This window comes from Enterobacter sp. Y17 (genome assembly GCF_019730495.1).
In the GTDB taxonomy this organism is placed as follows: domain Bacteria; phylum Pseudomonadota; class Gammaproteobacteria; order Enterobacterales; family Enterobacteriaceae; genus Enterobacter; species Enterobacter asburiae_B.
The window spans coordinates 517,563-631,419 of sequence record NZ_JAASKP010000001.1 but is presented as its reverse complement, the minus strand read 5'-3'; the positions used below and the strand labels follow the sequence as shown (position 1 = coordinate 631,419).

Genomic DNA, 113,857 nt, shown 5'->3' with positions numbered 1-113,857 from the left:
CGTCATCTGCTCGACATTGTGGCGGTCCAGCACCACTGAGTTTTGGCCTGCTTCCGTCCCGGGGAGCAGGCCCCCCTCCCATCTCCAACCTTCTGCTTTTGCTGAAATTTAACAAATCAGATCTGGCTCCCAATGATTAACCACACAACGTGTGATGATTTATTTAGTTACATAATCATTGACGAGGGAGCATCATGATCACCATTGAGTTTGTTGTCATTCTCCTCTGCCTGCTGACGGGTACGCGTTTCGGCGGTATGGGGCTTGGGTTAATCAGCGGTATTGGTCTTTTTATTTTATGTTTTGTCTTTGGTCTGCAACCGGGTAAACCGCCGGTTGACGTTATGCTGACCATCCTTGCGGTGATTGGCTGTGCGGCTACGCTGCAGACTGCGGGCGGCCTCAACGTCATGATGCAGTTTGCCGAACGTCTGCTGCGCAAACACCCGCAGCACATCACCCTGCTCGCCCCTTTCACCACCTGGATGCTGACCTTTCTGTGCGGCACCGGGCATGTGGTCTACACCATGTTCCCCATCATCGCGGATATCGCCCTGAAAAAAGGGATCCGCCCCGAGCGCCCCATGGCCGTGGCGTCGGTGGCATCACAGATGGCGATTACGGCTTCCCCCGTTTCCGTTGCCGTTGTGTCGCTGGTGTCTATCCTGGCAGCCCAGCATGGGATCGGCCACGCGTGGGGGATCCTGGAAATTCTCGCCGTGTCGGTTCCCGCTTCGCTCTTCGGCGTAGCCATTGCGGCCCTGTGGAGTTTACGCCGTGGGAAAGATTTGGCTGACGACATAGAGTTTCAGGAAAAGCTAAAAGATCCTAAGCAGCGCGAGTTTATCTACGGCGGTACGGAGACGTTAATGAATCAGCGTTTCCCTAAACAGGCCTACTGGTCCACGTGGATTTTCTTTGCCGGTATTGCCGTGGTCGTTTTGCTGGGGGCATTTCCGGAACTGCGCCCCGCCTTTGAAGTGAAAGGCAAAATGACGGCGCTGTCGATGAACCTTGTCATTCAGATGATGATGTTAATTGCGGGCGCCGTGATGCTGATGGCCTGTAAGGTTAATGCGTCGGCCATTTCCAACGGCGCGGTGTTTAAGGCCGGTATGGTCGCGATCTTCTCGGTGTTCGGCGTGGCGTGGATGAGCGATACCTTTTTCCAGGCGCATCTCGACGAGTTAAAGCTGGCGCTGGAAGGCGTGGTGAAGAGCCACCCGTGGACGTATGCCATTGTGCTGTTTCTGGTGTCAAAACTGGTGAACAGCCAGGCGGCTGCGCTGACGGCCGTTGCGCCAATGGGTCTCATGCTCGGCATCGACCCGAAAATGCTGATCGCCTTTTTCCCGGCGTCCTACGGCTATTTTGTCCTGCCGACCTATCCAAGTGATTTGGCCTGCATCGGCTTTGACCGCTCAGGCACCACCCGCATCGGCAAATTTATCATCAACCACAGCTTTATTCTGCCAGGGCTGATTGGGGTAAGCTGCGCGTGCGCGGCGAGCTACCTGCTGGTCCAGACGTTCTTTTAACCGCTTCAAAGGGCGACACGTGCCGTCGCCCCTACCCCTGTTTTAGTGGGATTCACCCTGCGGCGTGAATCGCAGCTCAATCAGCGCGATAGCTTTCTGGATCGCACGAAGCGTAACCGGGTCAGCGGCAGCAGGATGGCTGGCGAAATCGATGTTTTTCAGCTGCGTAGACATCTTCTCGCGCACTTCAATCGGCGCAATCACGTCCAGAACATCAAGGATTTGTTTGATAACCAGCTGACAGGCGACAACGTCAGAGACCAGTTCCTGATCGGCGCTCAGGTTTTGTGACATGGGCTTTCTCCTTATTTAAAGGCCGCCATAGTAGCAAAACACGCCCCCTGACATCTTCCCTTCATCACCTGCAGGTACAAAAAAACCCGCCGAAGCAGGTTTTTTTAATCAGAACATGGCGCCTGGCGGCACGTCTTTGAACGTGCGGCAGTAATTGGCCCACATGCTTTTCAGGATTTTGCGCAGTTTCACGATGATGCTCCATTAACTTGTTATACAACTTTATTGTCAACGTGCTTATAATATGACCATTATCACAAAAATCAATCATTTTGTGATCCTCATCACATTTTTATAAGGGATTGGCCTGATAGCACTCCCCTCTGACCCGTTGCGAAGAGTGAGGGCAGATTGTCCGGCTATTCCAGGCATTGCAGCGGGCATCTGCGGGTACGATAAGGTATTTCCATCCACTCAGAGCGAACCATGAAAAGAGTCATTGTAGCCGGCACAATCCTGCTGCTCGCGGGGTGTAGTATCAACCGCCAGGCTGAAGTCAGCAGCCTCGACGCGCCGAACGGCATCGTCCGCCTCGATTACGGCCAGGCAGCGCTGCAAAATGCGTATTCCGATGAGTATGTGAATAACGGCACGGCGGCAAAAGCGTGTCAGAGCATGGGGTATGCCACCGCTTCAGCCTATGGTCAGCCCATCAAAACCTGTACCCTGACGAGCGGCTCTTTGTGCCTGAACGAGAGCGTGACTATCCAGTATAAATGTATGGGTTACGCCGTTAACCCTAAGTCAAATAATCCCTGGTATTAATCAACGCTGCCAGCGCTTGCTGGCAGTATATTTCATTACGAACAAAAACAATTCTCATTAATAAATTATAAAAATCGCCAATGCGTTTTATTCCCATTCGTATTTTAAATAAATAAAATAAAAATTTTACGTTTTGCAAATAATTAAATAACAAATTATAGTGTCGCTCATTGTGAACCAGAAATAATAATCCGGAGCGTCACCATGCTGAAAACTGAAATGATCGACAAGCTCAACGCACAAATGAACCTTGAGCTTTTTTCATCCCTGCTCTACCAGCAGATGAGCGCCTGGTGCAGCTACCACAGCTTCGAAGGTGCGGCCGCGTTTCTGCGTCGTCACGCTCAGGAAGAGATGACCCACATGCAGCGTCTGTTTGATTATCTTACGGATACGGGCAGCCTGCCGCGCATTGAAACCGTGACGTCCCCCTTTGCCGAGTATAATTCTCTCGATGAACTGTTCCGCGCCACCTACGAGCACGAGCAGCTGATCACGCAGAAAATTAACGAACTGGTTCATGCCGCAATGACCAGCCAGGATTACCCAACCTTTAATTTCCTGCAGTGGTACGTCGCTGAGCAACACGAAGAAGAGAAGCTGTTTAAATCCGTACTGGATAAATTATCTCTGGTGGGGAAATCCGGCGAAGGTCTTTACTTTATTGATAAAGAACTTTCCACTCTCGATACGCAGAATTAATTTCAGCGCGGTGCCGGTTTCCGGCACCGCGTTAATTTACATACATCCCGCACAGCTGGTGCAGCGCCAGTCATGGGGATTCACCGCCTGGTAAAAATAGCGGTAGCTGGACGTCTCCAGCGGAATCCCCACCTCGAAGAACATATCCGTTAACCAGTCGACATTCTCAACGATCCACTCATCTTCCTGTAAGCCTTGCGCAAAGGTTTCATCTTCAGGATCGATAATCGAATAGATTGCCCAGGTGCCCATATCCTTTTCGCGGCGGGACTCGGGAAGTATCAGGGGCTGGTTCTGCCAGCTGATTATCCAGTGGCCATGGCACAACAGGTTGCCTCCCCGGCTCCATGCCGCGGTGAAGGGATTCTCCTCAGCCATAAAACCCTCACTTAATTTGATAATTTATATTTATTGTTTACGTTACGCCGGAATGTCGCTTGGCAACATTGCCCTTATGAAGTAGGCCTGCGCCTAAAAAGGGTCAGAGCTCCAGTACTTCGTAAATAATTCATTACACTACTTGTAACGGTGATTTGACGAATTACGGCTTTTCCCTTACTCTGCGCCGCAGATTTTGTCGCGGTTAAGCATCGTTGTAGAGGAAAGCGTGAGAAAAAGAACCCTGGGAAGTATTTTTATCGTCGCCGGAACGACGATTGGCGCAGGAATGCTGGCAATGCCCCTGGCAGCCGCGGGCGTAGGATTTGGCATGACCCTGCTGCTGCTGGGTACGCTCTGGGCGCTGATGTGCTACACCGCCCTGCTGCTGCTTGAGGTTTACCAGCACGTGCCCGCCGACACCGGTCTGGGTTCGCTTGCGGCGCGCTATCTGGGACGCTACGGCCAGTGGATAACCGGCTTTAGCATGATGTTCCTGATGTACGCCCTGACCGCCGCCTATATCAGCGGCGCCGGGGAACTCATCGCCTCCAGCGTCAACGACTGGTTTGGCTCTGACATTACTCCGGCGACGGGGGCTATCTTCTTTGCGCTCATCGGCGGCGGCGTGGTCTGCGTGGGGACATCGCTGGTCGATCTGTTTAACCGCTTTCTGTTCAGCGCCAAAATTCTCTTCCTGATCGTCATGCTGGTGCTGCTGGCGCCGCACGTGCACAAGGTCAACCTGCTGACGCTGCCGCTGGAAAAAGGGCTGGCGCTCTCCGCGATCCCGGTCATTTTCACCTCGTTTGGCTTCCACGGCAGCGTGCCGAGCATCGTCAGCTATATGAACGGCGATATCCGCAAGCTGCGCCGCGTCTTTGTAATCGGCAGCGCGATCCCGCTGATCGCCTATATTTTCTGGCAGCTGGTGACGCTGGGCAGCATTGACTCTTCGACCTTTATTGGGCTGATGGCGCAACACGCTGGCCTGAACGGTTTTCTGCTGGCACTGCGCGAGGTTGTTACCTCCCCGCACGTGGAGCTGGCGGTACACCTGTTTGCCGACCTGGCGCTGGCAACCTCGTTCCTGGGCGTGGCGCTCGGCCTGTTTGATTATCTGGCCGACCTGTTCCAGCGTCGCAATACCGCGGCTGGACGGTTGCAGACGGGGGCCATCACCTTCCTGCCGCCGCTCGCTTTTGCGCTGTTTTACCCACGCGGGTTTGTGATGGCGCTGGGCTACGCAGGGGTGGCGCTCTCTATCCTGGCCCTGCTGCTCCCTTCCCTGCTGGCGTGGAAGAGCCGCCAGCAGCATCCTCAGCAGGGATATCGCGTGGCGGGAGGAAAACCGCTGCTGAGCGTTGTGTTTGGCTGTGGGGTGGTGATTATTCTGGTGCAGGCGTTGATTGCAGCCGGGATGTTGCCGGAAGTGGGTTAAATAAAAAAGGGGCTATCATCAGCCCCTTTTTTTATCAGTGCAAACAGCAGCTCTTAAACTTCTTCCCGCTGCCGCAAGGACACGGATCGTTACGCCCGACCTTCGTGCCGTTCACCGTCGGCTTCTTCACTTCCGGCTGCTGCGGGTTGTTAACCCAGTATTGATATAAACGCAGTGCCGCAGGCTGGATGCTTTCGATGCTGGCGATATACTCCTCTTCGGACAGTTCATCCAGCTTTTCGCTGTTCTCTTCCGTCCCGTGCAGCGCAATCACGTCAAGATCGGCCTTCAGGGCTTCCGGCAAGGTTGACCAGTCCGTCAGCGCCACGCCGCGCATATAGCCATAGCACCACTCTTCCACCACGGTATAGCTCTCACCATCCACGTCGTTATAACCAAACATCGGTTCAAACTGATCCGGGTACTCGCTCAGGCGCTCGGCAATATCGTTCATATGCTTAAAGCAGAGATCGATAAAACGGTTCATCTCACGATCGTTTTTCCAGCGCGGAATGTACTTCTCGCCACCCCACACCGCCACCAGCCAGGCATCTGGCTCAACGACAACAGGACCGGAAAGCACTGCGGTAAGCATGCCGTCCAGTTCGGATACGTCAATCACGGACGCGTCATCATGACCGTAAGACATTAACGTCTCTTCAAGCCACGCCATTTCGCTTTCATTCAATGGGCCTTCAGTCATCGCTGACACTCCTGCAAAAGGAAACGATCCTAACACATATCTCACGCCTCTCCGGGCTGAAGTTTAGGTCTTTATTGCTGCAAAAACGTGCAAACCGTGACCTTTGCACAACTTATGGGCTTTATTGTTAACGATATGTGATCTCCGCTGTAATTTCTTCTCCTCCCGCAAGGCGGCATAACGCGGCGCTCTATACTCAAACATGTCGCATGCCCGTCAATGGGTTAACCATTCTGGCAACGTTTTTGCTTAACGTTCTTCGCGCGCCTCTGCGCAGGGAAATCTCGCCGTAATATGCAGGATGCCGTCTGTATCTTGTTCGTTTAGTGCATTTTGTTCTTGCTCGTGTTTCGGATTGGCTGCGCCGTCGGGCGTTCGGGTTTACGCCGTGGTGCAAAAACCTCTTTGCTAAGGAACATAATAATGTCGCTGAAATTAATCAGAACTCCTCTTTCTCTTGTGTTGGCCGGTTGCCTGGTGACGGCGTTTTCCGCCCGGGCAGATATTGCGATTGGCGTGGCCGGGCCGTTCACGGGTCCGAATGCCACCTATGGCGATCAGTACTGGCACGGCGCAACGCAGGCCGCTGAAGACATTAATGCCGCAGGCGGCATTAACGGCGAGAAGATCAAACTGGTTCAGGGGGATGATGCCTGCGAGCCTAAGCAGGCCGTGGCCGTCGCCAACCGTTTAGTTGACCAGGATAAAGTCAACGCCGTGGTCGGCCATTTCTGCTCCTCTTCCACAATGCCCGCCTCCGAGGTGTATAGCGACGCGGGCATTATTGCGATTACCCCCGGCTCAACTAACCCGCTGATCACCGAACGCGGCATGAGCGACATGTTCCGCATGTGCGGACGCGATGACCAGCAGGGTCAGGTTGCCAGCGACTTCATCATCGACAAGCTGAAAGCCAAGCGCGTGGTAATTATTCACGATAAAGACACCTATGGTCAGGGTCTGGCTGACGCCACCAAAGCGGCGCTGGCGAAACGCGGGGTTCAGGATGTGATGTATGAGGGGTTATCTCGCGGTGAGAAAGACTTTAACGCGCTGGTGACCAAGATCGGCGCGCAAAAACCGGACGTCGTGTTCTTCGGTGGCTGTCACCCGGAAGCCGGTCCGCTGGTTCGCCAGATGCGTGAACAGGGCGTGCAGGCGAAATTCTTCTCCGGCGACTGTATTGTCAACGAAGAGATGGTGACCGCCGCGGGGGGCCCGCAATACACCAACGGCATTTACATGACCTTCGGTAAAGATCCGCGCCTTATCCCGGACGGTAAAGCGGTTATCGAGAAATTCCGCGCCGGTAAATTCGAGCCGGAAGGTTACACCCTTTACTCCTATGCCTCCGTACAGGCCATTGCCGCAGCCTTCAAGGCCACCGGCGGCAAGGACTCCGCCAAAGCCAGCGAGTGGCTGAAAGCCAATTCCGTCGACACGGTGATGGGCAAAAAAGCGTGGGACAGCAAGGGCGATCTGAAAGTGTCTGACTACGTGGTTTACCAGTGGGACGACAAAGGCAAATATAAGGAAGTGCAGTAACGGGACGGAGTCACGCTCAACGTCGGCGGGCCTGCCCGTCGGCGCGTAATAAACATCAGGCTGCGCGCATCGCGCAGCCTATAAAACGAGCGCGCTAAGATGAGTACATTCTTCCTGCAACAGTTAATCAATGGCTTAACGCTGGGCTCCGTCTACGGTTTAATCGCCATCGGCTACACCATGGTGTACGGCATTATCGGGATGATCAATTTCGCCCACGGCGAAGTGTATATGATTTCCGCCTATCTCTGCGCCATCGGCCTGGCGCTGCTCTCGTTCTTCGGTCTGCAGTCGTTCCCGCTGCTGATCCTCGGGACGCTGGTGTTCACCATCGTGGTAACCGGGGTGTACGGCTGGACCATCGAGCGTATCGCCTACAAGCCGCTGCGCAACTCCACGCGCCTGGCGCCGCTGATCTCCGCCATCGGGATGTCGCTTATCCTGCAAAACTACGCGCAGCTGAGCCAGGGTCCGCGCCAGCAAGGGGTGCCGACCATGCTGGACGGCGTGATTCGCCTGCATCTGGGCGACGGCTTCGTGCAGATAACCTACACCAAAGTGTTTATTCTGATTGCTTCGTTTGCCGGCATGCTGGTGCTCACCTGGATTATCAACCATACCCGGCTGGGCCGGATGTGCCGCGCGGTACAGCAGGATCGTAAGATGGCCTCCATTCTGGGCATTAACACCGACCGGATTATTTCGCTGGTCTTTGTGATCGGCGCGGCGATGGCCGGTCTGGCAGGCGTGCTGATCACCATGAATTACGGCACCTTTGATTTCTACGTCGGGTTCGTGATCGGCATTAAAGCCTTTACCGCGGCGGTACTCGGCGGCATCGGCTCCCTCCCTGGCGCGATGCTCGGTGGCCTTATCCTGGGCGTGGCGGAAGCCCAGTTCTCGGGCATGGTGAACTCGGACTATAAAGATGTCTTTTCGTTCGGCCTGCTGGTCATGATCCTGATTTTCCGTCCCCAGGGGCTGCTTGGGCGCCCGATTGTGGCCAAAGTGTGAGGGAGAGAATGATGACATCACACGGTTTTTCACTTAAACGCTGCATTCTGGACGCGATTTTTTCCGGACTGATTGCGCTGGTTATTTTCGGCCCCATTGCGGGCGTGGTGCTGGACGGTTACAGCTTTAACTTCGCCGGGCAGCGGCTGGCCTGGATGGTCGGCATCGTCATGCTCGGGCGTTTTCTGCTGAGCGCCTTTTTAGGTACCGCCGCGGGCGCCCGTTTCCAGGCACGCTTCGAAGCCGATAGCGCGGGCGTATATGTCCGGCCACCGGAATACAAAAGCCGCATGCGCTGGATTATTCCTCTGGTAATTGCTCTTGCGATTTGCTTTCCGTTTGTCGCCACGAAATATGTGCTGACCGTCGCCATTCTCGGGCTGATCTACGTGCTTCTCGGTCTGGGGCTGAACATCGTCGTGGGTCTGGCCGGCCTGCTGGATCTGGGATATGTCGCGTTCTACGCAATTGGGGCGTACGGTCTGGCGCTGGGATACCAGTATCTCGGCTTAGGTTTCTGGAGCATGCTGCCGCTGGCGGCAATCATGGCCGCCGCCGCAGGCGCCCTGCTCGGTTTCCCGGTACTGCGCATGCACGGTGACTATCTGGCCATCGTCACACTCGGGTTCGGGGAGATCATTCGCCTGATACTGAACAACTGGCTGACCTTCACCGGCGGACCAAACGGCGTGTCGGCCCCTCCCCCCACCTTTTTCGGTCTGGAATTTGGGCGACGCGCGAAAGAAGGCGGCGTGCCCTTCCACGAGTTTTTCCACCTGACCTATAACCCGAACATGAAGTTTATTTTTATCTACGCGGTGCTGTTCCTGGTGGTGATGCTGGTGCTCTACATCAAGCACCGCCTGACGCGGATGCCGATTGGTCGGGCGTGGGAAGCACTGCGTGAAGACGAAATTGCCTGCCGCTCGATGGGGTTAAATCATGTTCTGGTTAAGCTGTCGGCCTTTACGCTGGGCGCATCGACCGCAGGGATTGCCGGGGTGTTCTTCGCCACCTATCAGGGGTTCGTGAACCCGACCTCCTTCACGTTCTTTGAATCTGCACTGATCCTCGCCATCGTGGTGCTGGGCGGTATGGGCTCGACGCTTGGCGTAGTGCTGGCCGCTTTTGTGCTCACCGTAACACCGGAACTGCTGCGCAGTTTTGCCGAGTACCGCGTCCTGCTGTTTGGCATGCTCATGGTGGTGATGATGATCTGGCGTCCGCGCGGTTTGATCCGCATTAACCGCAGCGGGTTCGCCGTGCGTAAGGGTGTCGCACCATGAACGGAACGATATTACGCGTTGAACATCTGATGATGCACTTCGGCGGAATTAAGGCGCTAAACGACGTCAACCTGGACGTACAGCGTGGCTCAATTACCGCCCTTATTGGGCCAAACGGGGCGGGGAAAACAACCGTGTTTAACTGTCTGACGGGCTTCTACAGGGCCTCCGGCGGCAACATTTTATTTAATACCCGCCATAAAACAACCAACGTTATTCAGGTGCTCGGACAAAAATTCCAGCCGGGTGACTGGATTAACCCCGCGCAGTTCGGGCAGCGTCTGTTCTACAAAATGTTTGGCGGAACGCATCTGGTCAACCGCGCAGGGTTGGCCCGCACGTTTCAAAATATCCGTCTTTTTCGCGAGATGTCTGTCGTGGAAAACCTGCTGGTTGCGCAGCATATGCGCGTTAACCGCAATCTGCTCGCCGGGATCTTAAATACGCCGGCATACCGGCGGGCGGAAAGCGACGCCCTGGACAGGGCCTTCTACTGGCTGGAAGTGGTGGATCTGGTGGAGTGCGCCAATCGTCTGGCGGGAGAGATGTCGTACGGCCAGCAGCGGCGTCTGGAAATTGCGCGAGCAATGTGCACCGGCCCGGAAATGATCTGTCTGGATGAACCCGCCGCCGGGCTTAACCCGGTTGAAACGCATAAGCTCAGCAGCATTATTCGTTTTCTGCGGGATCATCATGACATCACGGTATTACTGATTGAGCATGATATGGGGATGGTGATGGAGATTTCGGACGACATTATCGTGCTCGACCACGGGGATGTTATTGCCAGGGGAAAACCCGAGCAGATCCAGCATGATGAAAAGGTCATTGCCGCCTACCTGGGTACGGATGAAAGCGAGGTCAACCTATGAGCGAACCGCTGCTGGCATTTCGCGAGGTGGATGTGTTTTATGGCGCCATTCAGGCGCTTAAACAGGTTTCCCTCGAAGTCAATAAAGGTGAAACCGTGGCGCTGATTGGCGCAAACGGCGCGGGTAAATCGACATTGCTGATGTCCATCTTTGGCCAGCCCCGCATTCGCAGCGGACAGATCCTTTTCGGCGGTGAAGATATCAGCCATAAATCCACCCACTACGTCGCGTCCGGCGGCATCGCGCAGGCGCCGGAAGGCAGACGAATTTTCCCGGATATGACCGTTGAAGAGAACCTGCTGATGGGGACCATCCCCATCGGCAGCCAGTTTGCCGCTGAGGATATGCAAACCATGTTCGACCTCTTCCCTCGCCTCAAGGAGCGACGCAAGCAGCGCGCGATGACCATGTCCGGCGGAGAGCAGCAGATGCTGGCGATCGCCCGGGCGCTGATGAGCCGTCCGAAGCTGCTGCTGCTGGATGAACCGAGCCTCGGGCTGGCGCCGATTGTGGTGAAACAGATTTTCCAGACGCTGCGCGAGCTGGCCCGCAACGGCATGACTATCTTTCTGGTGGAACAGAATGCGCATCACGCGCTGAAGCTTTCCGACCGCGGATATGTGATGGTTAACGGGCAGATCCGGTTGAGCGGCAGCGGCGAAGAGCTGCTGGGGAATCAGGAGGTGAGGAAGGCGTATTTGGGTGGGGTGTGACTACACGATGTTCATGCGCCATCGAATCACCTTTATACTGTTTAACATCGGCGATTCAGCTGCCTTTCATGACGTGTGTCGCTGCGCTTCTTCTCCTCTAAGCCAAAACTATATCAATAAATCGCACTATTTATTGTAGGCCCGAGCAAGCGTAGCTCCAGCGGGAGGAACGCAAAAAGATACTTTGTCAGCAGTCTTAAGCTCCCCTTTTTGGGATATCACAACAATGCTTTCCTTGAAAAAGGATAAAATAATTTACTCGCGTAAATCCTTTTTATAGGCAATAAGCATCCTTATGCGATAAAGTAATAAGGTGAAAACCTCACATTACTTACACAGCAAAACTATTAGCTAACAGGTGATTACATGAAGAAATTTATTAAATGGATTTTCTATATCTTTATTGCTTTGATGGTTCTGGGATATATCGTCGGTAAAAACGACAAATCTGAAGCAGGCGCGACTTCGTCTTCTGCATCAGTTGCGGATACGCAAGAGTCAGTACCGCAAAAAGAAGTGTTTACAACCTCCGCAAGGCAGCTTTTTAAAGCTTATGAAGAAAATGAAGTTGCAACCGATGAAAACATGAAAGGTAAGCTCATCGCAGTCAAGGGAGTTGTTCAGTCGATTGATAAAGATTTTACAGACTCAATTATCATCGGCTTACAAACAGACAACCAGTTCATGCCTGCACGAATGGAGATGGAAAACTCAGAAAAGGCTACTGCTGCAGCAATGAAAAAAGGACAGCAGGTCACTGTTATTTGTAAAAAAATGATCCGAGTAATGGGTGCTCCTTCTGGACGAGATTGTTTATTCGCAAAATAACGAATCGGGAGGGTTGCCCTCCCATTCCATTCTCCCGATCCATCCTGTCGCCAACATAATGCCACTTATCCATACCTGATATGCTTATATAATACCCTTATTCCACACGCCAATCGCGTTGCAGTATCGGGGTAACATAAAGATATGTAGACGCGATGATGTAATCGCCTGGCTGTACTTGCGAAAAGCTGGAATAATAATCGGAGAGCGAAATCAGAAAATAAAAAAACCACCTTTCGGTGGTTTATACGACACTGCTTATTGCTTTGATTATTCTTTGTTTCCCATGGTAGCCGGAGTGGGACTTGAACCCACACAGCGCGAACGCCGAGGGATTTTAAATCCCTTGTGTCTACCGATTCCACCATCCGGCCAGGGAAGAAAGTGGAGGCGCGTTCCGGAGTCGAACCGGACTAGACGGATTTGCAATCCGCTACATAACCGCTTTGCTAACGCGCCGTAAAACTTTTCAAACTGACACCCGCTACTGCGCATGTCTTTAATCTGGAGCGGGAAACGAGACTCGAACTCGCGACCCCGACCTTGGCAAGGTCGTGCTCTACCAACTGAGCTATTCCCGCATGTCATCAAGTAAACTTCTAACCACTTGATTTCATTATCGTCCGGCTTGCTGTGCCGCCGTTCGATGCGTTGCATTCTACTGATATGACGTTATGAGTCAACGTTATTTTTTGCATCCCTGGATCGTTTGCTGAAAATTACGGCGAAACGATCACTGATCAAGCAAATCCCCGCGCGCAGCGTTCAAATATTGCAGCATGGACCACAGCGTCAGCACTGCCGCCACCCACAGCAGACCAATTCCCGCCCATTCAACCCAGGCGTTCGGACGCCAGAGCATCCAGACCAGCGCCGCCATCTGCGCCGTCGTTTTGACTTTACCAATCCACGAGACCGCCACGCTGCTGCGTTTGCCCAGTTCCGCCATCCATTCGCGCAGCGCAGAGATAATGATCTCGCGGCCGATCATGGTTGCCGCGGGCAGCGTCACCCACCAGGTATGATAGTGCTCGGCTACCAGCACCATGGCGATAGCGACCATCACTTTATCTGCCACCGGATCGAGGAAGGCACCGAAACGGGTGCTTTGATTCCAGCGGCGCGCCAGATAGCCATCAAACCAGTCGGTGACCGCTGCGATCAGGAAGATCAATGCGCAGGCGAAAGGTGCCCAGACGACCGGCAGGTAAAACGCCAGTACAAAGAAAGGGATGAGTACAACACGAAAGAGAGTAAGCAACGTAGGGATATTAAATTGCATAATGACGGTAACTGTTTGTTGTCAGTAAAATTTAGCTCTATGTTGCTACAGAGCCCTCAATGTTTCAACGAGTAGTAGATCTTTTCTGCCAGCCCTTGCGAAATACCCGGCACTTTTGCAATTTCCTCCATGCTGGCGTTGAGTAATCCTTGCAATCCGCCCATATATTTCAGCAGCATCTGGCGGCGTTTTGGCCCCACGCCTTCGATCGTTTCCAGGCTACTGGTATTTTTCACCTTCGCCCGTTTTTTGCGGTGACCGCTGATAGCATGATCGTGTGATTCATCGCGAATATGCTGGATGACGTGCAGCGCCGGGGAGTCCGGCGGCAGGCTGAAGCCCTCGCCTTCCGGCTCGAAGAACAATGTCTCCAGACCGGCCTTACGATCGGCCCCTTTTGCGACCCCCAGCAGCAGCGGATGGTTTTTATCCCAGCTGACATCAAGCGATTCAAATACCGCTTTCGCCTGGCCGAGCTGCCCTTTCCCGCCGTCAATCAGGATCACATCCGGAATTTTGCTCTCTTCTATGGCTTTACCATAGCGACGACGCAGCACCTGATTCATGGCCGCATAGTCATCGCCCGGCGTGATCCCGGTGATGTTGTAGCGGCGATACTCGGCGCGCAGTGGGCCATTCGCATCAAACACCACGCAGGAGGCCACCGTCTGTTCTCCCATCGTGTGACTGATGTCGAAACACTCCATCCGTTTCACTTCCGGAAGCTTCAGCAGCGTCGCCAGGGCCGTTAAACGCTGGTTGACCGTCGACTGCTGCGACAGCTTAGTGGTGAGTGCCGTCGCCGCGTTGGTTCGCGCCAGCTTAAGATAACGTGCACGATCGCCGCGCGGTTTGGTTTGTACATTCACCCGGCGGCCCGCCAGTTCAGAGAGCGAATCGGCCAGCAGGGTTTTATCGTCAAGATTAAAATCGAGGAGGATCTCAGAAGGCAGCGTGCGCATCTGGCTCCCCTGCAGGTAGAACTGGCCTACAAAGGTTTCCACCACTTCACCCAGTTCAGTACCGCCGGGCACTTTCGGGAAATAGCTGCGGCTGCCGAGCACTTTGCCCTGGCGAATAAACAGCACGTGCACGCAGGCCATCCCGGCGTCAAAGGCTACGCCGATGACGTCGAGATCGTCACCGGTATTCGAGACAAACTGTTTCTCAGTGACTCTGCGCACCGCCTGGATTTGGTCGCGGATACGCGCGGCCTCTTCGAACTCGAGTGCGGCGCTGGCTTTTTCCATCCGCGCGATCAGCTGCGTTAAGACCTGATCGTCTTTTCCGGCTAAGAACAGGCGCACATAATCCACCTGCTGGGCATACTCTTCTTCACTTACCAGCCCTTCCACGCAAGGCCCCAGGCAGCGTCCAATCTGGTACTGCAGGCACGGGCGCGAGCGGTTACGGTAAACGCTGTTTTCACACTGGCGGATAGGGAAGATTTTTTGCAGCAGCGCCAGCGTTTCACGCACGGCATAGCCGTTAGGGAACGGCCCGAAGTATTCTCCCTTAGCATGTTTTGCACCGCGGTGCATCGCGAGGCGCGGATGGGTGTCGCCGCTCAGAAAAATAAACGGGTAGGATTTATCATCACGCAACAGGACGTTATAGCGCGGCTGGTAGAGCTTAATATAGTTGTGCTCAAGCAGCAGCGCTTCTGTCTCGGTGTGCGTGACGGTGACATCAATATTCTGAATGAGTGAGACCAGCGCTTCGGTCTTTCGGGAGGCCAGGTTACTGCGAAAATAGCTGGAGAGGCGTTTTTTAAGATCTTTTGCCTTCCCCACGTAGATAACCGTACCGCCAGCGTCATACATGCGATAGACGCCAGGCTGGCTGGTTACGGTTTTCAGAAATGCTTTTGAATCGAACACATCACTCACTGACTTAACAACGTCTCCGCATTACACAAACCGTGCCGGATGGCCAGGTGCGTCAGTTCGACGTCACCATGAATGTTCAGTTTACTGAACATCCGGTAACGATAGCTGTTCACCGTTTTCGGGCTGAGATTCAGCTGCTCCGAGATCTCATTCACCTTCTGACCTTTGGTGATCATCAGCATAATCTGCAATTCACGCTCGGACAAACTGGCAAACGGTGATTCGGTTTTTTCGGGCTCAATCTGACTCAGCGCCATCTGCTGGGCAATGTCGGACGCTATGTAGCGCTGTCCGGCAAACACGGAACGGATTGCATTGACGACATCCTGCGGCGCAGCACCTTTACTCAGGTAGCCCGCTGCGCCCGCCTGCATCACTTTCGCGGGCAGTGGGTTTTCGGTATGCACGGTCAGCATGATGACTTTGGTATCAACAAAGGTACGCGCGATTTTGCGTGTTGCTTCAAGGCCACCGATACCGGGCATGTTCATATCCATCAGTACCACATCGGCCGAGTTTGTGCGGCACCATTTTACCGCATCTTCGCCGCAGCACGCCTCACCGGCAACTTTAATACCTTTAATATCTTCAAGAATGCGTCGTATCCCTGCGCGCACCAGTTCGTGGTCATCAACAAGAAGGACGTTGATCAAAGGAAATGTCTCCAGAATAGGGATAACGCTACTGAGTGATAATTTGGTTTATATTAACGGTTTTCCTCGCAAGATTAAAACGTTAAAAAACCGGCTATTCGATTTTGCTCTCGTTTTTGGAAATTAGGCTGTACAGTCCGTGGAAAGAGAGACCATGCATTCAGCGCTTTTGCAGCTTTTTTTAAGCATCTGTATTCAAAAAGTTACAAAAAACTTGCAGGCTTTTCCTGCAAAAAAACAGATCTCAAATTTTTGTAACAATAATTAACGGCAAGCGAACCGGGCATAAACAATTAATAGCCTTTCACGACGGTTTAGTTTACCGGTACGTTCTGTTTACGCAATTAAACATCAACGTAAAAGTACGAAAAACAACCGCTGCATTTTTTGCTTCAGCTTGTGGTATACTCCGCCGCCTTGACTTTCGTCGTCGCGCTTTAGCGCCGTTAAATAATGAGGAAAATAAATGAGCACACCTGAATTTGCCACTGCGGAGAATAACCAGGAACTGGCACAGGAAGTAAACTGCCTGAAAGCACTGCTGACGCTGATGCTGCAGGCGATGGGCCAGGCGGATGCCGGTCGTGTGATCATTAAAATGGAAAAACAAATCGCGGAGATGGAAGACCAGGCTGAATCTGCGGTATTTGCTAACACCGTTAAGCAAATCAAACAAGCCTACCGCCAGTAACAAAAAACGGCTGGATGCATTGCATTCAGCCGTTTGCTCGTCTGTCACGCAGAACGTATTATCCCGTCAGATCAGTCCCGTTGCCGCCGCGTAGCACGCAATCTGGGTTTTGTTAGGCGCGTTGAATTTCTTCTGCATATTTTTCTGATGGAAGTTAACGGTATTCTCTGAGATAGAGAGAATGATCGCTATTTCCGCTGACGTCTTCCCTTCCGCAGTCCATTTCAGAATTTCGCGCTCGCGTTTGCTGAATTTCATTTCAGGTGGCATGACCATCTCATCTTCAAAACGCACCAGAGATGTTAAGGCCATTTGCACCAGCATTTGCAGCCGCAGTTCTATTTCCTCACGGGCAAAAGGCCCTGCCAGTACACTAGTACGGGAAACAGACAGGAAGCCGAGCGCATGATTAGGCAACATCAGACACTGCGTTATTCCCTCGCGTAAACCGTGGTCCTGCGCGCTGTGCCATAATTCCTGCGCGTCAGCGAATAATGCGTCTGTCCAGGGTAAATGACCCTGAATGAAATTCTCCGGTTTTAAGACGGGATCAATAGCGAAATAGTTCGCGGATTGATATTGCGCCATCCACTGCTTTGGGTAAGTGGTATGCACAGAGATCTTAGGCCGGGTAAACGGCACGGGATGGCGCACGCAGAGCGAGTAACAATCGAATTCAAGCGTCTGAGTTTGTCGCTGTAATTCCTGATATACCTCGTCGACACAGGTCAATTCCTGAAACCGGAGGGAGCAATCCCGTCGCCAGGTGAAAAAGTCTGAATCCTTCATACTTACTAAATGAAGCCTCTGAAAAGATAATCATTATTATGGTGAATATAACCTAACACATAAAACTTTTTTCTAACTACAAAATATCGGCATTAGCACAATTAACTTTACTATTGATAAGGTTTATCAGGGCCGGATGGAATAAAAAAACAAACGACTGCCCCCGAAGGGAGAATAATTTGCTCCAGCCTAAATTTCTGGAGCAAATTAGTGCAAAAATGCTACTGCATCAGGAATTTTTCAAGGAACTGACGGGTTCGCGGCTGCTGAGGGTTGGCGAACAGGCTTTTCGCCGGCCCCTGCTCCACAATCCGCCCCTGATCCATGAAGATGGCTCTGTCAGCCACATCGCGTGCAAAGCTCATTTCATGCGTCACGATCACCATCGTCCGTTTTTCCTGCGCCAGCTGGCGAATGGTGTTCAGCACCTCACCCACCAGTTCCGGATCGAGCGCAGAGGTCGGTTCATCAAAAAGGATCACGTCAGGGCGCATAGCCAGCGCGCGCGCTATCGCCACGCGCTGCTGTTGCCCGCCCGACAGACGGCGCGGATAGCTGGTCTCTTTCCCCGCCAGCCCGACTTTAGCGAGCAGTTCGCGCGCGCGCGCCGTCGCGTCCTCTTTCGATTCACCTTTTACAATGACCGGTCCTTCAATAATGTTCTCCAGCACCGTACGGTGCGGGAAGAGATTAAAGCTCTGGAAAACGAAGCCGACATGCTGGCGCAGGCGGCGAATTAACCCTTTCTGTTGGCTAATGGATTTCCCGGTATCAATCGTTATCTCCCCTACCCGAATAGTGCCGCCTTCCGGCTGTTCAAGCAGGTTAATACTGCGCAGGAGCGTCGTTTTTCCCGAACCGCTTGGTCCGATAATCGCCACCACTTCACCCTGCTCGACTTCAAGATTGATCCCGTGGAGCACCGTTTGACCGTGGAATTTTTTCACCAGGTTTTTGACGTCGATAGCACTCATTTTGGATCACGCTCCTGGCGGTTAAGCTGGTTTTCGAAGTAGTTTTGCAGAGCAGACAGCACCGTCGCCATCACCCAGTAAATCAGCGAGGCGGCCAGATACATGGTAAAGACTTCAAGCGTGCGCGAAGTAATGAGCTGCGCCTGACGGAACAGCTCCGGTACCTGAATCGTTGCCGCCAGGGACGTATCTTTCACCAGGCTAATGAAGCTGTTGCTCAGCGGTGGAAGCGCCACGCGCGCCGCCTGCGGCAGAATGGCCCGACGCAGCGTCTGCCATGGAGTCATCCCGATACTGGCCGCCGCCTCCCACTGCCCTTTGTCAATGGAGGAGATCGCCGCTCGCAGGGTTTCAGAGGTGTACGCCGCGGTATTGAGCGACAGACCAATCATCGCTGCGGGGATCGGATCCAGCTCGATACCAAACTGCGGCAAGCCGTAGTAGATCATAAAGAGCTGGGCGATAAGCGGCGTGCCGCGAAATACGGAGATATAAAAGCGCGCCAGCCAGCGTACCGGCAGGATGGGTGACATGCGCATTAATGCCAGCACAAATCCCAGCACCAGCCCGAAGAACATCCCGCCGATACTGAGCTGTAACGTAAATACCGCACCTTTCAGCAGATACGGCAGAGAATCAATAACCAGTTGAATACTTTCTTGCATTATTATTTTTCGACCTGATTTTTAGACGTGAGGATGGTAGGCAAACAGCGCAGGCGCCCCGCCGGTATGGACAAATAAAATCGGCCCTTCATCCTTAAAGCGTTTCTGCGCAATGCCGTCAATCAGTCCGGCCATCGCTTTGCCGGTATAGACCGGATCGAGCAGTATCCCCTCGAGGCGCGCCAGCAGCTTCACCGCCTCCATGCCCTCTTCGTTAGGCGTGCCGTAACCCGGCGCAAAATAGTCGTCCCAGAGCAGAATATCGGCCCTGGCCTTCAGCTCCAGCTGCGCGGCTACCGCCTGCTGTAAAGTGACCACTTTCGGCTTCTGCTCCGCGACGCTGCGGGATACCGTCACGCCAATCAGCTCGACGTCCGGCAGCAGTTGTTCGAGCCCCACCGCCAGCCCGGCGTGCGTGCCCGCGCTGCCGGACGCGACAACCACGGAGGAAAGGCTCACCGCGCCCTCGCACTGCTGCGCGATTTCCAGCGCACTCTCCACATACCCCAGCGCGCCCAGCGCGTTCGAACCGCCGACGGGGACAACGTAGGGGCGGAACCCCTGCGCTTCCAGACGCGTCGCCAGCTCGTCGAGCTGGGCGGTCGGGTCGGTCAACGCCTCCACCATTTCGACCTGCACGTTAAACAGGTCCAGCAGCAGGCGGTTGCCGTTGGTCAGATAGTTTTCTGCCCGCGTGCCAATCGGGTTTTCCAGCAATGCCACGCAGTGGAGCCCGAGCTTTGCCGCCACTGCCGCCGTCTGACGAACGTGGTTGGACTGGATAGCCCCGGCGGTAATGAGCGTATCCGCGCCTTCGCGCAGTGCGTCAGCCGCCAGAAACTCCAGCTTGCGCAGCTTATTGCCCCCCATCGCCATCGGCGTCACGTCGTCACGCTTGATAAAAATATCGCGCCCTAAATAATCAGAAAATCGCGGCAGGTACTCCAGCGGCGTCGGCGCGCCGATGAACTCCAGGCGGGGAAAGCGCGTTAAATTCTGTAGTGACATGGGTTCTCCGGTAACTCTGACAAAATGTGATATTTTTCATTATGCACGCAGACGCGAAAGAAATAAAAAAGGCGCTTTTAAAAGCGCCTTTTTTTACGGCAGAAGCTTATTTCGTGACGTCTGCACCGAACCACTTCTCGGAGAGCGCCTTCAGGCTGCCGTCTTTTTGCATGTCAGCAATCGCGGAATCAATCGCTTTGACCAGGTCTTCGTTACCTTTACGAACGGCAACGCCTGATTCCTGACGAGAGAACGCATCACCCGCTACCGCCAGGGTATTGTTGGTTTTCTTCACCAGATCCAGCGCGGCCAGGCGGTCAACCAGAATGACGTCGGTACGACCTACGCGCAAATCCTGGTATTTCGTTGGGTCATCATCATAGGTGCGGATATCCACGCCCTGCACGTTCTGGCGCAGCCACTCTTCGTAGTTGGTACCCAGACCGACACCGACTTTCTTCCCTTTCAGGTCCGCGGCAGTTTTAATTCCACCTTCGTTGCCTTTCTTCACCAGCGCCTGAATACCGGACACGGTGTACGGCGTAGAGAAGTCATATTTCTTCTTACGCTCGTCAGAAATGGTCACCTGATTAATCACCACATCAATACGTTTGGAATCCAGCGACGCCAGCATACCGTCCCATTTGGTCGGTTTCAGTGACGCTTTAACGCCGAGGTGCTTCGCCAGCTCTTCAGCAAACTCCACTTCAAAACCGGTCAGCTTACCGTCATCGCCCTGGAAGCTGAACGGAGGATAGGTTCCTTCCAGCCCGACCAGCAGCGTACCGCGCTCTTTTACTTTATTCAGCAGGTTTTCTGCGGCGAACGTTTTCACGCTCATACCCGCAACCAGCGCAACGGCCATAACACCCATCAGCGCCTGACGACCCAGAAGTGCAAATTTCATAAATACCCCGATATAGTGGAATTTTTACGTAGTGTAGAGAAATCGCCTGCAACGTCAAAGGCGACTGCGCTACATCTTATTCTTTTTTAATATATATCAGAAGTTGTTCCGGCGTGGGCTTTCTGCTTTATGGCACCCGGCATTTGTACCTTGTATTGCGCATACTTGCGCAGCGCAATTCGGTAGTTGTTGGTGCTGGTCGCAGGCAGCCACGGCTCCAGATTTTCATCCAGATAACCGGTTTTCAGCAGATCGCGAGAAATGTTGTTTACGGTCAGATGTTGCCCAAGGCGGCGCAGGCGAACGACATATTCGCGAACGGTGCCGTGGCTCATCTCCGTTTGTTCAAACAGGAACTGCTTGAAGCCGATAATATCGAAGAAGTCGCTTTGCTCTTTGCAGTGGAGATCCCCACAGAAACGGCAAAGCGCCACCCACTCTTTTTGCTCTTCGAGCCATGCTGCTTCGTCCATCAACGTGTCGAGACGCGAAATCGCAATCTTATTGACGATTTCGCCCCGGCGAACCAGCGTGATACGATCGAGTAACTTGTTACAGTGGGCGCAATGCGTCTGGCTGTGTTTAAAGTCTTTCAGGTAGCGGCTTAAAGGCCGTCTTTTAGATTGCTGCACCGTCATGATAACTCCTGGTTGTCAATACGTTGTGCGGCATTTTTAAGGTGAATCAATCACCTATAACTTACCCAGCTTGGTTCGTAAGCGTTTAATGGCCTGGCTGTGCAGCTGGCTCACCCGCGACTCTCCCACCTCCAGAACAGCGCCAATCTCTTTGAGGTTAAGCTCTTCCTGGTAATAAAGGGTCAATACCAGCTGTTCGCGTTCAGGCAGAGCTTCAATAGCCTCCATGACGCGCTGGCGTAAATTCCCTTCCATTAAATGGTGTAACGGGTTTTCCTGCTGGTGCTCGTCCGTCACCAGCTCGATGCTATCGCCATGCTCTTCGCGCCACTCGTCATAAGAGAAGAGTTGGCTATTATTGGTATCGAGCAACATCTGACGATACTCTTCAACAGCAATGCCAAGACGTTCCGCCACTTCGGTTTCCGTTGCGTTACGTCCCAGTTCCTGTTCCAGCTGCCCCATCGCATGCGCCACTTCGCGCGCGTTGCGGCGAACACTGCGCGGCACCCAGTCGCGGCTGCGCAGCTCGTCCAGCATCGCACCACGAATACGCTGAACTGCGTAAGTCGTAAATGCCGTTCCTTGCAGAGCGTCGTATCGGTCAACTGCATTCAATAACCCGATACCGCCCGCCTGTAGCAGATCGTCGAGTTCCACGCTCGCCGGCAAGCGCACCTGGAGGCGCAATGCTTCGTGACGCACCAGCGGGACATAACGCTGCCACAGCGAGTGTTTATCCATTACACCTTCAGCGGTATAGAGTGAATTCACGATAAACAGCCCTGCGTTAGTTGAGTTATCGGCATGATTATCCGATTCTGCAGGGCGTTCAATTGGATGAAAAAGGGGGATAAAGTGAGGTTATTCTGAGGTTGCCCACAACAGGGGCAACTTTTCTGCCTAAATTAACAGTTGTAACAATGAAAGATCGTCGCCCAGTTTGACGCTATCTATATGTTGATGAAAGAGCTTTCCCGCTTCCTGATTATGCTGGCTAAGGGAGTGGAAGCTGTAAATAACATCAATAATATTATCTTGTTCAATTTTCCCCGCCACGATCGCCTGACCGGCAAGTAACGTTTTAAGGAAATAGAACTCCGCGACGATTAAATAAAGGTTATTCAACATGCTGCGGCCATTGTTCTGCGGGAAGCCCTGCTCCCAGAGTTTGTATTTAAAAAAGTTCTTGAATAAATGGTCATGGGTCGCCAGGTAACTGCCCGCCACATCGCGCCAGACGGACTCGATGTTCTCCATGACCTTCTCTGCCGGCACGGTGTCACCCGCAGTCTCAAATTGTTGATAAAGCTGAGTAAAATAACGGTTTAATACCGCACCACCGCGGGCTGTCACTTTCTTCGTGAAGTAGCTCTGGATGAGCGAAATTAACGCGAATTTCAGGCTGTAGTTCTGATTAAATCCGCCTAATTCCGTTTTGATTTTACCACTCACCAGTTCGTTAACCAGCGAGAAATAGACCGTTTCGAGCGTGCCAATATTCTCTTCGAGATTATCGAGCTTTTCCGCCACCATGAGGAATTTCACCACGGCGTAAACCTGTTCTTCAACGCTGACGCCCTCAACGCTGAAAATATTCTGGCAGAAGAGATTGATGACCTTTGCCTTCAAATCAATCATCGGCGCATTATTGACGTCCTGCTGAACAATGACAGATTCCATCAACGACATAGACTCCCGATCGTTCAACAGAAGTCGGGTCACTTCCGGACACGAGAGGTTCAGCGATTTTTCGATTTCATTTTTATAGACCCGGTTTGTCCGCGGAAACGACGTACAGGTTGGGCTTAAGGCCTGGATGCCCATGGCGCTATGAACAGAACAGAGTTTTTCCGTATCCATAAACGGGCAGTTTTTACTTTCCGTATGGAAAATCACTTCACCCCAGTGGTCATAGTTTTTTTTGGTGACTTTTATCGCCGTTTTCGCCGTCTGACGAATAGCGGCATTTTTACTGTTCAGATAGCGATTAACGGAGGATTTATCAAACGCGATGGTCCAGCCCTGACAACAATGTTCACGGCATTCCCCACCGACACATGAAAAATCTGCGACCAGCTTTGGTTGAGTGACACTGATTTGTTTCACAGGCGGATTCTCAAATAGCAGAGATAAAAAAACCCCGCCGAAGCGGGGTTTCACGCGTAAAATTAACGCAGCAGAGACAGAACGGTCTGTGGAACCTGGTTTGCCTGAGACAGAACAGAAGTACCAGCCTGCTGCAGGATCTGCGCGCGGGACATGTTGGAAACTTCAGTTGCGTAGTCAGCGTCCTGGATACGGGACTGAGCAGCAGACAGGTTAGTTGAGGTGTTGTTCAGGTTGTTGATTGCAGAAGTGAAACGGTTCTGCACAGCACCCAGACCAGAACGTGCTTTATCAACTTTAGCGATAGCTGCGTCGATGGTGCCCAGGTCGGTAGCGGTCATAGTTTTCAGGTCGATAGCAGCAACACCCAGAGTCGTAGTGTCAGCTTTTGCACCGCTCAGGTCCAGATCGATGGTGTCGCCGTCGTTCACGCCAACCTGAATTTTAACCACACCAGCAGTACCTGCAGTGCCGTCCAGCAGTTTGATGCCGTTGAAATCAGTTTTGCCTGCAACACGGTTGATTTCATTCAGACGCGCGGTAACTTCATCCTGCAGAGAGGCCAGGTCAGAGGTGCTGTTGGTGCCGTTGCTTGCCTGAACAGCCAGTTCACGAACGCGCTGCAAGTTGTTGTTGATTTCGTTCAGAGAACCTTCAGCAGTCTGCGCCATGGAGATACCGTCGTTGGCGTTACGCGCAGCCTGGTTCATGCCTTTAATCTGAGCGGTCATGCGGTTTGCAATCGCCTGGCCAGCAGCATCGTCTTTCGCGCTGTTAATACGCAGACCGGAGGACAGACGCTCGATAGCAGTGCCCAGAGAAGACTGAGATTTGTTCAGGTTGTTCTGAGTGGTCAGGGACAACAGGTTAGTATTGATAACTGCCATAATTTTGTTTCCTTCAAAAATTGGGTTTTAGGTCCGGTGCCTAACACTCACAGCGTCTCTCACCGTCAACAAGGTTATCGACGGGTCCCCAAAAGACTTTAGAATCAATTTTGAAAAAATTGCAAAACATTGATTTTTAATAATTTTATTTTTAAAAAATCAATTAAGGTCCATCAGAGCGTTATTATTTATGCTTTTTTAACGCGCAAAGAGATGACAAAAAAGGCACACACTTATTCGTGTTTTCAATGCACGGATAATGACCCTAAAGTGCAATCCTTTCATTTACCCCGCCAGGACGTGCCTATTCTTTGGATTATTTTTTTCTCACCATCGTAAACTTTTACGTTGAGAGGCCGATAAGAGTCCTGAACTACTTTCGTATTTTAAGGAAAATATGCATGGCTACTATCAGTAACCTCGGGATAGGTTCTGCAGGACTCGGGGATTTATATAATCAGTTGGATGCAGCAGAAAGAACCAAGCTGACGACGATTACTTCCCAGCAATCAACGTATAACGCACAGTTAAGCGCTTACGGCAAACTGCAGAGCGCCATGACATCGCTGCAGACTGCGACCGCTGCGCTGGGTAAAGCAACCACCTGGAACTCAACGTCCGTTAGCAGCACCAACACGGCCTTTACCGCCACGACAACGGCTGACGCGTCCGTGGGTTCCTTTGTTGTCAACGTCAACCAGGTTGCAAAGGCGCAGGCACTGACTACCGGCTCCTATGCAAACAACACGGATCTGCTGGGCGATACGACAGGTACGACGCGTAAAATCACCATCACCCAGCCGGGCACGAAAACGCCTTTAGAGGTCACCCTGGCGGATGGCGATACGTCTCTGGCCGGGATCGCGAGCGCCATTAATAAAGCGAACGGCAACGTCACCGCCAGCGTCATTAAAGCGAAAGACGGTGATTACCGCCTGATGCTGTCATCTAAAACCACCGGTACGGATGGTGAAATGACGATCAGCGTCACTGGCGACGATAAGCTGCAAAACGCAATTGGTTACAACTCCACCACAAAAACGGGCGCACTGACGGTTAACACCGGAGCTCAAAACGCAATTGTGGTAGTGAACAGCATTTCGATTGAGCGCCAGACGAATACCATTACCGATGCCCTTCCTGGCGTGACTTTCTCGCTGAAAGCAGAAAGCAAGGCAGATGAAACATTAGAGGTGACTCGCGCAACGGATGCTAACCAGAAGGCGATCACCGACTGGGTCACGGCGTATAACTCGCTGCAGTCCACCATTAACAGCCTGACGAAGTATGTTCCGGTTGATGCAGGCGCCGGCAGCCAGTCAGCCAGCAACGGGGCACTTGTTGGTGATGCAAACGTGCGCGGGATCCAGTCTCAGCTGCGCGGCCTGCTGACCGAAGTGCAGAGCGGCTCGGTACAGATCATGGCCCAGCTGGGAATTACCCAGGACCCGGTAAAAGGTTCTGACGGTACCGTCGGTAACCTGAAAGTCGATACCGATAAGCTGAAAAAAGCGCTGACCGAGAACCCGAACGCCGTACAGCAGTATTTTGTCGGTGACGGCAAGAAAACCGGTATGGCCACTCAGATGAACAACACGCTGACCACCATGCTCAGCACCAGTACCGGCAGCGCCGGGGTGATCCAGAACGCGAAAGACGGGATCAACAAAACGCTAAAAACTCTGGGTGAGCGTTACGATGCTATGGAAGCCACTATTGATGCCACCATGGCGCGTTACAAAACCCAGTTCACCAGTCTGGACGTATTAGTCACCAAAATGACCAATACAGCCAACTACCTGACCCAACAGTTCTCACAAAAATAGTCGTAGCCTTCAGGAGTGGATATGTATAAGACCTCTGGTGTTCAATCCTATCAGCAGATAGGAGTCGAAAGCGCAGTCATGAATGCCAGTCCACACCAGCTGATTGTCATGTTGTTCGACGGGGCGCATAGCGCCCTTGTTCGCGCGCGTTTGTTCATGGAAGCCGGACAAATTCGTGAGAAAGGCGAAGCGTTAACGAAAGCCATCAATATCATCGACAACGGTTTAAAAGCAGGACTGAACATGGAGGTTGAGAGCGAGTTGTCCGGTAATCTTGCCTCCTTGTACGAATATATGGTTCGACGTTTGTTGCTGGCGAATGTCAGTAACGACGTAGACGCAATTGTTGAAGTCGAGGGTTTATTAAACAACATTGCGGATGCGTGGAAGCAAATCGGCCCCAATGCGTCCTCTATTTCAGGATAATTTTGATGAATAATCCCAGCGCAGCGCTTAGCCATTGGCAGGCGTTACATGCTCAGAGCATTGCTATGCTAAATCTCGCACATTCTGGTCAATGGGATGCGCTTATCGAGCAGGAAATGCATTATGTTCAACTGGTGGAAAAGATATCTCAAACGCCCATCATGTCATGCCCTCCGGCTCAGGTTGAGCAAGCGCGTGCGCTGCTGGAAATGATCCTTGAAAACGAGAATGCGCTAAAGGCACTGCTGAAGGTCCGCATGGACGAACTGCGTAATCTGATTGATCAAACCGGCAAACAGCAATCCATCACGTCTACCTATGGAAAGCTGTCAGGGAATATTCTTTATCCAGAAAGTTTGACCCGCGACACACAACTATGATTTCTTCATCCATACTCCAGAAGTCTGCCAATGGCTTCTGGAGCAAGGATGATGAAAAACCCCACCCTGTTACAATGTTTTCACTGGTACTACCCTGCTGGCGGTGAATTGTGGCGAGAGGTCACGGCGTTAGCTCCCAATCTTAACGAAATCGGCATCAACATGATCTGGCTGCCGCCCGCCTGTAAAGGGGCATCCGGCGGGTATTCTGTCGGCTATGACACCTATGACCTGTTCGATCTTGGCGAGTTTGACCAGAAAGGCAGTATCGCCACGAAATACGGCGACAAGGCGCAGCTGCTGGAGGCCATTGATGCCCTCAAAAGCAACGACATTGCCGTTCTGCTGGACGTGGTGGTCAACCACAAAATGGGCGCCGATGAAAAAGAGCCCGTGCGCGTTCAGCGCGTGAACGAACAGGACCGCACGCAAATCGATGACGAGGTCATTGAATGCGAAGCCTGGACTCGCTACACCTTCCCAGCCCGGGCCGGGCAGTACTCACAGTTTATCTGGGACTACAAATGCTTCAGCGGCGTCGACCATATTGAAAACCCCGATGAAGATGGCATCTTTAAAATCGTCAACGACTACACCGGCGAAGGCTGGAACGATCAGGTTGATGATGAGATGGGCAACTTCGATTACCTGATGGGCGAAAATATCGACTTTCGCAATCACGCCGTGACCGAGGAGATCAAATACTGGGCCCGCTGGGTCATGGAACAGACGCGCTGCGACGGTTTTCGTCTGGACGCCGTCAAGCATATTCCCGCCTGGTTTTACAAAGAGTGGATTGAGCACGTCCAGGAAGTCGCCGACCAGCCGCTGTTTATCGTGGCGGAATACTGGTCCCATGAGGTGGATAAACTTCAGGCCTATATCGACCAAGTCGAAGGCAAAACCATGCTGTTTGATGCCCCTCTGCAGATGAAATTCCACGAGGCGTCACGTCAGGGCCGGGATTACGACATGAGCCAAATCTTCACCGGTACCCTGGTGGAAGCCGATCCGTTTCATGCGGTCACCCTCGTCGCGAACCACGACACCCAGCCTTTGCAGGCGCTGGAAGCACCGGTCGAAGCCTGGTTTAAACCGCTGGCGTACGCGCTGATCCTGCTGCGGGAAAATGGCGTGCCGAGCGTCTTTTATCCGGATCTCTTTGGCGCCAGCTATGACGACGCGGGAGGAGACGGTGAAACGTACCATATTGATATGCCGGTCATTGAGCAGCTTCACGAGCTGATCCTCGCGCGCCAGCGTTTTGCCCACGGCGTGCAAACGCTGTTTTTCGACCATCCTAACTGCATCGCTTTCAGCCGCAGCGGCACCGATGACGATCCCGGCTGCGTAGTGGTGATGTCGAACGGGGACGACGGCGAGAAGGTGATTTGTCTTGGGGAAAACTACGGCAACAAAACGTGGCGGGATTTTCTCGGCAATCGCGAAGAAACCATCACCACGGCGGCGGATGGCGAAGGGACGTTTACCTGTAATGGGGGAAGCGTCAGCGTTTGGGTGATAGAGGATGCGCTGTAGAACGGGAAACGTGCGGCCTGATGCCCTCACCCCGTCCCTCTCCCACAGGGAGAGGGCGCAAACACCAAAAACGGCAACGAGGTTGCCGTTTTGCGTTTACCCTTAGGGTAGTTTACTCTCGAGCGGATTCTTGCTCAGGTAATCAGCACACTCAGCCGTTGGACGGTCGACTTTCTGCAGCTCCAGCCCGTCATACTCCAGCGTCGAGCCATCGCGCTCCAGCGGATAGATATCCAGCTTACGCGTCACGTTGTAATAACTGTCTGAACGCAGCATGATTTTACCCGGCACGGCAATCACGCGCTGCCACTGACGGCAGTCCAGCGTATCGCCCTCTTCCGTCACCACCAGCGTGGCAATCGCCTTCGGGCTGACCATGTTGCTCTGCGGCCCTTTCGACTGCCAGTATCCCGCCAGATGCGCCGGGACAGGATGCTTGATCACGTCGTTATAGTTATCGACCTGAACGCACCCGGTCAGTGCCAGCAGCGCGCCAGCAATTGCTATTTTTTTCATCATCTTTCCTGCATTCGAAGAAAAAAATATTGTGGCATTAAAGCGCTGCGGCTGCCAGCGAAGATCGAGAGGTCTTAAACCTGCATCCCCATCACTTCCTGATACGCAGACACCAGTTTGTTACGCACCTGGATCCCCATCTGCAGGGAAACCGAGGCTTTTTGCAAATCGGTCATCACATCATTCAGCGCCACGCCCGGCTCACCGAGGGTGAACTTTTCTGCCTGAGTGCGTGCTGCGGTCTGGGTATCACTGATACGGTCAAGAGCGGCATGCAGTTGCCCCGCGAAGCTGATGCTCGGCTGCTGATCTGCCACATTCTGATTACGGGCCGTCATCGCCGTTGCCTGCAACTGACTGATTACCCCTTCAATGCCCTGTATAGCCATGACTCTCCCCTGGATGGTTTTTTACGCGGTCAAGACTAACAGCTTGTCAATAAGATAATGGCGGTAAATAGCATGAAAAAACCAGGTTATTTGACGCATAGAAAATCACGAATCATCAAATAATGGCAGGGCCATCAATATGGAACTTTTGTCGTGTTTGCCGACCCGGGAGTCAGTTTTGTTTCTCTACACGAATAACGTAAACCACCAGGATTTAAGAGGTGCGCAATGAGTGCAACAGCATCGACAGCGCCGCAGAATAAATCACTCGAGTGGATGAACCGCCTTCGCGCGAATCCTAAAATCCCGTTGATCGTGGCAGGCGCTGCCGCAATTGCGATCCTTGTAGCGATGGTCCTGTGGGCGAAAAGCCCTGATTACCGGACGCTCTACAGCAACCTTTCCGATCAGGATGGCGGCGCCATCGTCACCCAGCTTACCCAGATGAACATCCCTTATCGCTTTGCCGATAATGGCGGTGCGCTGGAGGTCCCGGCTGATAAGGTGCACGAGCTGCGTCTGCGTCTGGCTCAGCAGGGGCTGCCGAAAGGCGGTGCCGTTGGCTTTGAGCTGCTGGATCAGGAAAAATTCGGTATCAGCCAGTTCAGCGAGCAGGTGAACTACCAGCGTGCGCTGGAAGGTGAACTGGCCCGCACCATTGAAACATTAGGCCCGGTGAAGAGTGCCCGCGTGCACCTGGCGATGCCTAAACCTTCTTTATTTGTCCGCGAACAGAAATCACCTTCAGCTTCCGTTACCGTGAACCTTGAACCCGGCCGCGCGCTGGACGAAGGGCAAATCAGCGCGGTGACGCACCTCGTTTCCAGCGCCGTTGCCGGTCTGCCGCCGGGTAACGTGACGCTGGTTGACCAAAGCGGTCACCTGCTGACGCAGTCCAATACCGCCGGTCGCGATCTGAATGATGCGCAGCTGAAGTATGCCGCCGATGTCGAAAGCCGACTCCAGCGCCGTATTGAAGCCATCCTCGGCCCGGTGGTGGGTAACAGCAACGTGCACGCGCAGGTAACTGCACAGATCGACTTCGCGAACAAAGAACAAACTGAAGAGCAGTACAGCCCGAACGGCGATGCGGCTCAGGCGGTGATGCGTTCACGCCAGATCAATTCGAACGAGCAGGTCGGCGGTGCCTACCCGGGCGGCGTGCCGGGCGCGCTGTCTAACCAGCCTGCCCCGGCTAACGCGGCACCGATTTCTACGCCGCCGGCCAATCAGCAGAACGGTCAGCAAAATAATCAGCAGACCACCTCAACGACCAATAACGCCGGTCCGCGCACCAGCAGCCGTAACGAAACCACGAACTACGAAGTGGATCGGACGATTCGCCACACTAAACTGAACGTGGGCGATATTCAGCGTCTTTCCGTTGCGGTAGTGGTGAACTACAAAACGCTGGCGGACGGCAAACCGCTGCCGTTGACTGCCGAGCAGATGAAGCAGATTGAAAACCTGACCCGTGAAGCGATGGGTTACTCCGAGAAGCGCGGCGATACCCTCAACGTGGTGAACTCACCGTTCAACTCGGTTGATGAGACCGGCGGTGAACTGCCGTTCTGGCAACAGCAGGCGTTTATCGACCAGCTGATGTCCGCAGGACGCTGGCTGCTGGTGCTGATTGTCGCGTGGCTGCTGTGGCGTAAGGGCGTTCGTCCGCAGCTCCAGCGCCGTGCTGAAGCCGAGAAAGCGGCTCGCGAACAGATGAACACGCGTCAGGAAACGGAAGAAGCGGTTGAAGTGCGCCTCAGCAAAGATGAACAGATACAGCAGCGTCGTGCTAACCAGCGCATGGGCGCTGAGGTCATGAGCCAGCGCATTCGCGAAATGTCAGATAACGATCCGCGCGTCGTGGCGCTGGTCATCCGCCAGTGGATGGGTAACGAACATGAGTAATACGCTTACGGGCACCGATAAAAGCGTCATCCTGCTGATGACCATTGGCGAAGATCGTGCGGCAGAGGTGTTTAAACACCTCTCCCAGCGAGAAGTGCAAATTCTCAGTGCGGCCATGGCCAACGTGCGTCAGATCTCCAACAAGCAGCTGACCGAAGTGCTGGCAGAGTTTGAACAGGAAGCGGAACAGTTTGCCGCGCTCAACATCAACGCCAACGACTACCTCCGCTCCGTGCTGGTCAAGGCGCTGGGCGAAGAGCGTGCCTCCAGCCTGCTGGAAGACATTCTGGAAACGCGCGATACCGCCAGCGGTATCGAAACGCTCAACTTTATGGAGCCGCAGAGTGCCGCCGACCTTATTCGCGACGAGCACCCGCAGATTATCGCCACCATCCTTGTCCACCTCAAACGTGGTCAGGCTGCCGATATTCTGGCGCTGTTCGAAGAGCGCCTGCGTCACGATGTGATGCTGCGTATCGCGACCTTCGGCGGCGTCCAGCCGGCCGCGCTGGCGGAGCTGACCGAAGTGCTGAACAACCTGCTCGACGGTCAGAACCTCAAGCGCAGCAAAATGGGCGGCGTGAGAACGGCGGCGGAAATCATCAACCTGATGAAAACGCAGCAGGAAGAGGCCGTCATTACGGCGGTTCGCGAATTCGACGGCGAGCTGGCACAGAAAATCATCGACGAGATGTTCCTGTTCGAAAACCTCGTGGAAGTGGACGACCGCAGCATCCAGCGCCTGCTCCAGGAAGTGGACTCCGAGTCGCTGCTTATCGCCCTCAAAGGCGCCGAGCAGCCGCTGCGCGAGAAGTTCCTGCGCAACATGTCTCAGCGTGCGGCCGATATCCTGCGCGACGACCTTGCCAACCGCGGCCCGGTTCGTCTGTCTCAGGTGGAAAACGAACAGAAAGCCATTCTGCTTATTGTTCGTCGTCTGGCGGAAACCGGCGAGATGGTGATTGGCAGCGGAGACGACACCTATGTCTAATGAGCTGCCCTGGAAGCGCTGGACGCCGGACGATCTGGCGCCTCCCCTCTCCGAGTTCACGCCGGCCGTCATCGCAACCGAAGAGCTTGACCCGGACGTCGAGCAGCCCGAGCTGACCGAAGAGGAGCAGCAGGCCCAGATGCTGGCGCAGCTGCAAATGCAGGCGCACGAGCAGGGCTATAACGCCGGTCTGAACGAAGGCCGCCAGAAAGGCCACGAGCAGGGGTATCAGGAAGGTCTGGCGAAAGGGTTAGAGCACGGTATCGATCAGGCGCGCCAGCAGCAGGCGCCGATCCATGCCCGCATGCAGCAGCTGGTCAGCGAGTTCCAGCACACCCTGGACGCGCTGGACAGCGTGATTGCCTCGCGACTGATGCAGATGGCGCTGGAAGCCGCGCGTCAGGTCATCGGCCAGACGCCCGTGGTGGATAACACCGCGCTGATCAAACAAATTCAGGGTCTGCTTCAGCAGGAGCCGCTGTTCAGCGGGAAACCTCAGCTGCGCGTCCATCCGGACGACCTGCAGCGCGTTGAAGAGAGCCTGGGCGCGACGCTTAACCTGCACGGCTGGCGTCTGCGCGGCGACCCGTCGCTACATCACGGCGGCTGCAAAGTCTCTGCCGATGAAGGCGATCTGGATGCCAGCGTCGCCACCCGCTGGCAGGAACTGTGCCGCCTGGCGGCACCGGGAGTCGTCTGATGACCGCGCGCCTCACCCGCTGGCTCACCACGCTCGACAACTTTGAGACGAAGATGGCGCAACTGCCATCTGTTCGTCGTTATGGGCGACTGACGCGCGCCACCGGCCTGGTTCTCGAAGCCACCGGCCTGCAGCTTCCGCTGGGCGCGACCTGCGTCATTGAGCGTCAGGATGGTCTGGAAACGCGTGAAGTTGAAAGCGAAGTGGTCGGATTTAACGGCCAGCGCCTGTTCCTGATGCCGCTTGAAGAGGTGGAAGGCATTCTGCCCGGCGCGCGCGTGTATGCCAAAAACATTTCTGGCGATGGGCTGCAAAGCGGGAAACAACTGCCGCTCGGTCCTGCCCTGCTGGGCCGCGTGCTGGACGGCAGCGGGAAACCGCTCGACGGACTGCCCTCCCCGGACACCACCGAAACCGGCGCGCTGATCACCCAACCGTTCAACCCCCTGCAGCGTACCCCTATCGAGCATGTGCTGGATACCGGCGTGCGCCCGATTAACGCCCTGCTGACCGTGGGACGTGGACAACGTATGGGCCTGTTCGCCGGCTCAGGCGTAGGTAAATCCGTCCTGCTCGGCATGATGGCGCGCTATACCCAGGCCGATGTGATCGTCGTGGGGCTGATCGGCGAACGTGGTCGTGAAGTAAAGGACTTTATTGAAAACATTCTGGGTGCGGAAGGCCGCGCCCGCTCGGTGGTGATCGCCGCACCGGCAGACGTGTCGCCGCTGCTGCGCATGCAGGGTGCCGCGTATGCCACCCGTATCGCCGAAGATTTCCGGGACCGCGGCAAGCACGTGCTGCTGATCATGGATTCCCTGACCCGTTACGCGATGGCGCAGCGTGAAATCGCGCTGGCCATCGGTGAGCCACCGGCGACCAAAGGCTACCCGCCTTCGGTCTTCGCCAAACTCCCTGCGCTGGTGGAACGCGCGGGGAACGGCATCAGCGGCGGCGGCTCCATCACCGCGTTCTATACGGTACTGACGGAAGGCGATGACCAGCAGGACCCGATTGCCGACTCCGCGCGCGCGATCCTTGACGGTCATATTGTGCTGTCGCGCCGTCTGGCCGAAGCCGGGCACTACCCGGCCATCGATATTGAAGCCTCTATCAGCCGCGCAATGACGGCGCTGATAACCGAGAAGCACTACGCCCGCGTGCGTAACTTCAAACAACTGCTTTCCAGCTTCCAGCGCAACCGCGATCTGGTCAGCGTGGGGGCGTATGCCAAAGGCAGCGACCCGATGCTCGACAAGGCGATTAGCCTGTGGCCGCAGCTGGAGGCATTTTTGCAACAAGGCATTTTTGAACGCGCCGACTGGGAAGATTCAATTCAGGCACTGGAGCTGATTTTCCCGCAGGTGTAACACAGGTGGAGGGCGAAGGTCATGGCGCAAAACAGCGCGTTATCAACGCTGAAAGATCTGGCTGAAAAAGAAGTTGATGATGCCGCATTGCAGCTAGGCGCAATGCGACGCGGGTGCCAGCAGGCTGAAGAACAGTTGAAGATGTTGATCGACTATCAGCATGAATATCGCACCAACCTCAATACCGATATGACACAGGGCATTGGCAGCCAGCGCTGGATTAACTATCAGCAGTTTATCCAGACGCTGGAGAAGGCGATAGACCAGCATCGTCAGCAGCTTAACCAGTGGACCCAGAAAGTCGATACCGCGCTGAATTTCTGGCGCGAGAAGAAGCAGCGACTGCAGGCCTGGCAGACTTTACAGGACAGACAGATCGCGGCAACGACCCTGGCGGAAAACCGTCTGGATCAGAAGAAAATGGATGAGTTTGCCCAGCGCGCATCAATGAGGAAACCGGAATGATCACACTGCAACAACTGCTGATGAGCGACAGCGACCTGTCAGGCGGCACGCAAACGGGGAAAGGCACCGACGGTGCACAGGACTTTCTCTCTCTGCTGGCGGGCGCCCTCTCGGACGCAACGGGCAAGGGCAAAGATGCGCCGCTGACCCTGGCTGACCTGAAAGCCGCCGGCAGTAAACTGTCAAAAGTGGCTCAGGACGCCAAAGGGGATACCACCCTGCAGGCCAAAATTGCCGACCTGCTTTCGCGCCAGACCGCGCTGAACGGCGATGAAACGTCGCCCGTCACGTCGCTTGATACGCTGGTTTCCGGGCTGGTGCCGCTGTCTAAGGGCGACGCGCTGAAGACGCTCAATGCGGCGAACAGCAAAGATGACGGTAAAAGCGAGCTGAGCGAAGAAGAGCTGGCCGGATTAAGCGCGCTGATGGCGATGCTGCCGCACCAGCAGCAAACTACCGCCTCTCGCGCGGCAGGCAGCGAGGGCGTTTCCGCCACCTCAACGCTGAATTCCGCGACGCTTTCAAACGGCGCGGGCCAACCGTCCCTGAACGCGTCTGCGGGAAGCCACGATAAAGCGCAGAGTGCTACGCCTTATCAGAACCAGGTGAAAAATCACGAGCCGGCCCTGCAGGGCAACGCGCCTGCTACACCGGCCGTAGCCGCGGCGGCAGAGAAGCAGGAGCTCGCCAGTTCGTCCTCATCATCATCACCAACAGCTACTCTGGCACCGATTATGTCCAGCCATGCGACCAGTCAGACGGCCGCCAGCGCGCCGGTATTAAGCCAGCCTCTGGGGACCCACGAATGGCAGCAGTCCCTGAGCCAGCACATCACCCTGTTCACTAAGCAGGGCCAGCAGACGGCAGAGCTGCGCCTGCACCCGGAAGATCTGGGTCAGGTGCAAATTTCGCTTAAGCTGGATGATAACCAGGCCCAGCTGCAGATGGTCTCTGCGCACAGCCATGTTCGTGCGGCACTGGAAGCCGCGCTGCCGGTACTGCGGACCTCACTGGCGGAAAACGGCATTCAGCTTGCGCAGAGCAGCGTCAGCAGCGAGAGCTTCGCCGGGCAGCAGCAGTCCTCGTCCCAGCAGCAGCACCAGGCTTCGCGTTCCGGCAACACCGGCGGTTTTAATGAAGAGAGCGATGAGCTACTGCCTGTTCCTGCCGCCCTGCAGTCCGCAGCGCGCGGTAACAGTGCCGTAGACATCTTCGCCTAAACGCCAGAGGTAGCGTGATTATCCCCGTCTTTTCCACGCTTTGACGACAGCAGGACACGGGATAATCACCTTATTAAGCTGTACCGAAACAGGAAGCTCGTATCAGATGACTGACTCCGCTATCACCAAAAAAAGTAAGCGTTCCATCTGGATCCCGCTGCTGGTGTTGATCACGCTCGCCGCCTGCGCTACCGCGGGCTATAGTTACTGGCGTATGCAGCAGGAACCGACCACCGCTGCAGCCAAAGCTGAAGCACCGCCTCCGCCGGCTCCAGTGTTCTTCCCGCTGGATACCTTCACCGTCAACCTGGGTGATGCGGATCGCGTGCTTTACGTTGGCATTACGCTGCGCCTGAAAGATGAAGCCACCCGTTCACGTCTGAACGATTACCTTCCTGAAGTGCGTAGCCGCCTTCTGCTGCTGTTCTCTCGTCAGGACGCTTCGGCGCTGGCTACCGATGTGGGTAAGCAAAAGCTGGTCGACGCCATTAAACAAACGCTGGCGACCCCGCTGGTAAACGGCCAACCTAAGCAGGAAGTCACTGACGTTCTGTATACAGCATTCATTCTGCGGTAACGACATGGGCGACAGTATTCTTTCTCAGGCAGAAATCGATGCGCTGCTCAACGGCGACAGCGATAACAATGATGATCCTAAACCGGGTATCGGCGGCGATAGCGATATTCGTCCCTATGACCCGAATACCCAGCGTCGCGTGGTACGTGAACGTCTGCAGGCGCTGGAGATCATTAACGAACGTTTTGCACGTCAGTTCCGTATGGGGCTGTTTAACCTGCTGCGTCGTAGCCCGGATATTACGGTGGGTGCGATCCGCATTCAGCCGTATCACGAGTTTGCCCGCAACCTGCCGGTGCCAACCAACCTTAACCTGATTCATCTGAAGCCGCTGCGCGGCACCGGTCTGGTGGTGTTTTCGCCAAGCCTGGTGTTCATCGCGGTGGATAACCTGTTCGGCGGCGACGGGCGTTTCCCGACCAAAGTAGAAGGTCGTGAATTCACCCACACCGAACAGCGCGTCATTAACCGCATGCTGAAGCTGGCGCTGGAATCTTACAGCGACGCGTGGAAAGCGATTAACCCGCTGGAAGTGGAGTACGTCCGTTCTGAGATGCAGGTGAAATTTACCAATATCACCACCTCCCCGAACGATATCGTCGTTAACACGCCGTTCCACGTGGAGATCGGTAACCTGACCGGCGAGTTCAACATCTGCCTGCCGTTCAGCATGATCGAACCGCTGCGCGAGCTGCTGGTGAACCCGCCGCTGGAGAACTCCCGCAACGAAGATCAGAACTGGCGTGAAAACCTGGTCCGCCAGGTCCAGCATTCGCAGCTTGAGCTGGTGGCGAGCTTCGCCGATATCCCGCTGCGGTTATCTCAGATCCTGAAATTACAACCCGGTGATGTTTTGCCGATAGAAAAACCCGACCGCATTATTGCCCATGTGGATGGTGTCCCCGTGCTGACAAGCCAGTACGGCACGATTAACGGTCAGTATGCGTTACGCGTTGAGCACTTGATCAACCCGATTTTGAATTCGCTGAATGAGGAACAGCCCAAATGAGTGACATGAACAATCCGTCCGATGAGAACAGCGGAGCACTGGACGATCTGTGGGCTGACGCGTTAAACGAGCAAAAAGCACCCCCGGCCAAAAGTGCAGCGGATGCCGTATTCCAGCAGCTCGGCGGCGGTGACGTCAGCGGCACGCTGCAGGACATCGACCTGATTATGGATATCCCGGTTAAGCTGACCGTTGAGCTGGGACGCACCCGCATGACCATTAAAGAGCTGCTGCGCCTGACGCAGGGTTCCGTGGTGGCCCTTGACGGTCTGGCCGGCGAGCCGCTGGATATTCTGATCAACGGTTATCTGATTGCCCAGGGTGAAGTGGTGGTGGTTGCCGATAAATACGGCGTACGCATCACCGACATCATTACCCCGTCTGAACGTATGCGTCGCCTGAGCCGTTAAGCATGAAAACCCAGGCAACAATATCACAGCCTTCTGCCGTTCCCGGCTCGCCTCTGCTCCAGGTGAGCGGGGCATTGTTCGGTATTATTGCCTTTATTCTTATCGCCGCCTGGCTGGCGAAGCGCTTTGGCCTGGCGGGTAAAACCGCCGGTGCTCGCGGCCTGAAGGTCAGCGCCAGCACCACGCTGGGACCACGCGAGCGCGTGGTCATCGTCGAGGTAGACGATGCGCGCCTGGTCCTGGGCGTCACGGCCTCAAACATCAGCGTATTACATAAGCTGCCGCCCGCCCCTGTTGTGGTGGACGAGCGCGCAGACGCCCCTGCGGATTTTCAGTCCGTCATGAAGAGTTTGCTTAAGCGTTCCGGGAGATCCTGATGCGCCGTTTGTTATCCCTGACGCTTGCGGGCGTTGGCCTGTTTGCTCCCGCGGTCTATGCACAGCTGCCCGGTCTGGTCTCCACCCCTCTCGCGGGCGGCGGACAAAGCTGGTCGCTTCCGGTGCAGACGCTGGTGTTCATCACCTCGCTGACGTTTATTCCGGCCATCCTGCTGATGATGACCAGCTTCACCCGCATCATCATCGTCTTTGGTCTGCTGCGAAACGCGCTGGGAACCCCTTCCGCGCCGCCAAACCAGGTTCTGCTGGGGCTGGCGCTGTTTTTGACCTTTTTCATTATGTCGCCGGTGATCGACAAGATTTATACCGACGCTTACCAGCCGTTCAGCGAAGACAAAATCTCCATGCAGGAGGCGCTGGATAAAGGCGCGCAGCCGCTGCGGGAATTTATGCTGCGCCAGACGCGCGAAGCCGACCTGGCCCTCTTTGCCCGCCTGTCCAACACCGGCGAGATGCAGGGACCGGAAGCGGTGCCAATGCGTATTCTTCTGCCTGCCTATGTCACCAGCGAGCTGAAAACCGCGTTCCAGATTGGCTTTACCATCTTTATTCCGTTCCTGATTATCGACCTGGTGATCGCCAGCGTCCTGATGGCGCTCGGGATGATGATGGTGCCGCCCGCGACCATTGCCCTGCCCTTTAAGATCATGCTCTTTGTACTGGTCGACGGCTGGCAGCTGCTGGTCAGTTCGCTGGCGCAGAGTTTCTACAGTTAAGGAACGGCAATGACACCCGAATCGGTCATGATGATGGGCACGGAAGCGATGAAAATCGCAATTGCCGTTGCCGCGCCGCTGCTGCTTGTCGCGCTGGTTACCGGTCTGATTATCAGTATCCTGCAGGCCGCCACGCAGATTAACGAAATGACGCTGTCGTTCATCCCGAAAATCATCGCCGTGTTCGTGGCGATTATCGTGGCCGGGCCGTGGATGCTGAACCTGTTGCTGGACTATATGCGCAACCTGTTTACCAATCTGCCGTACATCATCGGCTGACCTGACGATGCTGCACTTCACCAGCGACCAGTGGGTTCAGTGGCTCGGCGTCTATTTTTGGCCGATGCTGCGCATCATGGCGCTGATATCCACCGCCCCGATTCTCAGTGAGAAATCGATACCCAAGCGCGTCAAGGTGGGGCTGGGCATTATCATCTCCATTATCGTCGCGCCCTCTCTTCCCCCCGTGGATATTCCGATCTTCTCGGCGAACGCGGTGTGGGTGGCCCTGCAACAGGTGATGATTGGCGTCGCCGTCGGCTTTACCATGCAGCTCGCCTTTGCCGCGGTGCGTACCGCAGGGGAACTGATCGGCCTGCAGATGGGGCTATCGTTCGCCACGTTTGTTGACCCTGGCAGTCATCTCAACATGCCCGTGCTGGCGCGTATTATCGATCTGCTCGCCATGCTGCTGTTCCTGTCGTTCAACGGCCATCTCTGGCTTATCTCCATGCTGGTGGATACGTTCCATACGCTGCCGATTGGCGAAAATCCGGTGAACAGCAACGCTTTCCTCGCGCTTACCCGCGCTGCGGGGCTGATTTTCCTCAACGGGCTGATGCTGGCGCTGCCGATCATCACCCTGCTGCTGACCGTCAACCTGGCGTTAGGTTTACTCAACCGAATGGCGCCGCAGCTTTCGGTGTTTGTCATTGGTTTTCCGCTGACGCTGACGGTTGGGATTTTATTAATGTCATTACTGATGCCACTTATCGCTCCCTTCTGTGAACATTTATTCGGCGAGATATTCAACCTGTTAGCGGATATTGTCAGCGAGCTGCCACGTAAATAATAGCCCTCACTGTTGCTATTGTCTTTCTGAGGATATTCCTAAAATAAAACGCGTAAAACATCTTCCAGGATATATCTGACGCGGTTTAATTGTTTCTAACCATCTCACAATACTTAATATTTACTTTACTTTAAGAAGATTCCTGGCAAATTATACGTAACTTTACGGGATAGTGAGTCCGCCTGAAAGTCTTTGTCATGCTCACAGGTTTATTATTTTTTTCCATCCCGTATGGCTGTTTTGAGCTCTCAGGCAGATGGTGAATTATCGTTACGCATTGAGTGAGGGTATGCCATGTCAACGATCATTATGGATTTATGCAGCTACACCCGGCTAGGGTTAACCGGGTACCTGGCAAGCAGAGGGGTAAGAAAGAGAGACATCAACGATGCACACACCGTTGACGAACTCGCAGCCGCTTGTGACGAACTAAAACCAGGCGTGGTGTTTATTAATGAGGACTGTTTCATTCACGATCCAGCCAACAGTCAGCACATTAAGCAAATCATTAATCAGCATCCAAAAACCCTGTTTATTGTTTTTATGGCGATCGCGAATATCCATTTCGATGAGTATTTGTTGGTCCGTAAAAATTTATTGATCAGTTCTAAATCGATTAAACCCGAGTCGCTGGATGACATTCTGGGTGATTATTTGAATAAAGAAGTTAAAAATGTAGGAGCGGTTAACTTACCCACCCTATCATTAAGCAGGACTGAATCAAGTATGCTGCGAATGTGGATGGCGGGACAAGGAACTATTCAGATCTCTGACCAGATGAATATTAAAGCGAAAACCGTTTCGTCACACAAAGGAAATATTAAAAGGAAAATTAAAACGCATAATAAGCAAGTGATCTACCACGTGGTACGCCTGACCGATAATGTGACGAACGGGATTTTCGTCAACATGCGTTAGTCGCTTAAGACCTGTGCACCCTACCTTTGATCTCTGGCCTGGCCAGAGATTTTTGCTTCTGGAAAGGTTGTCGGGCACGCGATGTGCTACCCGACGCCGTGCTACTCCGCCTTCTCGACAAAAATGCCGTCCGGATGCCCCAGTTCGTTAAAAAACCAGATGCCGAGCGGGTAGTCTTCAAGCGATACCAGGTACATTGTGCCTTCGCTAAACTCTTCAATTGCCAGCACCACACCCGGGCGGCGCGGCCCACCGTCCGTTTTAACGGTTACCCGATCGTTGACCTTCATACATTCCTCCTCTGGTTTTGAGCCAGTGTAGAACAAAACGCAAAAACGCACATCGCCGCCCGGCGTGATTGGCGTTTTTATACACAGTCTATACTTACCGTTGGACACGGCTGAAAGAGGAACCCCGTAATGAAGACCGATAAAGAGTACAGCGACACCATCAAGCGCGAAGTCGAGGTGGATGTCGATGCCCTGCTGGCCGCCATCAATGAGATCAGTGAGTCAGAAGTCCGCCGGTCGGACGACAATTCGGACCGCGTCATTGTCAACGGAAGGGATTATCACACCTATCGCGAGCTGGCGGAGGCCTTCGAGCTTGATATTCACGACTTTAGCGTGTCTGAAGCCAATCGGTAGGGCGAAAAAAATCCCGGCCATGGGGATGACCGGGATCAAAACTTGCTTATGCAAGAAGCACTTGAAAATTCGTTACACCAGGAAATCTGATGTATATGCCACACTATCCCCAACGAATTTGGCTGACAAGCATATATTCTTACGATGAATATAATATTTTTAACATAATGCTTTTTGTTATGAGCAATAACTCACGCTGAATGCGGGTTTGCCAGGAGCATTCCTCTTTTCTCCGGTTTTCGCCTTCATTATTTTTTAGGAATTTTCTTAGAGCGAGACGCATCTGTTACCAGGAGTCGCTATGCCTTCACTGCGGGATACATTGCTGATTTTCTCTGACCTGGATGGTTCACTGCTGGATATTCACACCTATGAGTGGCAACCCGCCATGCCCTGGCTGGACAGGCTGCTGGATAATCAGGTTCCGGTTATTCTTTGCAGCAGCAAGACCGCGGCAGAGATGCTCGATCTCCAGCTGGATCTGGGGCTGGAAGGCTTGCCTTTTATTGCCGAGAACGGCGCGGTGATTCAGCCTGACGTGCGCTGGGATAAGGTTCAGCGCCAGATAAGGGGGATGACGCACCGGGATATTCGCCCGCGAATCGAACAAATTCGCCTGCAGACGGGCTATAAATTCACTACCTTTGACGACGTGGATGAGCACGTTATCAGCGAGTGGACCGGCCTGACGCGCTACCGTTCGGCGCTTGCCCGCAAGCATGAAGCGTCCGTCACGCTCATCTGGCGCGATACCGACGAGAAACTGGTCCAGTTTGAAGAGGAGCTGGCGAATGTCGGCCTGAAATGCCTGCAGGGCGCGCGCTTCTGGCATGTTCTGGACGCCCGCTGCGGCAAAGACGTTGCGGTGAACTGGCTGATTGAGCAATACCGCGAGCTGGAAGAGATTGAACCCACCACGCTGGGGCTCGGCGACGGTCCCAATGATGCGCCGCTGCTCGACAGCGTTGACTTCGCGGTGGTGATTAAGGGCATTAACCGCCAGGGCATCACGCTACGGGACGATAACCCTGCCCGGGTTTATCACACCCGGCAGCCCGGCCCGGCGGGCTGGCAGGAGGGGCTGGATCACTTCCTCTCCTAATCCCGCCAGACGACCCGGTTACGCCCGCTCTGTTTGGCCTGATACAGCCGGACGTCCGCCACGGACTGCAGCTGTTCAAACTCGTAGTTACCCGCTTCATCCGCGCTGCTGACCCCAAGCGACGCGCTGACGCGCAGGGTCGTGCTCTTCTTCACCAGGATCTCCTTACTGTTGATCCGGCAACGTATACGGTCCGCGACGCTTCTCGCCTCCTCCAGACCGATCCCCGGCAGGACGACGCAAAACTCTTCCCCGCCTACGCGCCCTGCCACATCATTCTTGCGTAACGCGCTGGCAATCAGCCCTGCCGTGTGGGAGAGCACCTTATCCCCGGCCTGATGGCCGAAGCGGTCGTTGATATTTTTAAAATGGTCGAGATCGATCTGAATCACCGAGAACGGCAGCGACTGCTGGCGACAGGTTTCCGCCAGCAATTTTGCGCGGTCGAACAGCGCGCCGCGATTATTCAGCCGGGTAAGCGGATCATGCCAGGCCTGCCACTGGAGCGAGTGCTGAAGCGTGTACATGTTACTCACCATGCGACGGATCACCAGCCACGAGATCAACAGCATGGCGGTAAAGAGCGCCCACATCAGCGCCAGCACGATACTGATGCTGCCGAAGTCGTCCTGTACCCCTTCGTGCAGGGTGTGGATCCGCAGGACAACGCCGTCGAAGTGATCGAGTCGTTCCCAGCTCACAAAACGGCTTCCGAGGCGGATCCCGCCGCCGGTGGCGTGCTCAATCGCCTGCGCAATCTGCGCCGTTTCGCGTTCGTCAAAATGGTTAACCGCGTTTTCCGTATGGGCAGAGGTGGCAATCATATTGAGCCGGGTATCGTACAGCTGATACTCCCCTTCCGTTCGGTCTTCCGTCGCATCGGCCAGCAGACGCTGCATGGTGCCCAACGTAAAATCCATCGCCACGACGCCATACCAGTAATGGTCGAAATAGATGGGAACGCTGGCGGTGATCATACGTTCATCATTGGTCCAGGATGAGGGTGTGGAGATGAACCAGCGCACCGCGCGAGCGCGATTGTTCCGCTCTGACTGCTGGGTAAACCAGGACTGCGTGACAAGATGGTAATAGCGGGAGGTAATGTCGCCCGCCTGGTCCGGCGTATCGGTGGAAATGAAAAACCCGGCGCGGGAGACGTAGATCACGCGCGCTTCCGTTTGCGCTCTCGACGACGCCAGCCTGAGCAGATACCCCACTTCGAGCGTGGCAGAAATCTCGTGGCTGAGGCGTTCGGCGTCACGATTCAGAAACGTGGTTTTCTCGACGAAGGCATCCGAGACACCGTTAATGGGAAGGGTGCGTTTTTTATCAACGGCAAGCTGCCAGGTGGGGAGCATGCGGACTGAGCTAAAGCGTGACACCGCATTCTGAAGTACATCAAATGCCAGCGGCGTCTGGATCGCATCATGCATGCCCTGACGGAACAACAGCATCCTGTCGACGCTGTTCTGCAGCTGCCTGTCCAGCGAACTGGCGACCGTATCCAGATGGTTACGCTGGCTGGAGATGTACGCTTCTTCCAGTACCACCACTTCACGCCAGGTCAGTAGAGTCGAAAATACCAGAACAACCAGAAAACAGAGATTAACAATCAACCCCGGATTGCTATGCTTATGCAGCCATTGCAAAAAAGATTGTCTTACAACAAAGGTATCGCGCTGCACACACACTCCCTGATCGCTGCCTTACACCCGGTACTGGAGATAAAAACGCCCGGCAAAGCCGGGCGTTATGTGATTAAGCCTTATCCCGCTGGTGCTGCCCGTCCCCCGGCTGAAGCTCATCTTCACGAAATGCTTCCCGCTTGATGCCATAGCCATCGTGCCACCGACATTCCACCATTCCGCTGGAATACCCGGTCACAATCATACGTGGGCCGCCCTTCTTAGGCTTAACTTCATCACTGACCAAAAAGACCATACCTGCCTCCTGTATCAGGGTGAAACTGTTTCAATTTAGACGAGGAATGGTCTTTTTGCATCCCATAACGGGTAACAATTAGTGCGACGTGCCGCGAATTTTTTCAACCAGCTTCACCGCCGCGACCACGATAGCGCCAATGATGAAGCCCAGCACCAGATTCAGCAGCGTGGGCAGAATCGCCGCGACAACGGCCCCCTGCGCCGAGGAAAAATGTTCGATCGCATGGTGCAGCGGCGCGATACCGTGCACCACGATCCCGCCGCCCACGAGGAACATCGCCAGCGTGCCCACCACCGACAAACTCTTCATCAGCCACGGGGCCAGCACCAGCAGGCTTTTGCCGATGCCTCTTGCCACCGCGCTCGATTTCTCCTCCAGCCAGTAGCCGATATCATCCAGCTTGACGATCAGACCCACCAGGCCGTAGACGCCGACCGTGACCAGAATGGCGATGCCGGAGAGGATCAGAACCTGATTCAGGAGCGGCGCGTCAGACACGATACCCAGCGTAATGGCGACAATCTCTGCGGACAGGATAAAGTCGGTCCGAATGGCGCCTTTGACCTTATCGCGCTCGAAGGTTTTCGGATCCTGAGCGGCCAGCGCTTCAAGACGCTGCTGGCGCATCTCCGGCGTATCGCTCTGCTTGCGCGCGCTAAAGGAGTGCAGGACCTTCTCTACGCCCTCGAAGCAGAGAAACGCCCCGCCAATCATCAGCAGCGGCGTGATGGCCCAGGGAATAAACGCGCTGATCAGCAGCGCCAGCGGGACCAGAATCACCTTATTCAGGAAGGAGCCTTTTGCCACGCCCCACACCACCGGCAGTTCACGGTTAGCCCTTACCCCACTCACCTGCTGGGCGTTAAGCGATAAATCATCTCCCAGCACGCCTGCGGTTTTTTTCGCCGCCAGTTTCCCCATCACTGAAATGTCATCCAGTAAGGTCGCAATATCATCCAGCAATGTTAATAAGCTACTTCCTGCCAAAATCTTAATCCTTCATTTTTTGGTAATTAAGTGAATAGTATGGAGCAAAAGCGCAAACCCGGAAACACCCACCTCACGTCAACAAAAAATTCACATCTGCTACACAATTAAAGGGCTCGCCAGCGAGATAGTTTTCGCGTTTACTATCAGCGACCTTTTTATTTCGTCGTGAGGGATTATGCGTTTCCGGCAATTGCTACCGCTCATTGGGGCACTCTTTTCGCTGTACATCATCTGGGGCTCAACCTACTTTGTCATTCGCATCGGCGTGGAAAGCTGGCCGCCACTGATGATGGCGGGCATCCGCTTTCTCTCGGCTGGCGTGCTGCTGCTGGCCTTCCTGCTGCTGCGCGGGCACAAGCTTCCCCCGCTGCGCCCGATGCTGAATGCCGCCCTGATCGGCCTGCTGCTGCTGGCGGTGGGAAATGGGTTTGTAACGATTGCCGAGCACCAGAACGTACCGTCCGGGATCGCCGCCGTGGTCGTTGCCACCGTACCGCTGTTTACCCTCTGCTTTAGCCGCCTTTTTGGTATCCGCACCCGCAAGCTGGAATGGCTGGGGATTGGTATTGGCCTTGCCGGCATCATTCTTCTGAACAGCGGCGGTAACCTGAGCGGGAATCCGTGGGGCGCAATCATCATCCTGATTGGCTCGATGAGCTGGGCGTTTGGTTCCGTCTACGGTTCGCGTATCGAACTGCCGACCGGCATGATGGCGGGCGCGATTGAGATGCTCGCCGCCGGGATTGTACTGCTGCTCGCCTCCACGCTGACGGGAGAAAAGCTGACGACCCTGCCGCCGCTGTCGGGCTTTCTGGCGGTAGGCTACCTGGCGCTGTTTGGTTCCATCATCGCCATTAACGCCTATATGTTCCTGATCCGCAATGTCTCGCCGGCAGTCGCCACCAGCTATGCCTACGTCAACCCGGTCGTGGCCGTGCTGCTCGGGACGGGATTGGGGGGAGAAACGCTCTCTTCCGTTGAATGGCTGGCATTAGGGGTGATTGTTTTTGCCGTCGTGCTGGTCACTCTGGGCAAATATTTACTGCCCGCAAAACCGGTGGTCACGCCTTGCGAGGTGGAGAAACCGTAAGCAGGTGAATACCCTGCGTGTCGATCTGCGCGGTCTGGCCGCCGCCGCAGATCCACTCCTCCAGCCGCTCGGTCAGATCGGTATCGTTCAGTTTTAATCTGCCTCTCAGCGCACACTCCCAGACGATCAGCACCCGCCAGCCCTGCGCAATCAGCGCGGTGAGATCCCGTCTGTCGCGCTCGACGTTCTTGCCAATTTTATCCAGCCAGAAATCGGTGCGCGTCGCGGGGACTTTAAACAGATAGCAGTCGTGGTGATGCCAGAAACAGCCGTGGGTAAAGATGATGCACTGCCAGGCGTCGATGACGAAATCCGGGCGACCCGCAAGCGCGGGATCCTGCAAGCGGAAATCAAACCCCGCCTGCGTCAGCAGCCCGGCCAGGCGCTTTTCGATGGCGGTGTCACGGGTGCCGATGGCACGCATATTTTTGCTGCGCGTGGCCTTATCGTGAACATCCGTCATTGACGGCCTCACCCTGACGGAGTGCCACCGCCTGTCTGATGCGCGAGGCCAGCAGTTTTGCCACGGCGGCGAACGCGGGAACCACCACCGAGTTACCAAACTGGCGGTACGCCTGGGTATCCGAAACCGGAATGCGGAAGCGGTAACCCTGCGGGGTCTCAAATCCCATCAACCGGGCGCATTCCCGCGGCGTTAAGCGTCGCGGCCGGTGACGCTGGTTGTGCGGATCGTCGAAATCTTTTTCACCCAGCGCCTTGTCCCAGCCTCTGTCGATCAGGATCTCTGCCCCATCCTTATAGTAGCGAGCGGACAACGTACGGGTCACGCTGTGCGGATCGTTGGGGTTTACCATCCCAAAACCGAAGCCGTTGCCCTTCGCCTGATGTTTCTTGGCATAGCGGTAGAGGTATTTCCACAGCACCGGGGTAAGGATAAATTTCGCGTCAACGACAGGTTCCAGCAGATCGGCAACGGTAGGACGACGCTCGGGATACAAAGACGGAATATCACGAAGGGTGAAATCCCCCTTGAGATTGAGGTCGCGGCGGAAACCCACCAGCACGATACGTTCGCGATGCTGGGGCAGAAAATGTTTCCCATCAATGATTTTAGGATCGTCCGCGCCCATGTCCTGCGAGTCGGCCACGTCATAACCCAGCTCATCCAGGGTCTGCATAATAATGCGGAAGGTTTTTCCGCCGTCGTGGCTCTTTAGATTTTTGACGTTTTCCAGCACAAAGATGGCCGGGCGACGGGCGTCAATAATGCGCGCCACATCAAAAAACAGCGTTCCCTGGGTATCGCAGGCAAAGCCGTGGGCACGTCCAAGGGCATTCTTTTTGGAGACACCGGCCAGCGAGAAGGGCTGACACGGGAAGCCGGCCAGCAGCACGTCATGCGCCGGGATCGTCTGGCGGATGTGCTCGGCGGCCTGTTCATCGCTCACGCCGCTTTTATGGCTCAGGGTGACATCGCGGATATCCGCGTTGAACTGGTGCTCGTGCGGATCGCAGTACCAGTTGGCCTTGTAAGTCCGGACGGCATGCTTGTTCCACTCGCTGGTAAACACGCACTGTCCGCCGATAGCTTCAAAACCGTGTCGGATACCGCCGATACCGGCAAACAGATCGATAAAGCGGAAGGCATAGTTCGGATGCGCGGCAGGAGGACGCGGAAGCAGGTTTTGCAGATAACGAAACTCGCCTTCACTCAGGCGACGCCCTGCGCGTTCGCTGGTCAGCAGACGCTTAAGGATCGCCGGGCTCCAGTGGCTCTCGCCGTGCGCCACCAGCAGATTGGCCAGCGTTTTAGCATCATAGATATCCAACAGCTGGCGCAGCAACGCCTGCACCGTTGCCGTTGATTTCTCAGCCTGCTCGGGCGCGGGCTCTGTCACTGATCGATTTTCCTGCATTCTTTTAACCGGAGAGTAAAGACTGGAAACAGATTACCACAGTTCAGTTGCGCAAACTGCGACGGAAGCGGCTCAACACCTGGCTATCCAGCCCGATGCAGTCGCCGTGTAATTCGGCACTGAGTTTCGCCATAAACTGGATCAGGAAATCGGCATTGTGGCGTGCCAGCTCGCGGCCCATTTCCGTTTGCATTGTATCAGGCAATCGCAGCAGCTTGGTCTGAAAATGGTCGAGGGCAAACGCACGGTCATCAAGGATACGCGCATCGGCAAAGGGATCGTCTGCATCAAAAAGCGGCACGCCCAGCGCGCCCGAGACGGCAAAGACGCGCGCCAGGCCGATCGCGCCTAACGCTTCCAGCCGGTCTGCGTCCTGCACAATTTTGGCTTCCATGCTCTGTGGCGCAATCCCGGCGCTGAAGCTGTGCGCCTCAATCGCGTGCGCAACGGCGGCTGCGTGCTCTGGCGGAAACTCAGGGAAGTCGCGGCGCAGAATGTCACACGTCCTGCGCGCTGCCATCTGGGATGACCGGCCGCGTTCGGGATGGTTTTTCGGCAGGCTGACAATATCGTGGAAATAGCATGCGGTCAGGATCACCAGCGGCTCCACCGCCTGATCAGCCATGATTTTTTGCGCCGTCATCCAGACCCGACGAAAATGCGAAATATCATGTGCGGTATCGTCGGTGCTGTGGTTTTCCTCAAGCCAGCGCTCAAATCGCTGCTGCCACCGGGCAAGTTCCATCGTCATATCCTGTTGTTTAAAAGTGCATGAATTATAACATAGACGAATTAAATCAATTTAAAAATAGAGCCACGAAATACTTAATAATAATTACACCGTATAAATTCAATGAATTAATTCAGCAGAAAAATAAAGAGATTAATAGAAATGTTTGGCAATATTTCATAGGATTTAATTACATTTATTTTTGAAACTAAATAACACTTCCTGGAATAGTATCAAGCCTGTAATTGCGGAGGGTGATTACATATATTCATATAAATTATGCTTGAAGGGAATATATAATGAAAAGAAAAGTTCTGGCAATTGTGGTACCCGCGTTATTAATGGCAGGCGCAGCCAATGCGGCTGAAATGTACAACAAAAACGGCAACAAAGTTGACCTGTACGGCAAAGTCGACGCGCGTCATACCTTCTCTGACAACCCTGGCGACGACGGCGACGAAACCTATGTGCAGATTGGTTTCAAAGGCGAAACCCAGATCGCTAACGATCTGATCGGTTACGGCCAGTGGGAATATAAAACCTTCGCTAATAATACCGAGGGCGCGGGTGACAAATCGTTTAACCGCCTGGCGTATGCTGGCCTGAAATATGGTGAATACGGTTCATTTGATTATGGCCGTAATTACGGCGTCGTGTACGACGTTGAAGCCTGGACCGATATGCTGCCTGTATTTGGCGGTGACTCTTACACCTGGACCGATAACTTTATGAACGGTCGTGCTAACGGTCTGGTAACCTATCGTAACCAGGATTTCTTCGGTCTGGCTGAGGGTCTGAATTTCGCGCTGCAGTATCAGGGTGCGAATGAAGGTCAGGATGCAACAGAAGGTCAGGAAGGCACGAAAAATGGCCATGACAATGTTCGTTTCCAGAACGGCGACGGCTTTGGTATGTCTACCACCTATGATTTTGACTTCGGACTGAGCCTGGGTGCGGCATATTCATCTTCCGACCGCACGAACAAACAGGTTGCATACGGTGCAGGTAACTACAACCGCTACAGCCCGTATGCAGGTGGCGAACGCGCTGAAGCCTGGACCATTGGCGCAAAATATGATGCGCAAGGTGTTTACCTGGCCATGATGTATGCGGAAACCCGCAACATGACGCCATATGGTAATGTTGGTATCGCCAACCAGACCCAGAACTTTGAAGCCGTAGCGCAGTACCAGTTCGACTTCGGCCTGCGTCCGTCTCTGGCATGGGTTTATTCCAAAGGTAAAGACATTGGCGGCAATGATTACAACCCAGGTAATAATTACGACTATGTTGATCAGGATCTGGTGAACTATATCGATCTCGGTATGACCTACAGCTTCAACAAAAACTTCTCCACTTACGTTGATTATAAAATCAACCTGCTGGACAACGATGAAAGCTTCTACGAAGCCAATGGCATCTCAACTGATGACATCGTTGGCGTAGGCATGACCTACCAGTTCTAATTCCCCAAAATACCAAAGGCCGCAATTGCGGCCTTTTTACTATCTGAAGATCTTACGGCGCTTCCTGCAGCGCCACGCGGATAAACCCGTTATTCTGCGCCAGCAGTTCATGGGCTTTCCACGCATCCAGCCCTGTCAGCACCATCAGTACCGCCGTTTTACAGTTATGGTTACAGCTCTCCAGCGCGGCTTTTGCCTCCGCCCGTGTGCATCCCCCCGCTTCCATCACAATGGCGATTTGCCGTTCAGCCCATTTGGTCGTGCTTGCCTCAAGATCCACGCGCAGGTTGCTGTAAACCCGTCCGGTTCGGACGGCCAGCCCGGTGGCAATCATCGAGAGGATCATTTTTTGCGCGATCCCCGCTTTGGTGTTGATATAGCCTGCGACGACGTCGGCCCCCAGCTCCGGAGCGATAACCATGCTCGCCAGCTGCGCGGCTTCGCTTTGCGCATCACCGGTAACAATAGCGACCGGTGAACCCAGCGACCACGCATGGCGCATTGCCCCCCAGACCCACGGCGTTTTTCCGCTGACGGTCACGGCCAGCATCATATCGTGTTCACCAAACTTGATGGCCTGCAGATCGGCAACGCCGCGCTCGTAGCTCCCTTCCCCTTCTTGTGCCGTAACGGCCATTACAGGGGTTTTGCCCGGCGCATATTCATCGGCAATCTGTTGCGCTACGCGCCCTGACGGCCCCGCGCCAACGACGATCAGGCGACCGCCGTGGCTGAGCGTCGCGGCGGCGTTGTCCACCACGCGGGCAATAATATTTAAACAGGGGGTAATCGCAGCAGAAATGAGTGCATCATCCTGGTGAATGACTTTCAGCATGTCCAGCGTGGACAATCTATCAATATTCATCGTGCTGGCGTGCCGTCTTTCCTTGACCGAACCGGTAAGCATAACGCTCATAAACAGCCTCCTTATTATGAGTACCCACACACTATAAAGTGTTTTATATAGATGACCTGCGAGGAGGGTCACGAAAAGAGGACCAAATCCACGCCTTTACATGGCTTTAAGAAAAGCGCGTCATCGGCGATAATTACCCCTTTCTTAATCATCGCGGAGTGTTGATGAGCGATTTGCAGCCTTTCCTTCCGACGCGCAAGCGCCCCATGAAGCTGAACACCCTGGTCACGCTGATGGTGTGCGCGATTATTGCCTCTGTGCTGCTGGTGGTCTTTGCGCTCTACTCCGTACAAATCACCCGGGCGACCCGCGATGATGTAAAAGATACGGCTCTGGGTATTGCCAGAACGCTGGCCAACAGCCCGGAGATCCAGCGCGGCCTGATGCAGGCACCGCAGGAGAATATTATTCAGCCCATCGCCCAGGCGGTGACGAAACGAAACGATCTGCTGTTCACCGTGGTCACCGATATGCGCGGGATCCGCTACTCTCACCCGAACGAGGCGCTGCTGGGGCTGCATTTTATCGGTGACGATTTAACTCCCGCGCTTGAAGGCAAAGAGAACGTATCGGTAAACCGGGGTGCGCTCGCCGAAGCGCTTCGCGTCTTCACCCCAGTCTACGACGGCCAGCACGAGCAGATCGGCGTGGTGGCGGTAGGTATCTCCCTGAAAAAGGTTGAAGAGCAGATCGCTCGCGGGCGGCTCAACGCCGTCTGGACCATTTTATTCAGTATTTTTATGAGCTCCATGGCGATTTGGGGTCTGGTGCGGGTACTGAAACGCATCCTGTTCGGGCTCGAACCTTACGAAATTTCCGCCCTATTCGAACAGCGTCAGGCGATGCTGCAGTCGCTTCGCGAGGGGGTGCTGGCCGTCGATATTCACGGGCGCGTGACGATGATCAACCAGACCGCCAGAGAAATATTGCTTCTCCCTTCCGGCAAGCAGACCGAAAACGCCAGCGCGCCCCTGCTGGCCAGCCTGCGCGAAGTCTCCAAGACGGGCGTCGCGCGCCAGGATCAGGAGATCAGCTGTAACGGGCGTCTATTGCTGTGCAACATGGTGCCCGTTAAAAGTCAGGATCGGGTAATCGGCGCCATCACCACCTTCCGTGATAAAACGGAAATCAGCCAGCTGATGCAGCGTATTGATGGCATGGTCAACTACGTCGACGCCCTGCGCAGCCACACGCACGAGTTTATGAATAAACTGCACGTGATCCTGGGCCTGCTGCACATGAAGCGCTACGACAAGCTGGAAGAGTACATCATCCAGACGGCACATAATTACCAGACGGATATCGGTACGATACAGAGCAAGGTAAAATCCCCGGTTATTGCCGGGTTCCTGCTGGGTAAAATCAATCGGGCGAAAGAAGCGGGCGTCACCCTGACGCTGGCGGATGAATGCCAGATACCGGATACCGCGAGCGAAGAGCAGGTCGCGGTGCTGATCACCGTGCTGGGTAACCTCATTGAAAACGCGCTCGACGCGATGGAAGGACAGCAGGAAGGTGAGATCGGCCTGCTGCTGCATTATCAGAATGGCTGGCTCAGCTGCGAAGTCAGCGACGATGGCCCCGGCATTGAACCCGCTCAGCTGGAGGCTATTTTTACAAAGGGCTTCTCAACAAAAGGTGAAAACCGCGGCGTTGGGCTGTTCCTTGCTCGCCAGCAAATTCAGAACCTCGGCGGCGATATCACCGTCGAGTCTGAGCCAGGCGTATTTACCCAATTTTTTGTTCACATCCCCTGGGATAGCGAGAGGAATATCGCGTGATAAATGTATTAATTGTCGATGATGACGCCATGGTAGCCGACCTCAACCGTCTGTATGTCAACCGTGTTGAAGGTTTTAGCTGCTGCGGCGTCGCCTCCACGCTAAACCAGGCCGAGGCCATCATTAATAACCCCGGGCAGCCTGTCGATCTGGTGCTGCTGGATGTCTATATGCAGCAGGATAACGGGCTGGATCTGCTGCCCGTTATTCGCGCATCCGGTCGCCCAATCGATGTGATTATGATCTCGTCGGCTGCCGACGCCGCCACGATCCAGACCTCCATCCACTACGGCGTGGTGGATTATCTGATCAAGCCGTTCCAGTTCCCACGCTTTGAAGAGGCGCTGAACGGCTGGAAGGCAAAGCATAGCCTGATGGGTTCGCACCAGTATTATGAGCAGGCCGACGTCGACCGGCTGATCCACGGCGGGGCGCCGGAACTGGCGGACAGTAAAAAGCTGCCGAAGGGGTTAACGCCGCAAACGCTGCGCACGATTTGCCAGTGGATTGACGCTCACCCGGAGACGGAATTTTCTACCGATGACCTGGCAAGCGCGGTCAATATCTCCCGCGTGTCCTGCCGCAAGTACCTGATTTGGCTCGCACAAATCAACATTCTGTTCACCAGCATTCACTACGGTGCCACCGGACGTCCGGTGTATCGCTACCGTCTCCAGCCGGAGCAGACCGGCCTGCTCAAGCAATACTGTCAGTAACGCGGTAGTCGTTATCCAGCAGGGTAAAGCGGAAGTGGTGTGCTGAAGAGAACACCACTTCTTTTGTTTTGGTCACAAAGATAGCTTCAATATCGGGGCGCGCGCGCAGGGCGGCGCAGCCTTTTTCGACGCCCATGCCGTACATCAGCGTGGTCCAGATATCGCCGTCGATGGAGTCCTTCGAAACAATCGTTACGCTGTCCAGCTCGTTGTCCAGCGGATACCCGGTGCGCGGATCGAGAATATGGTGATAGCGCCTGCCGTTTTGCTCAAAGTAGCGCTCGTACGTTCCCGACGTCACGACGGAGAGGTTCTCTACGGTCATCGTGCCGATCAGCGCATCACCGGCGAACGGTTTTTTCAGCCCCACGCTCCAGCCCCCTTCCGGCGAGCCTAACGTCTGAATGTTTCCGCCGAGGTTGATCAGCCCCAGCTCAGAGCCCTCTTTATGCAGGTAATCACGCACCCTGTCGGCGATATAGCCTTTGGCAATGGCCCCCAGATCGATCTCCATCCCCGCTCTGGTCAGAAACACGCTGCTGCTGGCCTCATCAAGAAGAACATCCTCAGGACGGGTTATCGCCAGCAGCGACGCGATTTCATCGGCAGGCGGAACGCTGTCCCCCTGAAAGCCAATTTTCCAGCGCTTCACCAGCGGACCTATCGCCAGGTTAAAGGCGCTGTCCCTGAACAGGCTTGCCGCTTTGGCACAGCGGATCAGCTCAAACACCGGCCGGCTGACGGTAACCGGATGCTGGCCAGCCGCATGGTTGATGTCCATCACCTGCGAGTGCGCGCGGTTAACGGTGAGCAGATCTTCGTACTGTTTGATCAGGCGAAACACGCGGGACGCGAGGGCTTCGTCGTGGGAGAAGAGTTTCAGGAGAATGGGTGAGCCCATCAGGACGGCGGAGTAGCTGTAAACGCGATGGCTATCAGGCATGGCTGGATTCCTCAGATGTAGCCCCGGCAGGCACCGCGCCGCCGGGGAAAATGCCGGATAGCGCTGGGCGTATCCGGCCTACAACACAGGGGTCTTACTGCTTTTTCGAACGCATAGCCGCCTGATGTCCTGCAAGCGTACCAAAAATAATGATATCCGCCACTGCGTTACCGCCGATACGGTTACCGCCGTGGATCCCGCCGACCACTTCACCGGCCGCAAACGCGCCTGGCAGCACGTTGTGGTTGCTGTCCAGCACGCAGGTTTCGGTGTTGATGGTCACGCCGCCCATGGTGTGGTGCACGCCCGGTGCAATCTGAATGGCGTAGAACGGCCCTTCGTTGATAGGCGCGCGCAGCGCGGTGGTACGGCCAAAATCATCATCGTACTGTTTTTCAACGAAGCCGTTGTAACGTTCCAGCGTCGCGAGAAAAGCGTGGTGATCCATACCCAGCGCCTCAGCCAGGGCTTTTGGCGAGCTGGCGCTGGTCACGAAACCTTTCGCGATGTACTCATCCGCGGCTTTGTTTTTGGCACGTACGTGCTCGTCAAAGACGATGTATGCGTATTTCTCCGGCAGCGCGATGATTGACGCCGAGACTTTATCGCGGGTCGACATTTCGTTGTAGAAGCGCTCCCCTTTCTGATTGACCAGAATCGCCCCGCCGCCGCGAATGGATTCGGAAATCAGGTACGAGGTTTTCTGCTCTACGGTTGGGTGAATCTGAATTTCGCCCATATCCACGGTACCCGCCCCGATGCGCTCCAGCAGCGCGATGCCGCCGCCGGTTGCCCCTTTGTGGTTGGTGGTAACGAACCCTTCCAGATCAGGACGGTATTTCACCACCATCTGGCTGTTAGCGCTGAAGCCGCCGGTGGCGACAATCACGCTTTTGGTTGCCACGGTGACGGTTTCGTTCTCTTCGGTGGTCAGACGTACGCCGGTCACTTCGCCGTTCTCGAAGATGATGTCGCTGACGGAGGTATCCAGCATCACCTCGATGTTGCGTTTGTTGACGTTACGCACCAGGCCGCTGATCAGGTAGCCGCCTACCGCTGAACCGTCTTTTGGACGGTGAGTACGGTCGATGCTCATCCCTCCGGTGGTGGTGATGTCGTTCAGCATGATGCCGCGCGTGGCCAGCCACTCAATTGCCTGCGGCGCGTTCTCGACGAAGCGACGCAGCAGTTCCGGGTTGTTCTTGTTGCCGCCGCCTTTCAGGCTTTCCTGATAGAACAGCTCTTTGCTGTCCTGAATGCCCTTCACGCGCTGGAAGCGGGTTTCGGCGGCGTTCATACCGGCAGAGGCTTTAATGGTGTTCCCGCCGATGGTCGGCATTTTCTCGACAATCAGCACGCTCGCGCCTTCGTCGTGAGCCTGAATCGCCGCCGCCAGACCGGCGCCGCCGCTGCCGACAACGACCACGTCCACGCTGCGGGTTTCGTTCGGATCAACGCCCTCTTCCGCGGCCAGCGCTTTGCTGGATTTCAGCATCGCTTTAGAGACCGCTTTCTTCACCGCTTCACTCTGGCTGGTTGCGCCGGTGATGGCATCCACGTGCGGGGTATTGGCGTCCAGAATGCGGGTACGGATCTCTTCAAAGCTGGTTACAAACTCAACGTCTTCGCTCGGGCCGGAGGCCAGTTCGATGTCCGCAATGCGGTCGGTTTCAAGGCTGACGTTAATCACCAGTTCGTTAGCGTCATCCTGCACTTTCTCAGCAAAGGTACCCGGTTTGAATTTGGATTCGCCCATGCTCATGTCGCGGATCATCGCTTCCACCAGCGAGAAGCGCCACAGCGGTTCAGGAATGCTGAGCTCTTCGCGCTGGGTGCTGTCCATAAACAGCTCCAGGCTTTCGCCGGCCGCGATGCGGTCGGTCCAGTCCGGATAAGCGATGGTGGCGCGGCCAACGGCAATCAGGTCGTAACCGTGGTCCAGCGCTTCATTCACATCAGAAGCATTCACCACGCCGCCCACGCCCATGACCGGAACCTGCGCCAGCGTTTCAGAACGCATCGCGCAGTATTTTTCGATAAGCGGGGTGGGATCCTGGGTGTCGACAATGGAAGGACGCAGGGTCGCGCCGACGGAGAAGTGCAGATAGTCCACGCCGCGCGCCGCCAGTTTTTCCAGCAGGTACATGGTGTCGTCAAAGCGGATGCCCGGGACTTCCATCTCTTCAGGGGAGAAGCGGTAGCCAATAATAAACGCGTCGTCCGCGTACTGGCGCACCATTTTGTGGGTAATGTCCAGCACGGCCAGCGGGAACTTCGCGCGGTTATCGCGGCTGCCGCCCCACTCGTCGTCGCGCTGGTTTGAATTCGGGGAGTAGAACTGCTGAATCAGATAGGTGTTCGCCCCGTGGATTTCCACGCCGTCGAAACCGGCCTGGATGGCGCGGCGCACCGCCTCACCAAACTTGCCGATCATGCCTTCCACTTCTTCAGCGGTCAGAGCAACCGGCGTTGCGGCACCTTCACGCGGCGCGGCTACGGCGCTCGGGCCAACCGGGGTGCGGCCACCAATCAGTTTTGGGTCGACCATGCGGCCGCCGTGGTAGATTTGCAGCAGCGCCTTAGATCCTTTGGATTTAATGGCCTCCGCGATTTTCGCCAGCCCGGCAATTTTCTCGTCATTATCAATACCGATGGCACCCGGGAAGGCGAGACCGAGATCGTCGACGAAGCAACACTCCACAATGATGGTGCCAATGCTGCCGGAACGGGCCCGATAGTACTCCACCAGCTCGCTGGTGACGGTGCCGTCAAAATAGCCGGTACAGGTTGTCATAGGGGCCATTAACAAACGGTTTTTCAGTTCAGTGCCATTCGGTAATGTGAAGGGGCTAAGAATGCGTTCGTTAGTGCTCATAATAGAAACTCCAAACTTTTAAAAAATAAGAATTCGTTATCGGATTGATTTTTTATTTCGTCGTTATTTGCCGATGTCATGATATTAATATAATGATTTTTTTAGTTTCTAAAGTTATTACGTTAGTTAAAAAACTATTTAATCCCTGCGATAACACAAATAACACATTGGTGTTAGCGATTGTAATTCAGCCATTCACAATAATTTAAAAACCGTTAAAATATGAATGGTAAAACCAATTCACCTTAACACACATAAAACCAATAAAAACAAAACTTTGCAATCACACCAAAATCTATCTTGTTAAAGAAATGATAAAAAACACGCAAAAAACAGGCAATAACCACATACGCCAGAGTGGTTATTAATAAAAGCATAAAAATAACGCTGCAATTCTATTTTTTTGATCGCGATCAATAGTTATGGCATTCAAAAGCGCAATATAAAAACATCATCTTTTTTTTAATTTAGCGCACACAAAAACGCGTTAAATCGCTATTACTGAAAATACAAGAAAGCACCTTTAATAACTAAAAAAAGCAAAGAAACTAAATAAAGCGCTTTTTCAGTGCGACCGAATTTTTGACAACTTAAGACGTGAAACTATGAATACAAAAACTGCTGTAACGCCCCCTGTGGCGAACCAGGCATCAAATGGAAACGCAAAACGATTGCTGATGATGGCGTTACCCGTCATCGTCGCCGTACTGCTGCTGTTTGTTCCCGTTCCTGAAGGCTTGCCGCCTTACGCATGGCACTACTTCGCCATCTTTGTCGGCGTGATCGTCGGTCTGATCTTCGAACCGCTGCCGGGTGCGGTGATCGGCCTGACCGGCGTGGTCGCCATTGCCCTGTGCAGCCAGTGGGTGCTGTTCAGCCCCGATCAGCTGGCTGATCCGAAATTCAAGCTGGCGGGCGCCTCCTTTAAGTGGGCGGTGAGCGGGTTTGGTAACTCTACCGTCTGGCTGATTTTCGGTGCCTTTATGTTCGCCGCTGGCTATGACAAAACCCGCTTCGGCCGCCGTCTGGCGCTGATTCTGGTGAAGTACCTCGGCCGTCGCAGCCTGACGCTCGGTTACGCCATCACGTTTGCGGACCTGCTGCTGGCACCGTTCACCCCGTCCAACACCGCGCGCAGCGGCGGGACCATCTACCCGATTATCGCTAACCTGCCGCCGCTGTACGGTTCAAAACCTAACGACCCAAGCGCGCGTAAGATTGGTTCATACCTGATGTGGGTGGCGATCACCGCGGCCTGTATTACCAGCTCAATGTTCCTCTCCGCCCTCGCGCCAAACCTGCTGGCCCTGGCGCTGGTGAAAAGTACGGTTGGGATTGATATCTCCTGGGGCACCTGGTTCCTCGCCTTCCTGCCGCTGGGTATCCTGCTGATTCTGACCATGCCGCTGCTGGCCTACTGGTTCTACCCACCTGAAGTCAAAGTGAATAACGAAGTGCCGCTGTGGGCGACCCGCGAGCTGGAAAAACTCGGCAAACTGTCCCGCAATGAAATTCTGCTGCTGGTGTTCGTATGCTGTGCGCTGCTGATGTGGATCTTCGCCGCCGCGTGGATTGAGCCTGCCATGGCAGCCCTGCTCATCGTCGGTCTGATGCTGTGGACCGGCGTGCTGGAGTGGAACGATATCACCGGTAACAAGGCCGCATGGAACACCTTCGTCTGGTTCGCCACCCTGGTGGCACTGGCGGATGGCCTCTCCTCTACCGGCTTTATCAGCTGGTTAGGTAAAGAAGGCGGTCTGTTGATGAGCGGTATCTCTCCGGGCGTGGCGACCGTCGTCCTGCTGCTGGCGTTCTACCTGCTGCACTACCTGTTTGCCAGCACCACCGCGCACACCACGGCGCTGCTGCCAGCGATGCTGACCATCGCCTCCACCATCCCGGGCATGAATATGGAAGTGTTCGTTCTGCTGATGGTAACTTCGCTGGGCGTCATGGGGATCATCACCCCGTACGGTACTGGCCCAAGCCCGATTTACTACGGTAGCGGCTACCTGCCAACCAAAGACTACTGGCGCCTCGGCACCATCTTCGGTGCCATCTTCCTGGCGGCCCTGCTGCTGATTGGTTATCCGTGGATGTCCATGATGTTCTGATTCCTGACCGCCGGACTTCTCCTCCGGCGGTTTTATTTTTGTGGAGCAATACGCTATGTCAAATAAACCGTTTTTCTACCAGAACCCCTTCCCTCTTTCCCATGACGACACCGAATACTACCTGCTGACCAAAGAGCACGTCTCCGTTGCCGAATTCGACGGTCAGGAAGTGCTGAAAGTGGAGCCGGAAGCCCTGACCCTGCTGGCGCAGCAGGCCTTCCACGATGCCGCGTTTATGCTGCGTCCTTCCCACCAGAAGCAGGTTGCCGCGATCCTGAACGACCCGGAAGCCAGCCAGAACGACAAATACGTTGCCCTGCAGTTCCTGCGTAACTCTGAAATTGCCGCAAAAGGCGTGCTGCCAACCTGTCAGGATACCGGCACCGCGATCATCATGGGTAAAAAAGGCCAGCGCGTCTGGACCGGCGGCGGTGACGAAGCGGCGCTGAGCCAGGGCGTGTATAACACCTACATTGAAGATAACCTGCGCTACTCGCAGAATGCGGCGCTGGACATGTATAAAGAGGTGAATACCGGCACCAACCTGCCCGCGCAGATCGATCTCTACAGCGTGGACGGGGACGAATACAAATTCCTGTGCATGGCAAAAGGCGGCGGCTCTGCCAACAAAACCTACCTCTATCAGGAAACCAAAGCGCTGATCACCCCGGCGAAGCTGAAAAACTACCTGGTTGAGAAGATGCGCACCCTGGGCACTGCGGCCTGCCCGCCTTACCATATCGCATTTGTGATTGGCGGTACGTCAGCGGAAGCCACGCTGAAAACCGTGAAGCTCGCTTCCACGCGCTACTACGACGCGCTGCCGACGGAAGGTAACGAACACGGCCAGGCGTTCCGCGACGTTCAGCTCGAACAGGAACTGCTCCAGGAAGCGCAGAACCTCGGCCTCGGCGCGCAGTTCGGCGGTAAATACTTCGCCCACGATATCCGCGTGATCCGCCTGCCGCGCCACGGCGCCTCCTGCCCAATCGGCATGGGCGTCTCCTGCTCCGCAGACCGCAACATTAAAGCGAAGATCAACCGCGACGGGATCTGGATTGAGAAGCTGGAACACAACCCGGGTCAGTATATTCCTGAATCACTGCGCCAGCAGGGCGAAGGCGACGTGGTGAGCATCAATCTGAACAAGCCGATGAATGAGATCCTGGCGCAGCTTTCCGCGCACCCGGTCTCTACCCGCCTGTCGCTGAACGGGACCATCATCGTGGCACGCGATATTGCCCACGCGAAGCTGAAAGAGCTGCTCGACAACGGTGAAGAACTGCCGCAGTACGTTAAAGACCATCCGATCTACTACGCAGGCCCGGCCAAAACGCCGGAAGGCTACGCCTCTGGCTCACTCGGCCCGACCACGGCGGGCCGTATGGACTCGTATGTGGACTTACTGCAATCCCACGGCGCGAGCATGATCATGCTGGCGAAAGGCAACCGCAGCCAGCAGGTAACCGACGCCTGCCATAAACACGGCGGCTTCTACCTGGGGAGCATTGGCGGCCCGGCGGCGGTGCTGGCGCAAAACAGCATTAAGAGCCTGGAATGCGTCGCGTATCCGGAGCTGGGAATGGAAGCCATCTGGAAAATTGAAGTCGAGAACTTCCCGGCGTTTATCCTGGTGGATGACAAAGGCAACGATTTCTTCCAGCAGATCCAGAACAAACAGTGCGCGGGCTGTTCACAGCGCTAGGTTGAGACAGGCCGGGTGGCGCAACGCTGCCCGGCAGTCGCAGAAAGACATGAGCCTGCGTCATGTCACAAAACCGTGATATCAGCCACTTAGCAAAAAGTGGTGAATAAAAAATCAATTAATTGTTAAGTTATTGTTGTCATTAATTGTATTGATCCCGCGAAGGCTATTCATGCAAAACGTGCATCAGCCGATGCGGCATTTGCGCTTATCTATTTCCTCATCCTGATCCAGTTTTCAAAAACAGACGCGTAAAACGTCAACAATAAACTGGAGATAACCATGTTTTCCTCAACCTCACCTGCAACCGTACGCTCGAAAGCGGGCGCCATACTCCGCGTGACGTCCGGCAACTTTCTTGAGCAGTTCGATTTCTTTCTGTTCGGCTTCTATGCCACCTACATCGCCCACACGTTCTTCCCGGCGAACAGTGAATTTGCGTCGCTGATGATGACCTTCGCCGTCTTCGGCGCGGGCTTTTTGATGCGTCCAATAGGCGCCATCGTGCTTGGCGCATATATCGACAAGGTAGGTCGCAGAAAGGGGCTGATCGTCACGCTTTCCATCATGGCGGCGGGGACGTTCCTGATCGTGCTTATCCCCTCTTATCAAAGCATCGGTCTGTGGGCGCCGCTGCTGGTGCTGACGGGCCGTCTGCTGCAGGGCTTTTCCGCCGGTGCGGAGCTTGGAGGCGTCTCGGTTTATCTGGCTGAAATCGCCACGCCGGGCCGCAAAGGGTTTTACACCAGCTGGCAGTCCGGCAGCCAGCAGGTCGCCATTATGGTCGCCGCGGCGATGGGCTTTGCCCTGAATGCCCTGATGGAGGAGAGCGCCATTCGCGAATGGGGCTGGCGCATCCCGTTCCTGTTCGGCTGCTTAATCGTGCCGTTTATCTTTTTCCTGCGCCGCAAGCTGGAGGAGACGGAAGAGTTCAGCGCGCGCCGCCAGCATCTGGAGATGCGTCAGGTCTTTAAAACGCTCCTTGGCAACTGGCAGGTGGTGGTCGCAGGCATGCTGATGGTGGCGATGACCACCACCGCGTTCTACCTGATCACCGTCTACGCCCCCACCTTTGGCAAAAAGGTGCTGATGCTCAGCGCCTCGGACAGCCTGCTGGTCACGCTGCTGGTGGCGATTTCTAACTTCATCTGGCTGCCGGTGGGCGGCGCGCTGTCGGATCGCTTCGGGCGCAAGCCGGTGCTGATTGCCATGGCCCTGCTGGCGCTGGCGACCAGCTATCCCGCCCTGACGCTGCTGGCGAGCGCGCCCAGCTTCTCCATGATGCTGAGCGTGCTGCTGTGGCTCTCCTTCCTTTACGGCCTGTACAACGGCGCGATGATCCCGGCCCTGACGGAGATTATGCCTGCTGAAGTGCGCGTGGCGGGGTTCTCTCTGGCTTACAGCCTGGCAACGGCGGTCTTTGGCGGCTTTACCCCGGTCATGTCCACCGCGCTGATTGAATACACCGGTGACAAAGCCTCGCCTGGCTACTGGATGAGTTTCGCTGCCGTGTGCGCCCTGCTGGCCACGCTCTACCTCTACCGCCGCCGCGCGGTATCGCTGCAAAATACCGTCAAGTCACAGGGGGCAGTATGAAACGCACTTATCGCTATACCGCCAGCGCGCTGGTGCTGACGCTCCTGAGCGTTAATGCCTGTGCCCAGGACGTAAAGGTCATGATTTCAGGCGGCTTCAAGGCTGCCCTGGAAAAGCTGGCCCCGGACTATGAACGCCGGACCGGGGATAAAATCGTGATTATCCCCGGCCCCTCAATGGGCGCTACGCCGCAGGCGATCCCAAACCGACTGGCGCGCGGCGAGAAAGCCGACGTGGTGATTATGGTGGGCGATGCGCTGGAGAAGCTCGAAAAAGCCGGCCAGACCCAGCCGGGTTCGCGAACCGAACTTGCGGACTCCCCCGTTGGCATGGTGGTAAAAAAAGGGGCGGATGTCCCTGATATCAGCAGCGAGGCGGCTCTGCGCAAAACGCTGCTGCAGGCCAGCTCCATCGCCTACTCTGACAGCGCCAGCGGCAGGTACGTCAGCCAGACGTTGTTCAAAAAAATGGGGATCGAAAAAGAAGTGGCGGGTAAAGCGACAATGGTCGAGCGTATCCCGGTCGCCTCAGAAGTGGCGAAAGGAAAATACGCCGTCGGTTTCCAGCAGGTCAGCGAGCTGCTGCCGGTTCAGGGCGTCACCTTTATCGGGAAAATCCCGGATAATCTGCAGTACATCACGCGCTTCGCGGGTGCGGTCACCCGTCACGCAGAACATCCCGCGGAGGGGAAAGCGCTGCTGACCTATCTCGCCTCACCGCCCTCCAGGGCCGTCATCCAGAAGACGGGGATGATCCCCGTTACGTCCGGCGATACTGCTCGGTGATCTGCTTTTCCAGTTCAGCCGCAATGTAGGACTGGATGCGCCCCCGGCGCCGGATAAGCCCCACGGTGCGTTTCACTTCCGGCGCCACCAGCGGCAGATGCGTCAACAGCGTGTGCTCTGACGTCGGCATCGACATGGCGGGAACGGCAGCAATGCCGATCCCCGCCTCTACCATACCGAGCATCGTGGTAACGTGGCGCGTTTCGCAGACGCTGGGGCGTTCGGGAACGATATCCCCCAGCATCCGATCGAGCAGGTTACGGTTGCCTGACGTTTTATCGAGGGAGATATAATCCTGCTGGTAAAAGGCCTGCCACGTCAGATGACTCTTCTGCGCCAGGGGGTGATCCTTTCGGCACGCCGCGACATAGACATCCTCCACCAGCGGGAAAAATTCGATGTCAGACGGCAGGTTTCCTGCGAAGCAGATACCAAAATCCGCCTGGCTTCGGGCCACGGCGTCAATCACATTCCCCGCGCTGCTGTCGATGAGCTTAATGCGAACGCGCGGATAGCGAGACTGAAAACGACGAATCACATCAGGCATAAAGTAACAGGCCGCGGAAGGGACCGTGGCAACCGTGATCAGCCCCGTCCGCTCTTCGCTGACCTTATCGACATCCGCCAGCATTGACTCAACGTTGTCGAGCAGCTGCGCGGAGCGTTCAGCAAAGTTTTGCCCGTATAACGTTAAGGCCACGCGGCGGGTGGTACGGTCAAACAGCCGGTTTCCCAGCGCGGCTTCCAGCTTTTCAATCCTGCGGCTTAGCGCCGACTGGGATAAGCAGATAGATTCAGCAGCGACACGGAAGTTACCGTATTCCACTAACGCTCTGAAAGCATAAAGATCGTTAAGGTCAAAATTCACGGGCATAGCGTCTGGATGTCCTGTCAGGGAATACGCAACAAAGTCAAAAATAATAGCGTCTTATTGACCCACCGCAACCGGCGCGGTGGTGAAATACATCAGAGCTCGTTGAGATGCAGGCGAATATACCCGGCGCGATCGGCAATGGCCTGCCGCTCCTCTTCCTTCATGTCCGCAAGCTGTTTAAAGACAATGCCCAGGCGGGGATTGTTACCCAGACGCGCCTGGTTGCGCGCAAAGAAATCCCAGTAAAGGGCATTGAAGGGGCACGCCAGCTCTCCGGTACGCTGGGTGTGCTGATACCGGCACCCCTGACAGTAATTACTCATCTTGTGAATGTACGACGCGCTCGAGACGTAGGGCTTACTGGCCAGCAATCCGCCATCGCCAAACTGGCTCATTCCGAGGGTATTGGGCAGCTCCACCCATTCAAAGGCATCAATATAGACCCCCAGATACCATTCATGAACCGCCTGCGGCGACAGGCCGCTGAGCAGGCTAAAGTTCCCGATGACCATCAGGCGCTGGATATGGTGGGCGTAAGCCTCGGTGAGGGACTGCCCAATCGCATGCGCCAGGCAGCGCATCTGCGTCCTGCCGGTCCAGAACCAGTCCGGCAGCGGGGCGTGCTGGTCTAAGGCATTCAGCTCCCGATAGCCCGGCATCTGAGACCAGTAGATCCCACGCACGTACTCCCGCCAGCCGAGAATTTGTCGGATAAACCCTTCGACGGCTGGCAGCGGCGCATGGCCCAAACGCCATGCCTGCTGGGCGGCAGCCACCACTTCCCGCGGATTAAGCATTTTGGTGTTCAGCGCGAACGAAATTAACGAGTGGAACAGAAAAGGCTCCTCAGCGTGCATCGCGTCCTGCCAGGCGCCGAACTGCGGGAGCACGTGAGCGATAAATTCATCCAGCCTGGCTTTGGCTTCCGAACGGTTGAGCGGCCAGCGAAAATTCCCGGCCTGCGGTTCACCGAAGGTGTTTACGCCGCAGCGCTGGATCTCCGCCCATAAGGCTGAATAATCGTGGCGCGGACGCGAGTCGTCCGGCGCGGGCGGCTCGCCGGACCAGCGCTTGCGATTTTCAGCATCATAATTCCATTTTCCCCCTTCCGGCTCGCCTTCTGAGGTTAACAGTACGCCGTGCTGACGACGCATTTCCCGGTAAAAGTACTCCATTCGCCAGCTTTTGCGCGTCGCAAAGAACGCGCTCACCTGTTCACGGGTGGTGAAGAAATGCTCGCTGCTGACGCAGGCCGTTTCGACGGACGCCGCTTTCGCCCACGCCTGCAGCTGCGTGTCCAGGCGCCATTCGTCGGGCTCCTGCCATATCACCCTGTCGGCGCCGTAATGCGCGACAAGCGCGTTGAGATTGTCTTCCAGCGCGCCGCGGTTTGAGTCGTCAGAGAGCCGGACATACCTCACCCGATGCCCCTTCTCCTTTAACGCAGAGGCAAACGCGCGCATGGCCGCAAAAATGGCGATCACTTTCTGAGCGTGGTGAAGCACGTACGCGGTTTCGGCCCGCAGCTCCAGCATCACGTAAATGACATTTGGATTACAGGCATCAAACCAGCTGTGGTGCGGATTAAGCTGATCGCCCAGGATCAGGCGCAGTTCGGTCAACGGTGGCTCCTTCGACAGCGCTCGGAACAGTATTTGACCTCATCCCAGCATTTCGCCCATTTCTTGCGCCACGTCATGGGCCGCTGGCAGTGCGCGCACGCCCGGCTGGGCAGGTTCTGCTTGTTACCTTTGAAATCGCTCATCTTTTCAATACCGTACTGATTTCTTCACTGAACCTGTGGGTTAAGGCTACGACAGACTTCACAAAATGAAGGTGATGCCCGTAAACCGCTACCCACCGCTACGTACGAATGATAGTTTATTCAGGCTAGAATTGTCGCAGTGAGCGATTTTCTGGCATCTTAACCAAACCTGACTTTCCCATTTTTGTTCAAGTGACGAGTTTGCGAGCAAAGCGATGATAAAGTGGCCCTGGAAAACGAATGAAGCTGGCCGGGATATGGCGCTGCCATGGGATGACGCGCTGACGATCCCTGTTCTGGCTAATCTTAAGCCGGATGAACAAGCGAAACTGGTTCAGCTGGCGGATCGTTTTTTACAGCAAAAACGCCTGGTTCCACTGCAGGGTTTCGAACTCGATCCCCTGAAAAACGCGCGCATCGCCCTGCTTTTCTGTCTGCCGGTGCTTGAATTGGGTATCGAGTGGCTGGACGGTTTCCACGAAGTGCTGATCTATCCGGCCCCCTTTATCGTCGATGACGAGTGGGAAGATGACATTGGGCTGGTGCACAACCAGCGCGTGGTGCAATCCGGACAAAGCTGGCAGCAGGGGCCGATTATCCTCAACTGGCTCGACATTCAGGACTCGTTCGATGCGTCCGGTTTTAATCTGGTTATCCATGAAGTGGCGCATAAGCTGGATACCCGCAACGGCGATCGCGCCAGCGGAGTACCGCTGATCCCGCTTCGCGAGGTGGCGGGCTGGGAGCACGATCTGCACGCGGCGATGGATAACATCCAGGATGAAATAGACCTGGTGGGCGAAAGCGCGGCCAGCATTGACGCCTATGCGGCAACCGACCCGGCCGAGTGCTTTGCGGTGCTCTCGGAGTATTTCTTCAGCGCGCCAGAGCTTTTCGCGCCCCGCTTCCCGGCGCTGTGGCAGCGTTTCTGCCAGTTTTATCAGCAGGATCCGCTCCAGCGTCTGCGGCAAAATGAGGAATCTGGCGGTCATTCCTCCCGCCAGATCCATTAAGGCTTTTCAGCAGGGGTCCGCTCGGATGACCGTACCCCTATGCTCAACGCTAAAAATAGCACTGCCATTCCCCATGCGGCCACCGTCAAAGACTGCTCGCCGTAAAAGCGCGTCACTACAGGCACCAGCAGCGCGCTGACGCCGTAGCCTAACGTGTGGCTGGTGGCGATGACGCCAGCGCCTTTCCCGGTGGTCAGCCTGTCGTTCAGCAGCAGCTGGTAGCCCGGCGTGGCCATCGCCGCCCCGAGTGAAGTGATAACAATCCCCACGTAGAACAGCGTTAAACTCGCGACGGTCATCAGCCCAAGCCCTGCGACCATTAACACCGCCGCGATGCAGAGCAAGGTCACCGGGGTGAAATGCTGCGGGCGGACCACCAGAAACTGCGCCGCGAGCGTGGCCAGCGCGGCCAGGCTCAGAAGAAGCGCAACATGATGGCTGATCTCCCGGGCGTTGCCCTCCAGCAGAGGGCTAAGATGCGGTGACAGGCCAAGCTGCATCAGGCTGACCAGCGCCGCCAGCAGCAGCGCCAGCAGCAGGAACGGCAGCATCGAGGCCTGCAGGCGGGTCGCCTGGTGCGCCACCGGCGGCAGCGGCGGGTCTGCGGCTTCGCGAAGCACCAGCAGCAGCGCGATTAACGGCGCGATCGCCATCAGCCAGAGCGGCGCGACCGGGCTGACGCTGAGCATCAGCGCCGCCAGCGGCGGGCCGAGCAAACGTCCGCAGCTGAGGCCGGAGCTTATCGTCGCCAGCGCCGCCATTCTCTTCTCCAGCCCCGCACGCTGAATAGCCCACGTCTGGGCCGCAGGTACCAGCCCCGAGACCGTCAGTCCGTAAAGCAGACGTGAAAGAATCAGTCCCGCCAGTCCCCAGACGGTATCCAGCCTTCCGGCCGCCATCGCCCAGACCACCAGCGCCATGACGGCGAAACTGGCCAGATAGCCGCTCAGCGAGGCCACCATCACGGCCTTACATCCCCGCCGCTCGCTCTGGCGTCCCCACCAGGGCGAGGCCGGTAAAAAGAGCATGGATCCGAACATCAGCAGACCGGCCCAGACCGAGAGCGACAGCCCGGTCAGGGTCACCAGCTGCGGGAGCATCACCAGCAGGCCGTTTTGCCCGATACCTAATAAACCCGCACATAGCGCCAGGGGCCAGTTGGCTTTTGAGGTGACCTTTTCGGTCAATACTTCAGAGTCAGTGCGCATGAGAATGTGAACATAGTGTCAATAAATGTGTGGAAATTATGAAGTTTATGAAAACAAATATTGCAAAAATGGTTGCGACTGTAAACATAATGAATATCATAACGAGAATTATTATCAATCATGGAATGAGGTACATCTATGCGTGCTCTGACCCGCTCTGCCGGTACAGACGTTGCAGCCCAGTGTTTTTTGAACGCCCTGTTGCGCGAAACGAAGGACTGGCGCTATCTCCCCGCTACCGCTGCGGATGCGTTACCGAACATTCATATCCCGCTGTCCCAAACCCAGGCGCTTCGGGTTCCGGTACGCTATTTCTCTCCCACCCAGCATCATCTGTACCGTTTCCCGGCCACGCTTCTTCAGAGCAACAGTGATGACGGTGACGCCGTCACATTTGATCAACTGGTTGATTTAATTCTTGAAAAACCGTCAGTAAAAGGCTCGCTGGATGCCGATACGCTGGCGCGTTTTAAGCAGCGCGTTCTCGAAAGCCATGCCCACACCTGGCAGGCGATCGATCTCCGCCACGGCTGGGTAAACCTGCGCGATAAGCCGCTGACGTTTGCTGAAGCGGAACAGGCGCTGCTGGTCGGCCACGCGTTTCACCCGGCGCCGAAGTCGCACGAGCCGTTCAACGAAACAGAGGCGCGTCGCTATCTTCCTGATTTCGCCTCCCGCTTCCCGCTGCGCTGGTTTGCCGTTGAGAGCGCGCTCGTTGCCGGCGACAGCCTGAACGTCTCCCTGCGCGAGCGCCTGCTGCGCTTCGCGGCCCAGAGCGCGCCTGAGCTGCTCGGCCACTTCACCGACACCCGCTGGCTGCTGCCGATGCATCCGTGGCAGGCCGACTATCTGCTGGAGCAGGACTGGTGCCAGCGTCTGGCGGAAAACGGTGCATTGCAGGACCTGGGCGAAGCGGGCGCGCAGTGGCTGCCTACCAGCTCGTCCCGCTCGCTGTACAGCGAAACCAACAGCGACATGATTAAGTTCTCCCTCAGCGTGCGCCTGACCAACTCCGTGCGCACGCTGTCGGTCAAAGAAGTTAAGCGCGGAATGCGCCTGGCGCGCCTGGCGAAAACGGAACGCTGGCAAGAATTACAGGCCCGCTACCCGACCATGCGCGTGATGCAGGAAGACGGCTGGGCGGGGCTGCGTGACGAAAGCGGCGTTATTCAGGAAGAGAGCCTGATGGCCCTGCGCGTCAATCTGCTGTTCGATACGCCAGACACCCAGACCAACGTGCTGGTGAGCCTGACCCAGGCCGCGCCGGACGGCGGCGACAGCCTGCTGGCCTCCGCGGTGCGCCGTCTGAGCCAGCGTCTGGATTTACCCCTCGCCCAGGCCGCCCGCTGCTGGCTGGACGCCTATTGCGACCGCGTGTTGCTCCCGCTGTTCAGCGCCGAGGCGGACTACGGTCTGGTCCTGCTGGCGCACCAGCAAAATATCCTCGTTGAGATGCAGCAGGATTTCCCCGTCGGGCTGATTTACCGCGACTGCCAGGGCAGCGCGTGGACCGAAGGGGCCGACGCGTGGCTGAATTCAGCGGGCGAAACGGAGGTGGAAAACCGCTTCGGTGAGAGCCAGCTGCTGCGCTACTTCCCTTATTACCTGCTGCTGAACTCTACCCTTGCCGTCACCGCCGCCCTCGCCGCCGCCGGTTTTGACAGCGAGGAGAACCTGATGTCCCGCGTGCGCGACGCGCTGGCCGAACTGCGCCGCACGGCGAAGCAGACCCGCTGCCTCGACTACGTCCTCGACAGCCCGACCTGGAACTGCAAAGGCAACTTCTTCTGCTACCTGCACGATCGCAATGAAAACACCATCGTCGATCCGGCGGTGATCTATTTCGACTTTAGCAACCCGTTTTACAAGGAGAAGGCGTAATGTCCATCGCGAATATCGTCCATTCCGGCTACGGCTTTCGCTGCACCGCAACGGATCGCGCGCTACCGCTGACGTTGGGTCTCGACGGCAGCGCGGTGCTGGAGCGTCTGAATGGGATCCCGGACGGCTGGCTGGTCGAAGCACTCGATCAGCTGTTTGTTGCCGCACCCGCGCTGACCGGCATTACCCTGCCATGGGCAACCTGGCAGGATGAACCCCAGGCGCAGGCGCTGTTTAGCCTGGCCCACGGGGACTATCTGGCACGCGAAACCTTCTGGCAGCTGCCGCTGTGGCTGAAAGGCGAACGGCCGCAGGCCAGCGGCGGGATGCAGTTTGATGAAAGCCGTCAGCTGTACTTCCCGCTGCGTCCTCACCGCCCGCAGGGCGAAGTATACCGTCGTTACGATCCGCAAATTAAGCGCACCCTCAGCTTCCGCGTGGTCGACGTGGCGCTGGACGGCGAGCGCTTTACGCGCTGGATGAACAACCCGCGCGTGAACGCCTTCTGGGAGATGGCGGGCCCGCAGGCCGAGCAGGAAAGCTATCTGCGCCGTCAGCTTGACTCGACCTACTGCTACCCGGTTATCGGCTGCTTCGATGACCAGCCGTTCGGCTATTTTGAGCTCTACTGGGCGCCAGAAGACCGCATTGGCCGCCACTACCGCTGGCAGCCGTTTGACCGCGGCCTGCACATGCTGGTGGGCGAAGAGAACTGGCGCGGCGCGCAGTACATCCGCAGCTGGCTGCGCGGCCTGAGCCACTATCTGTATCTCGATGAACCGCGCACCGCGCGCATCGTGGCCGAGCCGCGCTTCGACAACCAGCGCCTGTTCCGCCATCTGGCCTCCGCCGGTTTCGAGACGGTGAAAGAGTTCGACTTCCCGCACAAGCGCTCGCGCCTCATCATGAGCCAGCGCCATCGCTTCTTCAGCGAGGTGGAACTGTGAACGCGCTCTGGCAGAAAGTGAACCGCGAGATGGTGGCGAAGATCCTCGCCGAGCTGGAGTACGAACGCACCCTGCGCGCTGAGCCGGTTTCGTCGAACGGCTGGCGCATCGCCATGGGCAACGAGTCCTGGCAGTTTCGCGCCACGCGCGGGATCTGGGGCTGGCTGCATATCGACCCGGACAGCCTGATCGTCGCCAGCGGCGATGCCGTGGAAGCGGAACGCGCGCTGCTGCAACTGGCGAAAGTGCTGGAGATGAGCGACGCGCAAACGGCAGAGCATATGGAAGATCTCTACGCTACGCTGCGCGGCGACATGCAGCTGCTGCAGGCGCGTGAAGCGCTGGACGCGGACGCGCTGATCCACCTCGACCCGGACGAATTACAGTGTCTGATGAGCGGTCACCCGAAGTTTATTTTCAACAAAGGTCGCCGCGGCTGGGGCCTGGACGCGCTGCGTCAGTACGCGCCTGAGTATCGCGGACGTTTTCGTCTGCACTGGGTTGCCGTTCAGCGAGAGCATCTGGTCTGGAGCAGCGACGCCGATTGCGATATCAACGCTCTGCTGGCCAGCGCCATGGACAACGCCGAGCTCGCCCGCTTCAACGCCCGCTGGCAGGCGCTGGGTCTCAACGACGGCTGGCTGCCGGTGCCGCTGCACCCGTGGCAGTGGCAGCAGAAGATCGCCGTTCATTTCCTGGCGCAGCTGGCGCGCGGTGAGATGGTTGAGCTGGGCGAGTTTGGCGACGAGTATCTGGCGCAGCAGTCCCTGCGCACGCTCACTAACGCCAGCCGTCGCGCGCCGTATGACATCAAGCTTCCGCTGACCATCTACAACACTTCCTGCTATCGCGGCATTCCGGGCAAGTACATTGCCGCCGGGCCGCTGGCTTCGCGCTGGCTGCAGCAGCAGTTCGCTACCGACGCCACGCTGATCCGCTCCGGTGCTCAGGTGCTTGGCGAACCCGCAGCCGGTTATCTGTCGCATCAGGGCTATGCCGCATTGCCGAAAGCGCCCTACCGCTATCAGGAGATGCTGGGGGTGATCTGGCGCGAGAATCCGTCCTGTTATGTAGAAGACGGTGAACAGGCGGTGCTGATGGCAGCGCTGATGGAAACCGATAACGCCGGGCGCCCGCTGATCGACGCGTGGATTAAACGCTCGGGGCTAAGCGCCGACGCGTGGCTTGAAAAGCTGTTCGAGGCAACGGTGATCCCGTTCTATCACCTGCTCTGCCGCTACGGCGTGGCGCTGATCGCCCACGGCCAGAACGTGACGCTGGTGATGAAGGATTACGTCCCGCAGCGCATCCTGCTGAAAGATTTCCAGGGCGATATGCGCCTGGTGGATGAGGATTTCCCGCAGGCCCAGAGCCTGCCGGAGCAGGTGAAGGCCGTCACGGCGCGCCTGAGCGCGGATTACATTATTCACGACCTGCAAACCGGTAACTTTGTGACGGTGCTGCGCTTTATCTCGCGCCTCACGCTGCAATGCGGCGTGAGCGAAACGCGTTTCTACCAGCTTCTTGCCGGAGTTTTACGGGAGTATATGGCGGCGCACCCGGATCTGGCAGAGCGCTTCGCCAAATTCGATCTCTTCAAGCCGCAGATTATTCGCGTGATCCTCAACCCGGTCAAACTGACCTTCTCCGAACACGACGGCGGCAGCCGCATGCTGCCTAACTACGTCACCGACCTTGATAACCCTCTTTTTCTCGCCTCCCGGGAGTCAGCGCAATGAAAACCTTTGATTTCATCGGCATTGGTATTGGCCCGTTTAACCTCAGCATCGCCGCTCTGGCCGAAGGGCTGGACGGCTTTAGCTCGCTGTTCCTTGAGCGTAAACCGCACTTCTCCTGGCACCCGGGAATGATGGTGCCGGACTGCCACATGCAGACCAGCTTCCTGAAGGATCTGGTCAGCGCCGTGGAGCCAACCAACCGCCACAGCTTCCTGAACTACCTGGTGCAGCGCAAAAAGTTCTACCGCTTCCTGACCACCGAGCAGCGCACCGTCTCCCGCGAAGAGTTTGCGGACTACCTGTGCTGGGCGGCGGAAAACCTCACCAATCTCGCCTTCAGCCAGCAGGTACAGCAGGTGAGCTTTGATGAGAAAAGCGGCCTGTTTGAGGTGGTGACCCAGCGCGACCGTTTCCTGGCGCGCCACGTCTGCGTGGGGATTGGCAAGCAGATCAACCTGCCTGACTGCGTCACCGCGCAGGACGATACCTGCTTCCACGCCAGCGAGATGATGCTGCGCACGCCGGATCTCGCGGGCAAGCGCGTCACCGTCGTCGGCGGCGGCCAGAGCGGCGCCGACCTGTTTTTGAATATCTTCCGCGGCGAATGGGGCCAGCCGCTGAGCCTGAACTGGGTATCGCGCCGCAATAACTATAATGCGCTGGATGAAGCCGCCTTTGCCAACGAGTATTTCACGCCGGAGTACGTGGACAGCTTCTCCACGCTGGGTGAAGAGGCCCGTCGGCAGATGCTGCACGAGCAGAAGATGACGTCCGACGGGATCACCACCGAGTCCCTGCTGGCGATTTACCGCGCCATGTACCACCGCTTCGAAGTGCTGCGTGAAAAACCCTGGGCGCATCTCCTGCCGTCCCGCTCGGTGACGGCGCTGACGCGCCAGGAAAACGGCCATCGCCTGAGCATTCAGCATCACCTCGACGGCGGCCGCGAGCAGCTGGAGAGCGACGTGGTGATTTTCGCCACCGGCTACCGCGCCGTGCAGCCCGCATTCCTCGCGCCGCTGTCTCACCGCCTGCATCTGGATACGGACGAAGCCTTCTGCATTAACAACGATTTCACCCTCGAATGGGACGGCCCGCAGAGCAACCGCCTGTTCGCCGTGAATGCCGGGATGCACCGTCTCGGCATTGCCGAACCCCAGCTCAGCCTGATGGCCTGGCGCGCGGCGCGAATTCTTAATCGCGCGCACGCCGACGAGCCGTTTGAGCTGGCTACCACACCCGGCGTTATCCACTGGCGCAGCACCACCAGCCCGGAGAACAGCCCGGTTTTTAAATCGTTAGCAAAAACCACCGAGTACTGACACACACAATCAGGATCAACATAACAATGAAACGTTCTCATCTTTGGGTTTTAAATCCTTGCTTGCTTGCAATGCTTTCTACCTCTGCGTGGGCGGAAGAACAAAAGGAAGAAAATATCGTGGTCTCCGCCAGCCGCGCGCACCGCAGCGTGGCGGAGATGGCGCAGACCACCTGGGTCATTGAACGGGCTGAAATTGAGCAGCAGGTTCAGGGCGGGAAAGAGATTAAAGAAGTGCTGGCACAGCTGATCCCAGGTATGGACGTCAGCAGCCAGGGCCGTACCAACTACGGCATGAACCTGCGCGGCCGCTCCATGATGGTGATGGTGGACGGCGTTCGCCTGAACTCGTCCCGCAGCGACAGCCGCCAGCTGGACTCTATCGATCCGTTCAACATTGACCGTATCGAAGTGATCTCCGGCGCCACCTCGCTCTACGGCGGCGGCAGCACCGGCGGCCTGGTGAACATCGTCACCAAAAAGGGCCAGCCGGATACCGAAGTGGAGTTCCAGACCGGGGCAAAGAGCGGGTTTAACAGCCACAACGATCGCGATGAGAACGTGTCGGCAGCCGTAAGCGGCGGTAACGACAACGCCTCCGGTCGTCTGTCGGTGTCGTATCAGCGCTACGGCGGCTGGTATGACGGCAAAGGCAACGAGGTGATTATCGATAACACCCAGACCGGCCTCCAGTATTCCGACCGTATAGATGTGATGGGCACAGGCACCATCAACATTGACGATCGTCAGCAGCTGCAGCTGACGACCCAGTACTACAAGAGCGAGTCCGACGGCAAGCATGGCCTGTATCTCGGGAAGAACTTCTCGGCGGTAACAGGCGATGCGACCGCGTACAACAAAGATAATCTTGATTCTGACCGCGTACCGGGCACCGAGCGCCATCTGATTAACCTGCAGTACTCCAATACCGACTTCTGGGGCCAGGATCTGGTCGCGCAGATTTACTATCGCGACGAGAGCCTGACCTATTATCCGTTCCCGACCCTGACCAAAGGCGTGGTGAGCAGCATCGGCGCATCCCAGCAGAAAACCGATTTTTACGGCGGCAAGCTGACGCTGAACAGCAAGCCGGTGGACGATTTGACGCTGACCTGGGGTGTGGATGCCGACCACGAAACCTTCGATGCCAACCAGCAGTTCTTCAACCTGAGCAAGGCCGCGGCGAGCGGCGGCATGGAGCTGGATAACGCCTACAACGTGGGCCGTTACCCGGGCTACAGCATCACCAACCTCGCCCCGTTCCTGCAGGCCAGCTACGACATTGACGCCATCACCCTGAGCGGCGGCGTACGTTATCAGTACACCGAGAACAAGGTAGACGACTTTGTCGGTTACACCCAGCAGCAGGCCATCGCCACCGGGAAAGCCACCTCCGCCGACGCGGTGCCGGGCGGGAAAACCGATTACAACAACTTCCTGTTTAACGCCGGGATCCTCGGTCGCCTGACCGAACAGCAGCAGCTGTGGTTTAACTTCTCCCAGGGCTTCGAAATTCCGGACCTGGCGAAGTACTACGGCTCCGGCACCTATCAGCTCAGCAACGGTCACTATCGCCTGCTGAACAGCGTCAACGTGAACGACTCGACGCTGGACGGTATCAAGGTCAACGCTTATGAGCTGGGCTGGCGCTACACCGGCGATAACCTGCGCACGCAGGTCGCGGCGTATTACTCGCTCTCGGATAAAACCATCACCATCAACAAGACGGATATGACCATCAACCTGGAAGACGACAAGCGTCGTATCTACGGGGTTGAAGGTCAGGTGGACTATTTCTTCACCGACAGCGACTGGAGCACCGGTGCGAACTTTAACGCCATCAAGTCTGAAACGCGCGAAAACGGCAAATGGGAGAAGCTGACGGTTGACAGCGCCAGCCCGTCGAAAGCCAGCGCATGGGTCAACTGGGCGCCGGGCGACTGGACCCTGCGCGTGCAGAGCACGCAGACCTTTGACGTATCAGACTCCGACGGCAAGAAGATCGATGGCTATAACACGGTCGACTTCCTGGGCAGCTACGCCCTGCCGGTGGGTAAGGTCAGCTTCAGCGTGGAAAACCTGCTGGACAAAGACTACACCACCGCCTGGGGCCAGCGCGCGCCGGGGCTGTATAGCCCAACCTACGGCGCACCGGGGCTGTATACCTATAAAGGCCGCGGACGTACGTTTGGTCTGAACTACTCCGTACTGTTCTGATCCTGCGCGCCGCCTGCGGGCGGCGCATTTTGCTGTGTAATTTCAACGCGAATTTGCTATAAAATCAGCGATTTGCTGAAATTGTCGGCAAACAAACGAAAAGTTTAATTTCCCCCTTTGACAAGGTGAACGCAGGTCGATAATATTCGCCCCGTTCACACGATTCCTCTGTAGTTCAGTCGGTAGAACGGCGGACTGTTAATCCGTATGTCACTGGTTCGAGTCCAGTCAGAGGAGCCAAATTTGAAAAGCCTGCTTTTGAAGCAGGCTTTTTGCTTTTCTGCGTCACTGATGTTAATTCAGAATCGCATCCAGCCTGGCAAGCACTTCATTTACAACGGCGTCAGGTATGCGTTCCAGCCGCATGCCGTTCCGGGCAGACATATCAATGGTTCTGGGCTGATCGCAGCGAATAACGCCCGTTGTTGTTGTCCCCGCCCCTTCCAGTGAAACGGTGAAACCTGCTGTACGTGCAAAGTTTCCGCCGCTGGTGACGGGAACCACTACCGGTAACCGGGTCAGCTTGTTAAACGATGCCTTCGATACGATAAGAACCGGACGTTTTCCACTTTGCTCGTGGCCAGCAATCGGATCCAGTGAAACAAGCCAGATTTCCCCTCTGTCCATTTACAGGATCTCCCTGCCCACCGCAGGCGCATCGATCCATTCCCGCTCCTCTTCGCTCATTTCAGCGTGCGGATCGCACTGCGCCAGCAGCTCCTCAAGCGAATAGTGAGGCCGCTTTTGGGGTTCAATAATCAGGCAGCCATTATTAATGGTCATGCCGACTTCGCTGTCCGTCGACAGCTCCAGCGTTTTCAGCACGGCGGGAGGAACCGCCAGCATGATGGATCCGCCGACCTTTTTCAGACGAGTTGTATACATAGCGCACCTCCGGATATTATATTTTAATATAACATTCATGGCGGGAAGTGCACAATTAGTCATCAGATTCATGGTGATTTCCTTTTCGTATTTAGGTGTCCATAAAGCCGTTATCCATCGAAGGACAGTGCAGGCGGGAACGAAGCGCGGAACTAAGAAGGCTGATAATAAAAAACTCTTTTTGCGGTTCAAAGGGTTATGGCGAATCGGATAAACGAAATGCGAGGCGGCTTCCGGATCGGAGCTGCGCCCGCTGTATTGTCTTTTGACCGTCGGAAAGACCCGTAACGATTAGGGCAGCCTGGCAATCACCTTAATTTCAAACTGGAATCCGTACAGCCACGTCACGCCGATCCCGGTTAACGTAGGGTAAGGCGCTTCCCCCCAATATTCTGGCAGGATACTCCAGATAGCGTCGAGGTTTGACTCGGGATCGACGACAAAGAGAGTAACGTCAACAACGTCATCGAACATGCAGCCCGCAGCTGCGAGAACAGCATTAAGGTTATCGAATGCCAGCCGGATCTGCGCGTTGAGATCCTCTTCAGGCGAACCATCCTCCCGGCTACCAACCTGTCCCGAAACAAACAGGAAGCCGTTAGATTTGATGGCGGGTGAATACCGGTTGCGCTCGTAGAGCGCCTGCCGACCGAAGGGAAAAACGGCTTCGCGTGTTGTCATGTTTGTGCCTCTGTAATGGGGCGAAATCTGCCCGGTGAACATAAAGACACTTTACAGTTGCTGTAGCGGGCGGATAAACAAGCGACTTTGTCCATCATTGTTTGTAATATCCAAACAATCGGTGAAAAGAGAGAACAACGGATGGATCGTTTCGATGCGATGCGCGCCTTTGCTCGCGTAGTTGAGGCAGGCAGTTTCACCAGGGCTGCCCAAACGCTTCATATGAGCAAAACCACGGTGACGCAGCTTATTCAGCAGCTGGAAGCGCGCCTGCGCGTCAAGCTGCTCCACCGCACCACCCGCAGGCTCGGTGTAACTCCTGATGGCGCGGTCTACTACGAGCGCGTCATCCGCCTGCTGGCGGACATGGAAGATGCTGAAAACAGCCTGTCCAGTGCGACGATGACGCCCCGGGGGCGACTACGGGTGGACGTGCCCACTCCTCTCGCTCGCCTGGTGCTGGTGCCCGCGCTACCGGCTTTTCACGCGCGCTACCCGGATATCCAGTTCGACATGGGCGTGAGTGACCGGGTGGTGGATCTGATCGGCGACAACGTGGATTGCGTCGTGCGCGGCGGTGAAATCAACGACCAGTCCCTGATCGCACGCCATGTCGGCGATTTGCAAATCGGTGTTTACGTCGCACCGAGCTATGCGGAACGCCTTGGTGCCCCTGCGCATCCGCGAGAGCTGGAAAACACGGACCATCGCATAGTGGGATTCTTGTCCTCACGCACCGGCAAGGTTGATCCTCTGGTACTGCACGGTGAGAGCGAACATATTGAAATCACGGGAAGCTACGTGCTTGCAGTGGATGATGGCAATGCCTACCTCGAAGCCGGGCTCGCGGGATTAGGCGTGATTGCGCTACCCGTTTATATGGCGGCAGCACATCAGGCTTGTGGCTCCTTGATTCCGCTATTTGAAGACTGGCGTATCAACCCAATGCCCCTGTACCTGGCCTTTCCGCCGAACCGCCACGTTAACGCCAAACTGCGCGTTTTTATTGATTGGATCGTTGAATTGATGCAGCAGCATGTCCCCATTTCTACCCATAAGTAACTGCATCTATTCGTTCATCACCGCCGAGTGACGGTCATGCTGGCGGTTTTGAAGCAGGCTTTATGCTTTTCTGCCCTACAGCACAAACTCATAGTGCGAGCCGTCCGGCAGCTCCACATCAAGCCGCAGCTTTCCGCCCGCAGCCTCAACGTAACGCTTGAGAGAAGAGAGTTTCAAATCGCGCCCGGGCTTTTCCATTACCGCAACGGTAGGTTGCCTGATACCCAACGCCTGCGCCATTTCTACCTGCGTTTTTTGTACTTTCTCGCGTAACTCAGCAAGATGAATGTTGAGCAAAATATCCGTTGCTATCGCCTGAGCGCTGGCGACAACCTCCGGCTTTTCATCCGCTATAAGCTGCTCAAGGGTTCTTCCCATCGCGCTATTCCCTCTCTTTTAATGTATCCAGCCAGTGAGTGAATTCCTGGTCAGCAACGAGAAGCATCTCATCGTAGAATCGCCTTTCATTGCCGATCTTATTGCCCGCACAAAGCACGATACCCGTGCGGTTTGGATCAAAGGCGAAAAACGCCCGCAAGGGATCGCCCTTACTCTGAATACGTAGCTCTTTCATGTTGCTGTGACGAGAGCCTTTAAGCGTATCAGCGTAGGGTCTCGATAAACCCGGCCCCTTCTCTCGCAAAACAAACAGTGCTGCAAGTACGCTGGCGCGATCGGTATCGTCAAGCGAAGTGAACCAGCGATCAAACCTGTCCGTCGTGTTAATTGCCCACACAAGACCTCCCATCCAATATAGATCAAAAGCTATATACATGCAAAGCTATAGCGATGATTATGCAGAGATGGAAAAGCAGAATCTTGTGGGGTTACGGAAATACTGAATGCGTGCCGGAGTAATTCTATGTATCCCTTGTTGGATATTCATTTTGTTACGAGCAGCATCGAAAAAAGTTCAGCAGCCCGTCAACTGCCGCCAGGCTGCCACTTCCTCATCCAGCCACGCGACAAAAAGAGCCACCTCCGGCTTCGTCTCCGTTGACCGCGCTGTCACCAGCCAGTAAGGCCAGGGATACGGCGCGGTAATGGAGGTTAGCTGGACCAGTTCACCCCGGGTGATGGCATCCTGAACCAGAGAGCGGCGCTCCAGCGCGATGCCTTTTCCGAGCCGAACGGCTTCGATAATTAAATTCGAGTCGTTAATGCATAAACCGCCAGGCACGATCTCTTTCTCCAGCCCCGCATTCACGCACCACGTTTTCCACGACTCCATGGAAAAAATAATATGACTTTTTGCAATCTCAGCCGGCGTAGCGGGCAACACACCGTCGTTATAGCCAGGCGCGGCCACCACAATGAGTTCATCGGAAAAAAGGTACTGGCTTTCGCTCCCTTCCCAGTTTCCTTTCCCCATCCGTATCGAGATGTCTATCCCCTCCTGCTGCAGGCTGGTGACCGTCAGGCTGGCCTGGATCCGAAGGGTGATAAGCGGATATTTCGCCCGAAAGCGTTCCAGACGCGGCAACAGCCAGTGGCATCCAAAAGACGGCACCATCGCCAGCGTCAGCTCCTGCTTTCTCGGCTTCACCTGTACAAGCCGGGTGGCATCCGCAATATGGTTCAACGCCTCGCGTACCTGTAAGGCATAGAGCCGCCCTTCTTCGTTAATCTGCACCCCGCGTCCCTGACGGATAAAGAGCTTAACGCCCACCATCTCCTCCAGCACTTTGATCTGCTGGCTGATTGCGGAATGGGTAACGTGGAGTTCTTTCGCCGCCAGCGTCACGCTGCCAAGACGGGCGACGGCTTCAAAGCTTCGCAAACTGGCAATGGGTGGAAAATCCGACATGAAAGCACTCCCTTATCCGCGCTGGATGTATAACGGCAACTTGCCCACATGTCAGTAATACTAACCTTTACGGTAAGATACTGAAGATATTCGCCAGGAAGTTTGTATTGTACTGTCTGATCATCCTCTTCAATGACGCGTTATTTCACAGAGACAGGAAAACGGCAACGATGATTAAGCTTGTTGGCATGATGGATTCACCTTATGTACGGCGCGTGGCGATTTCCCTTGAACTTTATGGCGTTGAGTTTGAAAGTCAGCCGCTGTCGGTATTCAGCACCTTCGACGCGTTCTCCCGAATCAACCCCGCGGTAAAAGCGCCCACGCTGATTCTGGATAACGGAATACGTTTGATGGACTCGTCGCTGATACTGAATTATTTCGAGGCTCAGGCCACACCCGGGCGGAGACTTCTGCCCGTCGAGCCGGATGCGCTGGCAAACGATCTTCAGACGCTGGGCTTTATCCTCGCCGCCGCGGAGAAAGCCGTGCAAAATGTGTATGAACACCACCAGCGCCCGGTGGAAAAGCAGCACGCTTTATGGGTCGAACGCATTACAACCCAGCTGCTGGCGGCTTGCCGGGAATGGAATGCCTTGCTGGAGACGCGTCCGGCCTCCGCCGTTCCCGATCAGGTTGCCGTCACGAGCACGGTTGTCTGGACGTTTATTCAGTCGATGATCCCGCACGTCGTTAACGCAGCGGATTTTAGAGAGATTCAGGCGGTTGCCGAATCATTTGAATCACAGGCGGTCTTTAAAAAATATCCGTTCAGCTAAGCGATGAGCCCGGTCAGCGCAGCGCTACCGGGCAAATCAGCACCTAAATCTGATAATCAATCGCCACTTCTTCCGGCTCCATCACCTGGCGTTTAATCTCATCTACCGACAGCCCGGCGTTGCAGAGTTCGATAAAGCGCCACACGTAGTTGCGCTGCAGCTGCCCGCGCTTCAGGCCAAGCCATACGGTGTTGGCGTCGAACAGATGACGCGTATCAAGACGCACCAGGTTCCCGTCCTCACGTTCTCCGCTGGACTGTTCCGCCACCAGGCCAATGCCCAGGCCCAGCTCGACGTAGGTTTTGATCACGTCAGAATCCTGCGCGCTCAGCACCACGTCCGGCGTTAGCCCTTTGCGGTTGAAGGCCTCATCTATGCGCGAGCGTCCGGTGATCCCCTGGCGGTAGGTGATCAGCGGCCATTTCGCAACGTCTTCCAGCGTCAGAGGGGAAACCTGATTCAGCGGATGATCGACCGGGAGTAACAGGCTGTGGTACCAGCGGAACCAGGGGAACGCCACCAGCAGCGGGTCGTTGCTCAGGCGTTCGCTGGCAATGCCGATATCCGCCCCACCGTTTTGCAGCAGCACTTCAATTTCCTGCGGCGTGCCCTGGATGAGCTCCAGACGGACGTCGGGGAAAAGTTCGCGGAACGCTTTAATCACCGGCGGCAGGCTGTAGCGCGCCTGGGTGTGGGTGGTGGCAATGGTGAGTACGCCCGAGGCGTCATTGGTAAAGAGATCCGCCAGACGACGCACGTTGCTGGCCTCGTTGAGGATCCGCTCAGCGATGGTGAGCAAAGCCTTACCCGGCTCCGTCATGCCGAGCAGCCGCTTGCCGCGACGGATAAAGATCTCTATGCCCAGCTCCTCTTCCAGCTCGCGGATGTGGCGGCTGACGCCGGACTGAGAGGTATAAAGCATATTGGCGACCTCGGTCAGGTTGTAGTCCCGCCTGGCCGCCTCACGGATAATTTTAAGTTGCTGGAAATTCACGATTCACTCCGGCGCATCTGACATAGCTCTATTGTTAGAGTCAGCCGCGCTGCAGAACAAATAATAAAAACCAGCATCTTATGCTTTTATGGAATATCAGCTCACGAGCTGGAGTTCACGGTTCTCAAGCGACGGCTTGCTGAGCAGCGACATCAAAATCTCTTTTACCGCCTGCGCCTGCGGCGTCAGCGAACCGCGTGCAGACATGTTCAGCGACAGCGGCAGGCTCATCGAAGGCGTGGTGATCCGCGCCATCCAGCCGTTCGCCGCGCTGCACAGCGAGCGGGCTGCGGATTCCGGCAGAACCGTCACCCCCATTCCGCTGGCAATGGCCGCGGTGAGCGTGGAGATTGAGTCAATTTCACCGATGATTTTGGCCGTCAGGCGGCGCAGAGAGAACGCTTCGTCCACGCGCACGCGCACGGCGCTGTAGTCGCGCGGCAGATAAAGGTTCATCTCTGCCACGGCGGTAAGGTCTACGCTCTGGCCCGGACAGTCGCGGGTGCCCACGAGATAGAGATCTTCTTTCAGCAGCGGCTGGCTGGTGATGCCGGCGACCGGGGAGCGATCGTAAAGGACCGCCATATCCAGCTGGCCGTTGAGCAGTTTGTCATTCAGCACGGAACCGCTGTTTTCGTGCAGGTACACCAGCACTTCTGGCAGCTCGGCGCGGACGGCCTGCAGCAGCGGCATGGTAATAGAGGACGCGGCCGTTCCCGGCGCCAGGCCGATAGACACGTGCCCGCTCAGGGTCTGTCCCACGTTATTCACCGCCAGCTGCGCCTGTTCACACTGGCGGAGGATGGTGCGCGCATGGGTATACAGGATCTTGCCTGCTTCCGTTGGCGTGACGCCGCGTTTGGTGCGGATCAACAGCTGCTGATCCATCTCGCCTTCCAGAGTAGCCACCTGCTGGCTCAGCGCAGGCTGCGCGATATGCAGCACTTCTGCCGCTTGAGTCAGGCTGCCGATATCGACGATTTTTACGAAGTATTTCAGTCGTCTTAAGTTCATTTTGCCCCCTGTTCGAAATGCTGTGCCGGAACCGGCTGTCGTTGTTGAACAGGTTTTGCAATATGAATGCCACTTTTACCAGGCGGTCTAAATTGTTCGCTAAGCGCCTGAAAATAAGGAAACCTAATCATGGAGGGGGGTTTTATTACCGAAACAGCAGTTTATGATCTGCCCCATTAGGGGTATACCCGCACCATGACGGTGCATTCCGCTGCCAAAAACATCACTTTGCCGATTTTGTCAGCAAACGATCAAAAGGCGTTGATCCACCCTTTGACAAGGCGAACGCAGGTCGATAATATGCGCCCCGTTCACACGATTCCTCTGTAGTTCAGTCGGTAGAACGGCGGACTGTTAATCCGTATGTCACTGGTTCGAGTCCAGTCAGAGGAGCCAAATTTGAAAAGCCTGCTTTTAAAGCAGGCTTTTTGCTTTTCTGCGCAAGGTAAATGCAAAACGGCAACCCGGTTGCCGTTTTTAGTGTGTGCACCCTCTCCCGTGGGAGAGGGCTGGGGTGAGGGCACCAGCCCGCACTATCCCTTCACATGCCGATCTTAACCGGCATCCCCGACCGCCGTTCCAGCTCAGCGCCCGCGCCCTCGTTTATCAGCTGCGTTCGCTGCGCGGCTGAAATAGGCAGCGGCACTTTCCGGGTTGACTCAAATTCCGCACGGTTACGTGATAATGGCTCGTGAACTTCCACCCAGCGGCTGCCGTCCGGCTCCGTGGTCATCTTTACAGGCCGATCGATAAGCTGCACGCGGGTTCCCACGGGAACGTTTTCGAAAAGATATTTGATGTCGTTATTACGCAGACGAATACAGCCCTGACTTACCCGGAGCCCGATGCCGAAATTCGAGTTTGTGCCGTGAATGGCATACAGCCTGCCGATATAAATCGCATACAGCCCCATCGGGTTATCCGGCCCGGCGGGCACGAATGCCGGCAGCGTTTTCCCTTCTGCCGCATAGGCGCGGCGCGTGTTCGGCGTTGGAGACCAGGTTGGCCCCTCCTGCTTACGCTCAACGGCCGTCACCCAGTTACGCGGGGTTTCACGCCCGGCCTGACCGATGCCGATGGGCAGCACTTCAACGGTGTTACCGCCTGGCGGGTAGTAGTAGAGGCGCATTTCTGCCGCATTCACGATAATGCCCTCGCGGACGGTGTCAGGCAAAATCAGCTGCTGGGGTATCACCAGCCGGGTGCCAGGTTTGGGCAAAAAAGGATCCACGCCCGGGTTTGCTTCCAGCAGGTTGCTCAGCCCCTGCCCGTGCTGCGCGGCAAAGGCTTCCAGAGGCAGCGTATTGCCTTCGGGAACGGTGATGATAATCGGGGTGCCCACCAGACGACTGCCTTCCGGCGGGAGCGTATAGGTTACGGCAAACGCACCGGGTACAGCGGCACACAGCGTAAGGACGAACCAGGTAAGTCGAATCATAGTTTTCTGCGCTCAAAAAAGAGAAAGCCCGGACTCAGGCAGGCTTTCTCAGTTTACGCTATCACGCCTCGGTTTTGCGCCACCTGCGCGTCAGCACTTTCTCCGCCTCGACAATAAGGAACATCACAAAACCAATCAGGAAGGTGATGACCCAGTAGCGGAACGGCAGCGCTTCGGTGCCAAACAGCATCTGCATGAACGGTGCGTAAATGATAAGAAGCTGCAACGCCAGCAGTACGCCGCTCACGATCCAAATTCCTTTGTTCGCCAGCAGGCCTTTGCTCAGCGAGAAGCCGTCATTCACGCGACAGTTGAGCATGTAGAACCACTGCGCAGTGACCAGGGTTTGCAGCAGCACGGTGCGGATAAATTCTGCCGAGTAGCCGCGCGGCTGTAGCCAGGCTTCCAGCACGAAGGCGCTGATGGCAATCATCAGACCGACAAACACCACGCGCCAGATGGCATAGCCGTCCATCACATGGAGATTCGCCTTGCGCGGTGGCCGGTTCATGATGTCCTTCTCACCCGCTTCAAACGCCAGGCCAAACGACAGCGTTGCCGACGTCGCCATGTTCATCCACAGGATCAGGACCGGCGTCAGCGGGATCAGGTTCCCCGCCAGCAGCGCGATGATGATCAGCAGAGCCTGCGCGATGTTGCTGGGGATAACGAACAGAATGGTCTTTTTCAGGTTGTCGTAAACCCGGCGTCCCTCGTGCACCGCGCTGGCAATGGTGGCAAAGTTGTCATCCGTTAACACCATGTCGGCGGCTTCCTTGGTCACTTCCGTCCCCTTAATCCCCATGGCGATACCCACATCCGCCCGCTTGAGCGCGGGGGCATCATTTACGCCATCCCCGGTCATGCCCACGACTTCCTGTTTACTTTGCAGAGCCTGCACAAGGCGGAATTTATCCTCCGGGCTGGTTCGGGCGAAAATATCGTACTGCTGTGCGGCGTCGCTCAGCTGACGATCGTCCATCGCCTCCAGCTCACGTCCGGTGATAGCGCTTGCGGCGTTACCAATCCCCAACATTTGCCCAATGCTCATGGCCGTTTGCGGGTGGTCACCGGTGATCATTTTCACGCGGATCCCGGCCTGCAGACAGTCGGCAATGGCGGTAATGGCCTCCGGACGCGGCGGATCCATCATTCCTGCGATACCCAGCAGGATCACGCCGTCATGCAGGTCCGGGTGATCCAGCTCGCGTTGTCCCTCGTGGGCAGGTTTCCAGGCCGCAGCCACCATGCGCAGCCCCTCACGGGCATACTCTTCAATCTTCCCTTCCCAGTAAGGCTGATCGAACGGCTGCAGCCCGTCATTCGTCTGCTGGTACTGGCAGAGGCGGAACAGGACGTCCGGCGCGCCGGTGATTAAAATCACCTCTTCATCGCCCAGTCGGTACAGCGTGGACATGTATTTATACTGCGAATCAAACGGGATTTTACTGCGCATTTCGGTATCGAGCGGTGGGAGCGGGATTTTCGCCACCAGCACCTTCAGCGCGCCCTCGGTTGGGCCCCCGGTGATTTTCCACAGCCCCTGCTCGTCTTTGATCAGCTGGCTGTCATTACAGAGGTCAATGGTGCGCAGGTAGCGTTCCAGCAGGGAACCCTGCGTCACGCTGACGGGCGTCGGGTCGTCTACGGGGTGAATATTCCCCACCGGTTCGTAGCTGTCGCCCTCTACGCGATAGGTCGTGTCAGCGGTAATCACCGCTTTGACCGTCATTTCATTCATCGTCAGGGTGCCGGTTTTATCCGAGCAGATGACCGTCATCGCCCCCAGCGTTTCCACCGTAGGCAGCTTGCGAATGATGGCCTTGCGACGCGCCATGGCCTGTACGCCAAGCGAAAGGATGATGGAAATGATGGCCGGCAGGCCTTCCGGCACGGCGGCAACGGCGAGGCTAATAAGCGACAGCACCAGTTCAGAAACCGGCATATCCCGGAACAGGAGGCTAAAGACAAACAGCGCCACCATCATCACCAGGATAGTGATGAAGATGGTCTTACCGAGCTTATCCATCTGCACCATCAGCGGCGTGCGGTGTTTTTCAATGTCGGACATCATCTGATTGATGTGGCCCAGTTCGGTCTCGCCCCCGGTTGCCACCACCACGCCTTTACCGCCGCCGGAGCTAACGGTAGTGCCTGAGTAGAGCAGATTATACCGGTCACCTAAGGGCAGTTCCCCGCTTAACGCATCGCTGTTTTTCTCAACAACGGTGGATTCGCCCGTCAGGATGGCCTCCTCCACGCGAAGGTTATGCGCTTCAATCACGCGCAGGTCCGCAGGGATACGATCCCCGGCGCGGATCACCACGATATCTCCCGGAACCAGCGCCGTGGTGGGGATCGTTTCATGATTCCCCTGTCGTACAACCACGGCTTCGCTGGAGAGCATATTGCGAATGCTCTGCAGCGATTTTTCAGCATTGCTCTCCTGGATATGGCCAATCAGCGCGTTAATGATGGCAACCCCAAGGATCACAAACATGTCTACCCAGTGGCCCATGAAGAGCTTAAGCAACGCGGCCACCAGCAGAACATAAATCAATACGTCGTTAAAATGCGCCAGGAAGCGCAGCCAGGCGGGTTTGCCCTTTTTTTGCGGTAACGCATTCTCACCGTGCTGCTGCAGTCGGGCTGATGCCTCAGTGCCGCTAAGGCCTTCCAGGGTGGAGTGAATATTCGACAGGGTTTCGTCAACGGTTTGTTGATAATACGGACGTTCAGGTTTTCCTGTTTTCATCGTTCCTTCCTCAGGTTCTATTCAGAAATCACCTTGCTTCTCTGTAATTAACGAATAACGAAAACAGGAACATGTGCGTAACGAACAATACTTGCCGCCTCCGATCCTAACAAATGGGTTTGAATATTTGGATTTCGCGAGCCGACAATAATCGCGCCGACGGTAAGTTCATCCGCCAGCTTAATAACCTCATCACGAACATTCCCGCTACGGACGTGGAGATGAACACGCTCTTCTGGCAGATTTACTTTTTTGACCAGGTCAGACAGCTTTTCTTTTGAATTATTAATCATATATTCATCCATCTTGCGCGCATCTGAAATAAAACCACGCGTCAGTTCGGCTGAAAATTTGGGCATGACGTGCAGCAAATGAATGTCACCCGATGCGCTTTGCGCCAGAAACTGTGCATGCTGCAACGCTTTATCCGCAAGGCTTGTCTCGTAGACATCCACCGGAACGAGAATGTTTTTATACATATCGAGCATCCTTTTTATAACCAACACGAGAGTGAATGAAGCAAAAAAACGCATTAAATGCAGGGGGTTGCCCTTAATGCCAGTTACGGTAAAAAAAGATGATTAACATTAAACGTAGCACAGGAATATCAGGTTTAGCGCCTCCCCACTGATAATGGTTATTTAACATTTATCTTTTCGCCGACTATGCTCATAGTCAGCTACCGCTTCCGGCTCATGGAGGAATGTATGTATGGTTTAAGCCTGATTCGTCTGGGTATGTTTATTGCGCTTGCCATTATCGCCAGCACGGCGATTGGTTTATTTACCTATATGGTCGTCACTGTTCTGGCAGAATAGTGTCACCCCTGTCCAGGTTATGGAATAAATAAAACAGTTATTTATTAGGGGAATACAGTGAACCGCTACCTCTCTCTTTTACCGTTCGTTTTGTTAACGCTCACGGCGTGCGACCCGAAACCGAAGCAAGACTCCCCCCTTCCCAGGATGGTAAAAGTGGCGGAGGTGACGGTTCCCGGTCACGCCCAGCAGCGCGTTTTCCCCGCCCGCATTGAATCGGGCGATGCCACAGACCTTTCCTTCAAGCGCGCAGGTCAAATTGAAGCGCTCGATGTGCGTCAGGGCGCAGCCATCAAGCAGGGGCAACAGCTTGCCAGACTTAACGCCCGTGAAGCCCAGCAGCGGGTTAACGACAGACAAACGGCGGCGACGCTGGCCCAGAGGCAGTTCGATCGCTTCCAGACGCTGGCGGGCCGGCAGGCGATTTCGAAAGCGGAAATGGACGTGCAGCGTGCGAACCGCGATTCGGCGAATGCGGCGCTGCAGATTGCCCGGGAAGAGCTGAATCAGATGACGCTTGTCGCCCCCTTCAGCGGGACGGTGGCCAGCGTACATGTCCGAAATCATCAGGTGGTGTCCCCCGGTCAGCCCATTGCCACGTTAACCCGCACCGACCTGCTTGACGTGGTGTTCAGTATCCCCGAAAACCTGTTTAAGACCTTTGATATCCGCAACGCGCAGTATCGCCCCGTGGTGCGAATTAACGCCATTCCGGATCGTGAATTTACCGCCGTCTACAAAGAGCATTCGGGCAGCAGCGACAGCAATACCCTGACCTGGCAGGTGATACTCACCATGCCGCGGCCAGATGATTTTCCCGCCGTCGGTGGCGTAAGCGGTACGGTGACCATCAATTTAACCAACCTTCCGGCTGGCGCGGGCGCTCAGGCGCTGGTCGTACCGGTTGAGGCAGTCTTTAACCCGGACAACAGCCCGCGCAATGAGCCGCACGTCTGGGTCGTAACGGGCGAAGGCGACGCGCTCCATCTTGAAGACCGTAAGGTCAGCGTGGGACAAGTGAGTACTGAAGGCGTGGTGATCACCAGCGGGCTTAAGGCGGGCGAACGCGTGGTGGCTGCGGGCGTTGGGGAGCTCCATGCTAACCAGCCGGTGCGTATCTGGACGCGTGAACGGGGACTGTAATGGATATCTCTCGTCAATTTATCAATAACCCTGTTCGCGTCTGGCTAACGATCCTGCTGCTGGGCATCGGCGGGATTTTTGCCCTGTTGAATATCGGCAGGCTGGAAGATCCCGCCTTTACCATCAAAACCGCAGTGGTGGTCACCCACTACCCCGGCGCATCCGCTCAGCAGGTGGAAGAAGAGGTGACGCTTCCGCTGGAGAATGCCCTTCAGCAGTTGCCTTATCTGGATAACGTCAGCTCTATCTCGTCAAACGGTCTGTCGCAAATCACCGTTAACATCGCGTCACGCTATCACTCGAACGAGCTGCCGCAGATTTGGGATGAACTGCGCCGCCGCGTGGGCGATGCCTCGCGTCAGTTCCCGCCCGGCGTCGTCACGCCCTTTGTGAATGACGATTTCGGCGACGTGTTCGGCTTCTTCTTCGCCATTTCCGGAGATGAATTCAGTAATCCTGAACTGGTGCGATATGCGGAGCAGCTTCGCCGCGAGTTAATTCTGGTCCCCGGGGTTGCGAAGGTCGCCATCGGTGGGGCGATTAGCCAGCAGGTCAACATCGATATCTCCCTGAGCAAAATGGCCGCGCGCGGCATTACGCTGAACCAGCTTTCCGCCCTGCTCAGCAGACTTAACGTTGTTTCCAGCGCAGGAGAAATCACCTCCGGCAGCGAATCCATTCGCCTGCACCCGACCGGTGAGTTCGGAAATCTTGATGAACTGGCGGATCTCATCATCACGCCTTCCGGCACCGGGGCGGCGACACGTCTGCGGGATATCGCCACGCTGTCGCGCGGGCTGAACGAATCGCCAGCGAGTATCTACCATGCCAACGGCAAAAAAGCCGTCACCATGGGCGTCTCGTTTATTCCCGGGGTGAACGTGATCGACGTGGGCCACGCGCTGGAGGCGAAGCTAAACCAGATGTCGGCGGAAAAACCGGCCGGCATACGGATAGACCTGTTTTACGATCAGGCCGCTGAAGTGGGCCATTCCGTTAACGGTTTTATTATTAACTTCCTGATGGCGCTGGCGATTGTCATCGGCGTGCTGCTGATCTTTATGGGCGTACGCAGCGGGATCATCATTGCGGTTTCTCTCGCCCTTAACGTGCTGGGCACGCTGCTGATTATGTATCTGTGTGGCATTGAGCTACAGCGCATCTCGCTTGGGGCGCTGATTATCGCCCTCAGCATGCTGGTGGATAACGCCATCGTGATTGTCGAAGGGGTATTGATTGCCCGACAGCAGGGCTCCCCGCTGTTAACCGCCGTAAACTACATCATCCGCCGCTCCGCCCTGCCGTTGCTGGGGGCGACGGTGATTGCCATCCTGGCGTTTGCCCCTATCGGGCTGTCGCAGGATTCCACCGGGGAATACTGTAAATCCCTGTTCCAGGTGCTGCTGATTTCCCTGATGCTGAGCTGGTTCTCGGCGCTCACCCTCACCCCGGTGCTGATTAAGTGGTGGTTGTTTAAAAACGACAGCGCGCCCGATAAAACCGACGAGTCAGATCCTTACGACAAACGACTCTACCGCGCCTACCAGCGCCTGCTTAACACGCTGCTGAGCCATAAGGCACCGACGCTCATTGTGATGGCTGCGCTGCTGGCAGCGTCTGTCTGGGGCTTCGGCGCCGTACGGCAAAACTTTTTCCCGTCGTCTAATACGCCGATTTTCTTTGTCGACCTGTGGTTACCCTACGGTACCGATATCAAGTGGACTGAGAAAATGACCAGCGATATCGAAAAAACCATTAACGGCCAGCCTGGCGTGGAGACCACCGTCTCAACCATTGGTCAGGGAAGTATGCGCTTTATTCTGACCTACAGCGGACAGCGCCAGTACAGCAACTATGCGCAGATCATGGTGCGCATGGACGACCAGCGCAACATCTCCGCCCTGACGCGCCACGTGGACGAGTACATCGCCCGAAACTATCCGCAGGTCAACGCCAGCACCAAACGCGTGATGTTTGGCCCCTCCGGCGACAGCGCCATTGAGGTGCGCATTAAAGGCCCCGACCCTGACCGGCTGCGCCTGATTGCCAGCCAGGTGGACGATATCCTCACGCGCGACCCGGCCACGGGCAGCGTCAGGAACGACTGGCAAAACCGCAGCAAGGTGATCCGCCCACAGTACGTTGCCGCCCTGGGCCGCGAGCTTGGCGTAGATAAGCAGGACGTCGACAACGAGCTGGAGATGAACTTCTCCGGCAGCCGGGCGGGGCTGTACCGGGAAGGCAGCGACCTGCTCCCGGTCGTGGTGCGCCCGCCTGAGAGCGAACGGCTGGACGCCAGTCACCTGAACAACGTGCTGGTCTGGAGCCAGACGCGGCAGCAGTATATCCCGCTGAGTAACGTCGTCAGCCGCTTCTCGCTGGAGTGGGAAGATCCGCTCATCCTTCGACGCGACCGCTCGCGGGTGCTGACGGTGCAGACGGACCCGGACCCGCTGAGCCAGCAAACCTCCGGGGATATTCTCGCCCGGGTGAAGCCGCAAGTAGATGCCCTTCCCCTGCCACACGGCTACAGCATCGAGTGGGGGGGCGACGCGGAAAACTCCAGCGAAGCGCAGCAGGGGCTATTCACTACGCTACCTCTCGGGTATCTGGTGATGTTTGTCATTACGGTGCTGATGTTCAGCTCGGTAAAAAATGCGGTCGCTATCTGGCTGACCGTACCGCTGGCGCTGATTGGCGTGACGCCGGGATTTTTACTTACCGGCATTCCCTTTGGCTTTATGGCGCTGATTGGTCTGCTGAGCCTGAGCGGAATGCTCATCCGCAACGGCATCGTGCTGGTGGAAGAGATCGAACAGCAGAAAACGCAACAGGATCAGCACAGCGCGATCGTGTACGCCGCGACCTCACGTCTGCGCCCCATCCTGCTCACCGCGTTCACGACCGTACTTGGCCTGGCTCCGCTGCTGCTGGACGTTTTCTTCCAGAGCATGGCCGTTGTGATTATGTTTGGACTGGGGTTTGCTACAATCCTGACGCTGCTGGTACTCCCCGTGATCTATGCGTGTTTCCATCGTAAGGACGAAGCCAAACAACAATGAATGCGACAGGGCTGAACATTATCAAGACGCTGGGCTGTATGACGGCGGTGACCTTCTTTACCATCTACAACACCTGGGATCATTATGATTATGACTATCACTGGATCCTGGGGTTTTTAACCTTTATTTCGACGATCGCCACACCGCTGTTTTTTGTCGTTGCGGGCTATCTCGACGGACAATCACGGCACGGCACCCGCTGGCAGCTCGGTAAAATTAAAAGTCTGGTGATTGTTTTTCTGTTCTGGATAACGATCTACTACCTGTGGGAGCCCTATCAGCGCGGGTATTTAATCCAGCCCTGGTTCGTGTTTGCGTTTGTGGTGATTTACACCTTCCACCCGGCGGTGGAGTGGCTCAGCCAGCGGCGAAGGCTGTTCTGCGGCGCGATTGCCGCCCTGCTGCTCTTTTCCTACGGATACGATCTGCTATCGGCGCTCTATCCTGGAACGCACGTCCTTTCTCTTTCACCGCAGTATCGGCTGTGGACGTGGCTGCTGTTTTATCTGACGGGGCAACTCTTTTGCGACCCGAAAATTGCCGAGTGGATTAGCCGCAAAAATGTGGTCAGGGCGGCGGTTGTCGCCATCCCGTTTATCTACCTCTTCACCTGGTTTTACGAGCGCCACTTCTTCTTCGCGCTGTTCAAGGCGGACAGAAACGCCTTTATTCTCACCGGCTCGCAGATTTACATTTTGATCATCGCGCTGGTGATTGCGGCGAACGGCGTGCGCTTTCGCCGCAATGCTGAATTTAAGGAGTCCATTCTGGCCGCCATCAGCAAAACGATGACCGGCGTGTATATTGTGCACTACTCGGTGTTTCATCTGCTGACGGCGCTGATACCGGTGACCTCTCTCGGTATGAAGCTGGCGCTGATTGTGCTCACCTTCGTCACCTCAGTTCTGTTCTCCATGCTGGTATTGTCTAACGCCGTGGCAAAAAAGGTGATCACCCTTTAGAAGCCCAAGCGCAGCCAGGCAAAGAGCACGTTGCCGTTGTTATAGGTTCCTGGAATATAGGTGAACTGGACGGTAACGCGCTTATACCCGGCGGAAAACAGCGGGAAGATAAACGGTAGCGGGACATAGTTTGCAAAATCATCTCGCGCCGTGATGCCCGCCGCGGCACCGAGCCCAAGACGGAAATCTTTGGCATCATCCAGATACCAGCCCTTCTCCCAGCCATAGCCCATCGCGGGCTGCCATTCGTTGTGCGAGTCCTTGAACATCATTGCGAACAGCGCGCTCCAGTTGCCCTCTTCGTTATAGCGGGAAACGCCCAGCCCGCCGCCCCACGGCATTTCATTGTAATTGTCGGTTTTTTCTTTGTCGTACATAAAGCGAGCGTGCCAGCTCAGAAACGGCAGGTACAGGTCATAACGTTGGGGCTCTTCCCAGGTTTGCGAAATATCATCCGTCAGCGCATTCCACCAGCCGCTGATACGCTGTTCACCATAGACGTTGGGCTCCGCATGAAGCGGTGCGACGAATAAAAACAGGACCATCCAGAATGCCGAAAAGGTGCGTTGCATCGTTATTCCCTCAGCTTAACTTACGCAGCGGTCACTATTACTGTAAACCATTCAGCCTTTAACAGAGCCAGAAGACGTAATTATCTCGCTGCAGGTGGGGATGAAATTTATTTATTCAGCACCATCCGGAAAGATAAAAACGTTTTCTCAGGCGTTCTGTCGCGGTAGTCTCATAGGTTCCGTTTATATGACGGGCGCAACGTGAGTGACCTTTTCTTATACCAATAATTAAAAAATCAGTACGGACAGGACAACTATGGACTCCACCCTCATCTCCGATCGTCCCAACGAGGAGACACCTTCGCTCAATCGTGCCCGCCGCGCAGCTTTAGGCAGCTTCGCGGGTGCCGTCGTCGACTGGTATGATTTTCTGCTTTACGGCATCACTGCCGCCCTGGTGTTTAACCGCGAGTTTTTTCCCCAGGTCAGCCCTGCGATGGGCACGCTTGCCGCGTTTGCCACTTTCGGCGTCGGCTTTCTGTTTCGCCCGCTGGGCGGAGTGATCTTCGGCCACTTCGGCGACCGCCTGGGCCGCAAGCGCATGCTGATGCTCACCGTCTGGATGATGGGGATCGCCACCGCGCTGATTGGCGTTCTCCCTTCGTTTTCCGCCATTGGCTGGTGGGCGCCGGTACTGCTGGTCACCCTGCGCGCCATCCAGGGATTCGCCGTCGGCGGCGAATGGGGCGGTGCGGCGCTTCTGTCCGTAGAGAGCGCGCCGAAAAATAAGAAAGCGTTTTACAGCAGCGGCGTACAGGTCGGGTACGGCGTGGGCCTTCTGCTTTCCACCGGGCTGGTATCGCTAATCAGCCAGCTCACCACCGACGAGCAGTTCCTGAGCTGGGGCTGGCGCATTCCGTTCATCTTCAGCATCGTGCTGGTCATCGCCGCGCTGTGGATCCGTAACGGGATGGAGGAGTCGGCTGAGTTTGAAAAGCAGCAGGAAAAACCGGCCACGAACAGACGTCTTCCGGTCATGGAAGCCCTCGTCCGGCACCCTGGCGCTTTTCTGAAAATTATCGCCCTGCGCCTGTGCGAGCTGCTGACGATGTATATCGTCACCGCGTTTGCCCTGAACTACTCGACGCAGAACCTCGGTCTGCCGCGCGAGCTGTTCCTCAATATTGGCCTGCTGGTCGGCGGGATAAGCTGTCTGACTATCCCCTGCTTCGCCTGGCTGGCTGACAGGTTTGGCCGCCGTCGCGTCTACATCACCGGGGCGCTGATTGGCACCCTCAGCGCCTGGCCGTTCTTTATGGCGCTCGAGGCGCAGTCGATCTTCTGGATTGTCTTCTTCGCCATCATGCTCGCCAATATCGCTCACGACATGGTGGTGTGCGTGCAGCAGCCGATGTTCACCGAGCTGTTTGGCGCAAGCTACCGCTACAGCGGCGCGGGCGTGGGCTATCAGGTGGCAAGCGTGGTCGGCGGCGGATTTACGCCGTTTATTGCCGCCGCGCTGGTGACCTTCTCCGGCGGCAACTGGCACAGCGTGGCGATTTATCTGCTGGCCGGCTGCCTGCTGTCGGCGGCGACGGCGCTGCTGATGAAAGAGACAAGCCACGGCTGATCTCCCTTTTGTTTCACAGGCGTGTGACATACTATCGGGTAGAGTCGCACACCTGTGGAACAAGGAGACAGAGATGAATAATAAGGGCTCCAGCCTGACCCCGGCTCAGGCGCTGGAAAAACTCGACGCGCTGTATGAACAGTCCGTCAACGCGCTGCGCGGCGCCATCAGCGAATATATCGAAACAGGGAAACTTCCCGACCAAAAGGCCAGAACCGAGGGCCTTTTTGTTTATCCATCGCTCTCTGTGACCTGGGACGGCAGCGCCAGCAGTAATCCCAAAACCCGCGCCTATGCGCGCTTTACCCACTCCGGCTGCTACAGCACCACCGTCACCCGCCCTGCGCTGTTCCGCCCGTATCTTGAAGAACAGCTTACGCTACTGTACCAGGATTACGGCGCGCACATTGCCGTTGAGCCCTCGCAGCATGAGATCCCGTATCCGTACGTGATTGACGGTTCGGCGTTAACCCTTGACCGCTCCATGAGCGCGGGGCTGACCCGCCACTTCCCGACCACCGAGCTTTCACAGATTGGCGATGAGACGGCCGACGGGATTTATCACCCGGCAGAATTTTCTCCCCTGTCGCACTTTGATGCCCGCCGGGTCGATTTCTCCCTGGCGCGCCTGCGCCACTACACCGGTACGCCAGTCGAGCATTTCCAGCCGTTCGTGCTCTTTACCAACTACACCCGCTACGTCGACGAGTTTGTCCGCTGGGGCTGCAGCCAGATCCTCGACCCGGAGAGCCCGTATATCGCGCTGTCCTGCGCGGGCGGGATCTGGATCACCGCTGAAACCGAAGCGCCCGAGCAGGCCATTTCCGACCTGGCGTGGAAAAAGCACCAGATGCCCGCCTGGCACCTGATCACCGCCGACGGCCAGGGCATCACGCTGATTAACATCGGCGTTGGCCCGTCAAATGCCAAGACCATCTGCGACCATCTGGCGGTACTGCGCCCGGACGTGTGGCTGATGATTGGCCACTGCGGCGGCCTGCGCGAAAGCCAGCTGATTGGCGACTACGTGCTGGCCCACGCCTATCTGCGCGATGATCACGTGCTTGATGCGGTGCTGCCGCCGGATATCCCAATCCCGAGCATCGCCGAAGTACAGCGCGCGCTGTATGACGCCACCAAAGAGGTCAGCGGCATGCCGGGCGAAGAGGTTAAACAGCGCCTGCGCACCGGTACGGTCGTCACAACGGATGACCGCAACTGGGAGCTGCGCTACTCCGCCTCCGCGCTGCGGTTCAACCTGAGCCGCGCGGTAGCGATCGATATGGAGAGCGCCACCATTGCCGCGCAGGGGTATCGCTTCCGCGTTCCTTACGGCACGCTGCTGTGCGTCTCCGATAAGCCGCTGCACGGTGAAATTAAGCTGCCGGGCCAGGCCAACCGTTTCTACGAAGGGGCTATCTCTGAGCATCTGCAGATTGGTATTCGTGCGATTGATTTACTTCGCGCGGAGGGCGACAAGCTGCATTCGCGCAAGCTGCGCACCTTCAACGAGCCGCCGTTCCGCTAATCACGATAAGGAAAAACAATGTCCAGCACATCACCGCTCTCTGCCCTGCGCCACTGGCTTGAGGCCAGCCATCTCGACGGGATGATCGTCCCGCGCGCGGATGCCTGGCAGAGCGAATACTGCGCGCCTTACGACGAAAAGCTGGCCTGGCTGACGGGCTTTGACGGTTCGGCCGGCGTGGCGCTGGTGCTGAAAAACAAAGCGCTGCTGTTCGTCGACGGGCGCTATCAGGTTCAGGCGCGCGTTCAGGTCAATACGGATGAGGTTGAGATCCACCACCTGCACAACGAGCCGCTGGCGGAATGGCTGGCAGAAAACGTTGAGTCAGGAACGCGCATCGGTTTTGACGCGCTGCTGATGACCAACGCGGAATTTGAGCAACTGTCTGCCACGCCGTGCGAGCTGGTGCCGCTGAAGGCCTCGCCGTTTGACACGCTATGGACCGATCGCCCTGCCGCACCGGCGGGGCTTATCCGTGAGATGCCGGTTGAACACAGCGGCGAACGCAGCGCGGACAAACGTCAGCGCGTCGCCGCCGTGCTGGCCGCAAACAATGTGGATTATCTCGCCGTCACCCTGCCGGATAACATCGCCTGGCTGTTAAACGTCCGCGGTGCGGATATCCCTTACAGCCCGGTACCGCTCTCCTTTGCCCTTCTCGGTCGTGACGGTCACGTTGAGTGGTTTGTTAACGACAATAAGCTCAGCGCCCTGCCTGACGGTGTGCGCAATGCGTTCACCATTGCGCCGCAGGATACCTTTATTGAACGCTGCCAGCAGATTGCCGTAGGCAAACGGGTGATGATTGATGCCGATTCCGCGCCGGTTGCCCTGCGCTTCGCCGTTGAACCACGGGGAGAAATTGTCTGGCGGACCGATCCCATCACCCTGATGAAAGCGACTAAAAACCCGGTCGAGCTGGCAGGTTATCGCGAGTGCCATCACCGGGACGGGGCCGCGTGGGTCAACTTCCTCGCCTGGCTGAGCCGCGAAGTGCCGCGGCGCGAGGCGGCAGGACAACCGCTCACCGAGCTGGACGCGCAGGCGCAGCAGCTTGCGTTCCGTCAACAGCAGCCCGGGTTCATCGAGCAGAGTTTTGCAACCATCTCCGCCTCTTCGAGCAATGCGGCGATGTGCCACTACCATTCGAGCGAGGCCAGCAATAAGCCCATCGGCCATGACCATTTTTACCTGAACGATTCCGGAGGTCAGTATGCTAATGGCACCACCGATGCCACGCGCACGCTGGCGTGGGGTAACGTCGATCCGCAGCAGCGCCTGCACTACACTGCCGTGCTGAGAGGCTTCCTGTCGCTCATTACCCTGCAGTTCCCTTCCGGGACTCAGGGGCATCAGCTGGATGCGTTTGCGCGTCGCCCGCTGTGGGAGATGGGGCTGGATTACGATCACGGCACGGGGCACGGCGTGGGGCACCAGCTGCTGATCCACGAGAACCCGCATCGCATCGCCAAAAAGGTTAACCCGTGGCCGCTGGTGGCGGGCAATATCATGACTATCGAGCCAGGCTACTATCTGGGCGATAGCCACGGTATTCGTATTGAAAACCAGGTGGAGATTGTGGAGAGCCGTCCGGGTTTCTGCAAATTTGCCTCGCTGACGCTGATCCCGATCGACTTAAGTCAGGTTGAGCTGCATCTGCTGAGCGAGCAGGAAAAGCAGTGGCTGGATGCGTATCACCGGCAGGTTCGCGAGGTGCTTTCACCTCTGGTGAATAGCGATGCGCGTGAGTGGCTGGTTGAGGCGACGGCGCCGATTGGTTTGGGTCGATAGTGCATTGTGCGGGCTGGTGCCCTCACCCCAGCCCTCTCCAGCGGGAGAGGGTGCACACACTAAAAACGGCAACCCGGTTGCCGTTTTGCGTTTACCTTGCGCAGAAAAGCAAAAAGCCTGCTTTAAAAGCAGGCTTTTCAAATTTGGCTCCTCTGACTGGACTCGAACCAGTGACATACGGATTAACAGTCCGCCGTTCTACCGACTGAACTACAGAGGAATCGTGTGAACGGGGCGCATATTATCGATGCTCCCCCGGGATGTCAAAGGCAGAATGCACATTTCCGATCGTTTGCCGAATTATTCTCCACTTCGCGCAATTGTCAGGCATTTTTCCGCGGATATTTCCACAGCCAGCGTCCGCTGACCATCCGCCAGTAGAACAGCGCGCCCCGCACGGCCCAGTCGAGGAACATCCCCAGCCAGACGCCGACCACACCCCATCCGAGCATCACCCCGAGCGTATACCCCGCGACAACGCGACATCCCCACATGCCGAGCATCGATACCCACATCGCAAAGCGGGCATCGCGTGCCCCTTTCAGCCCGGCGGGTAATACCCATGAGGCTGCCCAGATGGGCATAAAGGCCGCGTTGAGCCAGATGAGGATCTTAACAACCTCTTTAACGTCGTCTTCGTGGGTATAGAACGAGGCCATCAGCCCGGCAAACGGCGCGGTTCCCCAGGCGATCAGCGTCAGCCCAATGGTCGACAGCCAGAACACGTGCCGCAGCTGCCGCTCCGCCTGGCCTATCTGCCCTTTCCCGAGCCGCTTACCCGTAATAATGGTGGATGCTGAACCCAGCGCGTTACCCGGCAGGTTAATCAGCGAGGCAATAGAGAAGGCGATAAAGTTACCGGCGATAACGTCGGTGCCCATCCCGGCGACAAACATCTGCGTGAGCAGCTTCCCGCCGTTGAACAAGACCGATTCAATGCTCGCGGGAATGCCGATGCCCATCACTTCCCAGATAATGGCGAAATTAAAGGGGCGGAAATAGCTTTTTAGCGTCAGACGCAGCGAGGGGGTGATCCCCGCCATCAGCACCCCGATGATGGCTGCCGCACCGATATAGCGTGAAATGGTTAACCCCAGTCCGGCACCGACGAACCCCAGCCCCTCCCACGAGAACACGCCGTAGATCAGCACGCTGCTGATAATGATATTCAGGATATTCATCCCGCCGTTGATCAGCAGCGGAATTTTGGTGTTGCCCGCCCCGCGCAGCGCACCGCTGCCAATCAGCGCAATGGCCGCCGCCGGATAGCTTAAGACGGTCATTTCCAGGTAGGTCAGCGCCAGGTCTTTAACCTCGTTAGTGGCCTCCCCGGCGACAAAATCGATAATCTCTTTACCGAAATAGTGGATCACCGCCGCCAGAACGATCGAAAAAATGGTCATGATCATCAGCGACTGGCGGGCCGCCTCGCGTGCACGTTTGGGATCAAGCTTGCCGAGGCTAAAGGCCACCACCACCGTCGTCCCGAGGTCTATGGCGGCAAAGAACGAGATCACCACCATGTTAAAGCTGTCCGCCAGCCCAACCCCTGCCATCGCCTCTTTCCCCAGCCAGCTCACCAGGAAGGTGCTCAAAACCCCCATCAGCAGAACGCAGGTATTTTCCAGGAAGATAGGCACGGCAAGAGGGGTGATTTCACGCCAGAACAGGACACGATAGCTTTTACGTTTTGCATACCATGGCGTGCGCGTTATCGCCTGGCGTAAGGAGGCAGTGACGTTCAAAATGGACCTTAGCGAGAAAAGTTGAAACTCCATTTCAAATGATGGGGGACAAATGCTAATCCTGCAAAGTATTTTCCAGAAAAAGATGTGTGGATTTACAACAAACTGACGACAGAATCAGCAATCAGTCGATTTTCCCTAAGATCAGGTTTGACAAAAGTTTTTTCGCCGCTAAGATAAGCCTCCACAACAATTCCTCTGTAGTTCAGTCGGTAGAACGGCGGACTGTTAATCCGTATGTCACTGGTTCGAGTCCAGTCAGAGGAGCCAAATTTAAAAAGCCTGCTTTTAAAGCAGGCTTTTTGCTTTGCGGATGAGGGAAAATGAACGCTCTGTTTGTCTACGGCACGCTGCGCCCGGGCCACGCTAATGCGCATATTCTTGAAGACATCGGCGGCGAATGGCTGGCCGGCTCCGTATCCGGCACGTTTTACGAACGCGGCTGGGGCGCCGCGGCGGACTTCCCGGGAATTGTGCTCCACCCTGACGGCCCCCGCGTCGAAGGCTATCTGTTTATCTCGGATAACCTTGCCGCACACTGGCAAATGCTGGACGAATTTGAAGACGGCTACGATCGCGTTGAGGTCACGGTGACCACCCTTGAAGGCAAGCAGGTTCAGGCCTGGATTTATCAGCTACAGCCGCGTTCTGAGTCATAAAAAAAGGCTCTCTGTCACCAGGGAGCCTTTTTCACTATTCGCTGCGATTACTCGCTTTTTGCTTCGCCGTTTTTGATTTCGCCCATCACTTTCAGCTTTTTAGAGATGTCGCGACGCTCTTTGGACAGCTCAGCGTTTTTGATGATGTAGTCATCAACGCGGTCTTCATAGTCGCTCTTCATGCTGGCGATGATGCCCTGAATAGCTTCAATGCTCATACCTGGCTTGATGTAGTCGCTCAGGTTGTCGAGCAGCAGAACACGTTTCTGGTTGTCACGGATCTTCTTCTCAACGTCCTGGATTTCACGCTGCAGCTTGTTTTTGCGGCGGAACAGGCGGACGAATTCCAGAACATCCTGGAACGAAGGCTTGGTAGTTTCCATTTTTACACCCCTGATAATGTGAGATTCGGATTCGTTAAGGCAACCGTTGTAACAATAACCTTACTGACAGCGGCTGCGAATGACAATGAGTATATCGTTTAAAGCTATCATAACCCCAATTGCTGCTGAATCGAAGCAGCAGCCGTCACATACGCCTTTTATTTGCGCAGCGCCCGGCAAATAAGGTGCGATAACAGCTCAAGCTGCCGCGCCAGTTCCATGCTCAGCCAGACGTAGCCATGAATAGGCGTTTCCGCAACGTTATCGCTCTGGCGTTCATTGATTAACTGCTTCAGCTCCGCAACGATCTCATTCAGCCGCTCGCTGTTGGCCAGTATCGGCTGCGGATTCCCTTCATAGAGCGCATGGGCAATGGTCAACAGCGTTTGCTGCGTCATCTGCTGGGTCTCTTTGAGAGTCTGCGCGTTAAGCATCAACAGATGGCTGGGACGCGAGGCCCAGTGGGCGTTGATTTGCAGTTCAAGCATGCAGACCAGATTGCGGCTTACCGTCTGGATGGCTTCGAAAATCGATTTCTGAATACGGGTTTCTTTGCTGGCGGGCGTGATCAGGCCGCGCATTTTGACCACGTCGTTGAGGATCGTTTGCAGATGCTTTTCCAGCCGGGGACGCTCGACCAGATTAGGAGAAAAACCGGCCTGATAGACGCGGTTAAAGGCGGTGACGTAGTTCGCCATCTGAATACGCCAGTGCAGAAAAGCGCGCTGCGGCCAGATGCCGGTGAAGAGCATGGCCAGCAGTGACCCCAGAATGACATCCCCGCTTCGCCACAGCGCGGTGGTCATATCCCCGGCGGGCGCACCGACAACCACCGCGAGAGTAATCCCAATCAGCAAGGCCTGATACGGTCTTTTGCCCAACGCCAGCCAGCCGCACAGGAACATGGCGGCCCCGCACCATGCCAGCATCACGGGAAATGAGATGAGCTCCAGCTTCAGGGCAATAAGCCCAAGGGCCGAGCCTAAAACCGTCCCGCCAATTCTCTCAAAAGCGCGCGGAACAACGTTCCCCCAAAACGAGATGGGCCCCATTACCACCACCAGGGTGATCAGCGGCCACGTCCCTTCCGGAACATCCAGCAAACGGACCAATACAAACGTCAATACGAACGCCAGCGCGATGCGACACCCGTGCACCACGCGGTAATGTTTGTACAAGCGAATTTCAAAAGGGGTTAATGATTTGTCGGGACGCACACCCGCTCTCCAGCTACACGGCAAATCACAATTGTACTGTGTTTTCAGCCGGGCGGATCGCTCCCGGCTGAAAAACCCTTCATTTAGCAGGCTTAAGCCGTTTTATGCTCTACCGCGATATACATTTCGATATCCCAGTAGCCGTCTGCATTGCCGTCATTGAGATAGCGCTCGAAGCAGGGTTTGAGCGCCATCTGGTACTTATTGTCCTGCAGCAGGGAATTAAAGAACTGATACCACGGCGTGGCGAAGTCGTAGTTTTCCACGCGCGCCGTCGCCACGGCATAATCCCCGGCCGCGATTTCCGTCATCATGACGCCTTCGCTGTTTTCCGGGATAACGAAATCATCCGGTACCGTAACGGCCGTATCGCAGCGCAGTTTTTCTGCCGGGACCTCGTCGGGGTTATCGTAGTAGACCGCAACCCACTCCAGCGGCTCAATGTGGCGCCCGTCCACCCACATCACCAGCTGTTCAAAGCCCTGTTTAACCGTTTGTTCCCACGGTCCGACCAAATGAAAACCGGCAATCTTACGTTTCTGTTGCTGCTTGATGCTGTAGTCCATGCTGCCTCCATTTATTACTGTATATTTATACACTATAAAGCTGGATTACTATTATCGGCAAACGAGGAGTGTTTATTATGTGAGCAGACTCGCAACCCTGCCAGTCTGCCCATCAGCGGTTAAAGCGTGTGGTGGAGATAATCGCTCATGCGAGAGAATAGTCCGCCCTTATCAACGGCTTCCAGCGTCACCAGCGGCCAGTGCGCCACCACCTTGTCACGGTCATAGAGCTGGATCTCCCCGACCCGCTGATGCGCAGCAATCGGCGCTTCCAGCTCTTTTTTATCCAGCACGTATTTGGCTTTGATGTTCGGCACTTCCGCTTTCGGCAAGGCCAGCCAGAAGTCCTGGTCGGTGCCCAGTTTCACCTGCTCCTTATCGCCGTACCAGATACGCTCTGTCCCCACTTTTTTACCGCTATGCAGGATTTGCACCGTATCGAAGTTCTGCTGCCCCCAGTGCAGCAGTTTCCGGGCCTGGTCCTCACGCCCCTTCGGGCTGTCCGCCCCCATCACCACCGCGATTAAACGGCGCTGGCCGTCAACGGCGGACGCAATCAGGTTAAAGCCCGCCCCCGAGGTGTGCCCCGTTTTAAGCCCGTCCACGTTCATGGTTTTATCCCACAGCAGGCCGTTACGGTTTTGCTGGGTGATCCCGTTCCAGGTCAGGCTCTTTTCGCTGTACATATGGTAAAACTCAGGCTCGCCGTGAATGATGGCCCGGGAGAGTACGGCCAGGTCATAGGCCGAGCTGTGCTGGCCCGGCGCGTCCAGCCCGTGGACGGTTTCAAAGTGCGTATCGCGCAGGTTCAGCTTCTGCACGTAGTCGTTCATCATCTTCACAAACTGCGGCTGACCGCCCGCCACGTGATCTGCCAGCGCCACGCAGGCGTCGTTGCCGGAATCGACAATCAGACCGCGGCTTAAATCACGCACGGAGACGCGATCGCCCTCTTTCAGGAACATCAGCGATGAGCCGTCAAAAACCGGGTTGCCTTTTGCCCACGCGTCACGCCCGACGGTGACAATGTCGTCCGGCGTAATGCGATGGCTATCAATGGCCCGATCAACCACATACCCCGTCATCAGCTTGGTCAGGCTCGCCGGATTACGTTGTTGATGTTCGTTGCCCGCCGTTAAGATCTGACCAGTCGTGTAGTCCATCAGCACCCAGGAGCCAGCCTGAATGGCCGGAGGCTGCGGCGAAAAATCCAGTGGTTCGGCCGCAAAAGCAGATGAGACACTCGAAGCGAGTAAAGAAACAGCAATAAACAGACGGCGTTTCAACGGTATATCCTCAGGTCATTAAAAATCGATGACCTTTTTACGGGAGTTCTGATGTCGTTACCTGGCTTAATTGCAAAAAAATGTGACAGAGCACAGATTTTTCTCTGAAGCTGGCGCGCAAATTTGCTCGACGGCGGTGCTTTTTATTCGGTCTGAACCGCACGATCGTTTACCATAGTGATGTCATTTTTTAACAGGATGGTATTACTGGTGTCTGACTCTGCCGCTCGCCCGACTTTTTTATTTCATGACTACGAAACCTTTGGCACGCACCCGGCGCTGGACCGACCGGCGCAGTTTGCCGCCATCCGTACCGACGACGAATTCAACATTATTGGCGAGCCTGAGGTCTTTTACTGCAAACCGGCTGATGACTACCTGCCGCAGCCCGGGGCGGTCATGGTCACCGGGATCACGCCTCAGGAAGCGCGCGAGAAAGGCGTTAACGAGGCAGAATTCGCCCGACGCATCCACGATCTGTTTACCGTCCCCAATACCTGCGTGGTCGGTTACAACAACATCCGCTTCGATGACGAAGTAACGCGCAACATCTTCTATCGCAACTTCTACGATCCCTATGCCTGGAGCTGGCAGAACCGCAATTCACGCTGGGATTTGCTCGACATCATGCGCGCCTGCTACGCCCTGCGTCCTGAAGGCATTAACTGGCCGGAAAATGAGGAAGGGCTGACCAGCTTCCGGCTGGAACACCTGACGCGCGCCAACGGTATCGAGCACAGCAACGCCCACGACGCGATGGCGGACGTCTATGCCACCATTGCCATGGCGAAGCTGGTGAAAAGCGCACAGCCCCGGCTGTTTGAGTATCTGCTGAGCCACCGCAGCAAGCAGAAGCTGATGACCCTTATCGACGTGCCGCAGATGAAACCCCTGGTGCATATTTCCGGCATGTTTGGTGCCTGGCGCGGTAATACCAGCTGGGTCGCCCCGCTGGCCTGGCATCCGGACAACCGTAATGCGGTCATCATGGTGGATTTAGCCGGCGATATTTCGCCGCTGCTGGAGCTCGACAGCGATACCCTGCGCGAACGGCTCTATACCCCGAAAAATGAACTCGGCGATCTGCCCGCGGTGCAGGTCAAACTGGTGCATATCAATAAATGTCCGGTACTCGCGCAGGCGAATACGCTGCGCCCGGAAGATGCGGACAGACTGGGCATTAACCGTCAGCGCTGCCTCGATAACCTGAAAGTGCTGCGCGATAACCCGCAGGTGCGCGAGAAAGTAGTTGCTATCTTTGCCGAGGCGGAGCCGTTCGTGCCGTCTGAAAACGTGGATGCCCAGCTCTATAACGGCTTCTTCAGCGATGCCGACCGCGCGGCGATGAATATCGTTCTGCAAACCGAGCCGCGTAACTTACCGGCGCTGGATATTACTTTCGCCGATAAACGCATCGAAAAGCTGATGTTTAACTACCGCGCGCGTAACTTCCCCGGCACGCTGGACGAGGCTGAGCAGGATCGCTGGCTGCAGCATCGTCGCAATGTCTTTACCCCTGAGTTCCTTAATAGCTATGCCCAGGAGCTGGAAATGCTTTATGGCCAGTATGAGGGGAATGGTGAGAAACAGGCGCTGTTGAAATCCCTGTTCCAGTACGCTCAAGAGATTGTCTGAGCGAGGGGTATAAAAAAAGCCGGAGGCGATGTCTCCGGCTTTTTTTTGCCCGCTGGCACAGGCCAACGGGTGTGTCGTTTTGTAGGCCGGGCAAGCGCTAGCGCCACCCGGCAAGTCATTACGCGACGTCTTCGTACTGCGGAACCGGGTTACGGAAGCTCTTCGTGACGCAGGCCAGGTAAATCAGGCCGATACCCGCCCAAATCAGGCCAAGCACCATAGAGCTCTCTTCCAGGTTAACCCACAGCGCGCCCACGGTCAGGGCACCGCACATCGGCAGGAACAGATACTGGAAGTGATCTTTCAGCGTCTTGTTACGCTTTTCACGGATCCAGAACTGAGAGATAACCGACAGGTTAACAAAGGTGAACGCCACCAGCGCACCGAAGTTAATCAGCGCCGTTGCCATCACCAGGTCAAAGTTAATCGCCAGAAGCGCAATGGCACCGACCAGGATGATGTTCATCGCCGGGGTACGCCAGGTTGGATGAACGTAGCCGAAGAAGCTTTTCGGGAATACGCCATCGCGGCCCATCACGTACATCAGACGCGCAACGCCTGCATGCGCGGCCATACCGGACGCCAGTACGGTAATGGTGGAGAAGATCAGCGCGCCAACCTGGAACGCTTTACCCGCCACATAGAGCATGATTTCCGGCTGAGACGCATCCGGATCCTTGAAGCGGGAGATATCCGGGAAGTACAGCTGCAGGAAATAGGTCGAGAAAATAAAGATCAGACCGCCAATCAGCGCCGTCAGGAAGATGGCGCGAGGGATCACGCGCTCTGCGTCTTTCGTTTCTTCAGACAGGTTGCTGATGCCGTCAAAACCGGTAAAGGAGAAGCACAGAATGGTTGCCCCGGTAATCATCGGGATCACATGGGCATCACCAGACCAGAACGGCTTGCTGCTCGCCAGAGTGCCGGCGCCTTCGCCGTGGAACACACCGTAAATCACCATGCCAAGAATAACGGCAATCAGGACAACCTGAAGCACAACGATAACGGAGTTAAAGTTGGCAACGGACTTAATGCTGCGCAGGTTAAAGGCGGTCATAAAGGCCACCAGCGCCACGACGAACATCCAGGATGGAATCGACGGCACCAGCGCTTCAAAATAAATTTTTGCCAGCAGAATGTTGATCATCGGCGCGAACAGGTAGTCGAGCAGCGAAGACCAGCCCACCATAAAGCCAACTGTCGGGCTGATGGATTTCTGGGCATAGGTGTAGGCGGAACCAGCAGACGGATAGCGACGCACCAGCTTACCGTAGCTCAGCGCGGTAAAGAGGATCGCAATCAGCGCGAAGCCATAAGCCGTCGGCACATGACCGTCTGTGAGGCCTGATACGATACCGAATGTATCGAACAGCGTCATCGGTTGCATATAGGCAAGGCCCATCATAACAACCGGAATCAACGTAAGCGTTTTACGTAATTCCACGCGAGAGGTGTTTGGAGTTGCGTTATGCGACATAGTTATTCTCCTTTACGGTGATAACCGCCACGTAAGCGAAAAATTGCCCCATTTCTTTCTTCCTCAGCGACAACAACTGTCGGATTTTAGTAAATATCTATCCGGTACGAAGCCCGGCCTCTTGGTTTTTAGTTTCGTTTCGTACATGCAAAAAAAAATAACCGACGCCTTTTATATCGTCGATTATTCATTTGGTTGCAGCGGCCGCATTTTGCCCCACATCGGATACAAAAGGCAATACTTTGCAAAGCATGGGACAATTTTCTTTTTACTAACTGGCTGATTTCTGGACGTCGGGCTGAGAGTAAACGGCGGCGATAGCACTATTTGCTAAAATCTCGTCTCGCCACCAGGCGCTTGCAAGCCCGGCAGTTTGTTCATTCCAGCCTACCCACACCGATTCATTACTGCTTTGAGCAAGTACCTGTTTTTCAACAAGCGCGCCGCTGTCAATAAACCGCTGCGCCAGATAGCGCGGTAAATAGCCGCAGCCCAGGCCGCTTATTTGCAGTTCCAGCTTGGTTTTAAAGTCGAAAACGGTAATGGCCTCCTGCTCATCAAGCAGCTGCGAGGAGACCGAGCATTCCGGACGAGAGCTGTCCCCGACCACGATGGCGCGATAGCCTTTAATCACGCGACGGTTAACAGGCTCTGGCTCCTGAGCCAGAGGATGATGGGGCGCTACGGCAAATACCTGCTCCAGTACGCCCAGCCGGGCAAAACCAAAATCACTCAGCTGGGGAGGCTCATGGAGTGCACCGACAAAAATATCCGCCCTGCCCTGCGTTAAGGCATCCCAGGAGCCCCCCAGCACGCCGTTGATAAAAATAAGCCGGGTCACGCTGTGGTGTTGATAGAAGGCTTCAATCAGCGGCGTCAGGAGAGAAAACGGAAAGGTATCATCCACGCCAATAACCAGCTCGTTTTCCCACCCCTGATGGAGTTTTACGGCCTGCTTTTCGAGTTCACGAACGGTATGGAGGACTTCACGGCCTTTTTCCAGCAGCATCTGTCCGGTACGGGTGAAACGTGCGCGGTGCCCGGTGCGATCGAGGATCTGGATATTGAGATCGCTTTCCAGTTTTTGAACGGTATAGCTCAACGCAGATGGGGTTTTGTAGAGCTTTGCTGACGCAGCGGCAAAGCTCCCCTCTTTTTCCAGAGCATCCAGAATAATAAGAACATCCAGCAGCGGTTTCATGCTCGCCCCCTTCTGGTGCGCGATCGTCTCCGCTGCGGGTCTTATTCCATGGGCATCACCAGCGGATCGGGATACTGATACTCAAACCCCAGCTCATGACAAATGCGATTGCCATCAACAACTTTGCCTTTGCTGTCATCCTTTGCCTCACCAAAAACCGGCGGAGCCAGGCCCAGCTGACGTGCCATCAGCGGGTAAAACGTGCTGCGTGCCGGATGAGAAGGTGCACATATATTATAGATGTGTCCACCTTTCGGAGCCTGTAAGAGTAGCTCAATCGCAGCAACAACATCGTCAAGATGCACAAGGTTGACGACATGCTGGCCGTCTGGCGCAGACTTACCGGCAAAAAAGCGTCCCGGATGGCGGCCAGGGCCCACCAGCCCCGCCAGACGTACGATATCGACCTGCGTGCCGGGAAGATTATGCAGCCAGTCTTCCAGCTCTTTCAGAACCTGACCGCTCGCCGTCACGGGACGGCGCTCGGAACTCTCTTTCACCACGCCTTCAACTTCGCCATACACCGACGTCGAGCTGGTAAAAATGATGCGCGGAACATGGTGCGCCAGCGCGCTGTCGACGATCTCCTGCATCGCCTGCAGATAAAACGACTCGCCCGGGCCACTGCGCCGCGCGGGGAGCGTGATCACCAGCGCATCGACGTTCATCAGCGTGTCCAGATCGTCAGCATCACACACCAGCTCCGGTTCAAGGCGCAGCTCAACGCCATCAATACCGCACATGCGCGCTGCCTCTACCCCATCCGCCGTGGTTTTGCTCCCGGTCACCTGCCAGCCTTTCGCGGCTAATGACATCGCCAGCGGCATTCCCAGCCACCCTAAACCGACAATCGCGACCTTTTTCATGCGAATTCTCCTGACTCTCACTCGTCTTTTATAAGGCTACGCCAGCCCGGCAGAACACACAATTCATAGCATCAATATGAAATGAATTAATGATCAAAAAAAGCCCTTGCAATATGTCGTACAACTGGTTTAGGTTAAAAGACATCAAATGAATAAGCATTCATCGAGAATTTATATGACACGCGTTCAATTTAAACACCATCATCATCACCATCATCCTGACTAGTCTTTCAGGCGATGTGTGCTGGAAGACGTTTGGATCTTCCAGTGGTGCATGAACGCATGAAAAAGCCCCCGGAAGATCTTCTTCCGGGGGCTTTTTTTTGGACCGAATTCAGACAGGTTAAAACAGGTTAACGAGGAATAAAGAATGTTAGATAACTCACGCTTACGCATAGCTATTCAAAAATCAGGCCGTTTGAGCGATGACTCACGCGAACTGCTGGCCCGCTGCGGGATTAAAATTAACCTGCACACCCAGCGCCTGATTGCTCTGGCTGAAAACATGCCCATCGACATTCTGCGCGTGCGTGATGACGATATTCCCGGCCTGGTCATGGATGGCGTCGTTGACCTCGGCATTATCGGGGAAAACGTGCTGGAAGAAGAGCTGCTGACCCGCCGCGCGCAGGGCGAAGATCCGCGTTACTTCACCCTGCGTCGTCTGGACTTCGGCGGCTGCCGCCTGTCGCTGGCTACGCCGGTTGACGAAGCGTGGGACGGCCCGGCCGCGCTGAACGGCAAACGTATCGCCACCTCTTACCCTCACCTGTTAAAGCGTTATCTCGACCAGAAAGGCGTGCAGTTTAAATCCTGCCTGCTGAACGGCTCCGTTGAAGTGGCGCCGCGTGCGGGTCTGGCGGACGCCATCTGTGACCTCGTCTCTACCGGCGCGACGCTGGAAGCCAACGGTCTGCGCGAAGTGGAAGTGATCTACCGCTCTAAAGCGTGCCTGATTCAGCGCGACGGCGACATGGCCGACGCCAAGCAGCAGCTGATCGACAAGCTGCTGACCCGCATTCAGGGCGTGATTCAGGCTCGTGAGTCCAAATACATCATGATGCACGCCCCAACCGAGCGTCTGGATGAAGTGATTGCCCTGCTGCCGGGCGCTGAGCGTCCAACCATCCTGCCGCTGGCGGGCGATCAGCAGCGCGTGGCGATGCACATGGTGAGCAGCGAAACCCTGTTCTGGGAAACCATGGAAAAACTGAAGGCGCTGGGCGCAAGCTCCATCCTGGTGCTGCCTATTGAGAAGATGATGGAGTAATGGCCATGAGCTTTAACACAATCATCGACTGGAATACCTGTAGCGACGCACAGCAGCGCGAGCTACTGATGCGCCCGGCGATTTCCGCCTCTGAGAGCATCTCACGCACCGTGGCGGAGATCCTGGATAACGTCAAAGCCCGTGGCGATGACGCGCTGCGTGAATACAGCGCGAAGTTTGACAAGACGGAAGTCGGTACATTACAGGTTACCGAGCAGGAAATCATTGATGCTAGCAATCGTCTGGGTGACGATATCAAGCAGGCGATGGCCATCGCGGTGAAAAACATTGATACCTTCCACACCGCGCAAAAGCTGCAGACCGTGGATGTCGAAACCCTGCCCGGCGTGCGTTGCCAGCAGGTCACGCGCCCGGTTGCGTCCGTTGGCCTCTATATCCCCGGCGGCTCTGCCCCGCTTTTCTCCACCGTACTGATGCTGGCGACACCCGCGCGCATTGCCGGGTGTCAGAAAGTGGTGCTGTGCTCACCGCCACCGATTGCCGACGAGATCCTCTATGCGGCGAAGCTCTGCGGCGTGCAGGCGGTCTATAAAGTGGGCGGCGCGCAGGCGATTTCGGCACTGGCGTTCGGCACGGAATCCATTCCGAAGGTCGACAAAATTTTTGGCCCGGGCAATGCGTACGTGACCGAAGCCAAGCGACAGGTCAGCCAGCGTCTGGACGGCGCGGCCATCGATATGCCTGCCGGCCCGTCTGAAGTGCTGGTGATTGCCGACAGCGGCGCAACGCCGGACTTCGTGGCCTCCGACCTGCTTTCTCAGGCGGAACACGGCCCGGACTCGCAGGTCATCCTGCTGACGCCGGATGCCGATATGGCGAAACGCGTGGGCGAAGCCGTTGAGCGCCAGCTTGCCGACCTGCCCCGCGCCGACACGGCACGTCAGGCGCTAGCGGCCAGCCGCCTCATTGTGGCGCGCGACCTGGACCAGTGTATTACCATCTCCAACCAGTACGGCCCGGAGCACCTGATCATTCAGACCCGCAACGCGCGCGATCTGGTTGACAGCATTACCAGCGCGGGCTCGGT

111 protein-coding genes, 7 tRNA genes, 1 pseudogene and 1 other annotated feature (2 of these 120 only partly in view) are annotated in these 113,857 nt (G+C 55.9%); of the genes and pseudogenes, 62 read left to right on the top strand and 57 right to left on the bottom strand.

The window, feature by feature from the left end; genetic code table 11:
* A protein-coding gene (locus HCH49_RS02885; protein ID WP_023312270.1) for a non-heme ferritin-like protein crosses the window boundary here: on the top strand, positions 1-39 show its end. 465 nt of this gene lie to the left of the window's left edge; only the last 39 of its 504 coding nucleotides appear in the window; its start codon lies off the left edge, out of view; its stop codon occupies positions 37-39.
* Between the two features lie 155 nt (positions 40-194).
* Positions 195-1,538: an anaerobic C4-dicarboxylate transporter gene (locus HCH49_RS02880; RefSeq protein WP_023312271.1), complete on the top strand. Its 1,344-nt coding sequence runs from the start codon at positions 195-197 to the stop codon at positions 1,536-1,538.
* A 42-nt stretch (positions 1,539-1,580) separates the two neighbouring features.
* On the opposite strand, the gene HCH49_RS02875 is transcribed toward HCH49_RS02880, so the two are convergent.
* Together HCH49_RS02875 and azuC are read right to left on the bottom strand one after the other, a co-directional pair.
* Positions 1,581-1,832, bottom strand: coding sequence for a DUF2766 family protein (locus HCH49_RS02875; RefSeq protein WP_221702144.1), 252 nt, complete (start codon positions 1,830-1,832; stop codon positions 1,581-1,583).
* A 108-nt stretch (positions 1,833-1,940) separates the two neighbouring features.
* Entirely contained in the window at positions 1,941-2,024 is an 84-nt protein-coding gene (gene azuC / locus HCH49_RS02870; protein WP_014884364.1) for a stress response protein AzuC, read from the bottom strand.
* Between the two features lie 234 nt (positions 2,025-2,258).
* Between azuC and yecR the strand changes: the two genes are divergently transcribed.
* Positions 2,259-2,597 carry a YecR family lipoprotein gene (yecR, locus tag HCH49_RS02865; protein ID WP_023336145.1) on the top strand — a complete coding sequence of 113 codons (339 nt, stop codon included), beginning with the start codon at positions 2,259-2,261 and terminating at the stop codon, positions 2,595-2,597.
* Positions 2,598-2,801: 204 nt separating this feature from the next.
* Positions 2,802-3,299, top strand: a complete 498-nt coding sequence (gene ftnA, locus HCH49_RS02860) for a non-heme ferritin (RefSeq protein WP_023336146.1) — start codon at positions 2,802-2,804, stop codon at positions 3,297-3,299.
* 36 nt (positions 3,300-3,335) lie between these two features.
* Here the strand turns inward: ftnA and HCH49_RS02855 are convergent, their stop codons facing one another.
* Positions 3,336-3,677: a hypothetical protein gene (locus tag HCH49_RS02855; RefSeq protein WP_182930855.1), complete on the bottom strand. Its 342-nt coding sequence runs from the start codon at positions 3,675-3,677 to the stop codon at positions 3,336-3,338.
* Between the two features lie 229 nt (positions 3,678-3,906).
* On the opposite strand from HCH49_RS02855, the gene tyrP reads away from it, so the two are divergent.
* A complete protein-coding gene (gene tyrP / locus HCH49_RS02850; RefSeq protein ID WP_221702143.1) occupies positions 3,907-5,118 on the top strand; it encodes a tyrosine transporter TyrP in 1,212 nt (403 codons plus the stop codon).
* Positions 5,119-5,152: 34 nt separating this feature from the next.
* Here tyrP and HCH49_RS02845 read toward each other — a convergent pair whose 3' ends face one another.
* Complete coding sequence (locus HCH49_RS02845) at positions 5,153-5,821, bottom strand: YecA family protein (RefSeq protein WP_032658627.1); 669 nt, start codon at positions 5,819-5,821, stop codon at positions 5,153-5,155.
* A gap of 423 nt (positions 5,822-6,244) precedes the next feature.
* On the opposite strand from HCH49_RS02845, the gene HCH49_RS02840 reads away from it, so the two are divergent.
* The 6 genes from HCH49_RS02840 (at position 6,245) to HCH49_RS02815 (ending at position 12,079) form a co-directional block, all read left to right on the top strand.
* A complete protein-coding gene (locus HCH49_RS02840) occupies positions 6,245-7,366 on the top strand; it encodes a branched-chain amino acid ABC transporter substrate-binding protein (protein ID WP_221702142.1) in 1,122 nt (373 codons plus the stop codon).
* 99 nt (positions 7,367-7,465) lie between these two features.
* Complete coding sequence (locus tag HCH49_RS02835; protein ID WP_023336149.1) at positions 7,466-8,380, top strand: ABC transporter permease subunit; 915 nt, start codon at positions 7,466-7,468, stop codon at positions 8,378-8,380.
* A gap of 11 nt (positions 8,381-8,391) precedes the next feature.
* Positions 8,392-9,666 carry a high-affinity branched-chain amino acid ABC transporter permease LivM gene (gene livM / locus HCH49_RS02830; protein ID WP_069303023.1) on the top strand — a complete coding sequence of 425 codons (1,275 nt, stop codon included), beginning with the start codon at positions 8,392-8,394 and terminating at the stop codon, positions 9,664-9,666.
* Positions 9,663-10,538, top strand: coding sequence for an ATP-binding cassette domain-containing protein (locus tag HCH49_RS02825; protein ID WP_039263773.1), 876 nt, complete (start codon positions 9,663-9,665; stop codon positions 10,536-10,538). Before livM ends, HCH49_RS02825 begins: the two co-directional genes overlap by 4 nt.
* The gene (locus HCH49_RS02820; protein WP_094935629.1) at positions 10,535-11,251 is read left to right on the top strand and encodes an ABC transporter ATP-binding protein; all 717 of its coding nucleotides are present in this window, start codon (positions 10,535-10,537) and stop codon (positions 11,249-11,251) included. Before HCH49_RS02825 ends, HCH49_RS02820 begins: the two co-directional genes overlap by 4 nt.
* A 366-nt stretch (positions 11,252-11,617) precedes the next feature.
* Complete coding sequence (locus HCH49_RS02815) at positions 11,618-12,079, top strand: OB-fold protein (RefSeq protein ID WP_064672744.1); 462 nt, start codon at positions 11,618-11,620, stop codon at positions 12,077-12,079.
* Positions 12,080-12,366: 287 nt separating this feature from the next.
* On the opposite strand, the gene HCH49_RS02810 is transcribed toward HCH49_RS02815, so the two are convergent.
* The 6 genes from HCH49_RS02810 to uvrY all read right to left on the bottom strand — a co-directional run bounded on the left by HCH49_RS02810 (position 12,367) and on the right by uvrY (position 15,903).
* Positions 12,367-12,453, bottom strand: a tRNA-Leu gene (locus tag HCH49_RS02810).
* Positions 12,454-12,464: 11 nt separating this feature from the next.
* Positions 12,465-12,538 (bottom strand) — tRNA-Cys (locus HCH49_RS02805).
* Between the two features lie 46 nt (positions 12,539-12,584).
* A tRNA-Gly gene (locus HCH49_RS02800) sits at positions 12,585-12,660 on the bottom strand.
* 152 nt (positions 12,661-12,812) lie between these two features.
* On the bottom strand, positions 12,813-13,361 hold the full coding sequence (gene pgsA / locus HCH49_RS02795; RefSeq protein ID WP_028019572.1) for a CDP-diacylglycerol--glycerol-3-phosphate 3-phosphatidyltransferase: 549 nt from the start codon (positions 13,359-13,361) through the stop codon (positions 12,813-12,815).
* A gap of 56 nt (positions 13,362-13,417) precedes the next feature.
* A complete protein-coding gene (gene uvrC / locus HCH49_RS02790; RefSeq protein ID WP_032658637.1) occupies positions 13,418-15,250 on the bottom strand; it encodes an excinuclease ABC subunit UvrC in 1,833 nt (610 codons plus the stop codon).
* Positions 15,247-15,903, bottom strand: coding sequence for a UvrY/SirA/GacA family response regulator transcription factor (gene uvrY, locus HCH49_RS02785; RefSeq protein WP_221702141.1), 657 nt, complete (start codon positions 15,901-15,903; stop codon positions 15,247-15,249). Before uvrY ends, uvrC begins: the two co-directional genes overlap by 4 nt.
* Before the next feature lie 466 nt (positions 15,904-16,369).
* Between uvrY and HCH49_RS02780 the strand changes: the two genes are divergently transcribed.
* The gene (locus HCH49_RS02780) at positions 16,370-16,594 is read left to right on the top strand and encodes a DUF2594 family protein (protein ID WP_008500345.1); all 225 of its coding nucleotides are present in this window, start codon (positions 16,370-16,372) and stop codon (positions 16,592-16,594) included.
* Positions 16,595-16,660: 66 nt separating this feature from the next.
* On the opposite strand, the gene sdiA is transcribed toward HCH49_RS02780, so the two are convergent.
* The 9 genes from sdiA to HCH49_RS02735 form a co-directional block, all read right to left on the bottom strand.
* Positions 16,661-17,383: a transcriptional regulator SdiA gene (sdiA, locus tag HCH49_RS02775; protein ID WP_058841423.1), complete on the bottom strand. Its 723-nt coding sequence runs from the start codon at positions 17,381-17,383 to the stop codon at positions 16,661-16,663.
* Positions 17,384-17,604: 221 nt separating this feature from the next.
* Complete coding sequence (tcyN, locus tag HCH49_RS02770; protein ID WP_213787092.1) at positions 17,605-18,357, bottom strand: L-cystine ABC transporter ATP-binding protein TcyN; 753 nt, start codon at positions 18,355-18,357, stop codon at positions 17,605-17,607.
* Positions 18,354-19,022 carry a cystine ABC transporter permease gene (gene tcyL, locus HCH49_RS02765; protein WP_014884380.1) on the bottom strand — a complete coding sequence of 223 codons (669 nt, stop codon included), beginning with the start codon at positions 19,020-19,022 and terminating at the stop codon, positions 18,354-18,356. Before tcyL ends, tcyN begins: the two co-directional genes overlap by 4 nt.
* Before the next feature lie 21 nt (positions 19,023-19,043).
* On the bottom strand, positions 19,044-20,030 hold the full coding sequence (dcyD, locus tag HCH49_RS02760) for a D-cysteine desulfhydrase (RefSeq protein ID WP_221702139.1): 987 nt from the start codon (positions 20,028-20,030) through the stop codon (positions 19,044-19,046).
* 106 nt (positions 20,031-20,136) lie between these two features.
* Complete coding sequence (gene tcyJ, locus HCH49_RS02755) at positions 20,137-20,937, bottom strand: cystine ABC transporter substrate-binding protein (protein ID WP_033145894.1); 801 nt, start codon at positions 20,935-20,937, stop codon at positions 20,137-20,139.
* Positions 20,938-21,023: 86 nt separating this feature from the next.
* Positions 21,024-21,575 (bottom strand): flagella biosynthesis regulatory protein FliZ, encoded by a 552-nt coding sequence (fliZ, locus tag HCH49_RS02750; protein WP_008500339.1) that lies wholly within the window; start codon positions 21,573-21,575, stop codon positions 21,024-21,026.
* Positions 21,576-21,629: 54 nt separating this feature from the next.
* A complete protein-coding gene (locus HCH49_RS02745) occupies positions 21,630-22,349 on the bottom strand; it encodes an RNA polymerase sigma factor FliA (RefSeq protein WP_014170714.1) in 720 nt (239 codons plus the stop codon).
* A 129-nt stretch (positions 22,350-22,478) separates the two neighbouring features.
* Positions 22,479-23,684 carry a flagellin lysine-N-methylase gene (gene fliB / locus HCH49_RS02740; protein WP_033145895.1) on the bottom strand — a complete coding sequence of 402 codons (1,206 nt, stop codon included), beginning with the start codon at positions 23,682-23,684 and terminating at the stop codon, positions 22,479-22,481.
* A 62-nt stretch (positions 23,685-23,746) separates the two neighbouring features.
* A complete protein-coding gene (locus HCH49_RS02735) occupies positions 23,747-24,571 on the bottom strand; it encodes a flagellin (RefSeq protein ID WP_033145896.1) in 825 nt (274 codons plus the stop codon).
* A 401-nt stretch (positions 24,572-24,972) separates the two neighbouring features.
* Here HCH49_RS02735 and fliD point away from each other — a divergent pair, with 401 nt between their 5' ends.
* Genes fliD through amyA form a run of 4 tightly spaced genes read left to right on the top strand, consistent with a single transcriptional unit; the run spans position 24,973 to position 28,742 of the window.
* The gene (gene fliD / locus HCH49_RS02730; protein ID WP_033145897.1) at positions 24,973-26,397 is read left to right on the top strand and encodes a flagellar filament capping protein FliD; all 1,425 of its coding nucleotides are present in this window, start codon (positions 24,973-24,975) and stop codon (positions 26,395-26,397) included.
* A 21-nt stretch (positions 26,398-26,418) separates the two neighbouring features.
* Entirely contained in the window at positions 26,419-26,823 is a 405-nt protein-coding gene (gene fliS, locus HCH49_RS02725) for a flagellar export chaperone FliS (protein WP_033145898.1), read from the top strand.
* Positions 26,824-26,828: 5 nt separating this feature from the next.
* A complete protein-coding gene (gene fliT / locus HCH49_RS02720) occupies positions 26,829-27,203 on the top strand; it encodes a flagella biosynthesis regulatory protein FliT (RefSeq protein WP_033145899.1) in 375 nt (124 codons plus the stop codon).
* A gap of 51 nt (positions 27,204-27,254) precedes the next feature.
* Positions 27,255-28,742, top strand: a complete 1,488-nt coding sequence (gene amyA, locus HCH49_RS02715; protein ID WP_048981003.1) for an alpha-amylase — start codon at positions 27,255-27,257, stop codon at positions 28,740-28,742.
* 102 nt (positions 28,743-28,844) lie between these two features.
* Here the strand turns inward: amyA and yedD are convergent, their stop codons facing one another.
* Both yedD and fliE read right to left on the bottom strand, forming a co-directional pair.
* Positions 28,845-29,258 (bottom strand): lipoprotein YedD, encoded by a 414-nt coding sequence (yedD, locus tag HCH49_RS02710; protein ID WP_047647421.1) that lies wholly within the window; start codon positions 29,256-29,258, stop codon positions 28,845-28,847.
* A gap of 74 nt (positions 29,259-29,332) precedes the next feature.
* Positions 29,333-29,647 carry a flagellar hook-basal body complex protein FliE gene (fliE, locus tag HCH49_RS02705; protein WP_008500329.1) on the bottom strand — a complete coding sequence of 105 codons (315 nt, stop codon included), beginning with the start codon at positions 29,645-29,647 and terminating at the stop codon, positions 29,333-29,335.
* A gap of 228 nt (positions 29,648-29,875) precedes the next feature.
* Here fliE and fliF point away from each other — a divergent pair, with 228 nt between their 5' ends.
* The 14 genes and pseudogenes from fliF to rcsA all read left to right on the top strand — a co-directional run bounded on the left by fliF (position 29,876) and on the right by rcsA (position 41,401).
* Positions 29,876-31,555, top strand: a complete 1,680-nt coding sequence (gene fliF / locus HCH49_RS02700; RefSeq protein ID WP_033145901.1) for a flagellar basal-body MS-ring/collar protein FliF — start codon at positions 29,876-29,878, stop codon at positions 31,553-31,555.
* Positions 31,548-32,546: a flagellar motor switch protein FliG gene (gene fliG, locus HCH49_RS02695; protein ID WP_023312301.1), complete on the top strand. Its 999-nt coding sequence runs from the start codon at positions 31,548-31,550 to the stop codon at positions 32,544-32,546. Before fliF ends, fliG begins: the two co-directional genes overlap by 8 nt.
* Positions 32,539-33,246: a flagellar assembly protein FliH gene (fliH, locus tag HCH49_RS02690; RefSeq protein WP_023312302.1), complete on the top strand. Its 708-nt coding sequence runs from the start codon at positions 32,539-32,541 to the stop codon at positions 33,244-33,246. Before fliG ends, fliH begins: the two co-directional genes overlap by 8 nt.
* Positions 33,246-34,616 (top strand): flagellar protein export ATPase FliI, encoded by a 1,371-nt coding sequence (fliI, locus tag HCH49_RS02685; protein ID WP_023336182.1) that lies wholly within the window; start codon positions 33,246-33,248, stop codon positions 34,614-34,616. Before fliH ends, fliI begins: the two co-directional genes overlap by 1 nt.
* A 21-nt stretch (positions 34,617-34,637) precedes the next feature.
* The gene (gene fliJ, locus HCH49_RS02680) at positions 34,638-35,081 is read left to right on the top strand and encodes a flagellar export protein FliJ (protein WP_023312304.1); all 444 of its coding nucleotides are present in this window, start codon (positions 34,638-34,640) and stop codon (positions 35,079-35,081) included.
* Complete coding sequence (gene fliK, locus HCH49_RS02675) at positions 35,078-36,301, top strand: flagellar hook length control protein FliK (RefSeq protein ID WP_221702138.1); 1,224 nt, start codon at positions 35,078-35,080, stop codon at positions 36,299-36,301. The genes fliJ and fliK overlap by 4 nt, the downstream gene beginning before the upstream one ends.
* A gap of 106 nt (positions 36,302-36,407) precedes the next feature.
* Positions 36,408-36,878, top strand: a complete 471-nt coding sequence (fliL, locus tag HCH49_RS02670) for a flagellar basal body-associated protein FliL (RefSeq protein ID WP_023312306.1) — start codon at positions 36,408-36,410, stop codon at positions 36,876-36,878.
* 4 nt (positions 36,879-36,882) lie between these two features.
* On the top strand, positions 36,883-37,887 hold the full coding sequence (fliM, locus tag HCH49_RS02665; RefSeq protein WP_023336184.1) for a flagellar motor switch protein FliM: 1,005 nt from the start codon (positions 36,883-36,885) through the stop codon (positions 37,885-37,887).
* Positions 37,884-38,297 carry a flagellar motor switch protein FliN gene (gene fliN, locus HCH49_RS02660; RefSeq protein WP_023312308.1) on the top strand — a complete coding sequence of 138 codons (414 nt, stop codon included), beginning with the start codon at positions 37,884-37,886 and terminating at the stop codon, positions 38,295-38,297. The genes fliM and fliN overlap by 4 nt, the downstream gene beginning before the upstream one ends.
* 2 nt (positions 38,298-38,299) lie before the next feature.
* The gene (gene fliO, locus HCH49_RS02655) at positions 38,300-38,674 is read left to right on the top strand and encodes a flagellar biosynthetic protein FliO (protein ID WP_023312309.1); all 375 of its coding nucleotides are present in this window, start codon (positions 38,300-38,302) and stop codon (positions 38,672-38,674) included.
* A complete protein-coding gene (fliP, locus tag HCH49_RS02650; RefSeq protein WP_033145903.1) occupies positions 38,674-39,411 on the top strand; it encodes a flagellar type III secretion system pore protein FliP in 738 nt (245 codons plus the stop codon). Before fliO ends, fliP begins: the two co-directional genes overlap by 1 nt.
* Positions 39,412-39,420: 9 nt before the next feature.
* On the top strand, positions 39,421-39,690 hold the full coding sequence (gene fliQ, locus HCH49_RS02645) for a flagellar biosynthesis protein FliQ (protein WP_008500315.1): 270 nt from the start codon (positions 39,421-39,423) through the stop codon (positions 39,688-39,690).
* A 7-nt stretch (positions 39,691-39,697) separates the two neighbouring features.
* A pseudogene (fliR, locus tag HCH49_RS02640) lies at positions 39,698-40,490 on the top strand (flagellar biosynthetic protein FliR); the annotation flags it as partial.
* A gap of 287 nt (positions 40,491-40,777) precedes the next feature.
* Complete coding sequence (rcsA, locus tag HCH49_RS02635; RefSeq protein WP_008500313.1) at positions 40,778-41,401, top strand: transcriptional regulator RcsA; 624 nt, start codon at positions 40,778-40,780, stop codon at positions 41,399-41,401.
* A 101-nt stretch (positions 41,402-41,502) separates the two neighbouring features.
* Here rcsA and dsrB read toward each other — a convergent pair whose 3' ends face one another.
* Entirely contained in the window at positions 41,503-41,691 is a 189-nt protein-coding gene (gene dsrB, locus HCH49_RS02630) for a protein DsrB (protein ID WP_013097741.1), read from the bottom strand.
* Between the two features lie 129 nt (positions 41,692-41,820).
* On the opposite strand from dsrB, the gene yodD reads away from it, so the two are divergent.
* Positions 41,821-42,048, top strand: coding sequence for a YodD family peroxide/acid resistance protein (gene yodD, locus HCH49_RS02625; protein WP_008500310.1), 228 nt, complete (start codon positions 41,821-41,823; stop codon positions 42,046-42,048).
* 301 nt (positions 42,049-42,349) lie between these two features.
* Positions 42,350-43,150 carry a mannosyl-3-phosphoglycerate phosphatase-related protein gene (locus HCH49_RS02620; RefSeq protein WP_033145905.1) on the top strand — a complete coding sequence of 267 codons (801 nt, stop codon included), beginning with the start codon at positions 42,350-42,352 and terminating at the stop codon, positions 43,148-43,150.
* Here the strand turns inward: HCH49_RS02620 and dgcQ are convergent.
* The 3 genes from dgcQ to HCH49_RS02605 all read right to left on the bottom strand — a co-directional run bounded on the left by dgcQ (position 43,147) and on the right by HCH49_RS02605 (position 46,081).
* Entirely contained in the window at positions 43,147-44,835 is a 1,689-nt protein-coding gene (gene dgcQ / locus HCH49_RS02615) for a cellulose biosynthesis regulator diguanylate cyclase DgcQ (protein WP_221702136.1), read from the bottom strand. The genes HCH49_RS02620 and dgcQ overlap by 4 nt on opposite strands.
* Before the next feature lie 73 nt (positions 44,836-44,908).
* Positions 44,909-45,091: a YodC family protein gene (locus tag HCH49_RS02610; RefSeq protein ID WP_023312315.1), complete on the bottom strand. Its 183-nt coding sequence runs from the start codon at positions 45,089-45,091 to the stop codon at positions 44,909-44,911.
* A 78-nt stretch (positions 45,092-45,169) separates the two neighbouring features.
* Positions 45,170-46,081, bottom strand: a complete 912-nt coding sequence (locus HCH49_RS02605) for a DUF808 domain-containing protein (protein ID WP_032658668.1) — start codon at positions 46,079-46,081, stop codon at positions 45,170-45,172.
* Between the two features lie 178 nt (positions 46,082-46,259).
* Here HCH49_RS02605 and yedA point away from each other — a divergent pair, with 178 nt between their 5' ends.
* Complete coding sequence (gene yedA / locus HCH49_RS02600; protein ID WP_033145907.1) at positions 46,260-47,174, top strand: drug/metabolite exporter YedA; 915 nt, start codon at positions 46,260-46,262, stop codon at positions 47,172-47,174.
* Here yedA and HCH49_RS02595 read toward each other — a convergent pair.
* The 3 genes from HCH49_RS02595 to HCH49_RS02585 form a co-directional block, all read right to left on the bottom strand.
* Positions 47,146-47,637 (bottom strand): very short patch repair endonuclease, encoded by a 492-nt coding sequence (locus HCH49_RS02595; protein WP_064672751.1) that lies wholly within the window; start codon positions 47,635-47,637, stop codon positions 47,146-47,148. The genes yedA and HCH49_RS02595 overlap by 29 nt on opposite strands.
* Positions 47,618-49,033, bottom strand: coding sequence for a DNA cytosine methyltransferase (locus HCH49_RS02590; protein WP_069303031.1), 1,416 nt, complete (start codon positions 49,031-49,033; stop codon positions 47,618-47,620). Before HCH49_RS02590 ends, HCH49_RS02595 begins: the two co-directional genes overlap by 20 nt.
* 61 nt (positions 49,034-49,094) lie before the next feature.
* Entirely contained in the window at positions 49,095-49,796 is a 702-nt protein-coding gene (locus HCH49_RS02585; protein WP_064672753.1) for a phosphohydrolase, read from the bottom strand.
* 284 nt (positions 49,797-50,080) lie between these two features.
* Between HCH49_RS02585 and ompC the strand changes: the two genes are divergently transcribed.
* Positions 50,081-51,247 carry a porin OmpC gene (gene ompC, locus HCH49_RS02580; RefSeq protein ID WP_033145911.1) on the top strand — a complete coding sequence of 389 codons (1,167 nt, stop codon included), beginning with the start codon at positions 50,081-50,083 and terminating at the stop codon, positions 51,245-51,247.
* A 52-nt stretch (positions 51,248-51,299) separates the two neighbouring features.
* Here ompC and HCH49_RS02575 read toward each other — a convergent pair whose 3' ends face one another.
* A complete protein-coding gene (locus HCH49_RS02575; RefSeq protein WP_033145912.1) occupies positions 51,300-52,163 on the bottom strand; it encodes an N-acetylmuramic acid 6-phosphate etherase in 864 nt (287 codons plus the stop codon).
* A gap of 164 nt (positions 52,164-52,327) precedes the next feature.
* Here HCH49_RS02575 and HCH49_RS02570 point away from each other — a divergent pair, with 164 nt between their 5' ends.
* Together HCH49_RS02570 and dcuR are read left to right on the top strand one after the other, a co-directional pair.
* Positions 52,328-53,944, top strand: coding sequence for a sensor histidine kinase (locus HCH49_RS02570; RefSeq protein WP_039263791.1), 1,617 nt, complete (start codon positions 52,328-52,330; stop codon positions 53,942-53,944).
* Entirely contained in the window at positions 53,941-54,660 is a 720-nt protein-coding gene (gene dcuR, locus HCH49_RS02565) for a two-component system response regulator DcuR (protein ID WP_045887823.1), read from the top strand. Before HCH49_RS02570 ends, dcuR begins: the two co-directional genes overlap by 4 nt.
* Here the strand turns inward: dcuR and HCH49_RS02560 are convergent.
* Complete coding sequence (locus tag HCH49_RS02560) at positions 54,641-55,603, bottom strand: FAD:protein FMN transferase (protein ID WP_221702134.1); 963 nt, start codon at positions 55,601-55,603, stop codon at positions 54,641-54,643. The two genes, dcuR and HCH49_RS02560, sit on opposite strands and share 20 nt — an antisense overlap.
* Positions 55,604-55,697: 94 nt before the next feature.
* The gene (locus HCH49_RS02555; protein WP_221702132.1) at positions 55,698-58,478 is read right to left on the bottom strand and encodes a flavocytochrome c; all 2,781 of its coding nucleotides are present in this window, start codon (positions 58,476-58,478) and stop codon (positions 55,698-55,700) included.
* A gap of 605 nt (positions 58,479-59,083) precedes the next feature.
* On the opposite strand from HCH49_RS02555, the gene HCH49_RS02550 reads away from it, so the two are divergent.
* From HCH49_RS02550 to HCH49_RS02535, 4 genes are all read left to right on the top strand, one after another.
* Complete coding sequence (locus HCH49_RS02550; protein ID WP_072196639.1) at positions 59,084-60,592, top strand: anion permease; 1,509 nt, start codon at positions 59,084-59,086, stop codon at positions 60,590-60,592.
* Between the two features lie 55 nt (positions 60,593-60,647).
* A complete protein-coding gene (fumA, locus tag HCH49_RS02545; RefSeq protein ID WP_039263795.1) occupies positions 60,648-62,297 on the top strand; it encodes a class I fumarate hydratase FumA in 1,650 nt (549 codons plus the stop codon).
* A 282-nt stretch (positions 62,298-62,579) separates the two neighbouring features.
* On the top strand, positions 62,580-63,893 hold the full coding sequence (locus HCH49_RS02540) for an MFS transporter (protein ID WP_221702131.1): 1,314 nt from the start codon (positions 62,580-62,582) through the stop codon (positions 63,891-63,893).
* On the top strand, positions 63,890-64,678 hold the full coding sequence (locus HCH49_RS02535) for a substrate-binding domain-containing protein (protein ID WP_064672762.1): 789 nt from the start codon (positions 63,890-63,892) through the stop codon (positions 64,676-64,678). The genes HCH49_RS02540 and HCH49_RS02535 overlap by 4 nt, the downstream gene beginning before the upstream one ends.
* Here the strand turns inward: HCH49_RS02535 and HCH49_RS02530 are convergent.
* From HCH49_RS02530 to HCH49_RS02520, 3 genes are all read right to left on the bottom strand, one after another.
* Positions 64,653-65,552, bottom strand: coding sequence for a LysR family transcriptional regulator (locus HCH49_RS02530; protein ID WP_045887829.1), 900 nt, complete (start codon positions 65,550-65,552; stop codon positions 64,653-64,655). The genes HCH49_RS02535 and HCH49_RS02530 overlap by 26 nt on opposite strands.
* Before the next feature lie 92 nt (positions 65,553-65,644).
* Positions 65,645-67,174: a cryptochrome/photolyase family protein gene (locus HCH49_RS02525; protein WP_221702130.1), complete on the bottom strand. Its 1,530-nt coding sequence runs from the start codon at positions 67,172-67,174 to the stop codon at positions 65,645-65,647.
* Complete coding sequence (locus HCH49_RS02520; protein ID WP_071789391.1) at positions 67,171-67,317, bottom strand: DUF2256 domain-containing protein; 147 nt, start codon at positions 67,315-67,317, stop codon at positions 67,171-67,173. The genes HCH49_RS02525 and HCH49_RS02520 overlap by 4 nt, the downstream gene beginning before the upstream one ends.
* Positions 67,318-67,532: 215 nt before the next feature.
* On the opposite strand from HCH49_RS02520, the gene mtfA reads away from it, so the two are divergent.
* A complete protein-coding gene (mtfA, locus tag HCH49_RS02515; protein ID WP_033145920.1) occupies positions 67,533-68,330 on the top strand; it encodes a DgsA anti-repressor MtfA in 798 nt (265 codons plus the stop codon).
* On the opposite strand, the gene HCH49_RS02510 is transcribed toward mtfA, so the two are convergent.
* Entirely contained in the window at positions 68,327-69,538 is a 1,212-nt protein-coding gene (locus HCH49_RS02510) for an MFS transporter (RefSeq protein WP_221702129.1), read from the bottom strand. The two genes, mtfA and HCH49_RS02510, sit on opposite strands and share 4 nt — an antisense overlap.
* 138 nt (positions 69,539-69,676) lie before the next feature.
* On the opposite strand from HCH49_RS02510, the gene HCH49_RS02505 reads away from it, so the two are divergent.
* The 6 genes from HCH49_RS02505 to HCH49_RS02480 all read left to right on the top strand — a co-directional run bounded on the left by HCH49_RS02505 (position 69,677) and on the right by HCH49_RS02480 (position 77,883).
* Positions 69,677-71,419 (top strand): IucA/IucC family protein, encoded by a 1,743-nt coding sequence (locus HCH49_RS02505; protein ID WP_087822824.1) that lies wholly within the window; start codon positions 69,677-69,679, stop codon positions 71,417-71,419.
* Positions 71,419-72,366, top strand: coding sequence for a GNAT family N-acetyltransferase (locus tag HCH49_RS02500; protein WP_221702127.1), 948 nt, complete (start codon positions 71,419-71,421; stop codon positions 72,364-72,366). The genes HCH49_RS02505 and HCH49_RS02500 overlap by 1 nt, the downstream gene beginning before the upstream one ends.
* Positions 72,363-74,105: an aerobactin synthase IucC gene (gene iucC / locus HCH49_RS02495; protein ID WP_311775716.1), complete on the top strand. Its 1,743-nt coding sequence runs from the start codon at positions 72,363-72,365 to the stop codon at positions 74,103-74,105. Before HCH49_RS02500 ends, iucC begins: the two co-directional genes overlap by 4 nt.
* Positions 74,102-75,427, top strand: a complete 1,326-nt coding sequence (locus tag HCH49_RS02490) for a lysine N(6)-hydroxylase/L-ornithine N(5)-oxygenase family protein (protein WP_087822827.1) — start codon at positions 74,102-74,104, stop codon at positions 75,425-75,427. The genes iucC and HCH49_RS02490 overlap by 4 nt, the downstream gene beginning before the upstream one ends.
* Before the next feature lie 26 nt (positions 75,428-75,453).
* The gene (locus HCH49_RS02485) at positions 75,454-77,643 is read left to right on the top strand and encodes a TonB-dependent siderophore receptor (RefSeq protein ID WP_045142987.1); all 2,190 of its coding nucleotides are present in this window, start codon (positions 75,454-75,456) and stop codon (positions 77,641-77,643) included.
* Positions 77,644-77,807: 164 nt separating this feature from the next.
* Positions 77,808-77,883 (top strand) — tRNA-Asn (locus HCH49_RS02480).
* Positions 77,884-77,937: 54 nt separating this feature from the next.
* Here the strand turns inward: HCH49_RS02480 and HCH49_RS02475 are convergent.
* The 3 genes from HCH49_RS02475 to HCH49_RS02465 all read right to left on the bottom strand — a co-directional run bounded on the left by HCH49_RS02475 (position 77,938) and on the right by HCH49_RS02465 (position 79,209).
* On the bottom strand, positions 77,938-78,270 hold the full coding sequence (locus HCH49_RS02475; RefSeq protein WP_032658722.1) for a type II toxin-antitoxin system PemK/MazF family toxin: 333 nt from the start codon (positions 78,268-78,270) through the stop codon (positions 77,938-77,940).
* Positions 78,271-78,528 carry an antitoxin gene (locus HCH49_RS02470; RefSeq protein ID WP_033145928.1) on the bottom strand — a complete coding sequence of 86 codons (258 nt, stop codon included), beginning with the start codon at positions 78,526-78,528 and terminating at the stop codon, positions 78,271-78,273.
* Positions 78,529-78,819: 291 nt separating this feature from the next.
* A complete protein-coding gene (locus HCH49_RS02465) occupies positions 78,820-79,209 on the bottom strand; it encodes a RidA family protein (RefSeq protein WP_221702125.1) in 390 nt (129 codons plus the stop codon).
* Positions 79,210-79,350: 141 nt separating this feature from the next.
* Between HCH49_RS02465 and HCH49_RS02460 the strand changes: the two genes are divergently transcribed.
* A complete protein-coding gene (locus HCH49_RS02460; protein WP_221702123.1) occupies positions 79,351-80,271 on the top strand; it encodes a LysR family transcriptional regulator in 921 nt (306 codons plus the stop codon).
* Between the two features lie 75 nt (positions 80,272-80,346).
* On the opposite strand, the gene HCH49_RS02455 is transcribed toward HCH49_RS02460, so the two are convergent.
* From HCH49_RS02455 to HCH49_RS02445, 3 genes are all read right to left on the bottom strand, one after another.
* Positions 80,347-80,649 (bottom strand): XRE family transcriptional regulator, encoded by a 303-nt coding sequence (locus HCH49_RS02455; protein WP_029741460.1) that lies wholly within the window; start codon positions 80,647-80,649, stop codon positions 80,347-80,349.
* A 4-nt stretch (positions 80,650-80,653) separates the two neighbouring features.
* Positions 80,654-81,007: a type II toxin-antitoxin system RelE/ParE family toxin gene (locus HCH49_RS02450; protein ID WP_193139527.1), complete on the bottom strand. Its 354-nt coding sequence runs from the start codon at positions 81,005-81,007 to the stop codon at positions 80,654-80,656.
* 177 nt (positions 81,008-81,184) lie between these two features.
* On the bottom strand, positions 81,185-82,078 hold the full coding sequence (locus HCH49_RS02445; protein ID WP_221702121.1) for a LysR substrate-binding domain-containing protein: 894 nt from the start codon (positions 82,076-82,078) through the stop codon (positions 81,185-81,187).
* A 173-nt stretch (positions 82,079-82,251) separates the two neighbouring features.
* On the opposite strand from HCH49_RS02445, the gene HCH49_RS02440 reads away from it, so the two are divergent.
* Entirely contained in the window at positions 82,252-82,857 is a 606-nt protein-coding gene (locus HCH49_RS02440) for a glutathione S-transferase family protein (RefSeq protein ID WP_262771271.1), read from the top strand.
* Between the two features lie 43 nt (positions 82,858-82,900).
* Here HCH49_RS02440 and cbl read toward each other — a convergent pair whose 3' ends face one another.
* Entirely contained in the window at positions 82,901-83,851 is a 951-nt protein-coding gene (cbl, locus tag HCH49_RS02435) for an HTH-type transcriptional regulator Cbl (protein ID WP_023336219.1), read from the bottom strand.
* Positions 83,852-83,947: 96 nt separating this feature from the next.
* Entirely contained in the window at positions 83,948-84,865 is a 918-nt protein-coding gene (nac, locus tag HCH49_RS02430; RefSeq protein WP_221702118.1) for a nitrogen assimilation transcriptional regulator NAC, read from the bottom strand.
* A 320-nt stretch (positions 84,866-85,185) separates the two neighbouring features.
* Here nac and HCH49_RS02425 point away from each other — a divergent pair.
* Positions 85,186-85,261 (top strand) — tRNA-Asn (locus HCH49_RS02425).
* 145 nt (positions 85,262-85,406) lie between these two features.
* On the opposite strand, the gene ldtA is transcribed toward HCH49_RS02425, so the two are convergent.
* The 3 genes from ldtA to HCH49_RS02410 all read right to left on the bottom strand — a co-directional run bounded on the left by ldtA (position 85,407) and on the right by HCH49_RS02410 (position 89,537).
* Entirely contained in the window at positions 85,407-86,303 is an 897-nt protein-coding gene (ldtA, locus tag HCH49_RS02420) for a L,D-transpeptidase (RefSeq protein ID WP_087822833.1), read from the bottom strand.
* A gap of 61 nt (positions 86,304-86,364) precedes the next feature.
* Positions 86,365-89,058, bottom strand: a complete 2,694-nt coding sequence (locus HCH49_RS02415; RefSeq protein WP_221702117.1) for a cation-transporting P-type ATPase — start codon at positions 89,056-89,058, stop codon at positions 86,365-86,367.
* Between the two features lie 47 nt (positions 89,059-89,105).
* The gene (locus tag HCH49_RS02410; RefSeq protein ID WP_023312348.1) at positions 89,106-89,537 is read right to left on the bottom strand and encodes a universal stress protein; all 432 of its coding nucleotides are present in this window, start codon (positions 89,535-89,537) and stop codon (positions 89,106-89,108) included.
* A gap of 396 nt (positions 89,538-89,933) precedes the next feature.
* On the opposite strand from HCH49_RS02410, the gene HCH49_RS02405 reads away from it, so the two are divergent.
* Genes HCH49_RS02405 through HCH49_RS02395 form a run of 3 tightly spaced genes read left to right on the top strand, consistent with a single transcriptional unit; the run spans position 89,934 to position 95,043 of the window.
* Positions 89,934-91,019: an efflux RND transporter periplasmic adaptor subunit gene (locus HCH49_RS02405; protein ID WP_048976429.1), complete on the top strand. Its 1,086-nt coding sequence runs from the start codon at positions 89,934-89,936 to the stop codon at positions 91,017-91,019.
* Positions 91,019-94,081: an efflux RND transporter permease subunit gene (locus tag HCH49_RS02400; RefSeq protein WP_221702116.1), complete on the top strand. Its 3,063-nt coding sequence runs from the start codon at positions 91,019-91,021 to the stop codon at positions 94,079-94,081. The genes HCH49_RS02405 and HCH49_RS02400 overlap by 1 nt, the downstream gene beginning before the upstream one ends.
* Positions 94,078-95,043 (top strand): acyltransferase, encoded by a 966-nt coding sequence (locus tag HCH49_RS02395; protein WP_087822836.1) that lies wholly within the window; start codon positions 94,078-94,080, stop codon positions 95,041-95,043. The genes HCH49_RS02400 and HCH49_RS02395 overlap by 4 nt, the downstream gene beginning before the upstream one ends.
* Here HCH49_RS02395 and pagP read toward each other — a convergent pair.
* A complete protein-coding gene (gene pagP, locus HCH49_RS02390) occupies positions 95,040-95,615 on the bottom strand; it encodes a lipid IV(A) palmitoyltransferase PagP (protein WP_033145939.1) in 576 nt (191 codons plus the stop codon). The genes HCH49_RS02395 and pagP overlap by 4 nt on opposite strands.
* A 256-nt stretch (positions 95,616-95,871) precedes the next feature.
* Between pagP and shiA the strand changes: the two genes are divergently transcribed.
* From shiA to HCH49_RS02375, 3 genes are all read left to right on the top strand, one after another.
* Positions 95,872-97,185, top strand: coding sequence for a shikimate transporter (gene shiA, locus HCH49_RS02385; protein ID WP_143346788.1), 1,314 nt, complete (start codon positions 95,872-95,874; stop codon positions 97,183-97,185).
* A 73-nt stretch (positions 97,186-97,258) separates the two neighbouring features.
* The gene (locus HCH49_RS02380; protein ID WP_023312354.1) at positions 97,259-98,713 is read left to right on the top strand and encodes an AMP nucleosidase; all 1,455 of its coding nucleotides are present in this window, start codon (positions 97,259-97,261) and stop codon (positions 98,711-98,713) included.
* Positions 98,714-98,731: 18 nt separating this feature from the next.
* Positions 98,732-100,504, top strand: a complete 1,773-nt coding sequence (locus HCH49_RS02375) for an aminopeptidase P family protein (protein WP_221702115.1) — start codon at positions 98,732-98,734, stop codon at positions 100,502-100,504.
* 144 nt (positions 100,505-100,648) lie between these two features.
* On the opposite strand, the gene HCH49_RS02370 is transcribed toward HCH49_RS02375, so the two are convergent.
* Positions 100,649-100,724, bottom strand: a tRNA-Asn gene (locus HCH49_RS02370).
* A gap of 103 nt (positions 100,725-100,827) precedes the next feature.
* Positions 100,828-102,282, bottom strand: a complete 1,455-nt coding sequence (gene emmdR, locus HCH49_RS02365; protein WP_123244567.1) for a multidrug efflux MATE transporter EmmdR — start codon at positions 102,280-102,282, stop codon at positions 100,828-100,830.
* A gap of 161 nt (positions 102,283-102,443) precedes the next feature.
* On the opposite strand from emmdR, the gene HCH49_RS02360 reads away from it, so the two are divergent.
* Together HCH49_RS02360 and HCH49_RS02355 are read left to right on the top strand one after the other, a co-directional pair.
* Positions 102,444-102,519 (top strand) — tRNA-Asn (locus HCH49_RS02360).
* Positions 102,520-102,572: 53 nt separating this feature from the next.
* Positions 102,573-102,908 carry a gamma-glutamylcyclotransferase family protein gene (locus HCH49_RS02355; RefSeq protein ID WP_045142990.1) on the top strand — a complete coding sequence of 112 codons (336 nt, stop codon included), beginning with the start codon at positions 102,573-102,575 and terminating at the stop codon, positions 102,906-102,908.
* 47 nt (positions 102,909-102,955) lie between these two features.
* Here HCH49_RS02355 and HCH49_RS02350 read toward each other — a convergent pair whose 3' ends face one another.
* The 4 genes from HCH49_RS02350 to dacD form a co-directional block, all read right to left on the bottom strand.
* Positions 102,956-103,291, bottom strand: coding sequence for a DUF496 family protein (locus tag HCH49_RS02350; protein ID WP_221702113.1), 336 nt, complete (start codon positions 103,289-103,291; stop codon positions 102,956-102,958).
* 158 nt (positions 103,292-103,449) lie between these two features.
* The gene (locus HCH49_RS02345; RefSeq protein ID WP_033145945.1) at positions 103,450-104,508 is read right to left on the bottom strand and encodes an FUSC family protein; all 1,059 of its coding nucleotides are present in this window, start codon (positions 104,506-104,508) and stop codon (positions 103,450-103,452) included.
* A gap of 92 nt (positions 104,509-104,600) precedes the next feature.
* Positions 104,601-105,074 carry a DNA gyrase inhibitor SbmC gene (gene sbmC / locus HCH49_RS02340; RefSeq protein ID WP_033145946.1) on the bottom strand — a complete coding sequence of 158 codons (474 nt, stop codon included), beginning with the start codon at positions 105,072-105,074 and terminating at the stop codon, positions 104,601-104,603.
* A gap of 119 nt (positions 105,075-105,193) precedes the next feature.
* Positions 105,194-106,360, bottom strand: coding sequence for a serine-type D-Ala-D-Ala carboxypeptidase DacD (gene dacD, locus HCH49_RS02335; RefSeq protein WP_032658759.1), 1,167 nt, complete (start codon positions 106,358-106,360; stop codon positions 105,194-105,196).
* Positions 106,361-106,558: 198 nt separating this feature from the next.
* On the opposite strand from dacD, the gene sbcB reads away from it, so the two are divergent.
* On the top strand, positions 106,559-107,995 hold the full coding sequence (gene sbcB, locus HCH49_RS02330) for an exodeoxyribonuclease I (protein ID WP_409410440.1): 1,437 nt from the start codon (positions 106,559-106,561) through the stop codon (positions 107,993-107,995).
* Positions 107,996-108,113: 118 nt separating this feature from the next.
* Here the strand turns inward: sbcB and plaP are convergent, their stop codons facing one another.
* The 4 genes from plaP to HCH49_RS02310 form a co-directional block, all read right to left on the bottom strand.
* A complete protein-coding gene (gene plaP / locus HCH49_RS02325) occupies positions 108,114-109,472 on the bottom strand; it encodes a putrescine/proton symporter PlaP (RefSeq protein ID WP_023312362.1) in 1,359 nt (452 codons plus the stop codon).
* Positions 109,462-109,524, bottom strand: a complete 63-nt coding sequence (yoeI, locus tag HCH49_RS02320) for a membrane protein YoeI (protein ID WP_099458931.1) — start codon at positions 109,522-109,524, stop codon at positions 109,462-109,464. The genes plaP and yoeI overlap by 11 nt, the downstream gene beginning before the upstream one ends.
* Positions 109,525-109,743: 219 nt before the next feature.
* Entirely contained in the window at positions 109,744-110,673 is a 930-nt protein-coding gene (locus tag HCH49_RS02315; protein WP_069303052.1) for a LysR substrate-binding domain-containing protein, read from the bottom strand.
* Between the two features lie 41 nt (positions 110,674-110,714).
* On the bottom strand, positions 110,715-111,539 hold the full coding sequence (locus HCH49_RS02310) for an SDR family oxidoreductase (RefSeq protein WP_039263825.1): 825 nt from the start codon (positions 111,537-111,539) through the stop codon (positions 110,715-110,717).
* A 175-nt stretch (positions 111,540-111,714) separates the two neighbouring features.
* Here HCH49_RS02310 and hisL point away from each other — a divergent pair, with 175 nt between their 5' ends.
* The 3 genes from hisL to hisD form a co-directional block, all read left to right on the top strand.
* Positions 111,715-111,765 carry a his operon leader peptide gene (gene hisL / locus HCH49_RS02305; RefSeq protein WP_001364200.1) on the top strand — a complete coding sequence of 17 codons (51 nt, stop codon included), beginning with the start codon at positions 111,715-111,717 and terminating at the stop codon, positions 111,763-111,765.
* Positions 111,741-111,864, top strand: a sequence feature (His leader region). (Overlaps the previous gene by 25 nt.)
* 45 nt (positions 111,865-111,909) lie before the next feature.
* On the top strand, positions 111,910-112,809 hold the full coding sequence (gene hisG, locus HCH49_RS02300) for an ATP phosphoribosyltransferase (RefSeq protein WP_028018500.1): 900 nt from the start codon (positions 111,910-111,912) through the stop codon (positions 112,807-112,809).
* 5 nt (positions 112,810-112,814) lie between these two features.
* Positions 112,815-113,857 carry the 5' portion of a histidinol dehydrogenase gene (gene hisD / locus HCH49_RS02295; RefSeq protein ID WP_221702112.1) on the top strand. It continues 262 nt past the right edge of the window, so only the first 1,043 of its 1,305 coding nucleotides appear in the window; its start codon is at positions 112,815-112,817; its stop codon lies beyond the right edge, outside the window.

Excerpts from the sequence above, each read along its gene's own strand:
- HCH49_RS02735 (WP_033145896.1), bottom strand. The coding sequence starts at position 24,571 with ATGGCAGTTATCAATACTAACCTGTTGTCCCTGACCACTCAGAACAAC.
- fliM (WP_023336184.1), top strand. The coding sequence starts at position 36,883 with ATGGGCGACAGTATTCTTTCTCAGGCAGAAATCGATGCGCTGCTCAAC.
- dcyD (WP_221702139.1), bottom strand. The coding sequence starts at position 20,030 with ATGTCACTACAGAATTTAACGCGCTTTCCCCGCCTGGAGTTCATCGGC.
- dsrB (WP_013097741.1), bottom strand. The coding sequence starts at position 41,691 with ATGAAGGTCAACGATCGGGTAACCGTTAAAACGGACGGTGGGCCGCGC.
- plaP (WP_023312362.1), bottom strand. The coding sequence starts at position 109,472 with ATGTCGCATAACGCAACTCCAAACACCTCTCGCGTGGAATTACGTAAA.
- ftnA (WP_023336146.1), top strand. The coding sequence starts at position 2,802 with ATGCTGAAAACTGAAATGATCGACAAGCTCAACGCACAAATGAACCTT.
- HCH49_RS02610 (WP_023312315.1), bottom strand. The coding sequence starts at position 45,091 with ATGGTCTTTTTGGTCAGTGATGAAGTTAAGCCTAAGAAGGGCGGCCCA.
- HCH49_RS02880 (WP_023312271.1), top strand. The coding sequence starts at position 195 with ATGATCACCATTGAGTTTGTTGTCATTCTCCTCTGCCTGCTGACGGGT.
- HCH49_RS02470 (WP_033145928.1), bottom strand. The coding sequence starts at position 78,528 with ATGTATACAACTCGTCTGAAAAAGGTCGGCGGATCCATCATGCTGGCG.
- HCH49_RS02510 (WP_221702129.1), bottom strand. The coding sequence starts at position 69,538 with ATGCGCACTGACTCTGAAGTATTGACCGAAAAGGTCACCTCAAAAGCC.
- HCH49_RS02535 (WP_064672762.1), top strand. The coding sequence starts at position 63,890 with ATGAAACGCACTTATCGCTATACCGCCAGCGCGCTGGTGCTGACGCTC.
- HCH49_RS02530 (WP_045887829.1), bottom strand. The coding sequence starts at position 65,552 with ATGCCCGTGAATTTTGACCTTAACGATCTTTATGCTTTCAGAGCGTTA.
- yedD (WP_047647421.1), bottom strand. The coding sequence starts at position 29,258 with ATGAAAAAAATAGCAATTGCTGGCGCGCTGCTGGCACTGACCGGGTGC.
- fliH (WP_023312302.1), top strand. The coding sequence starts at position 32,539 with ATGTCTAATGAGCTGCCCTGGAAGCGCTGGACGCCGGACGATCTGGCG.
- HCH49_RS02595 (WP_064672751.1), bottom strand. The coding sequence starts at position 47,637 with ATGACGGATGTTCACGATAAGGCCACGCGCAGCAAAAATATGCGTGCC.
- mtfA (WP_033145920.1), top strand. The coding sequence starts at position 67,533 with ATGATAAAGTGGCCCTGGAAAACGAATGAAGCTGGCCGGGATATGGCG.
- HCH49_RS02550 (WP_072196639.1), top strand. The coding sequence starts at position 59,084 with ATGAATACAAAAACTGCTGTAACGCCCCCTGTGGCGAACCAGGCATCA.
- fumA (WP_039263795.1), top strand. The coding sequence starts at position 60,648 with ATGTCAAATAAACCGTTTTTCTACCAGAACCCCTTCCCTCTTTCCCAT.
- HCH49_RS02855 (WP_182930855.1), bottom strand. The coding sequence starts at position 3,677 with ATGGCTGAGGAGAATCCCTTCACCGCGGCATGGAGCCGGGGAGGCAAC.
- HCH49_RS02815 (WP_064672744.1), top strand. The coding sequence starts at position 11,618 with ATGAAGAAATTTATTAAATGGATTTTCTATATCTTTATTGCTTTGATG.
- tcyJ (WP_033145894.1), bottom strand. The coding sequence starts at position 20,937 with ATGAAATTTGCACTTCTGGGTCGTCAGGCGCTGATGGGTGTTATGGCC.
- yedA (WP_033145907.1), top strand. The coding sequence starts at position 46,260 with ATGCGTTTCCGGCAATTGCTACCGCTCATTGGGGCACTCTTTTCGCTG.
- fliT (WP_033145899.1), top strand. The coding sequence starts at position 26,829 with ATGAATAATCCCAGCGCAGCGCTTAGCCATTGGCAGGCGTTACATGCT.
- ompC (WP_033145911.1), top strand. The coding sequence starts at position 50,081 with ATGAAAAGAAAAGTTCTGGCAATTGTGGTACCCGCGTTATTAATGGCA.
- shiA (WP_143346788.1), top strand. The coding sequence starts at position 95,872 with ATGGACTCCACCCTCATCTCCGATCGTCCCAACGAGGAGACACCTTCG.
- HCH49_RS02375 (WP_221702115.1), top strand. The coding sequence starts at position 98,732 with ATGTCCAGCACATCACCGCTCTCTGCCCTGCGCCACTGGCTTGAGGCC.
- HCH49_RS02780 (WP_008500345.1), top strand. The coding sequence starts at position 16,370 with ATGAGCACACCTGAATTTGCCACTGCGGAGAATAACCAGGAACTGGCA.
- sbcB (WP_409410440.1), top strand. The coding sequence starts at position 106,559 with ATGGTATTACTGGTGTCTGACTCTGCCGCTCGCCCGACTTTTTTATTT.
- HCH49_RS02505 (WP_087822824.1), top strand. The coding sequence starts at position 69,677 with ATGCGTGCTCTGACCCGCTCTGCCGGTACAGACGTTGCAGCCCAGTGT.
- tcyN (WP_213787092.1), bottom strand. The coding sequence starts at position 18,357 with ATGAGTGCTATCGACGTCAAAAACCTGGTGAAAAAATTCCACGGTCAA.
- HCH49_RS02455 (WP_029741460.1), bottom strand. The coding sequence starts at position 80,649 with ATGGGAAGAACCCTTGAGCAGCTTATAGCGGATGAAAAGCCGGAGGTT.
- fliZ (WP_008500339.1), bottom strand. The coding sequence starts at position 21,575 with ATGACGGTGCAGCAATCTAAAAGACGGCCTTTAAGCCGCTACCTGAAA.
- yodD (WP_008500310.1), top strand. The coding sequence starts at position 41,821 with ATGAAGACCGATAAAGAGTACAGCGACACCATCAAGCGCGAAGTCGAG.
- fliO (WP_023312309.1), top strand. The coding sequence starts at position 38,300 with ATGAAAACCCAGGCAACAATATCACAGCCTTCTGCCGTTCCCGGCTCG.
- pgsA (WP_028019572.1), bottom strand. The coding sequence starts at position 13,361 with ATGCAATTTAATATCCCTACGTTGCTTACTCTCTTTCGTGTTGTACTC.
- fliN (WP_023312308.1), top strand. The coding sequence starts at position 37,884 with ATGAGTGACATGAACAATCCGTCCGATGAGAACAGCGGAGCACTGGAC.
- HCH49_RS02820 (WP_094935629.1), top strand. The coding sequence starts at position 10,535 with ATGAGCGAACCGCTGCTGGCATTTCGCGAGGTGGATGTGTTTTATGGC.
- HCH49_RS02355 (WP_045142990.1), top strand. The coding sequence starts at position 102,573 with ATGAACGCTCTGTTTGTCTACGGCACGCTGCGCCCGGGCCACGCTAAT.
- HCH49_RS02840 (WP_221702142.1), top strand. The coding sequence starts at position 6,245 with ATGTCGCTGAAATTAATCAGAACTCCTCTTTCTCTTGTGTTGGCCGGT.
- livM (WP_069303023.1), top strand. The coding sequence starts at position 8,392 with ATGACATCACACGGTTTTTCACTTAAACGCTGCATTCTGGACGCGATT.
- fliQ (WP_008500315.1), top strand. The coding sequence starts at position 39,421 with ATGACACCCGAATCGGTCATGATGATGGGCACGGAAGCGATGAAAATC.
- HCH49_RS02465 (WP_221702125.1), bottom strand. The coding sequence starts at position 79,209 with ATGACAACACGCGAAGCCGTTTTTCCCTTCGGTCGGCAGGCGCTCTAC.
- HCH49_RS02490 (WP_087822827.1), top strand. The coding sequence starts at position 74,102 with ATGAAAACCTTTGATTTCATCGGCATTGGTATTGGCCCGTTTAACCTC.
- fliG (WP_023312301.1), top strand. The coding sequence starts at position 31,548 with ATGAGTAATACGCTTACGGGCACCGATAAAAGCGTCATCCTGCTGATG.
- fliI (WP_023336182.1), top strand. The coding sequence starts at position 33,246 with ATGACCGCGCGCCTCACCCGCTGGCTCACCACGCTCGACAACTTTGAG.
- HCH49_RS02875 (WP_221702144.1), bottom strand. The coding sequence starts at position 1,832 with ATGTCACAAAACCTGAGCGCCGATCAGGAACTGGTCTCTGACGTTGTC.
- fliP (WP_033145903.1), top strand. The coding sequence starts at position 38,674 with ATGCGCCGTTTGTTATCCCTGACGCTTGCGGGCGTTGGCCTGTTTGCT.
- fliF (WP_033145901.1), top strand. The coding sequence starts at position 29,876 with ATGAGTGCAACAGCATCGACAGCGCCGCAGAATAAATCACTCGAGTGG.
- HCH49_RS02540 (WP_221702131.1), top strand. The coding sequence starts at position 62,580 with ATGTTTTCCTCAACCTCACCTGCAACCGTACGCTCGAAAGCGGGCGCC.
- nac (WP_221702118.1), bottom strand. The coding sequence starts at position 84,865 with ATGAACTTAAGACGACTGAAATACTTCGTAAAAATCGTCGATATCGGC.
- HCH49_RS02415 (WP_221702117.1), bottom strand. The coding sequence starts at position 89,058 with ATGAAAACAGGAAAACCTGAACGTCCGTATTATCAACAAACCGTTGAC.
- HCH49_RS02620 (WP_033145905.1), top strand. The coding sequence starts at position 42,350 with ATGCCTTCACTGCGGGATACATTGCTGATTTTCTCTGACCTGGATGGT.
- amyA (WP_048981003.1), top strand. The coding sequence starts at position 27,255 with ATGAAAAACCCCACCCTGTTACAATGTTTTCACTGGTACTACCCTGCT.
- HCH49_RS02570 (WP_039263791.1), top strand. The coding sequence starts at position 52,328 with ATGAGCGATTTGCAGCCTTTCCTTCCGACGCGCAAGCGCCCCATGAAG.
- tcyL (WP_014884380.1), bottom strand. The coding sequence starts at position 19,022 with ATGCAAGAAAGTATTCAACTGGTTATTGATTCTCTGCCGTATCTGCTG.
- HCH49_RS02460 (WP_221702123.1), top strand. The coding sequence starts at position 79,351 with ATGGATCGTTTCGATGCGATGCGCGCCTTTGCTCGCGTAGTTGAGGCA.
- HCH49_RS02845 (WP_032658627.1), bottom strand. The coding sequence starts at position 5,821 with ATGACTGAAGGCCCATTGAATGAAAGCGAAATGGCGTGGCTTGAAGAG.
- HCH49_RS02410 (WP_023312348.1), bottom strand. The coding sequence starts at position 89,537 with ATGTATAAAAACATTCTCGTTCCGGTGGATGTCTACGAGACAAGCCTT.
- HCH49_RS02835 (WP_023336149.1), top strand. The coding sequence starts at position 7,466 with ATGAGTACATTCTTCCTGCAACAGTTAATCAATGGCTTAACGCTGGGC.
- HCH49_RS02395 (WP_087822836.1), top strand. The coding sequence starts at position 94,078 with ATGAATGCGACAGGGCTGAACATTATCAAGACGCTGGGCTGTATGACG.
- ldtA (WP_087822833.1), bottom strand. The coding sequence starts at position 86,303 with ATGATTCGACTTACCTGGTTCGTCCTTACGCTGTGTGCCGCTGTACCC.
- fliK (WP_221702138.1), top strand. The coding sequence starts at position 35,078 with ATGATCACACTGCAACAACTGCTGATGAGCGACAGCGACCTGTCAGGC.
- HCH49_RS02315 (WP_069303052.1), bottom strand. The coding sequence starts at position 110,673 with ATGAAACCGCTGCTGGATGTTCTTATTATTCTGGATGCTCTGGAAAAA.
- rcsA (WP_008500313.1), top strand. The coding sequence starts at position 40,778 with ATGTCAACGATCATTATGGATTTATGCAGCTACACCCGGCTAGGGTTA.
- hisG (WP_028018500.1), top strand. The coding sequence starts at position 111,910 with ATGTTAGATAACTCACGCTTACGCATAGCTATTCAAAAATCAGGCCGT.
- HCH49_RS02445 (WP_221702121.1), bottom strand. The coding sequence starts at position 82,078 with ATGTCGGATTTTCCACCCATTGCCAGTTTGCGAAGCTTTGAAGCCGTC.
- HCH49_RS02585 (WP_064672753.1), bottom strand. The coding sequence starts at position 49,796 with ATGGAACTTGCCCGGTGGCAGCAGCGATTTGAGCGCTGGCTTGAGGAA.
- HCH49_RS02485 (WP_045142987.1), top strand. The coding sequence starts at position 75,454 with ATGAAACGTTCTCATCTTTGGGTTTTAAATCCTTGCTTGCTTGCAATG.
- fliL (WP_023312306.1), top strand. The coding sequence starts at position 36,408 with ATGACTGACTCCGCTATCACCAAAAAAAGTAAGCGTTCCATCTGGATC.
- sbmC (WP_033145946.1), bottom strand. The coding sequence starts at position 105,074 with ATGGACTACAGCATCAAGCAGCAACAGAAACGTAAGATTGCCGGTTTT.
- pagP (WP_033145939.1), bottom strand. The coding sequence starts at position 95,615 with ATGCAACGCACCTTTTCGGCATTCTGGATGGTCCTGTTTTTATTCGTC.
- HCH49_RS02380 (WP_023312354.1), top strand. The coding sequence starts at position 97,259 with ATGAATAATAAGGGCTCCAGCCTGACCCCGGCTCAGGCGCTGGAAAAA.
- fliS (WP_033145898.1), top strand. The coding sequence starts at position 26,419 with ATGTATAAGACCTCTGGTGTTCAATCCTATCAGCAGATAGGAGTCGAA.
- HCH49_RS02575 (WP_033145912.1), bottom strand. The coding sequence starts at position 52,163 with ATGAGCGTTATGCTTACCGGTTCGGTCAAGGAAAGACGGCACGCCAGC.
- emmdR (WP_123244567.1), bottom strand. The coding sequence starts at position 102,282 with ATGGAGTTTCAACTTTTCTCGCTAAGGTCCATTTTGAACGTCACTGCC.
- HCH49_RS02310 (WP_039263825.1), bottom strand. The coding sequence starts at position 111,539 with ATGAAAAAGGTCGCGATTGTCGGTTTAGGGTGGCTGGGAATGCCGCTG.
- yecR (WP_023336145.1), top strand. The coding sequence starts at position 2,259 with ATGAAAAGAGTCATTGTAGCCGGCACAATCCTGCTGCTCGCGGGGTGT.
- HCH49_RS02400 (WP_221702116.1), top strand. The coding sequence starts at position 91,019 with ATGGATATCTCTCGTCAATTTATCAATAACCCTGTTCGCGTCTGGCTA.
- HCH49_RS02520 (WP_071789391.1), bottom strand. The coding sequence starts at position 67,317 with ATGAGCGATTTCAAAGGTAACAAGCAGAACCTGCCCAGCCGGGCGTGC.
- fliD (WP_033145897.1), top strand. The coding sequence starts at position 24,973 with ATGGCTACTATCAGTAACCTCGGGATAGGTTCTGCAGGACTCGGGGAT.
- HCH49_RS02500 (WP_221702127.1), top strand. The coding sequence starts at position 71,419 with ATGTCCATCGCGAATATCGTCCATTCCGGCTACGGCTTTCGCTGCACC.
- HCH49_RS02475 (WP_032658722.1), bottom strand. The coding sequence starts at position 78,270 with ATGGACAGAGGGGAAATCTGGCTTGTTTCACTGGATCCGATTGCTGGC.
- fliJ (WP_023312304.1), top strand. The coding sequence starts at position 34,638 with ATGGCGCAAAACAGCGCGTTATCAACGCTGAAAGATCTGGCTGAAAAA.
- HCH49_RS02350 (WP_221702113.1), bottom strand. The coding sequence starts at position 103,291 with ATGGAAACTACCAAGCCTTCGTTCCAGGATGTTCTGGAATTCGTCCGC.
- sdiA (WP_058841423.1), bottom strand. The coding sequence starts at position 17,383 with ATGAAGGATTCAGACTTTTTCACCTGGCGACGGGATTGCTCCCTCCGG.
- HCH49_RS02825 (WP_039263773.1), top strand. The coding sequence starts at position 9,663 with ATGAACGGAACGATATTACGCGTTGAACATCTGATGATGCACTTCGGC.
- HCH49_RS02555 (WP_221702132.1), bottom strand. The coding sequence starts at position 58,478 with ATGAGCACTAACGAACGCATTCTTAGCCCCTTCACATTACCGAATGGC.
- fliE (WP_008500329.1), bottom strand. The coding sequence starts at position 29,647 with ATGGCTATACAGGGCATTGAAGGGGTAATCAGTCAGTTGCAGGCAACG.
- HCH49_RS02560 (WP_221702134.1), bottom strand. The coding sequence starts at position 55,603 with ATGCCTGATAGCCATCGCGTTTACAGCTACTCCGCCGTCCTGATGGGC.